Raw genomic sequence first — 96,855 nt, 5'->3', positions numbered from 1 at the left:
CACGGTCGTGTCGCTCAGCGACAATCAGCCCGCGACATAAGGCTTGCCAGCGACAATCAAACACGACAAACAATACCGCGTCGCGGTCATCGCTTCTCAACTTGATCGTCGCTGCTTCTCATCCAGAATGTCGCGCTACAGCGCACCCCGCACGGCGACCCGCAAGATCGTGCGCTCGGTCCACGAAGGCGCACGCGACCTGGCACGCGATATCTCCAAAAGTGACGCCTATCTCGTCTCACGTCGCCAGCGAAAGAAGGTCGAGATGCTCTTTGCGCACCTCAAGCGGATCCTGAAGCTGGACCGCTTGCGTCTGCGCGGTCCCAACGGAGCAAAAGACGAGTTCCACCTCGCCGCCGCAGCCCAGAACCTCCGGAAACTGGCCAAGATGCGGCCCATGCCGGGCCTCGCCACCGCCTGAGAGAGGCAGCGGCCTCACTCGCCCTCGATCCGGGGAGCTAAACCAACGCAGCCAACGGCGATTTTTTCAACGGAATACACCCCAAAGCAGACCATACGTCACCCCGGGAAGCGAAGCTGTGCAAAGCACACTTGATCCGGGGTGGTGCTTCTTTTCGTCGGCAAGATTGAAGTGAAGCCCCAGCCCCGGGTCAAGCTTGGTGTGACGGGGATGGGAGGTGGGTGGCTTCACGACCGACAAAGCCGATCTGGCCAGCCCGCAGAGCGCGGGTCGCCGTCCGTCAGCTGTGCCGTCTGACGCCTCTGTCCTACACGCGCGCCCCGCGGTAATGCGGGGCCTGTTCCAGGATTTCGAGGCTTGGCAATATGGGCCGAAGTTGCGTGCGGCCAGTGTGCCGCGCTGCCGCGAACCTTGGCACGCGCAAAGAACAGGACATGACCGGACCCATTTTTAAAAGTCACAGTGCCTGCGCCAAAAACGTCCGTAACATCCTGAAATACCAAAAGACCTGCGAAAGGTCACGGGTCTGGAAACTGCGTTACCCGTGCCATGCAGTGGCTGGAATCGCCGCCCTGAAACATCCGTCGCCGGTGTCAACCGCTGCCTATTCCGCAGCCAGAAGTTCCTCGGCTCCGCCCAGGTCCACGCTTACCAACCGGCTGATGCCCTTCTCGATCATCGTGACACCGAACAATCTGTGCATCCGGCTCATGGTGACCGCGTTGTGCGTCACGATGAGATAGCGCGTGTCGGTTTCCTTCACCATCGCTTCCAGCAGGTCGCAAAAGCGATCGATATTGGCATCGTCCAGCGGCGCGTCGACCTCGTCGAGTACGCAGATCGGGGCGGGGTTGGTGAGGAACAGCGCAAAGATCAGCGCCGTTGCGGTCAGCGCCTGTTCGCCCCCGGAAAGCAGTGTTAGCGACTGGAGCCGTTTTCCGGGCGGCTGGGCAAAAATCTCGAGCCCCGCTTCCAGGGGATCGTCGCTGTCGATCAGCGCGAGATGCGCATCTCCGCCTTCGAAGAGGCGGGCGAACAGATGCTTGAAATGGTCGTTCACCTTCCCGAACGCTTCGCGCAAACGTTCGCGTCCTTCGCGATTGAGATTGCCGATCGAACCGCGCAGCCGGTTGACCGCTTCGCGCAATTCCTCCTGCTCGGCGGCATTGGTGCCGTGCTCGCTCTCGATTTTCTCGAGTTCGTCCGCGGCGACGAGATTGACCGGGCCGATCCGTTCGCGGCTGGCGGTGAGGCGATCCATTTCCTCGCCTTCGGCATCGGCAGATTGGACCGATCCTTCCTCAAACTCGAACTTTTTCGGCAAAAGCGGGGGAGGGGACTGGAACCGCTCTCCCGATATCCGCGCCATTTCGATGCGCCGGGCATCCTGGTTTTCGGCCCGGGCCGACAGTCCAGCCCGGTTCTCGCGCGCTTCGGAAAGCGTCTCGTTTGCGGCCGCAAAGGCGCGGTCGGCTGCCTGCGCCACCTCGTTCGCAGCCGCCACCGCCTTCTCGGCTTCGGCGAGCTCGGCTCCCAGCCGCTCGCGGACGGTATCGCCCTGTTCGATTTCCCGTATCAGGCTTTCGGGCTTGGCGGCAAAAATGGCACGCTGTTCCTCGATTTCCTCGAACCGGCGGGCCGTGTCGGACAGGCGGCGTGCAGCCTCGCTCGAGCGTGTCTGCCAGTTCGCCATATCGCTGCGCTGCGATGCGGCGCGTTCGCGGGCGACCGCGAGCGACTGGTCATGTGACGCAAGTTCGGCTGCACGCGCCTGCAATGCGGAACGGGCGGCCTCGTTCTTCGCACGCGCAGCTTCGAGTGAAGCGCGGCCAGCTTCCGGATCGGGTAGCGCCTCGAGCTTTACCTTGGCCGATTCCAGATCGGACTTGGCCGCTGTGACGAGTTCCGCATGGTCCTTTTCCGCATGCTCCAATTCGGCAAGCCGTGCTGCGATGCGTTCGCGCGTCGCTTCGGCCTGGTCGAGTGCGCGGAGTGCGTGGCGCTCAGCCTCGCTTGCGGAGGAGAAAGCACGCTCCGCCGCGACAAGATCACGCTGGAGTGTCGAAAGGGCATCGCTGGTTTTGGCCTGTGCGGCCTCGGCACGATCGGCGGCATCCTGCAGTTCGGGAACCAGTTTTTCGAGTTCGGCAAAGCGGTTTTCCGCTTCGAGCCGTGCCGCCTCGGCAGCACCTTCGCCTCGCACTACGAGGCCGTCCCAGCGTCGCAGCTTCCCGTCCAGCGTGACGAGGCTTTCGCCCGGCGCGAGCTTGCGGCCGTCGTCGCGCTCGGTAACATGAACGAGGCTGAGCGGTGCGCGTAGCTCTTCGGGACATTCCACGAGATGGTCTGCGAGGCTGTCCGAAACCTTTTTCGGCACTTCCGCCCCCGTCCAGTACCGGCCCTCGCTCCCCTCATCGGGCAGGCCCAGCAGCGCCTTGCCGTCTCGGCCCAGGGCTGCGGCGACTGCGCGTTCATAGCCTTTCCCGGCGCGCAGTCCGTCGATTGCCTGCTGGCGACCCGACCGCTTTGCCGCCGCCCTTTCGCGGGCCTCCCGGTCGCGTTTCAAAGCATCATATTCGCGCTGCACGCCCGCCAGTTCGGCTTTTGCGGCGGAATAGGCGCTTGCGGCCTCATCGCGATCCGCCTGCAACGCGGCCTTGCGCCCCTGCAATTCCTCTATCGCATTGCGCCTGGCCTCGACCTCGGCGGCAGCGCTTTCGGCGTCCTTCCGGGCACTTTCAACGGCACCATCCAAGTCCTCGCCGAGCAAAGCTTCGCGGTGCTCCGCAATTCGGCGTCCCTCGGCTTCGACCCGCTCCAATCGAGTCTTCGCCTGCTGCACCTCGGCTTCGACCACGCGCCACTCCGCCTCGACGCCCGCATTATCCGCCGTAGCCTTGGCGAGTGCGAGTTCAGCCGCCCGGCTGGCGCGCTCGGCATCCTCTTGCTGTGCGAGGAGTTTGGGTCGCCGTTCCTCATCTGCGGCGAGCTTCTTTTCGCTTTCCGCAAGCTCTTTTTCGAGTCGAGCCAGAGCTTGGGCAGCATCCCTGGTAAGCCGGTCGGCATCACCGCGATCCTCCTCGAGCCGGTTCTTCTGGCGTTCGAGATCGGCGAGCCGCTGTTCGGCTGCCTCCAATTGAGTGGTCAATGCTGCCATGCGGTGACCATGCGCACTTGCATCGTCGCGCCGGTCGGCATGCTCTTCTCTGGCTTCGGCCAAAGCCTCGGCGGCAGCGCGCTGCGCCTTCTGGGCCTCGTCTGCCGCCACCTGCGCCGCGGATACCCGGCTATTGGCCTCGTCTGCCGCTTTCTTCGCCTCCTCGGCCGCCGTGGCCGCGTCGCGCCACCTGGCATAGACCAAGCGTGCCTCGGCGGTTTTGATGTCGTCAGAGAGTTTGCGATAGCGTTCGGCTTGCTTGGCTTGCCGCCTGAGCGAAGCGATCTGGCTGTCGAGTCCCGCCATCAGGTCTTCGAGCCGCGCAAGGTTGGTCTCGGTCTGTCGCAACTTGCTCTCGGCATCGCGGCGGCGGACATGGAGACCCGCAATCCCTGCAGCCTCTTCCAGCATCATCCGCCGCTCGGTTGGCTTGGCTGCGATTACTTGAGCTATCTTGCCTTGGCTTACGAGCGCGGGACTATGCGCTCCGGTCGCGGCATCTGCGAAAGCGAGGGCAACGTCCTTCGCGCGGACATCCTTGCCGTTAACGCGATAGGCACTGCCCGCACCGCGTTCGATCCGGCGGACGACTTCCAGTTCCTCGCCCTGGTCATCTTCGGCAGACAGCACCACTTCGGCAAAATCGCGGGGAGGGCGGCTGGCCGTGCCCGCGAAGATGACATCTTCCATCCCACCCGAACGCATGGACTTGGGCGAATTTTCGCCCATCACCCATCTGATCGCTTCGAGCAGGTTGGATTTGCCGCAACCATTGGGGCCGACCACACCGGTCAGCCCTGGTTCGATGCGCAAGGTGGAGGGTTCGACGAAGCTCTTGAAACCGCTCAGCCTGAGCTGTTTGATGAGCATCGCTGTCAGCCCCCCGAGCCGGGCTTACCTCGCGCCGGCGCGCTGAAGGATCGGCTCGAGTGCCTGCCATTGGTTCGCGTCGAGTCGCTGGCCGTTGAGGAAAAAGGTCGGCGTACCGGTGACGCTGTTGGCTGCGGCGACCTCGCTCGACTTTTCCGCCATCGCATTGATCGCGTCGCCATCTGCGAGGCAGGTGCGTGCCTGATCGGCAGAGATGCCGCGCGCAGCGAAGAAATCGATCAGGCCGGCCGCCTGTGCGAGCTGCACGAAACGCTGTTCGGGCGGAGCGGACATGGCTGCTTCATATGCCGCGCCATTCGATTGCAACGTATCGCTGAATTCGGATAGCGACGCCCAAGCCTGGTCTGCGAGGGCGTGAAAGCTTTCGGGTGAACCGCAACGGGCCAGGGTGGAGATCGTCACGTCGAGCGGATCGCGCAACAACGGGCGGATTTCGTAACTCACCACCCCGGACTGGACGTAATTTTCCTGAAGCGGTGCGGATCCATTCTCTGCGAAATAGGCACAGGCGCCGCAAGTATGGCTGGCGTACTCGACCAGCTTCAAGGGAGCTTCCGGATTACCGATTACAAAGCCACCTTCTTCCGTTTCACTTGCGGTTTCGAGCCAGCTCTGGCCCTCAGGAGCCGCAATATCGGCGATGGCTTCGCCCTCGAGGGCTGTTTCATCGGCCTCTTGCGCGCTGTCACCACAAGATGCGAGGGTGAGCGCAAGGGGGGCGGCAAATACGAAACTCAAGCGGCGGTTCATCGTAAATCCTCTTTCATCGGTCGATAAGGCTAAGTCATGGGGTCGGTAAGGTGAAGCTGGGCCTCGGGCGTGTCCACAGGGCTGTCACCGGCAAAATGAATTGGTGAGCCAATTCGTACTAGCGGAAAAACTTGTCCAGATGCGGCTGTACACCGGTCCAGTCGTGAGCATCGATCTTCTTGCCGCCCATGATGAATGTGGGAGTTCCGCTGAGAGAGTGAGCTTCGATATCCGCCTGGCTTTGTTCGGCAATCGATTTTGCCTTGGCTTCATCCGTCAGGCACCGATCGAGCGAGGCGCGTGAATAGCCGCGCTTTTCCATTATCTGGTAGAAATCCAGATCGCTTGCAATTGCCTGGGCACGGCTGCCGAAACTTCCGAAGCTCCAGCGAGCCTTTTGAGCCTGTGTCACCGTTCGGGCCTTGGCCATCCATTCGTCGTGCTTCAGGATCAAGGCCTCGTGGTTTCCGGGGAATTTGATTGGATCGCCGCACTGGGCCGCAAGGGCGGCCGTCAGATCCACGGGATCGCGGATCAGGTGACGGATTTCATAGGAAACTTTGCCGGTTGGCACGTAGAGCAGTTTGATCGCACCTTCGCCGGTCCGCGCAAATTCGGCGCAGTGGGAACAAGTATAGCTCATGTATTCCACGAGCTTTCCCTTGGCATCAGGATTGCCGATCAGGTGGCCACCTTCGGTTTCCGTCACCATGGCGCCCCAGGGAACCTTTTTCTGGGGTTCGAGCAGAGGAGCGCTTTGCGCAGCCGCAGTCGCAGCCATCGCGGCCGCTGAAGTGAACAAAAATGGCTTCTTCAGATATGCGAATTTCTTCAAGTCAGTTGTTCCCATTCTCACCCTGTGATCCGAGACCGCGCGCCACGGATTCGAGGACAGCGCGCAATTCCGGGTCGCCGATATCGCGCAGGCTATCTCCCAGTTCTATCGGTATCGGCTTCAGGGATGGCGGAGCCTTGGTCTTACTTCTGTCCTCCGGAGGCTTAACGGCGCCTTGCCGCAACTTGATCCGGGCAACGGCCTTGTAACCGAAAAAGCGGTTCACTCGCTCCGTAATTTCCGGGAGGACCTGCTGGATCAGAGGGGCGTGGGCAGGAAGCACCACCAGTTCCAGTATGCCTTCGGATTTCTCGCCGCGAGGGAAGCGGATCATTTCGGGCGTGCACACCCGCGAATGAATCTCGCCGACGATCTCGGGCCAGCGGCTCACGACCGAGCTTTGCACGAAGCCGAACCGCCGGAATGCCGGGCGGCCGATTTGCGGCATGAGGTCCGAGATTGCCTTTGCCTGACCCCCGCGTGGACGTTCGTAAGGCCGGGGCGACTTCTTCGGCGTCCTGGTCCCGCTTTTCGGTTTGTCGCTTTCCATTGCTCCAGTGCTCATGCCATAGGCGGCGCGTGGCCGCCATAGTCTCCGAAAAATTGCTCGACTGGTACGATGCCAACGCTCGCGACCTTCCATGGCGGGCGAGGCCAGGCGAAGCGGCGCCCGATCCCTACCGGGTCTGGCTGTCGGAAATCATGTTGCAACAGACGACCGTTGCGGCGGTGAAACCCTATTTCGAGGCCTTCACGCGCCGCTGGCCAAGCGTCGAGGCGCTAGCCGCTGCGCCGGAAGAGGACATCATGGCAGCGTGGGCGGGGCTTGGCTATTATTCGCGCGCGCGCAACCTCGTGAAGGCAGCACGAGCATTAGCCGTGCGAGGCGGTTTTCCGGATACGGAAGAAGAGTTGCGGCAACTGCCGGGCCTTGGTCCCTACACAGCAGCTGCCGTCGCAGCGATCGCATTCGGACGCCGCGCAGTCGTGGTCGATGCCAATGTCGAACGGGTGGTCGCGCGGCTGTTCGCGCTGACCGAATCATTACCCGGGGTAAGGAAGGCCATTCGTGCTTGTGCCGAGAGTATAACTCCCTCGCAGCGGTCGGGCGATTTCGCACAGGCGATGATGGACCTGGGGTCGAACATCTGCACCGTTCGCGATCCGAAGTGCCTCTTGTGTCCGCTGGAGAAAGACTGTCGCGGTAGGGCCGAAGGCGATCCCGCGACTTTACCTGCGAAGGCGCCCAAGAAGGCCAAGCCGATTCGGATCGGGGAAGCCTACTGGATCGAACTCGATGGCGCTGTCTGGCTGGTAAAGCGTGAAGGGAAGGGAATGCTTGGCGGTATGCGAAGCCTGCCCGACGATGGTTGGTCGGTCCGCGGCGATGGAGCTGGGACGCCTCCCATCCAGGGAAATTGGGAGCATTCGGGCCTTGTGCGGCACACATTCACGCATTTTACGCTGGAATTGTCGGTAAAGCGTTATCGTGGCTCGGCCATACCGGAAGGCGAGGGCGTTTGGTGGCCGATCGACAGGCTGGAAGACGCGGGGCTTCCCACGCTTTTCGCAAAGGCGGCGCGGCTGGCGCTGGCCTAGAAAATCCCGCCGCCCAACGTCAAACGGACGGCCGCGACAAGCAGCACGATCAGGTTGAAATTGCGTCCGGAATTGCTCGACGAAATCTGCCCGAGGACAATGCCGATCACGATCAATGGCAAGGCGAACCAGTTGGCCCAGCCGAGAAAGGGAATGGTTGCCGGGATAACGATGACGAGCGAGACAATCCCGAAGAGTATGGAAAGCAGGTTGAGCATGTGTCCTATATGGGTAAATCACCTTGCCTATGCAAGAGTTTCGTTTCGCAATTGACCGTTCAGGCTCTAATCCGCATCAAAGCGCCGCACATTTGAGGATGAGGATTGTAGATGGCTTATCGTGACTTCGCCGTATCGGAATTTTCGCGACGTTCGCTTCTACGCGGTGGAGCCTGGCTGACAGCCGGCGCGGCGCTGGCCGGCTCGCCGATGGGCAGGGTGGCGCTGGCTCAGGGTAATTCGGGTATCGCTTGGCGCAATGTCGCTTCGATGGTCGATAAATACGTCGGCGAACGTAAAGTGGCCAACATGGTCGCCGCGCTGGGGTGGGGCCGACAGGACCCGACCTACATCGCACGCGGCAATTTAGCCTTGGGCGGAAGCACGCGCGCCGATGCGGACAGCCTCTATCGCATCTACTCGATGACCAAGCCGATTACCGGCATGGCCGCGATGATGCTTATCGATGACGCCAAGCTGGGCCTCGACCAGCCGATCGCCGAAGTCCTGCCGGCGTTCTCGAACATGATGGTCCAGAAAACCTATGACGGTTCGGTCACCGATTTGGTCCCGGCAGAGCGGCCGATCACGGTACGCCACCTGCTCACCCACACGGCGGGCTTTGGCTACAGCATCGTGCAAAAAGGTCCGATCCGAGAGCAATATGTCAGATTTGGGATTGTGCCGGGTCAGGTTAGCCGCTTACCAATCCCGGGATTGGGCCGTGAAGAGGCCATCCGGGGCCTCGACAAGTTCGCCAACAATCTGGCCCGACTGCCGCTCGTGCTGCAACCGGGTACGAAATGGAGCTATTCGGTCAGTCTGGATCTTCTGGGCCGTGTGATCGAGGTCGCCAGCGGAATGAAGTTCGACGAATTCCTGCGCACCGCCATTTTCGAGCCGACCGGTATGACCAGTACCTGGTTCCGTGTCCCTGAAAGCGAAGTAGATCGGTTCACCACCAACTACGGTATTATGGGCGGCGTGCCTTTGCCGATGGATCCGGCAGACTCGTCGGTCTATCTCGACGAACCGGCATTTCCGTTCGGCGGGGCAGGCCTTGTCTCCAGCCCGCGCGACTATGACCGTTTCCTCCAGATGCTGCTTGGATATGGCAAAATCGATGGACGCCGCGTGATGGGCGAACTGGCCGTGCGCGTTGGGACCTCCAATCTGCTACCCGAAACCGCGACCACGAAAGGCACATGGATCGAAGGACAGGGCTTCGGTGCGGGTGGCCGGGTCAACAACGACGCCTATGGGTGGGGCGGAGCTGCCGGAACGGTGGGCTTCGTCAGTCACAAGGCCAACCTGCGCGCCACCATGATGACGCAGTATATGCCGTCCGAAGCCTATCCTATCCATGAAGGCTTCCCCAAGGCTGTGCTGTCCGACCTCGCCGCAATGCAGGGAGCCTGAGCCATTATTCTTTCCTTCACGGGATCGAGACTGGACCGTGCTGACCATGTCCGCGCCGATCCGGAGCGCCTGGCCGGGTATATGAACTGGAAGGCCCGGCTGCTCGCGCTCGACGGGCTGATGCCTGCACTGGGAGACGATGGGCGGTTGGCCTACGGGACATTGGCGGATGTACCCGAAGATGCCGAACTCGTGTTCCTGGGGCTGGATGAGGGCAAGGCCTGTTTTGCTGCCGTTCCGTCACGCGGGGACGCTTCGCCGCGAATTGCCAATCCGCAACTCTGGTCGCTCATGGCGACGCTCACCGCTGACGATCTGGCGCTTTACGGCGGTGCGCGCAGCATCGTCGACTGGCACGCGAGACATCGCTTCTGCGCGCAATGCGGCGGTGATACGAAACTGGCAAAAGGGGGATGGCAGCGCGATTGCGCGTCGTGCGGCGCAAGCCATTTCCCGCGGACCGATCCGGTTACGATCATGCTGGTCGAGAACGAAGGGCGCCTGATGCTGGGCAGGGGCCTCGGCTGGCCGGAAGGACGCTTTTCGGCGCTGGCAGGCTTCGTTGAACCCGGCGAAAGCATCGAAGAAGCGGTCGCACGCGAGGTCCTCGAGGAGAGCGGTGTTCGCGTGCGCGATGTGACTTACGTCGCGAGCCAACCCTGGCCCTTTCCCAGCCAGTTGATGATCGGCTGTCATTCCTACGCCGATGACGATTCATTGACGATCGACGAGACCGAGATGGCGGAGATAGGTTGGTATTCGCGGGAGGATGTGATTGCAGCGCTGCAGGGGGACGGACCCTTCGTAGCTCCGCCGCCACATGCTATTGCGCACCACCTGATGGAATGGTGGATTTCAAGATGAGCGAACCACGCAGGCTCTCGATCGACATCTGGTCCGACGTGATGTGCCCCTGGTGCCTCGTGGGCTGGGGAAACCTCTCGCAAGCGCTCGACCAGCTCGAAGGTGAAATCGAGGCGGATATCCGCTGGCATGCGTTCGAGCTCAATCCCGATATGCCCGAAGATGGCGAAGAGCGTACGGCGCATATCGCCCGAAAATATGGGCGTACTGTCGAGCAGTCCCGGGAGGTGCAGGAGCAGATGCGCGAGGCAGCGGAGGCGGCTGGGGTTTCACTCGATTACAAAGGCGAAGAACCCGCTCCGGATGCAATGATGTGGAACACGTTCGAAGCGCACAAGCTGCTGACCTGGGCGCTGGAGAAACATGGACCGGATGCTCAAACGAAGCTGAAGCTCGCGTTGTTTGCGGCGCATTTCAATCATCGACGACGCATTGGTGAGCGGAAGGTCTTGCTAGAAATTATCGAGGAGATCGGTCTCGACCGTGAGGCTGCGAGTTTTGCGTTGGACGAGGAAGAATTGGCCCGAAAAACCCGCGTCGAAGAACGGGCCGCGATGGAAATGAACATCACGGGGGTCCCCGCGATGATCATAGAGGGGCGCTTCATGATCCCCGGCGCGCAGCCACCTGAAGCCTACGTCAACGCGCTGCGGCGCGTGGCGGAAAGAACCGCTGCCGCCTGATATGCAAACGCCCCACCAGTTGGGCGCGGCGCTTGAACTGATCCGGGGTCAGCTTGATCGGTTGTCCTGAATGGCTTGACGGGTTTTCTCACCCTTCTTGGCATCCTGCGCAGGATTGTCCGAACCGATTTCAGGCTCGCGATTTTCGGGATCGAGTGCGCGGTTGAGCTCGCCGCGCGATCCGACCTGCCGGTTGACTTCACCGCGGGAAGAGCTCTGCTGCGAGGGCGTGTCGAATTCCTTCATCCTGTCGATCAGATCGTTGTCGGAATGTCTGGATTGTCGCTCGGGCATATCGATTTCTCCTTTACCCGGTCAACGATCAGGCGGTCGTCGATGTTCCGCAATTGCCTCAGATCAGACCCAGCCGTTCGAGCTTTCCAGCCAGCTTTCCCGGTAGCACGTCGCCGATGTCTTCGCCTTCGTTCAGATCGCGCGGGGCCTTGTCGTCCGGGAGGTAGCGCCATCCCTGGTGCGCGCGTTTGGGACGGGGATAGACCGGTATTAGCACCGGCTCCAACTCGATCCACCAACGCCCGTCAGGACGTTGTTCGAAACCCTTGATAGGGCTGCGGCCCACCAGAGAGTGGTTGTGTATCCAGTAAAGGGAGCCGCCCTGCATCTCCTCATGCCGTTTGGGGAGATAGCGAGTCGTCAGGCGCATTTCGCTACGGTTCTCGAACCAAGATCTGAGATCGGCGTGGCTCTTCGCTCCGAAAGCGATCTTGGTCATATGGAGCGGCATGGATATGAAGATGGGGATGTACGCTTCAAGGCTCAAGCAACTTTTACATTGGGCAGGCGCCAAGACCGACGAGAAACCTTCGGGTAAGCCATCGAATAGGGAACGGGGATGACAGGATATTTGCGGAACACGTGCATGATCGGAGCCATGGTCATATCCACTCCGGCAGCTGCGCAGCAGGCCGAAGGCTATTGGCAAGGCGCGCTCACTATCGGCAGCACCGAACTCTCCATCGGAGTTGCAATCGAGCGGCGGGCGGACGGAACGCTGGCGGGTACCCTCGACAGCCCGGATCAGAAGGCGTTCGACATTCCGCTCTCCGAAGTTGAAGCTGTCGATAGCACTCTGACCTTCGCAGTTCCCGCGATCGGCGCCAGCTATACAGGCGAATGGGACGCGGCTGCTGGCCACTGGACCGGGGTGTTCAGTCAGGCCGGGATGCAATTGCCGTTGAATCTCGCTGCTGGCCAACCTCCCGAACGTCCAGCCGCCACCGAACGTCCTACTCTGCCGGAAAACTGGACGATCCCTTCGGACACGCTGATCTCGAGCATGATCGCAGATCGACTTTCCGAACGGCCCGGAGCCGAAATGATCCTGGGGATACTTCAGGGGGCGGCTACCCGAACGGTCGCGGGTGACGAAGCAGAGGTCGACGCCGACACCCTGTTCGAGATCGGTTCCATGACGAAGGTTTTCACTTCGCTGCTGTTGGCCGACATGGTGCTCGATGGAACGGTTTCCCTCGACGACCCCGTCGCAAGATATCTACCGGAAGATGCCCCTGTGCCTCAGCGTAACGGGCAGGAGATAACCCTGCGCAATCTTTCGCAGCAGGATTCGGGCTTGCCCCGATTACCCGACAACCTGAGCCCCGCAGACGTGGCCAACCCCTACGCCGACTACACCGAGCAGGATCTGCTCGCCTTCCTCGCCCGATACGAGCTGCCGAGAGATATTGGCAGCCAGTACGAGTACTCCAATCTCGGGGTTGGCCTGCTTGGCTATGCGCTATCCCGCGCCGCGGGCACGGATTTCGAAACGCTGCTCCGGACTCGCATTTTAGAACCGCTCGGGATGGATGACACTGCGATCGCGCTTTCACCCGACCAGAAAGCGCGCTTTGCGACCGGCCATGACGAGTACATGCGGCCAACCAGCGCGTGGGACCTTTCGGTCTTTGTCGGTGCTGGAGGCATGCGCTCGACGACAGCGGACATGTTGATTTTCCTCAAGGCGGCACTTGATCCTGCATCCCCGATCGCACCTGCAATGACGCTGTCGTTGGCCGAACGAAGGGAGGGACCGGGATTTGACGCGGGCCTGGGGTGGATGATCGTTCCTGCACCTGAGGGTGAAGTCGTGGGGCATGGTGGAGGGACCGGGGGCTTTCGATCCTACATGGCCATGCAGCCCGCCACCGATCGCGCCGTGGTTGCGCTGACCAATTCCGCTGTCGAACCTGCCGCCCAGGATATTGCGCTGCACGCCCTCATCGGAGCGCCGGTCGCGAAGGCTGGGCCCGTCCCGGAGGCTCCTGCGAGCGTGGATCGTAGCGAAGTTCAATTGACGCCGGACGCGCTTGAGCGGGTCACCGGTGTTTACCGCTTTGCGCCCAATGTTGCTCTAATGATCACAAGGGAGGGTGGCCAACTTTTCGCCACGATCACAGGGCAGGGCGCGTTGCCAATTTTTCCCCGCGCGCCGCTCGAATTCTTTTGGCGCGCCGTGAATGCGGAGATCGTCTTTAACGAAGAAGATGGTGCGATAACCGGTGCGAAATTCACGCAAGACGGCGCGAGTTCGGCGCTGGTGAAGGAAAAGTAGCGCACTTCAGGCGCTCACGATACCGCTGGCGACCGCGAGGCCGAGGAAGGCAAAAAACCCCATCGAATCCGTGATCATGGTCACGAATACGCTGCTGGCCACGGCAGGGTCCTGATCGAGGCGTTCGAATGCGACCGGCACGAGGACACCCGCGAGACCTGCGGTCGCCACATTGATAATCATGGCGAGCGCAATCACTGCGCCTAGCGTGGGCGTGAAGACCGCCGCCGTGGCCAGTCCGACCAAAATTGCGATGGTCGCGCCGTTGAGCATCGCCACGCGAAATTCGCGCATCAGGATGCGGCCCGTATTGCTGCGTGTCAGCTGGTTCGTAGCGATGGCGCGTACCGTCACCGCCATGGTCTGCGTGCCCGCATTGCCACCAATGCTGGCGACGATCGGCATCAGCACGGCAAGGGCGACCAATTGCTCGATCGCGGCGCCGAACATCGCGATAATCAGCGATGCGACCAGCGCTGTGCCAAGATTGGCGACGAGCCAGCGCACGCGGCTGGAATAAGCTTCGCGGATCGGCTCGTTGATGTCGCCTTCGCCCGCACCGGACATCAGCAGGGCGTCCTCGCCCGCCTCTTCGGAGATGATGTGGACGATATCGTCGACCGTCATCTGGCCGACCAGCCGCCCGTCGCCATCGACCACGGCGGCACTGATCAGGCCGTATTTCTGGAACATCAGCGCGACTTCTTCCTGGTCGAGCTCGGCCGGGATCAACGTCTGGTCGCGCTTCATCACGTCGCCAAGAGCTACGTCGCGCGGGGTGCGCAATATCCAGGAAAGCTGGCAGGTGCCGACCGGATGCATCCGCTGGTCGACAACGAAAATCTCGAAGAAGTCTTCGGGCAGATCGCGGCCGTCGCGCAGGAAATCGATGATGTCGCCGATAGTGACGTGTTCCGGCACCGCCACGAAATCGCGGCTCATCAGGCGCCCGGCGGTTTCTTCCGGATAGGATAGTGCGGCCTGGATCGCGATCCGGTTTTCCGGATCGAGTTCGGCGAGAATGGCCTTTTGGTCGTCCTCGTCGAGATCCTCGATCAGCTGGACCGCATCGTCGGTCTCGAGTTGTTCGGCGATCTGCGCCACCCGGTCTGCGGGCAGCGCCTCCATCATCTCTTCGCGGACGTAGTCGTTGAGTTCGGCAACGACTTCGGAGGTCATCAGGTCGGTGATCGCCGCGGCCAGCTGGTGGCGCTCTTCCTTTTCGAACAGTTCGAGAAGGTCGGCGACGTCGGCAGGGTGGAGCGGTTCGACGAGGTCGTAAACCGCGCCGGTTTCGCCTGCATCGAGTGCATCTTCGACTGCGCGGACGAAAGCCGGTTTGAGCGTGTTTTCCTCGTCCATCCGCTCGTCGTCGATGCGGTCGTCCGGACGCGCGCCATCCTCTGGCGGATCGGCCAGCATCACGTCGTCATCGTCGAGGCGCGTCTCGTTGGACATTCCGCCGCTCTAAGCAGGGACGTGCGAAAAGCAAGCGGTGGAACATAGGGGTTGTGTTGGTGATATAATACAGTATGTATGTGCCCATCATACGCTCGGAAGGAAGACATCAGCCAATGCGCCAACCCCTGCTTTGCCTTGCGCTCCTGCTTACTGGAGCATGCACGACGATACCCGATGCCCAGCCAGCTGCCCCCGAGCCGGTCGATCTGCTGGTTCGCAACGTCACCGTGATCGATCCGGAGCAAGCGACCCGCACCCCTGGCCGCGACGTTCTGATCGACAATGGGCGCATTACCGCAGTGATCCCCAGCGAAAGCGCAGCGCATGGCGCAGAAAGCGTGGTGGACGGCACGGGAAAATATCTGATCCCCGGCCTGATGGATATGCACACGCATTCCAGCATCCGTCCGGTACACATCTCCACGCTCAAGTTGATGGCTGCCAACGGCGTTACCGGTATTCGCGAGATGGGCAGCGATTGTATCGAGCGGGGCAAGATCGGCATGTGCATCGACGAGATGCGCGAAAGCCGGGCGAAAATCGAATCGGGCGAACTGGTCGGTCCGCGCATTCTCGAACTGTCGAGCCTGAAAATCGACAGCAACAGGCCAGAAGACGCGGATGACGTCTGGAAGCTCTATCGGCCGACCGATGCCGATCAGGCGCGGCAGACGGTGGCGCTGCTGGCCGCTGAGCGACGGCCCGACATCCTGAAGATCGGCGATGAGTTCCAGCCCGAAGCATTCAAGGCGCTCCTTGTTGTAGCGCGCGAACAGGGGACAAAGACCGGCGGGCATTTGCCACCGATGTTCAGCATGGCCGAAGCCGCCGCGATGGGCATGACCTCGATCGAGCACGCGCGCGACCTGCCGCTCGACTGCTCCAGCCACGGCGCGGTCTTTCGCGGTCAGATGATGGCCAAGATAATGGGCGAGGACGTGCCGTGGCCCGATCGGAAGGCAATTCCCGGCAAAGCGCGCGACGGCTTCGACGAAGAACTGTGTGCCGCGCAGATCGCTGCGCTGGTCGAGCACGGGACTTACTATGTGCCGACGCATCTAACTCGCGAGATGGATTATCGCGCGGGCGAAAGCTCCTATCGCGAAGATGCGCGGCTGGCCTACATACCCGCAATGCAGCAGGGGCAGTGGAATCCCGATCTCGACCGTACAGCCGAGGCGCCGCCCGAAATGGTGCGCGATCTCGCCGATTTCTTCCGGCTCGGCCTGAAGACGACCGGAATGGCGCACGATGCGGGGGTGAAGATCATGGCCGGGACCGATGCCAACGACACGATGGTATTCCCGGGCTTCAGTCTGCACGACGAATTACGACACCTGGTTGCAGCTGGTCTTACTCCGATGGAAACGCTCCAGGCAGCGACCAGCGTTCCGGCGGAATATCTCGGTCGCACGGCGGATTTCGGCGGCGTGTCCGAAGGCAAAATCGCCGACCTGCTGCTACTGAGCGCGGACCCCACCGCAGATATCGCCAACACCACGCGGATCGAGGCGGTGATCTTCGGAGGACAATTGCGCGATCGCGCTGCGCTCGACGCCCTGCTAGCCGATGTACGCAAGTGGGTGTCGCTGGCCGACGAGCAGATGAAGGGAGCAAACTGAGCCTGCGATCAGGATCGGCGGTCTAGCCAGAGACGGACCGGCTATCTATGGGGAGGGCAACGCAACCCGCAGGAGATTCCCAATGGCCGACAAGCTGACATTCACTCTCGATACCGGCGACGGCGAGAACAAGGACGTGGTGATCAAACTGCGCCCAGACCTCGCGCCGAATCATGTCGAGCGTATCACCACGCTGGCGAATGAAGGCTTTTACGACGGCGTGGTCTTCCACCGCGTGATCCCCGGCTTCATGGCGCAGGGCGGCGATCCGACCGGCACCGGCATGAGCGGCAGCGACAAGCCCGACCTCAAGGCCGAATTCAACAGCGAACCGCACACCCGCGGCACCTGCTCGATGGCCCGCACCCAGGTGCCCGACAGCGCCAACAGCCAGTTCTTCATCTGCTTCGACGATGCCGAATTCCTCGACGGCCAGTACACCGTCTGGGGCCAGGTCGAGAGCGGCATGGAACATGTCGACGCGCTGCCCAAAGGCGAGCCTCCTCGCGAGCCGGGCAAGATCGTTAAGGCGACTGTTTCCTAAATTTCAATCGGCTTGGGGCGATCTGACCAACGTCAGAGTGGTTGGATCGCCCAAGCCACTGCTTTCCATGTAAACTTCACGTCGGTGCAAGGATCCTTCGGGGTTCTGGGTAAACGACAGAGAGTGCGTATGGCTTTCTCCCTTGTCCAGACCGGTCACGTCGCGGAATTCGAAAGCGATTGTCTTAAGATCGCCAGAGCCTGACACGAGGCTCGGCTGGTTGCCTTGCGGGCAGTAATGAGTAGCCACGATCGCGTCGCCGTCGACATGGTAGACAGTCATGGAATGCAGGCCCGAGGCAGTTTCCCAGCGTTCCACCATTGTGTGACCGCGGGCGGTTTGTTCGAAGACGATTTGTAGAGCGTCCACTTCTTCGACGTTCCAGCGGCCCTCCCATCCCTTGATTTGCTCGTACCGTTCTTCAGCAGAGCTTGCCGCAGGTTCGTGGGCAGATAGGCTCGAACCGATAAGGGCGACCGGGACGATTGCTGCGAGTGCTTTTCTCATGCAGCGACAATGCCACAATAGACTTTAACCGCAAGCCGCAAGCCGATTGAAACTATGTCCCGAGGGCGCTAGAGCGCCCACTCCCATGAAACCTACCAATTCCCCCAAGACCTACAGGGTCAAGAGCTTCGGCTGCCAGATGAACGTCTATGACGGCGAGCGCATGGCCGAGTTGCTGGGCGAGCAGGGCATCGTGCCTGCGCCCGAAGGCGAGGAAGCCGATCTCGTCGTACTCAACACCTGTCACATTCGCGAAAAGGCGGCGGAGAAGGTTTATTCGGATATCGGGCGCCTCACCAAGGCCGGGCGCAAGGTCGGTAAGGAGCCGCTGATCGCGGTGGCGGGCTGCGTGGCGCAGGCCGAGGGCGAGGAGATCATGGCGCGCAGTCCCGCGGTCAGCATGGTCGTTGGCCCGCAGGCCTATCACCGCCTGCCCGAAATGCTCGAAAAAGCGGTGAAGGGCGAGCGGGCGACCGATACCGACATGCCGGCCATCGCAAAGTTCGCGGCGCTTCCCGCACGCAAGAAGCGCTTTCCTACCGCCTTCCTCACGGTGCAGGAGGGGTGCGACAAGTTCTGCACCTATTGCGTGGTGCCCTATACGAGAGGTGCCGAGATTTCCCGCCCCTTCGCCGATCTGGTCGACGAAGCCCTTCGCCTGGTGGATCAGGGAGTGCGTGAAATCACACTGCTGGGGCAGAATGTGAATGCATGGTCCGGGAGCAATGCGGAAGGTGACGAAATCGGTTTGGACGGCTTGATAAGAGAGCTTGCCAAGATACCGGAATTACAGCGAATTCGCTATACGACCAGCCATCCCAACGATTTTTATAATGGGCTGGTTCGGTGTCACGCGGAAGTTTACAAGCTGATGCCCTATCTCCACCTGCCGGTGCAGAGCGGATCGGACCGCGTGCTCAAGGCGATGAACCGCAGCCACACGGCGGAAAGCTATCTTCGCCTGCTGGAAGAGGTGCGCGCCGCGCGGCCCGATATTGCGCTGTCGGGCGATTTCATCGTCGGCTTCCCGGGCGAGACCGAGGCGGAATTCGAAGAGACGCTCGCGCTGGTGGAAGAGGTGAAATACGCGCAGGCCTTCAGCTTCAAATACTCGCCGCGTCCCGGCACGCCCGCCGCGACTATGGACGGACAGATCCCGCGCGAGGTGATGGACGAACGTCTCCAGCGCCTGCAGGCCGCGCTCAACCGCCACCAGCTTGCTTTCAACGAAGCAAGCGTCGGCAAGACCTGCGAAGTGCTGGTCGAGCGCAAGGGCAAGTTGCCCGGCCAGTGGCTCGGTAAGTCGCCCTGGCTGCAAAGCGTGTGGTTCGAGGGCGAATGTGAAATCGGCGATATGGTTGAAGTCGAACTGGTCGAAGCGGGGCCCAATTCGCTCGCCGGGAAATTGCGCGAAACCGTCGCCGCCTGATTACAAACAGGTGACTTTCCACCGGCCTGTCGCAAGCCGACTTGCCAAGTACCGGAGAGCGCCTAGATTCCGACTCGCAACCCATGCGAAAGGAGCAGATGGCTCGCAAACCAGCTCGGCAGGCCGAACCGGCCCTGACCAAACCGCCCGCACCCCAGCGCGAGGTTCGCCGCGCACAAGTGGATGTGAACTTCGAGAACCAGAGCCTGCTCGGTGCCCTGTTCGGACAATTCGACGCCAATCTGGTGCAGGTCGAAAACCGGCTGGGCGTATTCATTTCCGCCCGCGGCAATGCGATCCATATCGAAGGACCGGAAGACAGTGTGGCCCGCGCGCGAGACGTGCTCAATGAAATGTACGACCGGCTAGCAATGGGTCAGGATCTTGACGCTGGCGCGATCGAATCGCTGATCGCCATGTCCAACGAACCGACACTGGACGGCATCTTGGACGGCAAGCCCGAAGGCCCGCCGATCATGATCCGCACGCGGCGCAAGACCATCGTGCCGCGTAGCGCCATGCAGGCGACCTTTATGCGCAGCCTGGTACGCGACGATATCATCTTTGCGCTTGGTCCTGCAGGAACGGGGAAGACCTATCTCGCAGTGGCACAGGCGGTGGCTCAGCTGATCAACGGCAGCGTCCAACGCCTGATCCTTTCGCGTCCCGCCGTGGAAGCGGGCGAGAAGCTTGGCTTCCTGCCCGGGGACATGAAGGAAAAAGTCGATCCCTATCTGCGCCCGCTATACGATGCGCTTTACGATTGCATGCCGCCCGAACAGGTCGAGCGGCGGCTGGCGTCGGGAGAAATCGAGATTGCGCCAATCGCCTTTATGCGCGGGCGCACGCTGGCCGATGCCTTCGTTATCCTCGATGAGGCGCAGAACACCACGCGCGAGCAAATGAAGATGTTTCTTACACGTTTCGGCCAAAATAGCCGGATGGTCGTCTGCGGCGATCCTCGTCAGGTAGATATTCCCGGCGGTGACGGCATGAGCGGCCTGGCAGACGCGGTGGGTAAGCTGGAGGGTGTCGAGGGCTTTGGCACCATACGGTTTACGGCTGCAGACGTGGTCCGCCACCCCATCGTGGGCCGCATCGTCGAGGCCTACGAGGGACCGAACGCTTAAGTGCATTTCGATATCGAGATCGACGGCTGGCCGGAAGACAAGGACTGGACCACACTGACCGAGCGCGCGCACGAAGCCGTAGCCGGGGTCGAGCCAGCGCTCGGGAATCCGAGACTGATCGCCAGCGTGCTCTTTACAGTCGACGGGCAGGTCCACGAATTGAACAGGGAATGGCGCGGGAAGGACAAACCGACCAACGTGCTGTCTTTCCCCATGCTCGGGCGCGACGATCTCGTGGCGCTGAGCGAGGGCGGCCCGCCGGAAATGCTGGGCGACATCGCCCTCGCGTTCGAAACTTGCCAGTGCGAGGCGGCTGAAAGGGGCCTTGGGCTGGAGGCTCACACCGCGCATCTGCTGATCCACGGAATGCTCCATCTAGCAGGGCATGATCATGTCGATTCCGACGAGCAGGCAGCAGCAATGGAAAAACTAGAGATCGAAGCGCTTGCAAAACTGGGTATTGCTGACCCATATGGGGATCGCGACTAGCTTCGAGGCGAAGCGAACAAGGAGTACGCACCCGGCCCATGGCCAATTCTTCCCCCCCCGCCGGAGACGCGGAGAGTAGCAGCGGGCTGTGGCCCGCGATCCGCAAATTGTTTGACGCCGAAGCCGGCGAGCGGTCGCTTCGCGCCCAGCTCGAAGAGGCCATCGACGAGCACGAGGGCGAGAACGGTTCCGAGGACACCGATGATATCGGCAAGGGCGATCTTTCAGGCGTCGAGCGTCAGATGCTGCGCAACCTGCTGCATTTCAGCGAACATGACGCCGACGATGTCGCCGTACCGCGTGGAGAGATCATTGCGGTAAGCGCAGAGGCCAGTTGGGACGAGGTTGTGGCAGCTTTTTCCGAGCACGGGCACTCGCGCATGCCGGTTTATCGCGGACAACTCGACGATGTGATCGGGATGATCCACATCAAGGATATCTTTCCCTACCTGGCCGAGCGGAAGGCGCCTCCGACCGATTGGACCGTCCTGATGCGCCAACCACTATACGTGCCGCAGACACGCAATGCGCTGGACGTGCTCGCCGATATGCGCGCTCAGCGTATGCACCTGGCCATCGTACTGGACGAATTCTCCGGCACCGACGGGATCATCACGATCGAAGATCTGGTGGAGGAAATCGTCGGTGATATCGAAGATGAACATGACGACGCTCCGGAAGAGTGGATTGCTTCGATCGGTGATGGAATGTGGGATTGCGACGCGCGTGCCGAACTCGACGATGTGGCGGAGAAAGTTGATCCGAGACTGGCCGAGGTGGAAGAATCTGTCGACACTCTGGGTGGCCTGGCATTCGTTTTGGCGGAGCAGGTCCCGCCAGTAGGGAAAGTTCTGGAGCATCCGAGCGGATGGAAGATCGAAGTTACGGATGGCGACGAGACTCACGTCACCCGGCTGCGGCTGCATGCGCCCGAGGCCATCGAACCAGCAGACTAGCATCACACAAGTTGCAAGAAAGCGAACATTCGTCCTCGACAGCTTCACATTTCCTGAATAGTTCGCCAGCATGGCTACACGCCGTCTTCCACCCCTCCGCGCCCTCGAGGCTTTCGTGCGTACCGTGCGGCTCGGCTCGGCTCGTGCCGCGGCGGATGAACTGGGTCTCAGTCCTTCGGCACTGTCGCGGCGGATCGGCAATCTGGAAGAATTTGTCGGCAAGAAGCTTTTTACCCGCGCCCGGCAGGCAATGCAGCTGACCGACGATGGGCACGCCTTTTACGAAGCGGTGAACCCACAGCTGGAAGCACTGGCAAGGGCCGTCGAAAGCCAGTCGGAAAACCTGTCGGTCCTCCGTCTCCATCTCGGTGTATTACCTCTGTTCGGCAGCCAGCGGCTCTTCCCACGCCTTGGCGAGCTGCGTGCCCGGCATCCGTTGCTGCATATCGATATCGATACCGGCCCTCATCTGGAGGACCGGGTGGGCGACACGCTGGATGCGGCGATAATTCTTTCTCGCGGCCCGGCGAGCGGTCTTCATGCGGTACGGCTCGACTTCAACATGGTGCATGCCATTGCCAGCAAGGAAGTGGCGGAAAAGATCGGGAGTGAACCGGATCAGGCATTGTTGGAAAAGCAGACTTTCCTGATCCACAACGAGTTACCCGAAAGCTTTAGGGCGTGGAAGGACGCATTGTCGCTGCACGATCTGGAACCGACAGCGATCGACCACTTCGATTCCGGCCAGTTGATGCTGGAGGCTGCCGCACAGGGACTTGGTATTGCGATTATGCATGACGATCACCTCCGGCGCGCTCGGGATAATCGCCTGACCGATCTGTACGGGGTCGAGGTGGAAAGCCCCTATAGCTACTGGTTCGTCTGCAAACCGACCGCACTCGAGGAAAGGCCGGTTCGGCTGTTCCACGATTGGCTGGTCAAGGCAGGGCTTTAATTCGCATTGCGAGCTTGCGGCGGTCGATAGCGTACTGCCTCTACCACATGGTGATAATCGCGCAGCGGCTTGCCGAGATTGGCAACCAACTGCTCCACGATTTCGGCGCGCGCTTTGGCGGCTATCGCTTTTCGACCGCGATGATGCTCTGGGCTGAAGGGTTCCAGATAGGTAATTCGCAGATCGAAAGAGCCGCGCCTGGCCATTACGCGCATTGCATTGTGCAGGCCGTTTTCCTCACCGATCCACGCAATTTCCTCGGAATTTATTCCATAATCGAGCACGACCGGTTGTACCATCACCCCCGATGGCGGTGGCTCCAGGACAGAGAGCATAGATGACTTGAAAGGCAGGAGCGAATGGCCGTCTGTAACCGTACCTTCGGGAAATACGGTCACCGACCAATTGTCTTGCAGTGCCTCCCTTAATGCATTGATCTGTTCGGCTACGCCCATTCGGTGCTCGCGCTTCACGAAGACCGTGCGATTGAGGCTGCAAAGCCATCCGATCACCGGGACCTGACTCAATTCCCATTTGGCCACGAAGGCGGTGCCGCTGGCACCAGCCATGGCAAGTATGTCGAGCCATGAGATGTGATTGGCAATGAAGAATACGTCGCGGCGAAGCGGCGTTCCGGCAACCGTCACCTTAGCGCCTACCACTCGCGCCGTGTAGCGCAGGAAAAACATCGGGAAGGGCGAGCCATAGGCGAAAATACGATAGGCATAGTGTAGCGGAACAAATATCAGCAGCAGACCCAATATTCCGATCGTACGCAGGATGAACCGCATCCATCCAGTGATCGTTAGGGGGACTTTCTCTCCCCGCGCTGCAGCCAGCCGTTTGTCGGTATAACGCGCTAGCTTGCGTTCAGCTCTCGCGGTCGAGCCGGACGCCATAGAGTTCCATCCGGTGGTCGACGAGACGATAGCCGAGTTTCTCCGCTATCTGCTTTTGCAAAGCCTCGAGTTCGGGATCGACGAATTCCACCACCTTGCCGGTTTCGACATCGATGAGGTGATCGTGATGCGCTTCGGGAGCGGCTTCGTAGCGCGCCCGACCGTCTCCGAAATCATGGCGATCGAGAATCCCGGCCTCTTCGAACAGCCTTACAGTTCGGTAGACGGTGGCAATCGAAATGCCCGGATCGATCTTGTTCGCACGATCATGGACCATTTCTACATCCGGATGATCGTCGGCCTCTGAAAGGACCCGAGCGATTACGCGCCTTTGCTCGGTAATCCGTAAGCCTTTATCGGCACAAAGCTGTTCGAGATCGATACGCTGGTGCAAATCGGTTTCCTGCAATGAATAACACCCCGTACCCATATCGGGCCGGGGCGTCCATCTCAAGCTGAACCGATAGTCTTTTACGAAGTCTTCTTGCGACCACGCTTCTGGCCGGGTTTGCGACCGAGACCGATCTTTTTGGCGAGATCACGCCGGGTGTCTGCATATTCCGGAGCGACCATGGGATAGTCAGACGAGAGATCCCACCGCTGGCGATACTCTTCCGGCGTCATATCGTGTTCGGTCGAAAGGTGACGTTTGAGCATCTTCATCTTCTTGCCGCAGTCGAGGCAGATGATGTGATCTTTCTTGACCGAAGCGCGTACCGAAACGGCCGGATCGGGGCGAGCCTCTTCGGTAGCACCGGAACCACCAAGACTGCTAAGAGCGGAATAAACGTTAGAAATCAACGTTGGGACGTCGTCTACAGCGACACTGTTATTGGAAACATGGGCAGCAACAATGTCCGAGGTCAACGTAATCAACGTCTCGGTCATATCGGTTTCAAACTGTTCCATTGAGGAGACTCCATTTTTTGTCTGCCTATTCTTTGCTTTTTATACTGTCTATGGAAAATTGTAAATTTGCGTCAAATTTGTTGCGCACCTGCAATTTCCCGCTGTGAAATCGAAGTTTTTAGACTGCCCTGGCAAAGGTAAGCGCGTCGATCCGTTCGCCGGTAATCGTGCGATAGTAATCGCGTCGTCGTCCGATCTGTTCGAAACCTTCCGATCTATAGAGGGCTCCGGCCGGGTTGTTCGCCCGCATTTCGAGAAAGACTCTCGTCGCAGAGCGCGCTCTGGCACTATCGAAGAAAAGGTGCAGGAGCTTGCGCCCCAAACCCAGGCCTCGCCTTGCGGGAACCACAGCAATCAGGAGTAGCTCAACCTCGTCGGCAGCTTGCCGGGCAAGGACGAAGCCTGCCGCGGCATCTCCTTCGCGAAGGACCGCCCCTGCCGTGTCAACGAGAATCATGTAGGTTGAAGAAAGAGAAAGTGAATCTTCTACCTGACGCCGCGTCCATGCTTCGCGGTAGTGCGGGTCGAAGCTCGCTTCCATCACTTCCAGCAGGTGATCGAGATCGGTCATCGGCCTGGTACCTTCGCGTCCGGTGCGCGGCCATAGATGGGAGAGAGTTTATCGGTCAGCAAATCTCGGGGGATCGATGGTACGTGGCGTGCGTCGGCAAGCAAATCGATGGCCTGGACGGCCTCGGTAGATAGTTCGGCGAACTGATTGGCCCGATTACCTGCCACCACCTGCCCGGCCAACGATACCAGGGCCTCGCGAGGAGAAACCGACGAAAGATCGTCGACAGGACGGCCATCTCCATCAAAGCTTTGTACGAACCATTCGCCATGTCCCCCGTTTACGCAAACTCCGACATTCTTCGCACCTCGATCGCGCGCGATTGCCGAGACCAGTGCAAGAGTGGGATACCCCAGAACAACCGCTCCCCATACCAGACCGAGCGCGCGTCCGGCGGCGAGGCCGATGCGTACACCCGTGAAGCTGCCCGGGCCAAGCGAGACCAATATTTCCTGAGCCCGACCTTTTTCCGGCAATCTCTCGATCATCGGAACTAGCCGCTCGGCATGTCCGCGTCCGATCGTCTCGTGCTCGTGGGCGATCAATACATCGCCGCGGAAAAGTGCGACGGAACATGCCTCTCCGGCAGTTTCGATGGCAAGTGTGCGCATTTTTGCGCCCTGCATCAGGCGGCGGCGCGCTTCAAGTCAGTCGATACGATTGAACTTGTCGAAATCGGGGCGTGGGCTGCGGCCGAAGATGGTTTCCTTATCGCCATAGCCGATCGCGCAGACCCAATCGGCCCGGTGACGCGGTTGGTCGGCGAAGAAATGATGGGTAACCTTGTCAAGGTCGACCCCCGACATCGGGCCGCAATCGAGACCCAGCGCGCGGGCGGCAATCATCAGATAAGCGCCTTGAAGAGCGGAATTGCGCGCGGCTCCTACCTTGCGGCCTTCCTCGTCTCCTTCAAACCAGCTCTTGGCATCGGTATGCGGAAACAGCCATGGCAGTTCTTCGTGAAAGTCGATGTCATAGCCGATTATCACGACGACGGGCGCCGTTTTGATCTTCTTCTGATTCCCTTCCGAAGCGAATTCCGCAAGCTTGTCACGCGATTCCTGAGACTTGCACCAGACGAGGCGGGCCGGCTGCATATTGGCAGACGTTGGGCCCATCTTCATCAGCTCGTAAATCTGGTGGATCTGTTCTTCGGTGACGTCCTTGTCATGCCAGCCATTATAGCTGCGCGCTTCTCGGAAAATCTGGTCGAGGGCGTTGGCCGACAGGTGATTGTCGTGGAATTGCTGGGTCATGGAGTTCCTTGATATCGGTTCGCGAAAAAGTCAGGCTGCGCGGACTTCAACGACCTCCGGCACGTAATGTTTCAGCAAGCCTTCGATACCGTGCTTCAGCGTGGCGGTGGAAGAGGGACAACCGGAACACGCGCCTTGCATCTGCAGATAAACCACGCCGTCCTTGAAACCGCGATACTGGATGTCGCCACCGTCGCCCGCCACTGCCGGGCGAACCCGCGTCTCCAGAAGCTCGTTGATCTGGGCGACGATATCGGCATCGGCCTCGTTCTCTTCGACGAACAGGGCGTCGTCCTCGGCGGGTACCGAGATCCCTCCCGCAGTTCCAGGTACGAAGAGCGGGGCTTCGGATATGAAATGGTCGAGAAGGATAGATAGGACCTGCGGTTTCAGATCGGACCAGTTGGCGCCTGGCGCCGCCGTTACCGAAATGAAATCGCCCCCGAAGAAGACGTTGACGACTTCGCCCGTGTCGAAAATGGCTTGTGCCAGGGGACTGGCCTCAGCTGCTTCGGGTGTGGCGAATTCGCGCGTTCCCTGGCCCATGACCGGGCGGCCGGGCAGGAACTTCAAGCTGGCTGGATTGGGCGTGGTTTCGGTTTCGATGAACATGGGTGTGATGTAGGAGTGCGGGGAGGACGGAACAAGCCATTCTTCTTCCGCCAACCAAAGCATTTCCTTCATTCACTGGCGCTTCAGAACCCCCGTCACTATATGTCGCGCTATGTTTGATCCCATGCGCGCCGTGCGGCGTCTCGCGTTCGTTTTTCCTGTTCTTCTGCTGGTTCCGCAGACACTTCCCGCTCAGGACTCACCGCGCCCCGAATCCCTTCAGGCCGAAAACGAGGTCCCCTGGATTTACGAGAACAGCGATGTTCCGCAGGATGAGGAGTGGCTCTTCGGCGAACTGGACAATGGCGTTCGCTACGGTGTGCGCGAGAACGGTGTCCCTCCCGGCCAGGTCTCGATCCGAGTACGGATCGATGCCGGCTCGCTTTATGAAGAGGACGACGAGCTGGGTTATGCCCATTTGCTGGAGCACTTGTTATTCCGCGAAAGCAAGTATCTCGGGCGTGCCGAAGCGATTCCGACCTGGCAGCGTCTCGGCGCGACTTTCGGCAGCGATACCAATGCCGAAACCAGCCCGACGCATACGGTTTACAAGCTCGATCTGCCGGATGTGGATGCGCAGAAGCTCGATGAGAGCATGAAGCTCATTTCAGGCATGATACGCGAGCCTGTTCTTTCCGATGCCAACGTTCGAGCCGAGGTGCCGATCGTACTTGCCGAGAAACGCGAACGCGGGGGTGTCGGCGAGCGGGTCAATGAACGGACCTTGCAAACGCTTTTTGCCGGCCAGCGGCTGGCGGAACGCATCACCATCGGCACCGAAGACAGCCTGAACGCAGCCAATGGAAAATCTGTCAGCGAGTTCTACAACCGGTGGTATCGGCCGGAGAAGACCGTGATTTCGGTCGTCGGCGATCTCGATCCATTGCTGTTCGCATCGATGATCGAAAAACATTTCTCCGATTGGAAGGTGACAGGCCCTTCGGGGCAGGCACCGGATTTCGGCGATCCGGCGGTTCCCGCAGACGCGGATCCGGCCAATCCCGTCGGTGAAGTTGCAGTAATTGTCGAGCCGACAATGCCGCGTGCCTTCACTTTCGGCTATTTCCGGCCGTGGCGGCAGGTCGACGATACGATTGTCTACAACGAAGGACGCCTGAGAGAGCAATTGGCGCTTGCGCTTATCAACCGGCGTCTGGAAGCGCGCGCGCGCGCTGGCGGCAGCTATCTCTATGCTCAGGCGAGCGAGTCCAAGATCAGTCGCTCGACCCATGCGACGCTCGTCCAGTTTGCCCCCTTGACCGAGGACTGGGAGGCCGGACTGGCCGATGTCCGCGCGGTTATTGCCGATGCGCTGGCCAATCCTCCCACCCAGGAGGAGATGGAACGTGAACTTGCCGAGATGGAAGTCGGCTATGCAAACATGGTCGAACAGCGCTCGGTGCTTGCCGGATCGAATTATGCCAACGATCTAGTAAACGCGGTCGATATCCGCGAAGCCATCGCCGCGCCGGAAACTTTCCTGATGGTCTTCAATTCGATGAAGGCCAAAACGACCCCGCAGAACGTGCTTGAACAAACCCGCAAGCTTTTCGACGGCAGTGTCATCCGGGCAGTCTATGTAACGCCCGAAGCTCTCGATACGGGCGAAACAGCGGTCAAGTCTGCGCTTCTCGAACCTGTGGTTGCAGCAGACAATGCGCGCCTTGCTGCGCAGAGCATAAGCTTCGACGATCTTCCGCCGATCGGAACTCCGGGCGAGGTCGTGGCGCGCGTGCCACATGGTATCGGTGATGTCGAACGGATCGAGTTCGCCAATGGCGTAAAGGCTCTGTTGATGGCGAACAGTCATGAGCCTGGTCGTGTGGCGGTGAAAGTGCGGTTCGGTGCGGGGCTGCGTGCCTTCGATCCCGAAGATGCACCCTATATCGATCTTGGTCAGGTGGCGTTGATCCAGTCGGGGCTGGGCGAGCTCGGACAGGAAGAACTCGACCGCATCTCGACCGGGCGAAAGATGGGCTTTGATTTCGGTATCGAAGAAGGCACGTTCACCTTTGGCGCCCAGACGCGGCGCCAGGATCTTGCCGACCAGCTTTATCTCTTCGCTGCGAAGCTAGGTATGCCGCGCTGGGACCCCAACCCGGTTATCCGGGCAAAGGCTGCCGGGCGGCTGGCCTACGAGAGCTATGCTTCCAGTCCCGGCGGCGTCCTGAATCGTGACCTCGAATATTATATCTATGACGAGAATCCGATCTTCCGCACGGCTTCGCCCGAGGAACTCGAAGCCACCACGGTCGAAGGCTTCCGTCAAGTGTGGGAGCCGATCCTGTCTCAAGGTCCGGTGGAAGTGCTGATTTTCGGCGACTTCGACCGCGAGGAGGCGATCGAAACGCTTTCGCGCACCTTTGGCGCTTTGCCAGATCGCAAGCCTATCCCTCCTGCCATGCTCGACCGTGCGATCGAGATTGCCCCGGCGGGGGAAACGGTGGTGCGCTATCACAAGGGCGAAGCGAACCAGGCAGCGGCAGTTATCTCTTGGCCGACGGGTGGCGGCATGGGCGAAATTCGCAAATCGCGCCAACTTTCTATCCTGACCGAAGTGTTCAGCAATCGGCTTCTCGATGCCATGCGAGAAAAGGCGGGGGCGAGCTATTCACCTTCGGTTCGACTGGATTGGCCAACCGATGTCGATAGCGGCGGGTCGATCACCGGTTTCGCCCAGCTACAGCCCAAGGACGTGCCGGTTTTCTTTGCCGAAGCCGACCGGATCGCACGTGAACTGACCGAAACGCCGCCGTCTGCCGACGAATTGGCGCGCGCCACCGAGCCGCTGCGCAACTATTACGAGCGGATATCGAGCGGGAATTATTTCTATTTGCTCGAACTCGAAGGCTCGACGCAGGACCCGCGGCGGATGCAGGCGCTAAGAGGTCTGATTAACGATTACTCGCAGACCACGCCAGAAGCCATGCTGGCGCTGGCGCGCGAATATTTCGGCGGAACTGCCGGCTGGCGTATGGCTGTGATACCCGAGGGTCAGCAACTCGCCACCCCGTCTGCCAGAGCCGGTTCGGCGCAAAGCGGTCGCTGAGGCGATCAGCGCAATCGCTCTTTTGCGCTGGCCAAGTTTATGCTGCTTGCGCGAAAAGGGCGTGTCGGCTTGGGTTTTGGCCTTAATTGATTGCAACTGGAATAATGATGGCACGCGAATGGGCACCCGATAGCTGGCAGACTTTCGAAGCGAAGCACCTGCCACGCTATGAAAGCGCCGAAGCTCTGGACGAGGCGACACAGGCGCTCTCCAGCCATCCACCGCTTGTCTTTGCGGGTGAAGCGCGTGCGCTCAAGGCGGACCTTGCTGAAGTAGCGCAAGGCAACGGATTTCTGTTGCAGGGCGGCGATTGTGCGGAAAGCTTCGCCGAATTCCATCCGAACAACATCCGGGACACTTTTCGTGTGCTGTTGCAGATGGCGGTCGTAATGACCTTCGCCAGCAAGAAGCCGGTGGTTAAGGTCGGCCGTATGGCGGGCCAATTCGCCAAGCCGCGCAGCTCTGATACTGAAACGCAGGGCGATGTGACCCTACCCAGCTACTTCGGCGACAATGTCAACGGCATCGAATTCGACGCTGAGACCCGTACCAACGATCCCCAGCGCATGGTCCGCGCCTATTTCCAGGCTTCGGCCACGCTCAACCTCCTGCGCGCGTTCGCTGGCGGTGGCTACGCAAACCTGCGGCAGGTCCACCAGTGGACGCTGGACTTCATGGGGCGTAGCCCCTGGGCAGACAAGTTCTCCGACGTCGCCGACCGGATCGGGGAATCCCTCGACTTCATGGAAGCTTGCGGGATCGACCCTGCAACCGTGCCCCAGTTGCAGGGCACCAGCTTCTACACCAGCCACGAGGCACTGCTCCTGCCCTACGAACAGGCGCTGACCCGCCGCGACAGCCTCACCGGCGACTGGTACGATACCAGCGCACATATGGTCTGGATTGGGGACCGTACGCGTTTCGAGGGCAGTGCACATGTCGAGTTTGCGCGCGGAATAGGCAATCCGCTGGGTATGAAGTGCGGACCGAGCCTGGAGACCGACACCATGCTGCGGTTGCTGGATACGCTCAACCCAGCACGCGAACCAGGTCGCATCACGCTGATCAGTCGCTTCGGACATGACAAGGTCGCAGATGGCCTGCCGCGCCTTGTCCGTGCGGTGAAGGCGGAAGGTCATCCGGTCGTGTGGAGCTGCGATCCGATGCATGGCAATGTCGTCAAATCGGAGAGTGGTTACAAGACCCGCCCATTCGACCGCATCCTGACCGAAGTGAAGGACTTTTTCGCCGTGCATCGTGCCGAAGGCACGCACCCGGGCGGCATCCATGTCGAGATGACCGGGCAGGATGTGACGGAATGCGTAGGCGGAGCTGTTGCCATTACGGACGAAGCGCTCAAAGATCGTTATCACACGCATTGCGATCCGCGTCTTAATGCTGCGCAATCGCTGGAATTGGCATTCCTGATCGCGGAAACGCTCAATGCCGAACACGCGCTGAAGCAGGCGGACGCAGCCTAGCGCAGCGCGCAACCGCCGGAACCTCTTGGCCTTTCGACCGTCTGGTTCGAAAGCTCGCTCGATCTCGGAATTGGCTTGACCAAGCACCGGACCCATGGTGGGCAACGTTGAATAGCGGCCTTTAAACCGATACTTAAATACGCCATGGTGCTCGCCGGTTGTCGCTGCCGGCAACTGCAAGAGGAGAGCAGGGCTATGCCCGGCGTTCAGGCCAGACAATCCGCGGCCACAGGGGATCTTGCAGAACGATACGCCAGGGTGCGCTCCCTGAGCGAGGCTCTGGTCGGACCCCTTTCCGAAACCGATGCCACTTTGCAGTCGATGGAGGATGCGTCCCCCGCCAAATGGCATTTGGCGCATGTGACCTGGTTCTGGGAAACCTTCCTCTTGCGCGACCACGAGGACGGCTATTCGCTTTATGACGAAGATTGGCCTTTCGTCTTCAATTCCTATTACGAAGCGGAAGGTAAGCGGATCGCGCGCTTTTCCCGGGGGATGCTCTCGCGACCCACATTGGAAAACATCCTTGCCTGGCGCGCCCATGTCGATGACGCCATGCAGCCCTTGCTTGAGCGCGAAGAATTGCGCCCACTTGTCGAACTCGGTTTTGCGCATGAGCAGCAGCATCAGGAACTACTGCTAACCGATATCAAGCACGCCCTCTTCCAGAACCCGCTTGGCCCCGCCATGTGGGACACACAGGTTCCTTCGGCGCGAAAACAGGCGGATGATTGGTATGAGCATCCCGGCGGCATTGCCCGGATCGGACACCAGTCGGATGGTTTCGCTTTCGACAACGAAGGCCTCGCACACCGTGTCCTGCTCGAACCTTTCGCCCTGTCATCGCGCCTCGTCACGAACGGGGAATGGTCCGAATTCATCGCGGATGGTGGCTATGATGAGGCGACTCTATGGCTGTCCGATGGCTGGGCCTGGGTCCAGGAAAACGGGGTTCGCGCGCCTTTGTATTGGCGTGAGCAACAGCATTTCACGCATAGCGGCTGGCAGGAGCGCGATCCTGACGCGCCGGTCACTCACATTTCCTATTACGAAGCAGATGCGTTCGCGACCTGGGCGGGCAAGCGTCTGCCGACGGAATTCGAGTGGGAAGCGATCGCCCGTGGTCAGGAGGGCGAACTGGCGGCACATGATCCGGCAAGCGGCAACCAGTTGGACGATGCGTCCCCGCCTCTCCCGATCGGCTCCGATAGCCTGTTTGGCGATTGCTGGCAGTTCACGCGTTCCGGCTATCTACCCTATCCCCGCTTCCAGCCAGCAGAAGGCGCGGTGGGTGAGTACAACGGTAAGTTCATGAGTGGGCAGTTCGTTCTGAAGGGCGCCAGCTGCGCCACCGCGCGGGGGCACTCGCGCGCCAGCTATCGCAACTTTTTCTATCCCCACCAGCGCTGGCAATACACGGGGCTGAGATTGGCAAAGGATTTATGAGTACCGAACAGGGAATAGCGCTCGTCGATCGCGATGAGGATGGTGTGGATCGTGCCTTTCGCGAAGATGTGCTTGCAGGCTTGCACCAGCGCCAGAAGGCCATTCCCGCGCGTTGGCTCTATGACGATGCCGGTTCGCAGCTTTTCGAAGATATTACCGAACTCGAGGAATATTACCCAACCCGCGCGGAAACCGAGATTCTCGAAGCTCGCGGTCAGCAATTCGCCGAGCTGATCGGCAAGGGCAGGGCAGTGGTCGAGTTCGGTTCGGGTAGTTCGGTGAAGACCCCGCTCCTGTTGCGCGCCATAGAGCCCGCCGCCTATGTCCCGCTCGATATTTCGGGCGATTTCCTGCGGATGTCGGCAGCCGCATTGGCGGAGAAGTTTCCCGCACTGAATGTCTATCCGGTCGAAGCGGATTTCATGCGCCAGGTGGAATTGCCGAGCGAGGTTTTCGGCGCGAAAAAACTGGGGTTTTTTCCCGGATCGACCATCGGAAACATGGTGGCCCGAACGGCGGTGGACATGCTGCGCTCGATGCGCGCGACACTCGGGGCCGGACGGGACGAAATGCCACTGCTGCTCATCGGGATGGATCTCGTGAAGGACCGGCAGGTACTCGAAGCCGCCTACGATGATGCGCGGGGGGTAACTGGCGAGTTCAATCTCAATCTTGCTCGCCGGATCAACCGCGAACTCGGCGGAAACATTCCTGTCGATGCGCTACGACATCTGGCCCGATGGAACGACGATTTTGCGCGTATCGAGATGCATCTGCAGGCAGTGCGCGATATCGCTTTCACGGTCGCAGGCGAGAGCTTTGCAATGAGCGAGGGCGAGACGATCCATACGGAAAACAGCCACAAATTCACGCGTCGAAGCGCGAACACGCTGTTGCTGGCGGGTGGCTGGGCTCCCAAAAAGCGTTGGACCGACGAGCAGGGCCGCTTTTCGCTAATTCTCGCCGAAGCAACGGAAAAGCGGGACGCCCCCTGATTTTTCGGGCCCATTCATCGACGCGATCAGTTCCGTTCCCTATATCCGCGTGATGGACCCGCAAAGCGCCTTCGACGCCATCGCAGAAGTCATCCGTGCAATTCCGCGATCCGGCCTGCTGGCCGGGACGATAGCCGCCCTTTTTCTCGGCTGGATTGGCGCTCTGATGCTGCGCAACAAGATTGCCGGGGGGCGGCTGGTTCGCTCCGTCAGTACTATTGCACTGGTGGGTATCCTCGCCACCGTATTCCTTCAACTTGCTCGCTTTGATCCGCGGCTTGACGCCGTGACCGAGATCGGCATGCCGGAACAGCGCATAGTCGGCGAAGAGACCCTCGTGCCCATGGCGGCAGACGGGCATTATTGGGTTGTGGCCGAAGTGAACGGCGTACCTACGCGGTTCCTGATCGATACCGGGGCCACGCTGACGGCCTTGTCCGGAGAAGCGGCGGCGCGTGCCGGTCTCGAACCTCGCACGGGCGGCTTGCCGGTCATGCTTAGCACCGCCAACGGAACGGTCACCGCCGAACTCACCACTCTCGGCCACCTGAGCTTCGGGAACATTGCTGCGGAAGGACTGGACGCAGTGATCGCACCCAATCTGGGCAATACCAATGTGCTGGGTATGAATTTCCTTTCACGTCTGGAGGGTTGGCGCGTCGAGAACGGCGACCTGATCCTCGATCCGGGAGCTATTGCCGATAGCTGATCGTTTGACCTCGGCGGCAAGGTCGCTAAGGCCCCTTTTGATGGCTAGCAGCACTCCGCTCCCATCCCCGCCGCCCTTTGCCGAGCTGCTTGCAGCCGGGTCCGTGGCGCTGTTTCTCGATTTTGACGGCACGCTGGTGGACATCGCGCACGAACCTGGCGCCATCGACGTGCCCGATACGCTTGCTGATTCTCTTCACTCGCTGCGAGACCGGCTCGAGGGACGCCTGGCTTTGATAACCGGTAGGGCGCTCGACGATCTGGCCTCGCATTTGGGCGATATAACTCTATGCCGGGCAGGGTCGCATGGTGCTTCGAGGCTATTGCCCGACGGTTCGAGGCTCGGTGATGAGCCAGCGGCCCTCTCCGAGGAATGCGTGAGGGAGCTTCGTGCCTATGCAGAACTGCATGAACTCTTCTACGAGACGAAGTTGCATGGAGGAGCGCTACATTATCGTGGGAGCCCCACCAAAGCCGAAGCGACCTTATCGTTTGCGCGTGAAGTTGCCGAGCGTCACGAACTCTGCGTTACCAGCGGTAAGGGTGTTGCTGAACTCGTCCGACCGGGCGCTGACAAGGGCGGTGCCGTGCGCGCTTTCATGGCGGAGCGTCCTTTTGCCGGATCGGTCCCGATCTTCATTGGCGACGACACGACCGATGAAGACGGAATGACTGCTGCAATCGAATTCTCGGGTTTCGGTATTGCCGTCGGGGAACGGGATAGCGAGGCTGCTCGCTATCACCTCGAAGATGTCGCTGCAGTGCACAAATGGCTGGATCTATGACCGAACCTAACCTCGAACTTTCTCCTATCGGCAATTGCCAGGTCAGCGCCCTGGTCGACGAATCGGCAGGTTTTGTGTGGGGCTGCGTCCCCCGCGTGGACGGTGACCCGGTGTTCTGTTCGTTACTGAACGGCGACCGGCAGGACGAGGGCGTATGGCGGTTCGAACTGGAAGGACAGGTTTCCGCCACGCAGCACTATGTCCGCAACACACCGATCCTCGTCACCCGTCTCGAAGCGGAAGATGGCAGCGCGCTCGATATTTACGACTTCGCCCCGCGTTTCGAACGATCGGGGCGCATGTATCGGCCCGTGGCATTCATCAGGATCGCACGACCGGTGTCGGGCGCTCCCCGCCTACGTGTTCGCCTCAAGCCGATGCGCAACTATGGGGAAGAACTGAGCAAGACTACGAGCGGAACCAACCATATCCGTTACCTGCTCGGCGATCAGACGATGCGCCTTACCACCGATGCGCCTGTCGGCTATATTCTTGAAGATTGCAGCTACCGTGTCGAAAGCGACCAGCACTTCTTCCTCGGTCCGGACGAGCCTTTCGTGGGCAACATCCGCAACGAAGTTCGCACGATGGAAGCGAATACGAGGAAGTATTGGCAGCACTGGGTGCGCGGTCTTCACATTCCGTTGGAATGGCAGGAGGAAGTCATTCGCGCCGCCATTGCACTGAAACTGTGCCAGCACGAAGAAACCGGCGCGATCGTGGCTGCGCTGACCACCTCCATACCGGAAGCGCCCGGCAGCCAGAGGAATTGGGATTATCGATTCTGCTGGATTCGCGACAGCTACTACACGGTGCAGGCCCTGAACCGGCTGGGCGCGCTGGATGTGCTGGAAAAATACCTCGCTTACCTTCGCAATATTATCGATCAGGCGCGTGGGGGACAAATTCAGCCGCTATATTCGGTGATCGGCCTTGCCGAATTGCACGAATTCGAGGCCGAAAATCTTGCGGGCTATCGCGGCAACGGCCCGGTACGTATCGGCAATGCAGCTTATACGCAGGTTCAGTACGATTGCTACGGCCAGATCGTGATGCCGACGGCGCAAGCATTCTTCGACACGCGGCTCCTGCGGATGGCGGACGAACGGGATTTCACTCATCTGGAGGAAGTAGGCGAGGCGGCGTGGGCCAAGCACGACAAGCCCGATGCCGGCCTCTGGGAATTTCGCACGCGGCAAGAGGTCCATACCTATTCGGCAGTCATGTGCTGGGCCGCCTGCGACCGTCTGTCCAATGTGGCGGCACGGCTGGGCAAGGCCGATCGAGCCACCTTCTGGAATGAACGCGCGGAGACAATCCGTGCCACCATCGATGCCCGGGCTTGGAGCGAAGAGGACGGACACTACGTTGCAAGCTTCGAGAGCAATTATCTCGACGCCAGCCTGCTCCAGATGGTCGAACTGCGTTATCTGAAACCCGATGATGAGCGGTTTCTCGCCACATTCGAGGCTGTGGAACGCGAATTGCGGCGCGGGGATCACATGCTGCGATATGCTGCCGAAGATGATTTCGGGGCACCCGAAACAGCATTCAACGTCTGCACCTTTTGGCTGATCGAAGCATTGCACCTGACCGGCAGGAGCGAAGAAGCGCGTAATATGTTCGAAGCCATGCTGGGACATACGACGCGTTCTGGAATGCTAAGCGAAGACCTGGATTACACGACGGGCGAGCTTTGGGGGAACTTCCCGCAGACCTATTCGCTGGTAGGTATTATCAACTCAGCCGGTCATCTTTCGAAAAGCTGGAGCGAAGTGCGATGAGCGCCGACGCCCGCCTTGTAGTAATTTCCAATCGTGTTGCCGTACCGAAGGCGCGTGGAGCAGCGGGGGCGCAAGGTGGGCTTGCCGGCGCACTGCATTCCGCGCTTAAGAACCGCCAGGGTTTGTGGTTCGGCTGGTCGGGCAAACAAAGCGAAAGCGGTCGAACAGGGAATATCTCAACGCAGACCAGCGACGATGTCACCACGGCCACCATCGATCTGTCCGAAAGGGATATCGAGGAATATTACAACGGCTATGCCAACTCGACGCTATGGCCACTGTTCCACTACCGGCTCGATCTCGCCAAATTCGAACGCGAGACGGGGAAGGGCTACGAGCGCGTCAATGAACGTTTTGCAGAACTTGTCACCCCGTTGATCGAACCCGACGATGTCGTGTGGGTGCACGATTATCACCTTGTTCCCCTTGGAGAGCGCCTGCGTTCCCGTGGATGCAAGAACCGCATCGGTTTTTTCCTGCACATCCCTTGGCCCGCGACCCGGCTATTCGTCTCGCTGCCCTATCACGAGCGGTTGGTACGCACGATGCTGCATTACGACCTCGTCGGTTTTCAAACACAGGAATGGCTCGATAGCTTCCTGCATTACTGCCGTGAGGAACTTGGTGCCGATGTGGACGAAGAGAGCGGGTCCGTCACGCTGGATGGGCGAACCACGATTGCGCGGGCCTATCCTATCGGGATCGACTGGGAACATTTCAGCAAACTCGGCGAGAAGGGGGAGGCCCGGCAAGCCCAGCAGCGCCTGATGAGCTCGACCCGGAGGCGCACCGCCATGATCGGTGTCGACCGCCTGGATTATTCAAAGGGACTGCCCGAGCGCCTCGACGGGATTTCGCGGTTCTTCGACAAGCATCCCGAACGGGTGCGCGACCTTGTTTTCGTGCAGATCGCCCCTCCGAGCAGGGAAGATGTCGAAAGCTATCAGAAGATCCGCGCCACGCTCGAGCAGAAGACTGGCCAGATCAATGGCGCGCGCAGCGAAGTTGATGTCGTACCCGTGCGCTACGTCAATCGCGGCTATAGCCACGAGGAATTGTTCGGGTTCTTCCGGGCAGCGAAAATCGGGCTCGTCACGCCTCTCCGTGACGGGATGAACCTCGTCGCCAAGGAGTACATTGCCGCACAGGACCCCGAAGATCCGGGAGTGTTGATCCTGTCGCAATTCGCTGGAGCGGCAGCGCAATTGCAGGACGCGGTGATGGTCAATCCGCACAGCCCCGACGATCTTGCCCATGCAATCGGGGTTGCTCTCGATATGCCGCTGGAAGAGCGCAAGGAGCGTTACCAGAAGCTGATAGGGACGGTGCGGGACGACAATGTCCAGAACTGGACCGAGACATTCCTCCGCGACCTCGACGACGTTCCCCACTGATCTCGTTCTCCGTAATGATTTTGTAGCTGGCCGCTCGCGCGCGTGGCTGCCACGGTCCTGCCTATGATTCGCAAACCTTTCCTCGACACCGAAGGCATTCACAATTTCCGCGATTACGGCGGCTGGACGACTCCGGGTGGGAGAAAAGTGAAGACCGGACTGTTGTGGCGTTCGGGGCAGCATATCGGCGCCAGCGACGCCGACTTGCTTGCCGTGAAGGCACTGGACATCAGAACCGTCATCGACCTGCGCGGTATTTCGGAGCGTGAACGCAATCCTTGCCGGCGACCGGATGGCTTCGATGGCGAAGTTTTCTTCTATGATGGTGAAACCAGTTCCAGTCCGCCGCATATGGACGTCGACGAGAGCACCACGACCGAGGAATTCGCCCGCCAACGAATGATCGGTGTCTATACCCGTATGCCGCGCAATAAAGCGATGGTCTCGATGTTCGCCCGCTACTTCCACCTGTTGGCGGAGCGGGACGGGGCCAGCCTTGTTCACTGCTTCGCGGGCAAGGACCGCACTGGCGTCGCCGCTATGCTGATGCTCCACGTTCTCGGGGTTGGCAGAGACGACCAGATGGCGGAGTTCTTACGTACCAATGACGCGCCGACGCTCGAAGTGCTCGCTTCCCAGTCGGTACCGGGGATCGAGCAAAGACTTGGTCGCAAGCTGGACGAGGGCGCGATCCGGGCGCTGCTGGAGGTGAATGAGGACTATCTTCACACCTTCTGGCGGGAGGTCGAGGACGAGCATGGTTCGCTCGATGGCTTTGTCCAAGGCGCCTTAGGTGTGGACGAGTTGTTGAAGGACCGGCTTCGCGAACGCTTCGTGGCGTGACTCCGGCAAAGGCAATCCCCATATAGCCGCCTCACACAATTCCCATACGATCACGAGACAAGAGATATGGCTACCCATCGCACCAAGATGCTGATCATCGGCTCCGGCCCGGCGGGTTATTCCGCTGCCATCTATGCCGCGCGCGCGATGATGGAGCCGATCGTAGTGCAGGGCCTCCAGCCCGGCGGCCAATTGACCATCACCACCGATGTCGAGAACTATCCGGGCTTCGCCGACGTCATCCAGGGCCCCTGGCTGATGGAGCAGATGCAGAAACAGGCCGAACATGTCGGCACGCGGATGATGTGGGACACCATAGTCGATGTCGATATCGCCGGCGGCTCGCCTTTCAGGGCGATAGGTGACAGCGGGGACGAGTACATTGCCGATGTGCTGGTGATCGCCACCGGCGCGCAGGCCAAGTGGCTGGGCGTGCCGGGTGAAATGGAGCTGGGCGGGAAGGGCGTTTCGGCCTGCGCAACCTGCGACGGTTTCTTCTATCGCGGCAAGAAGGTCGCGGTGATCGGCGGCGGCAACACTGCGGTTGAAGAGGCGCTCTACCTTACCAACCATTCGGACGATGTGACGCTGATCCACCGCCGCGACGAATTGCGCGCGGAGAAGATCCTTCAGGAACGCCTGCTCAACCATCCGAAGATTTCGGTCATCTGGAACAAGACGGTGGAGAGCTTCGAGGCCGGCCCGAACGGCGCGCTGCATCATCTCAACCTGCGGGATACAGTGACCGGCGAAGACAGCACTTTCGAAGCCGACGGGGCCTTCGTGGCTATCGGTCACGCGCCCGCGACCGAACTGTTCAAGGGCAAGTTGCCGATGGACGATGGCGGCTATCTCCTCACCGAGGCGGGTTCGCCCAAGACAGACGTTCCGGGCGTGTTCGCTGCTGGAGATGTGACCGACCATGTGTACCGTCAGGCGGTCACCGCCGCTGGCATGGGCTGTATGGCCGCGCTCGATGCCGAGCGTTTCCTCGCCAATCTCGAAGTCGATGCGGACGGGCATGCCCATGCCGCCGAGGCTGCCGAGTAAACTCCTGCTGAAGGGCTCGCCCGCTGGCGAGCCCTTGCCAGCTCACATGTGAATGTCGAACGCCCAGATTGCGGCGTGGAAGATCAGCGCGATCAGCACGAGGCTCGACACCGCGAACAGCACGAAGCGCACCATCACCTTGTTGGCGGTGACCTGCACGACCGAGTGTATGACGCGCAGGCCGACGTAGATCCACGCCAGCAGCGCGTTCATCCCTTCGCCCCATCCTACCATCGCCAGCAGCAGGCAGACTGCGTAGAACAGGGTCGGCTGCTCGTGCAAATGATTGTAATTATGCGCTTTCCACTGAACCTGATCGGGCAGCGCATCGTCCAGCCCCTTGGTCCTTCGAGCATCGTCGGGCTTGATGTTCGCCTTGCTCATCGCGGGGATACGCGTGGCGTACATCCAGAGCCACATGACCATGGTCCATGCCATGAGGACCACAACAGGTTGCAAGATGGCGGATTCGGTAATCACATTCATTCGTCAGGCTCCCATCATATCGGGGCGAGGGCAGGGTCGAAAAACAGCGTGGCCATCACCGCGCGAATGGCGAGAATAGTGAGTGCCAGGCTCGATAGCGCGAAGAACAGGAACCGTACCTTCACGACGTTGACGGTGGCCTGGTAGACCGAGTGAATGATGCGCAGGACCACGTAGATCCAAGCCAGCAGCACGTCCCACGATCCGGCTCCCATGATCGCAAGGATGACAACCGTCGGATAGAAGATCGTCGGCTGTTCCATCAGATGGGCGTAATTATGCGCCTTCCAGTTGATCCTGTCATCGATCACACCTTCGAGATCCTGGCCCCGGCCGCCCGGCTTGGCTTCGCGCAGACCGCCGCCGCTGCCGAGCTTCTTCATCGCGGGCAGGCGTGTGAAAGCCATCCAGAAAAGCATGACGATAGACCACAGCACCAGTACTGCGGCAGGTGCGAGCATTTGAGCCTGCATCGTGAATTCCCTCCCTGTTACTTGACTGAACTGCTTCGAGATCGACGCAAAGTCAAACGGCTGCCAGCGTTGCGGCAAAGCTTTCCGCATCAGTGTTTCCGCCAGTCAGCATGATGACGGTATCTTCGTCCAGCGTAACCTTGCCAAACAATGCTGCGGCGAGGGCTGCTGCGCCACCCGGCTCCGCGACGAGGTTGAGCCGCGAAAAGGCGAAACGCTGGGCTTCGCGCACTTCCTCATCGGTGACGGTCACACCGGGTTCGGCGCGGCCATGCAAGACCTGCAGATTGATCGGCTTGGTCGCATCGGGCTGAAGCGCGTCGCAGATGGTAGCTGGCGGCTTATCGCCCACCCGCACGATTTCTCCTGCGGCAAGGGCCTGGCCGACCATATCCCACCCCTCGGGTTCGACAATATGGATCGCGCTTTCCGGGCAGGCGATGGCGAGCCCTGCCGCAAGGCCGCCACCGCCGCAGCACACGACGATGCGAGAGGGCGTACGGCCCAGCTGCGTTTCGATTTCGACACCCGCGCTGCCCTGTCCCTCGATCACCCAAGGATCGCCGAAAGCATGAACCAGTGTAGCCCCGCGCGCCTCGACTTCGCGTGCGGCCACTTCGTCACGGTCCTCGCCGGGGCGGTCATAAAGCACGACTTCCGCCCCAAGTGCGCGGGTTGCCTCCAGTTTCACCTTCGGCGCATTGCGCGGCATCACTATGACAACGTGGATTCCCAGTCGTCGCGCTGCCCACGCAACGCCCTGCGCATGATTGCCCGAAGATACGGCGACCACGCCGCGCGACCTCTCTTCCTCATTCAAGTTCGAAAGCCGCCACCAGCCTCCGCGGATTTTGAACGCGCCTACTGGCTGGAGGCTTTCCGCCTTTACGTGACAGCGCACTCCGGCAATCTCGACCGGAAGCAGGGGGCTGGGCGGGAGGATCTCGGCGATCGATCTCGCCGCGGCGAGCACACCGTCGCGATTCGGTACACGGAGACCGCTCATCGGTTCGTCGCTCCCAGGCAACACATGGACCGCCTGTTACACAGTCTAAGGCGAAAAAAGTTCACGGGTTCAGAGCCCTGTTTCGAATGCAGGGGAGAGGTGGGAAGGGCGATGGTCATGGCGTGCGCTATGCCTGATCCGGGCCCGTTAGGAAATGCGGCGAGCGGATCGTTTGGCGTGGCCTGCGCATTTCGCTAGGGGGCGCTAGATTCGCATTTTCAGGAAAGAGGTTTCATCCATGTCGACAGTTCTGGTCATCGGTGCGGGCGGCGTCAGCTCGGTCTGCGTTCACAAGATGGCGATGAACAAGGATATCTTCACCGATATCCATCTCGCCAGCCGCACCAAGTCCAAGTGCGATACGATCGCCGCAAGCGTGAAGGACCGCACCGGCGTCGACGTGGAGACTTACGAGATCGACGCGGAAGAAGTCCCGGCAATGGTGAACCTGATCAAAAAGGTGCAGCCCAGCCTCGTAGTGAACCTGGCGCTTCCCTATCAGGACCTGCCCATCATGGATGCCTGCCTCGAAGCGGGCGTGGATTACCTCGACACGGCGAATTACGAACCGAAGGACGAGGCCAAGTTCGAATACCACTGGCAGTGGGCTTATCACGACCGGTTCAAGGAAGCCGGACTGATGGCGCTGCTGGGTTCAGGCTTCGATCCGGGCGTGACCAGTGTCTTCACCATGTGGCTGAAGAAGCACAAGCTGAAGAGCATCCGCCTGCTCGACATTCTCGACTGCAACGGCGGCGATCACGGGCAGGCCTTCGCCACCAACTTCAATCCGGAAATCAACATCCGCGAAGTGACTGCGCCCGCGCGTCACTGGGAAAACGGCGAGTTCGTCGAAACCCCGGCAATGGGCAAGAAGGTCGAGTTCGACTTCGAAGCCGTCGGGCCCAAGAACATGTACATGATGTATCACGAAGAGCTGGAAAGCCTCGCCAAGTTCAACCCGGAGATGGAGCGTGCGCGCTTCTGGATGACCTTCGGCGATGAATACATCAAGCACCTGACCGTGCTGCAGAACGTCGGCATGACGCGGATCGATCCGGTAAGGTATCAGGGCAAGGACATCATCCCGCTGCAGTTCCTCGCCGCCGTACTGCCCAAGCCCGAAACGCTGGGCGAAACGACCAAGGGCAACACCAATATCGGCGTAATCGCCACAGGTGAGGCGCTCGACGGATCGGGCGAGAAGACCTTCTACATCAATAATATCTGCAGCCATGAGGCGGCCTACGAGGAAACCGGCAATCAGGCAGTCTCCTACACCACCGGTGTGCCTGCGATGATCGGTTCGGCGATGATGGTCACTGGCAAGTGGGAAGGTGACGGCGTGTTCAACATGGAGGAATTTGATCCCGATCCCTTCATGGACATGCTGAACCAGCATGGCCTGTCTTGGCAGGTGAAGGAACTGGATGGTCCGGTCGCATTTTAATGGGGTCCGGTTCACGCGAAGACGCGAAGATGTTGCGCCCTGACGAGATCGAGCGCACTGCCCGGATCGCCGTCGATTGCGGCTTTCATATTCATGACGATCTCGGACCGGGGCTGCTTGAAAGCGCCTATGAGGCACTAATGGCTGAAGCGCTGCAGCAAGCAGGGCTTGAGGTTCGGCGGCAGGTGTCGGTCCCCTTGCGTTATAAGGGCGTTGTCGTAGACAACGCGTTCAAGATCGATCTTCTGGTGGAAAACCGACTCATTCTCGAACTCAAGTCGGTCGAAAAATTAATGCCCGTTCACGGCAAGCAGGTCCTTACCTATTTGCGACTGACGCATTTGCCACTCGGCTTATTGATGAATTTCGGACAGCCGATGTTCAAGGACGGCCTCAAACGCATCGTCAACAAACATCGCGGTAGCCGTTTCGGAGACTGACCTCTTCGCGTCTTCGCGTGAAATTTATAGGAGCAAGGTCGAACTGTGGAAACTAGAGCCGGCGATCCGGGCGCCTTTGCCCATTTCGATCTCACTCGCGTCGATAGCCCCGCCTTCGTGGTGGATGCGGCGAAACTGCGCGCCAATTGCCAGGTGCTGGCCGAAATCCGGGACGAGGCGGACATCAAGGTGCTGTCCGCACTCAAGGCCTTTTCCATGTGGAGCGCGGCGCCGATCATCGGTGAATACCTTGACGGCGTATGCACATCGGGCCTGTGGGAAGCGCGGCTGGCGAGCGAGTACTACGATGGCGAGATTGCCACCTATTCCGCCGCCTACAAGCCCGAGGAACTGGAAGAGGTCTGCCGCCTGTCGGACCATGTCATCTTCAATTCGCCCGGCCAGATGCAGCGTGCCGCGCTGATCCTCGAGAATGCGCGAGCGAGTGGGCAGGATTTCGATACGGGCCTGCGCATCAATCCGCAGGTGCCGACCGGCGAGGTGCCGCGTTACGATCCGTCCAGTCCCGGCAGCCGTCTCGGCTTTCCGATCGACCAGCTGACGCCCGAGATCATGGAGCATGTCGAGGGCATTCATTTCCACAATCTGTGCGAGCAGGACCTCGAGCCGCTGCTGAGGACATGGGACCGCGTATTCGACGCGATCGAACCGTGGTTCGGCCAACTCAAATGGATCAACATGGGCGGCGGCCATCACATCACCCGAGCCGATTACCAGCGCGAGGAGCTGATCGAATTCCTGCGCGATGCGAAGGAAGATACGGGCGCGGAGATCTATCTGGAACCGGGCGAGGCGGTTGCGCTGGATGCAGGCATCCTGGTCGGTACGATTCTCGATACCGGCTTCAATGGAGTGCCCGTCGCAGTCGCGGATATATCCGCCACTTGCCACATGCCCGACGTGATCGAGGCGCCCTATCGCCCGGCAATGCTGGGAGAAGCCAGCGAGCGCGAAATCCCGGAAGTGCGCATCGGCGGCCCTTCCTGCCTCGCCGGCGATGTGATCGGCGATTACCGAATTCCCGGCGGCGCAGAGATTGGCAAACGCTTCGCTTTCCTCGACCAGGCGCATTATTCGATGGTGAAGACCAACACCTTCAACGGTGTGCAATTGCCGAGCATATGGATGTGGGACAGCGAAACCGACCAGCTCGAGCTGGTGAAGGAATTCGGCTACGAGACCTTCCGCGACCGGTTGAGTTAGGTGCGTCCCGCCGCAACTCAGGCTCTGTGCGACCCGCGCAAACTTGCGGATATCGAGTCACATATTCACTTGCGTTTCATGACCGACAATTTATATGCGCCGCTCCCGCTGCCCCAAGGGGACTTCCTAACCGCAAGGCAGCTTGTCGTTTCATGGTCCGCCAGGACCGTTTAGGGGGTCCCTTGAGTTGCAGCATTTTCCTGACGCCCGGTCCGTAGTTCGCGCGCTCGCGCCCGACGAACCTATTATCCTCAACCGTCCGCATGCCGCGGCGCGCGCAGCCCGTTTCTTCGTGGAGAAGTTTCCGGGCAAGTCGCTCTATGCGGTGAAGGCCAATCCCTCGCCGGAGCTCGTGCAGATCCTCTGGGATAACGGCGTGACGCATTACGACGTCGCTTCGATCGCCGAAGTGCGCATGGTGCGTTCGGTGCTGCCCGAGGCGACGCTGTGTTTCATGCATCCGGTCAAATCGCCCGGCGCGATCCGCGAGGCCTATTTCCAGCATGGCGTGAAGACCTTCAGCCTCGATTCGAGCGAGGAGCTGGCGAAGATAGTCGACGCCACCCGCGCAGAGGACGGCAGCGAGGCAACCGACCTGCGCCTCTGCGTGCGCCTGCGCGTATCGTCGGAACACGCGGCGTTGAGCCTTGCCAGCAAGTTCGGCTGCGACCTTACCGAGGGGCCGTCGCTGCTGCAGGAAACCCGCCAGTATGCGGACTGGCTCGGCGTGTGTTTCCACGTCGGCAGCCAGGCGATGAGCCCGTTCGCTTATGTGCAGGCTCTGGACCGTACCCGTGCGGCCATTGCCGAGGCATCGGTGGTCATCGACATGATCGACGTGGGCGGGGGCTTCCCCAGCGTCTATCCGGGCATGGAGCCGCCGCCGCTGGAAGATTACTTCAAGATTATCCACCAGCACTTCTACGCGCTGCCGATCGCCTATAACGCCGAGCTGTGGTGTGAACCGGGCCGTGCGCTGTGCGCCGAGTACAGTAGCCTCGTGGTAAAGGTGGAGAAGCGCCGCGGCGAGGAGCTCTATATCAATGACGGCGCCTATGGCGCGCTGTTCGATGCGGCGCATGTGGACTGGAAATTCCCCGTTCGCGCGCTGGAAGACGATCTGATCAAGCCGGAAATGGACTTCGCCTTCTACGGCCCAACCTGCGACGATGCCGATTACATGCCCGGCCCCTTCGCGCTGCCTGAAGATATCCAAGCGGGTGATTATGTCGAAATCGGCATGCTCGGCGCTTACGGTGCGGCGATGAAAACCGATTTCAACGGCTTTGGCGCTGCGGAACGGATCATCGTGACGGACGAGCCGATGGCGAGCCTTTACGATGGCAGCCGCATGCGCCCGGCAGCGGACAATGTGGTGAGCCTGCGCTGAGCCCCGGCTCACCAGCACTTCCTATCCGATATTGAAACGAAAGCGGCCCGCACATTTCTGCGCGGGCCGCTAGCCGGTGAGAGGTCCGGCCGGGACGCCTGTTGGGGAGGGGGAGAGAGGCGTCCCTATTGGTTGCCGGTAGCTCAGTTGGTTTCCGGCTTATCGTCACCTTCTTCGCTATCTTCCTTCTTGTGCGCCGAATGATCCATCCTGGTATGGTCGACCGTGGTGGTGGTCTTGCCATCCGCGTCCGTGGTCCGGTCGATTGTCGTGCTATTGCCGGATGGCGTTTCGACCGACTGCATGGAATCGATCTCGGTCTCGACCTCTCCCATATCCGTTGTGGCGGTGGTGGTGGTCGTTTCGCGTGTGACTACCGCGCCTTCGCCATTGGCCGCGGGCGTGGCCGTGGTGGTTTCCGTCTCGATGCTGGTTTCCGCCGGGGGTGTTTCCTGCGCCGCCGCAGATACGCCGTGTAGTGCCATGAAAGAGCCGCTGGCGACCAAGAGAATGTTCTTCTTCATTTCTACTCTCCGCTTGCTGCCGGGAGGGGGATTTCCGGGCAATGGGGAGGGTCGCCTCGCGTTCCGCGCATGAATTTTGAATTAATGCAAAATGCGCTCGTCGCATGGAGAAAACCGCTGGCGGTCGGGCCGTTACCGGGCGGCTGCGAGCGGAAAAATTATTTCGGTCGTGTGCAGTCCAGGCTCACGCCAAAGCTGCTGCCTATTGGCGAGGCCAAGCGACTCGTAAGGCCCGTATGCGAACCCTGCTGATCGACCTCAGCTGTGCCGGGTGCGATGCTTTTCGAGCACCGGAGCTACCCGTCCCAGCGCTTCGCCGATCAGATCGGGGAGTTTCTTCCGATCAAGCGGAAGTACCGCATTGTGTGCGGCAGCGATGCGGCGGGCTTCGGCCCATTCGATCCCCAGGTTGATCGCCCACTCGCGAAATTCGTCCGCCGCTCCGCTTCGCGGATGCAATGCCTTGGCAAGCGTGGGGTGGAACCCGAAGCGCCTGGTGAAGGGAAGCAGCGAAAGCGGAAAGCCCTTGCGCAGATAGACGAAGGTATCGTCGACATGGATCGTCCCGCTCGCCCGGTGAAAGGCAAGGATGGAGGAGAAATGCACGCTGTCGTCTTCGCAAACCAGCGGCACTCCGGCGGGCACGGAAAAATCGAAATCTGCCGAATATTTCTGCGCAAGTTCGTCCTGCTCGCAGCGGGTGTCGGACCACGGCAGGTCGGGAAGAACTTCATGGTGCCGGGCAGTACCGTAGAGAACCGCGTTCGGGAAAGCCTCATGCATCCATTCGCAGTGGACCGTGTGAAAGGGGTGCAGGTTGAGGATCGCCTCGACCTTGGCCCCGCCATCGGTCAGCGCGTCGACCTGCGCACGGATTTCGTCATCGAGAGGATAGCTGTCGAGAAAGACGAAATTCCCGGATGCGAGCCGGACGAGCGCACATTGCGTACCGATATCGAACAGCCCGCCGATGCGGAAACTTCCGCGTACGGACCAGAAGCCATCGCCGAAATCGATCAGTCTATCGCTCATTCAAACCCCACGAATCGCACTGCCTCGTCGACATTCTTGCGCTTGCTGACAACGGCATTGGCAGGAAAGCTCTCGTCCGGCCAGCCCATGGCGACGGCTTTCATGATTACCTGGTCGTCGGAGATCCCGGCATGTTCGCGGACGACGGGGCTTTGCATGATGCCCTGGCTGTTGATCACACAGCCAAGCCCGCGGGACCAGGCGGCGTTGACGAGCGAGGTCGTGACCGCTCCGCAATCGAATGCAGTATCATCGCTCCCGGAAAGTTCGCGGTCATATGTGACGATCACGCAGACCGGTGCATCGAACTGCCGGAAGCCGCGCAGCACCCAGTCCTGACGGGCCTCCTTGTCGTCACGCGCAATTCCCATCGCTTCGAAGAGCTGTTTGGCGACACCGATCTGCCGTTCGCGGTGCACGCCGGCAAAGGGCTCGCCCCGGCGAAATTCGCGGCTGTCCGGCTCGCCTGCAAGTATCCGTTCGGTATTGCCTTTGCGGATACGGTCTAGCGGCTCGCCGGTGATGACGTGGAAATGCCAGGGCTGCGTATTCATGGAAGTGGGCGAGCGCATGGCGAGCGCAAGAACTTCCTCGATCAATTCGCGCGGGACGGGTTTGTCCAGATAGCCGCGAATGCTGCGGCGGCTTCGCACGATTTCGTCATAGGGTTGGTCAGGGCTGCCGCTCATAGTCTCTCCTCGATTTGAGGGAGGGATTAGCGCAGCCGGTTACCCCGGTAAAATCCGTTACGGCCTCGCGTTCGGCAGGCAGGTGCCGCTGCCGGGCGCAGTGAACATACGGCAATCGAAGAACACTGCTTCGCTTCCACCGGCGCCCCCTGCCATGAAGCTGAATCGCAGCGTGCGCCGGGCCTCCTCTGCCAGCGGGAGCCTGGATGGAATGTTGGCGGCATCGGTCCATCCCTGCACCCGGCAATACCCTTCGCCCGAACAAAGCTGGCGCGCGCGAGCGACAAGTTCGGACGGGGCATCGGTGGGCGAGATCAGCACGAAATGGACGCCCGCTCCCGGCGAAGGCGAAGCTTCTGCATCAGCGTCAGCCGCAGGCGTTTCCGCTACCTGTTCCTGCATGATGCTGCGCACTGCGGTGCCGCTTTCGAGCAGGGTGGGGAGAGGATTGGCTGCGGCCACCGCCTCGGCGGTCGCGCGCAGTGCCATCGGGTCTGGCTCGCCGCCGCTATACCGGGCGGAAAGCGCGCGCGCCGTCCCCCAGAACCCGCGCCAGCGGAAGAAGATGTGCGAGCCGACCTGGGCCACCTTGTCGAGCTCGTCGCTCCACCAGGGATACACATAGTCTGCGTGGAAATGGGTGCTGTTGCCGACCGGCGGATAGGTCGCACCGCCAAGCATTTCTTCCGCCCGGCGGCGCGATGCCTCCCACAGCTTGTCGCTATATCTGCGTGCAAGGGAGCCATCGCACGTGAAGCTGAACTGGCAACCGGTCGGGCGCTGCGATCCTTCGAAGACTACGCCGCATACCGAATTGGAAAAGGCCGGGTGGCGCACACGGTTGAGGATGACCTGCATGACCGCGCGCTGGTTGCCGTCGCCGCCACCGGCCTCCGCCATGCCGGCCAGCGCAAGGCAGTCGCGCGCGCGGAGCCTGTCTGCGGAGGAGCCATGAAAGGCGAAGGGGCGCGGATTGCCGGGTCCGACGGCAGCGAATTCTATCACCGCGTTGCGGGCCCGGGCCTCGTCCGGGGAAAGCCGGGAGAGAATGACGGTATCGTCCGCGGCGGCCGGAAGATCGTCGGTGGCCGGCAAAGTCTCATCCGTTGAGGCTTCGGCGAGACGCGAGTCAGTTATTTGAGATGCCGCCGTGTCCTTCGGTCCCCCGATTGCAGCCAGAGATATGAACACGGCGAGAAGGATGGCACTCACACCATAGAGAGGTCCGTTATTGCTGGAGAGGAAGGACGGCTGCAGTCGCATCGGACGTATTTAGGAAGCCGACAGGCACAAAACAGATGCCCTGCCTCAGGCATCTACCCACTTGCGGGCGGATTCGCGCCTGTGCGGACATCCCGGCCAGCAACAGGGGCGCTTTTTACCGTCGAGGACTTCTTCGTGGAGCCGAACGCGTCGTTTCTCGCGGGTGGCCTCCTGCTTGGCCGAGATTGCCCAGCAAATCCATTCGTTGCGGGCCAGCGGCGTCAGGGCCTGCCACTTTTCGGAAAGCGCCTGGTCCGATTCGAGCAGGGCCTTGATTTCATGCGGTGTGTCATGGCGAAAATCAGGATCGGCTGCCTTTGCCATCTCTTCCGCGCCTATGCCGCCCGGGCGAGTTCCAGTTCCATCCGATCCCAGATTTCGACCAGCGCGGCGACCAGTTCGTCCATCATGGTTTCGGTATGGGAAGGCCCGGGGGTGAAACGCAGGCGTTCGGTGCCGCGCGGCACGGTGGGGAAATTGATCGGCTGCACGTAGACGCCGTATTCGGCGAGCAGAATATCGCTGATCTTCTTGGCGCGGACCGGATCGCCCACCATCAGCGGGACGATGTGCGTGACCGAATTCATGACCGGCAAGCCGGCATCACGCATCTTGCCTTTCAGCAATGCGGCCGCCGCCTGCTGCGCGTCCCGTTCTTCGGAAGAACTCTTGAGGTGCTTCACCGCGGCGAGCACGCCCGCGACCAGCACGGGGCTGAGCGAAGTGGTGAAAATGAAGCCGGGCGCATAGCTGCGGATGCAGTCGATCACGCGCGTATCGGCTGCGATGTAACCGCCCATCACGCCGAACGCCTTGCCCAGCGTGCCTTCGATGATGTCGATCCGGTGCGCCGCTTCGTCACGTTCCGAAATGCCGCCCCCGCGCTTGCCGTACATGCCGACGGCATGGACTTCGTCGACATAGGTCAGCGCATTGTATTTTTCCGCGAGGTCGCAGATCGCGTGGATCGGGGCGACGTCGCCATCCATCGAATAGACGCTCTCGAACGCGATCAGCTTGGGCGTGTCGGCATCCTCGGCCTCGAGCAGCTGTTCGAGATGCTCGAGATCGTTGTGACGGAAGACGCGCTTCTCGCAGCCCGAATTGCGGATACCGGCGATCATGCTGGCGTGGTTCAATTCGTCCGAAAAGATCACGCAGCCGGGCAGCAGCTTCGCTAGAGTCGAGAGCGTTGCATCGTTCGAGACATAGCCGCTGGTGAACAGCAGCGCGCCGTCCTTCCCGTGAAGGTCGGCCAGTTCGCGTTCCAGCTCGACATGGAAGTGGGTGTTGCCGCCGATATTACGCGTGCCGCCTGAACCCGCGCCCACATCGTGCAGGGCGGCTTCCATCGCCTCGATAACCTTGGGATGCTGGCCCATGGCGAGATAGTCGTTGGAACACCAGACGGTGATCGGCTTCGGGCCATTATGGCCGTGGAAGCAGCGCGCATTGGGATAGGCACCCTTGTTGCGCATGATGTCGATGAACACGCGGTAGCGGCCCTCCGCATGGAGCCGTCCGATCGCTTCGTCGAAAATCTGGTCGTAGTTCACGCGGGATTACCCGTCACAGCGCCGCCCGTCTGCGGCAAAATATGGCGCTGCACATAGGCAAACGCGCCGGGCTTTGCCACCGCGATCTTTGCGAACGACTCGCAAATCCTCAGAACTTTTCGAGGATATCGATTCCATAGTTCGCAAAGGCCCGGTCGAGCTTCTCGAAGTCTGCCAGTTCACCGGTGGTCACGGCGAAATCGGGCTTTGCGCGGGCGAACTCCTGACCCTTCGTCAAGAAGGCGATCCGCTGCGCAATTCCCTGCGCGCCATGGACGAAGGTGATGTCCTTGCCCATCGCCTCGCGCAGTTCGGGTTCGAGCAAGGGGAAATGGGTGCAGGCAAGCACGACGGTGTCCAGTTCGCGCCCGCCGGGCTGGAGAACCAGAGCCTTCACCTCGTCCGCAACGGCACCGATGCTGACCTCTTCGCCGCGCAGTTTGGCCTCCGCGATCGCGACGAGGCCGTTGGCACCATGCCGCAACAGACGCTTGCCCGAGGCAAACTCCTGCTCGAGCTTGTCGACATAGGCCTGACGCATGGTCGCTTCCGTGCCGAGCAGGCCGAATGTGCCGGTGCGCGTGATGCTTGCCGCCGGCTTGATCGCAGGCACGGTGCCGACGATCGGCGTTTCCAGCACCTCGCGCACCATTCCGAGCGCAATGGTCGAGGCGGTGTTGCAGGCGATGCAGATCAGGCGCGGATGGTAACGCTCGGCCATACGCCCGAGCAGGCCGGCGACGCGTGCGGCGACCTCGGCCTCGCTCTTCGCACCATAGGGAAGCCCGGCGATGTCGGCCGCATAGATTACCGGTGCTGCGGGCAGGAGCTTGCGCAGTTCGCCAAGGACCGTGAGTCCGCCGACGCCGGAATCGAACAGCAGGATAGGGGAATTTTTGTCCAAAGCTTCGAATCCGTTCGGGCTGAGCTCTTCGAAGCCCTGCTTTTTCTTCCAAAACGGTCTTAAAAGGAAGTACGGCCCTTCGACAAGCTCAGGGCGAACGGTTAGGGAAAAGAAATGGATATCGGGACCGATTTTAGCATCAACGTGCTCTGGGCCGCTCTGCTAGGCTATGCTTTTGGCTCGATACCCTTCGGCCTGATCCTCGCGAAACTCGCGGGCAAGGGCGACATCCGCCAGCAGGGCAGCGGCAATATCGGTGCGACCAATGTGCTGCGAACGGGGAGTAAGGGGCTGGCTGCGGCGACCTTGTTGCTCGACCTCGCGAAAGGCCTGGTTCCGGTTCTGCTCGCCTATCGATATTTTCCGCAGGAAGTGGGCTTTGCGGCGCTCTTCGCGGTGATCGGGCACTGCTTCCCGGTGTGGCTCGGCTTCAAGGGCGGGAAGGGCGTGGCGACCAATGCCGGGGTATGTTTCGGGCTCGCCTGGCAGCTGGGTGCGATTTATGCGGTAGTCTGGATCGCCGTCCTGGCGATCACGCGGATAAGCTCGCTGGCGGGGATGGCCGCGGTCGTCGCCGCTACAGTCGCTGCGGTGATATTCGGCTGGACCGCCTTGTCGGGATTTCTCGCGATTATCGCCGTGCTGGTAATCTGGCTGCACCGCGAGAATATCAAACGTCTGGCTGCTGGCACCGAACCCAAGGTCGGCTCGAAAGGGTGAACGAGGTCTGCCATCCTTCTCCTGCAATGTTGACGCAGGAAGAGGCTTTTGCCCGCATTCGCCTGCTGCGTTCGCCCAATATCGGGCCGGTCAGCTATTCCATGCTGCTGGCGCGATTTGGCACGGCGGCAGAAGCGCTGGCCGCGTTGCCCGATCTGGGTGGGCGGGGCGGAAAGCAATATCGTGCAGCGCCAGCCGACCGGATCGAGCGCGAAGTCGAGGCCGTCCGGAGGGCAGGCGCGAAATATCTCTTCCACGACCAGCCCGATTATCCGCGCCTGCTGGGCGAAATGGACGGCTCGCCGCCGATACTGACATGGCGGGGAGACATCTCGCTTGCGTCGAAGCCCTGCGTGGCCATGGTCGGCGCGCGCAACGCCAGCGCTGCCGCCGTCAAACTGGCGCGCGATTTCGCCAAGGGTCTTTCGCAATCGGGGTTCACCGTTGTATCCGGCCTTGCACGCGGGATCGACGGCGCGGCCCACGAAGGTGCTTTTCCGCAGACCACCGGGGTGATCGCCAGCGGAATCGACATCGCCTATCCACCGCAGCACTCCGAGCTTCAGGAGCGGATCGCGCAGGAAGGTCTGCTGCTGGCGGAACAGCCGCCGGGGACCGAGCCGCGCGGCAGCCACTTCCCCAGCCGCAACCGCATCATCGCGGGACTGGCGGCAGGTACGCTGGTGGTCGAGGCCGCAGTCAAGTCGGGCAGCCTGATCACCGCGCGGCTGGCAGGCGAGGCGGGCAGGGAGGTGATGGCGATCCCCGGCAGCCCGCTGGAGGCGCGCAGCCATGGCTGTAATCACCTCATTCGTGAGGGCGCGGTCCTGGTTCAATCGCCCGAAGACGTCACCGAACTGCTATCGGGTTTCGAAGGTGCGCCGCGCTCGACGTTCCGTGAGCCCGTTTCCCCATTCGAGTATACGCCCGAGGATCTGGCCGACGTAGAACCTGCGGACATTGCCAGCCTCCTGACCACGGCACCAGTCTATGTTGACGAACTCGTGCGCCAGTCGGGGCAAGGGGCCGCTGCGGTGCAGCTAGCACTGCTGGAACTCGAAATCGCAGGGCGTTTGGAGCGTCATGCTGCCGGGAAGGTCAGCCTGTCATCCTGACATTTGCCGCTCGTCAGCAACGGTTCATCTTCCCTACGCATTGTTATGTGACAGAATATCATGAGGTCTGCCGGGGAGAGTCGAGATGAAGAAGCTAATAGCCGGAGCCTGTTGCCTGTCCCTGCTGGCGCCGGGACCCGCAATATTGCAGGCGCAGAATAGCACGACGCCTATCACCGCATCATCGGTCCGTACCTATTGTCACACCCCTGCACCGCTACCCGAACTGGGCCGGGAAGCCGTCGTCAATCAGCAGCAGCCGCGCCGCACTCCGCCCCCACCGGCCATGGCTGTCGCTCCTACAGCCGATGTTGCAACGGAAGGTGCCGTACCGAGCGCGCCTCCGCCTCCGCCACCACCCCCACCGCCGCCTCCTGCCTCCGCTGGCGAGCGTGATGGAACCAGCGTCGTGGTCACCGGCAGCCGCATCGAGCGCGAGGAAGGGGCTGCCGCATCGGACGTCAGCCGTTCCATGCCCGGCTACCCGCCGCCCCCCTATCCCCCGCGTCCGCCGCAGCCGCGTCCGCAAAGCGGGTTGCTGACGGCGGGCGAACACGACGACCTCCTCAACCCCGAACTTTACGCCGATTACGTCCGCAAATCCGATCTCGGCCAGCGGGTGCAGGCACTGCCGGTGCTCGACACATCGCGCATCCTGCGGGTCGAAGCGCGCGATAGCCGCGGCCGGGCCGTTCCCTTCATGCCGATCGAGCTGCGCTGCGAGGATGGCAATTCGATCATCCTCAATTCGGTCGCCGATGGCAGCGCGGTGTTCTTCCCCGGCCTCGACCGGTTGAGCAATACAGTCTGGGTGCGGGCAGGCGGCAGCGAGTGGCGCATGCTGCGCCTTGCCGATGCCCCGGGCGCGCAGAGCGTCACGATCCGCAGCGACGATGCCGCCACACCAGTGCGCCAGCTCGACCTTGCGCTGGTGGTCGACGTGACGGGCTCGATGAGCGACGAGCTTCGCTTCCTGCAAGCGGAACTGCGCTCGATCATCGACTCGCTCGAAGCGCGGCACAGGGACATCGATATCCGCGTCGCCTTCAGCTTCTACCGCGACGAGGGGGACGATTTCGTCACCCAGACTTTCGACTTCGACAGCGATATCGCACGGGCGCAGACCCGGCTTGCCGCCCAGCATGCCAATGGCGGCGGAGATTACGAAGAAGCGATGCAGGATGCACTCGTCCGCGCCGCGCAGCTCGAATGGCGCGGAGATGCAGTGAAGTCGCTGCTGCTGGTCGGCGATGCACCGCCGCACGACGAGGATATCCCGCTGACTTGGCTCGCTGCCGAGCATCTGCGCTCGGAGCGCGTGCACGTGGTCCCGGTCGGTGCTTCCGGCGTGGCCGATGTGGCCGAATACGTCATGCGGGCGATGGCCGCGGCCACCCAGTCGCGTTACACCTTCCTTACAGACGACAGCGGGATCGGCAATCCTCATGCCGAGCCGGCAATCGATTGCTACCTCGTCACCCGGCTCGACCAGCTGCTGCGCCGCGTGATCGACAGCCAGATCTCCGGCCGCCGCATCGAACCGGAAAAGAACGAGGTTATCCGCGCGGTGGGACAATATGATGCAGGCAAGTGCATCCTGCCGCCCGATTTCGCACGCCGGTCGAAAGCGAACGAAGATGCTTGACGCTGTGTGAGGCCGATCCCCATTTTCGCGCGTATACGCACGTACACACGTAAGGGATTGCCTCACACCTCATGCAACTGGTCATCGTAGAATCGCCGGCAAAGGCGAAGACAATCGAGAAATACCTCGGCAAGGACTTCAAGGTCCTCGCCTCATACGGTCACGTCCGCGACCTGCCGCCCAAGGACGGCAGCGTTCGCCCGGACGAGGACTTCGCGATGGACTGGGAGCTCTATCGGGACAAGCAGAGCCGCTTCAAGGAAATCGCCGACAACGCCAAGAAGGCGGACCGGCTGGTTCTCGCGACCGACCCTGATCGCGAGGGCGAAGCGATCAGCTGGCACGTTCGCGAGCTGTTGCAGAAGCGCAAGGCCCTGCCTGCGAAGGTCGACCGCGTGACTTTCAACGCGATTACGAAGCAAGCGGTTACCGATGCGATGAAGGCCCCGCGCGAGCTCGACCAGGACCTGATCGATGCCTACCTCGCCCGCCGCGCGCTGGACTACCTTTATGGCTTCACCCTCTCGCCGGTACTCTGGCGCCGCCTTCCGGGTGCGAAGAGTGCGGGCCGCGTGCAGTCGGTCGCGCTGCGCCTGATCGTCGACCGCGAGATCGAGATCGAGCATTTCCGGGCCGACGAATACTGGTCGGTCCTTGCAAAGCTGGAGCAGGACGGGACCGAGTTTGATGCCCGGCTGGTCAAGTTCGACGGCAAGAAGCTGCAGAAGCTGACGCTGGGCGACGAAGGCAGCGCCAAGGCGGCGAAGAAGGCGGTCGAGGATTCGCGCTTCATCGTCGAGGAGATCGAAACCAAGCCGCTGAAACGCAGCCCCGCGCCGCCGTTCACCACCTCGACCCTGCAGCAGGAAGCATCGCGCAAGCTCGGCTATTCGGCCAGCCACACGATGCGTCTGGCGCAGTCGCTCTACGAGGCCGGACACATAACCTACATGCGTACCGACGGCGTGCAGATGGACGGCAGCGCGATCGATGCCTGCCGCAAGGCAATCGCAGATCGCTACGATGCCTATTACCTTCCCGACAAGCCGCGGTTCTACGCCACCAAGGCGAAAAACGCGCAGGAGGCCCACGAGGCAATCCGTCCGACTGATTTCAAACGCGACCGCGCGGGATCGGGGGATGAGGGCAAGCTCTACGACCTTATCTTCAAACGTGCGATGGCCAGCCAGATGGCTTCCGCCAATCTCGAACGCACCACGATCACCCTTCGCGACGGCACGGGCAAGCACGAGCTGCGCGCGACTGGTCAGGTGGTGAAATTCCCGGGCTATTTCGCGGTCTATCAGGAAGGCCGGGACGAACCCTCGGAAGATGACGAGGACGGTCTGCTGCCGAATGTGAGCAAGGGCGACAGCCCGCTCAAGAAATCGGTCGAGGCGAACCAGCATTTCACCCAGCCGCCGCCGCGTTTCAGCGAGGCCAGCCTTGTGAAACGGCTGGAGGAACTCGGCATCGGTCGTCCATCGACCTATGCCTCCACCCTCCAGACCCTGCGCGATCGAAACTATGTCCGGATGGAGAAAAACCGTTTCTTTGCAGAAGAATCGGGGCGTCTTCTCACGGCGTTTCTCGAACGGTTCTTCGAAAGATACGTGTCCTTCGATTTTACCGCCGGGATGGAGGGCGAACTCGATACCGTCTCCGATGGGCGCGAGGAATGGAAGAAGCTGCTCGCCGATTTCTGGCGCGACTTCAAACCCAAGACCGAAGAGGTGATGGAGAAAAAGCCTTCGGAAGTAACCGAGGTGCTGGACGAGTTTCTATCCGACTATCTTTTCCCCGAACGCGCCGACGGCAAGGATCCGCGCCATTGTCCGCTGTGCGAAACGGAGGGTCGCGAAGGCGGACGGCTGGCGCTGCGCGGAGGCCGCTACGGTGCGTTCGTCGCCTGTGCCAACTATCCCGAATGCAAGTTCACCCGCCAGTTCGCCAAGCCCGGCAGCGATGGGGACGATGGCGCGAACGATGGCGCGATGGGCGAGGATCCGGAAACAGGCCTGCCGGTCGAGCGCAAGACGGGCCGTTTCGGCCCATATATCCAACTGGGCGAGGGTAAGGATGCCAAGCGCGCCAGCATTCCAAAGGATATCGACGACTTCGATCTCGAATGGGCGCTCAAGCTGCTCAGCCTGCCGCGCATCGTCGGCATGCATCCGGAAACGGGTAAGGAGATCGAGGCGAATATCGGCCGATACGGCCCCTATCTTCGCCATGATGGCAAATATGCCAAGCTGACCAGCACCCGCGATGTGTTCGACACCGGCATGAACGCCGCCGTTTCGCTGCTGGCCGAAGCGGCCAACCGCAAGGGCGGCGGACGCGGCAAGGCCGAACCGATCAAGACGCTGGGCGAACATCCGACCAGCGGCGGCGAGATCAAGGTGATGCCGGGGCGCTATGGCCCCTATGTTACCGACGGCACCACCAATGCCACGATCCCCAAGGACGTGAAGCCTGAAGACGTGACCGAGGCACAGGCCATCGAACTCATCGATGCCCGCGCAGCCAAGGGTCCGGCGAAGAAAAAGGCCAAGAAGAAGGCGGCGCCGAAGAAGAAGACCGCTGCGAAGAAGAAAGCTCCGGCCAAGAAGAAGGCCCCGGCGAAAAAGGACGCGGACTGATGGCGAAGGAGCGTTTCGAGCGCCACAAGCAACCTTGGAAATCCGAAGAGGCCGGCCAACTCCGCACGCTGGCCGGCAAGGGCAAGGGCCTGAAGGAAATCGCCAAGGCCATCGGCCGCAGCGAGGAATCGACCAAGGACTTCGCCAAGAAAAACAAGATCGAGATTATGAAGAAGCGGTAAGTGGCGGGGTTAGAGCCGGGCGTAGCCAATCACGACGCTCGCTGCCAAAGCCACCATGCTGGCTCCGAGCGCCAAGGCGGCCGGGCGGGCCTCGCGCTTCCCATAGGCGAGCGTCACGCCCAGTTTGACAGCCATATTAGCGAGGATCGTGCCCGCGATGGCCAGTGCTGCGAGGCCGGGTGCGATTGTGCCCGGTTCCAGCCCGCCTGCGGTAACGATTGCCGCATCGACGTCCATGCTGCCCATCAGCAGCAGGAGCACGGCGATGCCCTGCTCCCCGAATTCGCCCTGCGCCCAGCGCGCCGCGACGGCGGCGGTCGCCACGAAAATTACGAAGGTGAGCGCCGGCACCAATGCGATGGGATTGCCCGGCGGTGCGGGGCCGGTCGTTGAAGGAGCCTTGCGATAGAGCCACCAGGCCGCGGCAAAGCCGACGATCAGCGCTGGTGCGACGACGATCACGAAATGGGGGAGAAGGCTCGTCGCGAGGACCGCGACAAGCACGACGACCCGTAGATACATCACTGCGCTTGCCAAGGCGATTCCTGCGTTCTCTGCTCCGCCCCCGTTACCCACACCGATTTTCTGGGCGAAGGAATGGGTGACGGCTGTCGAACTGTAGGCCCCACCGATCACGGCGGTCGCGATCGTTCCGTGGCGAGCACCGAACAGGCGGTTGGCGACATAGCCGGCGAAGGAGAAGCCCGTGACGATGACTACCACGAGCCACAGATTGCGCGGCTCCCAGGCGTCGTATGGACCGAAGCGGCCCTCGGGCAGAAATGGAAACACCGCGAGCGCAATGACCGCATAGCGCGCAAAAGCCTTGATATCGTCTTCGTCCAACGCCCCGACCCAGCGATGCACCTCGTTGCGCAGCGCGAGGAGTAGCGTGACCACTGCTCCTCCTGCCACGGCCAGCATCGCCTCGCCCGACCCGGCAATGAAGCCGAAGCCCATAGTCACCATCGCGGCAATTGCCGATGTGGCATCCGGCCGGCCGTTGGCGCTAACCGCACGGGAATAGCCGATCGCCACTATCGCCGCGGCTCCGGCGACGAGCACACCCGCGACGATTTCATAACCCGAGAGTGCAAGCCGACCGGAGAGGCCGGCGGTGACTGCAAGCAGGGTAAAGGTCCGGATACCCGCAACGCGCTGGCCATCCTGGGCTCCGCGCAGCTTCCAGCCACGTTCCAGACCGATCATCAGACCGACGGCAAGTGCCGCGCCAAGGTGGCTCAGGGTGTCTGACCAACCCATCGCCGCGAGAGCCTCAACGGGTCCAGTCGAGGCCCATTTCCTCGAACATTTCCTTGTCTTCGCTCCAGCGCTCGTCGGTCTTGACGTGGAGGAAGAGGTGGACCTTCTGGCCCAATAGTTCGCTCAGCTCCTCGCGCGCGGCCTGGCCGATGGCCTTGATGCGGCTACCGCCCTTGCCGAGCACGATGGCGCGCTGGTTGTCGCGCATCACGACGATCTGCTGGTGGATCTCGACGCTGCCGTCCTTGCGCTGGATGTATTTCTCCGGCCTCACGGCGCTGTCGTAGGGCAGTTCCTCGTGCAATTGCTGGTAGAGCTGCTCGCGGGTGATCTCTGCGGCCAGCAGCCGTTCGCTGGCGTCGGAGACCTGGTCTTCGGGATACATCCACGGACCTTCGGGCATCAGCTCGGCAAGCGCCTGCTTCATCTCGGGCACGCCGTCGCCGGTGAGCGCGGAGACGAAATAAACTTCGGAAAATTCGACCTTCTCGCCCAGCTCCTGCGCCAGTGCGAGCAAAGGCTCCTTCTTCGCCACGTCGACCTTGTTGAGCACGAGGATCTTGCGTTCGGGCCGGTCCTTCAGGGCCTCCACCAGAGGCTCCAGTTCGTGCCGCCGCTGCTTGATCGGATCGACCAGCAGCAGCACCGCATCGGCACTTTCCGCGCCTTCCCATGCGGCGCTGACCATCGCGCGGTCGAGCCGGCGCTTGGGCGCGAAGATGCCGGGCGTGTCGACGAGGATCATCTGCGTATCGCCGTGCAGGGCAATGCCCAGCATGCGGGCACGGGTGGTCTGCGCCTTGGCCGATGTGATCGCGACCTTCTGGCCGACCAGCTGGTTCACCAGCGTGGACTTGCCCGCATTGGGCGCGCCGATCACGGCCACGAGGCCGCAGCGCGATTCCCGCTCACCCTGAGCCTGTCGAAGGGTCATCCGAACTTCTCCATGAATTCCTTGGCTGCGGCCTTTTCGGCTTCGCCCTTGCTGTTGGCGGTGGCGGTGGCCTCGCCTACCTTGTGGACCTTTACCCGGACGGTGAACTGCGCCGCGTGATCGGGGCCGGAACGGTCGACCACTTCGTATTCGGGGGGCTTGCGGCGGTTACCCGCGGCCCATTCCTGCAATGCGCTCTTGGGGTGCTTGCTTTCGCCCGCGCCGCTTTCCAGCGCCGGGCGCCAGAGCTGGTGAACGAGATCGCGCGCCGCTGCGAAGCCGTTGTCGAGAAACTGCGCGCCGAGCAGCGATTCCATCACGTCGCCCAGGATATTGTCGCTATCCGTTCCGCCATCGGCGCGGGCCTGCTTCGAAATGCGCATATGTTCGGACAGGCCGATCCCGCGGGCCACGGTGGCGCACATCTGGCGGCTGACGATGGCGTTGAGGCGCTGGGCGAGCTTGCCCTCGGGCGCCTCGCTCCGTTCGTAGAGCCAGTGCGCTATGGACAGGCCCAGCACGCGGTCGCCGAGGAATTCGAGCCGCTCGTAATCGTCCTTCTCCCCCATGCTGCCGTGGGTGAGGGCAGCCAGCCAGAGGCTATCGTCGCGGACCGTGAAGCCGGTCGCCTCCAGCCAGCCGCGCGTTTCGGGCTTGAGGCCTTTCATATATCGCTGCCGATCCGGTCCCAGCGGGCCGCGGTGAACCACGTCCAGGGCAGCAGCCATTCGGCGCTGCCATCGGTCGACCACAGTACCATGCTGGCGCGCGCCACCAGCAGGTCCGCATCGACAAGCCCCACGCCCCCACCGGGTGTGGCCGGGAAGCGGCTGTCGAGCGAATTGTCGCGGTTATCGCCCATCACGAAGATCTTGCCCTGCGGCACCACGATCGGCTCGAAATCGTCCTGCATGGAGCGCCCGAAATCGATCGTGGCATAGCTTTTACCGGAGGGCAGAGTCTCGATGACCTGGCGATAGCGACAGGTGCTTTCGCCCACGATAATTCCGCCATCCGTGCGGCACTGGGTGTTGGCGCTCATCGGGATGTCGACGAATCCGCCGCGTTCCTGCGGCAGGGGGTCGCCGTTGAGATAGACCGTTCCGCGCCGCACGGCGACCGTATCACCCGGCAGGCCGATCGCGCGTTTCACATAGTCGGTGCCGTCGACCGGATGCTTGAAGATCACCACGTCGCCGCGCTCGGGCAGGTCGGCGAAGATGCGTCCTGGGATCAGCGGAGCCTCGAACGGCAAAGAGAGGCTGGAATAGCCATAGGGCCATTTCGCCGCGACGAGATAATCGCCGTTGCGCAGGCCGGGCAGCATGCTTTCGCTGGGAATGGTGAAGGGCGAGAAGATGAAGCTGCGGAAGATCAGCACCACGGCCACCAGCTTCAGGACGAACTTGAGGAAATCTCCCCAGCTTTCCTGCTCTTCCTGCGGCGTGTCGGTTGCGGCGGTTTCTGCCGGATCGATATCGGCATCCGGCTGTATATGGCGGGGGTTCTCATTCATCGCCGAAAGCCCTAGTCGCACAGGCGCGACCATCAAAGGATTTTTGCCCGCCATGACCAAATCTGCCGCCGCTATCTGGACCGATCTCGCCAGCCTGCCGCAGCCTACCCTGCTCGAATTGTTCAGCGCCGAACGCGATGGCGGCGAGGGTGTGGACGAGCCGGGCGGGGCGGAGCGTGTGGCGATGCTTTCGGGCAGGATCGAACTGGCCGGCGATACCGCAGAGGACCTGATGGCACCGGGCGGCATACTGTTCGACTGGTCGAAGACCCATCTCGACCGCGCGGTTCTGGCGAAATTCGCCGAACTGGCCGAGGCGATGGACTTTGCGGGCCAGCGCCGCAAGCTGTTCGCGGGCGAGGTGGTCAATCCGACCGAAGGCCGCGCCGCCGACCACGCCACCCTGCGCGGGGTGGGCGACGAGGCGAAGGCGGAAGAAGCCGCCGCGCTGATCGACCGCATGGGCATGCTGGTCGAGGCGATCCACCAAGGGGCCCTCGGCGAGATCGAGCATCTCATCCATATCGGCATCGGCGGCAGCGCGCTGGGGCCCGCGCTGGGCGTGGACGCGCTGAGCCGTGACTTTGCCCGCTGCGATGTCCATGTCGTCTCGAATATCGATGGCGTGGCGCTGGAAGCGGCCTTTGCGAAATGCGATCCGGCCAAGACGCTGATCGCGGTGGCGAGCAAGACCTTCACCACCATCGAGACGATGACCAATGCCCAGAGCGCGCTCAAATGGCTGGCCGACAACGGCGTATCCGATCCGGGTGGCCGGGTGGTGGCGCTGACCGCCAATCCCGAAGGCGCGGTGGAATGGGGCGTCGACGAGACGCGCATCCTGCCGTTCCAGGAAAGCGTCGGCGGGCGCTATTCGATCTGGTCCAGCATCGGCTTTCCCATCGCCATGGCCGTGGGGATGGACGATTTCCGCGAAATGCTGGCCGGGGCAGCAGCGGTCGATGCCCATTTCCGCGACGCGGGCGTGGCCGAAAACCTCGTCCTGCGCGCGGCCTTCGCCGATCTCTACTACACCCGGGTGCGCGGTTGCCAGACGCGCGCCGTTTTCGCCTATGATGAGCGGTTGGGTCTGTTTCCGGACTATCTCCAGCAGCTGGAGATGGAGAGCAACGGCAAACGCGTGACTGCGGACATGCAGCCGGTCGACGGCCCGACCGCGCCCGTCACATGGGGCGGGGTGGGAACCGATGCGCAGCATGCCGTGTTCCAGCTCTTGCATCAGGGCACGCACCTGATCCCGGTCGATTTCATCGCCAGCATCGCCCCGGGCGACGCTCTGGACCCGGCGCATCATCGCATCCTGCTGATGAACTGCTTCGCGCAAGGAGCGGCGCTGATGGCGGGCAAGAAGGGCTCTGACCCGGCGCGCAATTATCCCGGCGACCGTCCCTCGGCGACGATCCTGTGCGACGATCTCGATGCCGCCACGCTGGGCGCGCTGATCGCCTTCCACGAACACCGCACCTTCGCCAATGCCGTGCTGATGGGGATCAATCCCTTCGACCAGTTCGGCGTCGAACTGGGCAAGCAGATGGCAAAAGCGATCGAACAGGGTGGCGAGGAGTTCGATGCGAGTACGGAGGGGCTGTTGAAGGTGGCGGGGTTAGGTTGACGAGGTGTCCGATTACGACGCCTGACCCTTTATCGTCATCCCAGCGAAAGCTGGGATCGCTATCGGTCAGGCGAGCCGTTCGTAGAGATCGCTCCATTCGGGATTGATCTGCTCGATCAACTCGATCTTCCACGCCCGTTTCCACGCTTTAAGCGCCTTTTCGCGCGCTATGGCAGCCGCGATGTCATCGTGCTTTTCGGCGTAGACGAGCCGTTTCAACCCATAGCGACGGCAGAATGACGAACCTTTGCCCGTTCGATGTTGCTCGATGCGGGGCGGAAGATCGGAGGTGACGCCGATGTAGAGTACACCGGCGCGCTTGTTCGTCATGATATAGACCCAGCCGCCCATTTTTCGGCCTATACACCAGGCGGAGAGCGATCCCAGCTTTCGCTGGGATGACGGGAGAGGGACGCTGTCGGCACTTTGACTAACACCGTCACTTCGCAATTCGATTGACTTTTTGCACTGCAGCATCCACATGACGGCCATCGAAGCGCGCTAGCCAGCGTGAAGTGGCGATTGGCAGACATCCATCGCCCCGGCCGCGCCTCGGTCAATTTTCCAAAGACTTCCCTTTTCACGCGGGTCGTTTGACACCCGCGCCGCGCGAGCTGTGACTCTGCGCGCCGCATATTATGCGAGCTAAACACTCAAACATGACACAGTTTACCGATCTCGGACTTTCGCAGCCCGTGCTCCAGGCCCTCGACATGAAGGGCTATACCACGCCGACGCCGATCCAGGCGCAGGCCATTCCTCCCGTGCTCGAAGGGCGCGACCTGATGGGCATCGCCCAGACGGGTACCGGCAAGACCGCCGCCTTCATGCTCCCCAGCATCGACCGGCTGCGCGATGCCGAAAACCAGACACCGTTCAAATCCTGCCGCATGCTGGTGCTTGCACCGACGCGCGAACTGGCCGGACAGATTGCCGAAGCCGCAAAGGACTATGGCGCACTTGCCGGTCTGAAGGTGCACAGCATCGTCGGCGGCACCTCGGTCAACAAGGACCGCAACAAGCTGCACCGCGGCACCGACATCCTCGTCGCCACGCCGGGCCGTCTGCTCGACCTGATCGACCAGAAGGCGTTCACGCTCGACAAGGTCGAAATCCTCGTCCTCGACGAAGCGGACCAGATGCTCGACCTCGGCTTCATCCACGCCCTGCGCCGGATCAGCGAGCTCGTACCCGACAACCGCCAGACGCTGTTCTTCAGCGCCACCATGCCCAAGCAGATCCAGGAACTGGTCGGCAAATATTGCCGCAACCCGGTCAAGGTCAGCGTGACACCCGAAAGCACCACGGCCGAGCGGATCGACCAGTATCTCTTCATGGTCCAGCAGGACGAAAAGCAGACGCTGCTCGAGATGATCCTGTCCGAGCGCCATGCAGTCCCCGGCAAGTTCGAGCGCGTGCTCATCTTCGCGCGGACCAAGCATGGCTGCGACAGGATCGTGAAGAAGCTCAGCCAGAGCGGCATCCCCGCCAACGCCATCCACGGCAACAAGAGCCAGCCGCAGCGCGAGCGCGCGCTGGACGAGTTCAAGCGCGCCAAGACACCGATCCTCGTCGCGACCGACGTGGCCGCGCGCGGGATCGACATCCCGGGCGTCAGCCACGTGATCAATTACGAGCTGCCGAACGTGCCGGAACAATATGTTCACCGTATCGGACGTACCGCGCGTGCGGGCCGTGACGGGGTGGCCATTGCCTTCTGCGCCGAGGACGAACGCGATTATCTCAAGGATATTCGCAAGAAGACCGACGCGGAATTCGAGCGTCTGCCGCTTCCCGACAATTTCCGCGCAGTTGTGGAAGGCGTCGGGCCGACCAAGCGCGAACAGAAGCCCAAGCTGGCGCGGCCCAGGGTCCGTCCCACGGGCGATGCAGCGGCCAGGAAGCCCAAGCAGAAGCACCCGGCGCGCAAGGGCCGGCCTGCAGGTGCGGGCGAAGGAAAGCCGCAGGGCGGTCGTCCGGGCGGCAACCGCAACCGCAATCGCAACCGGCGCCGCAGCCAGGGTTGATCGCGCAAGCGGTTGCCCTTGTAACTCCCACTCGCCATATCGCGCGCTCACGCTGACAGGAGCGCCGTATGGCTGACGAATACGATTACGACCTTTTCACCATCGGTGCCGGGTCCGGCGGCGTGCGCGCAAGCCGCGTGTCGGCGGCGCATGGTGCGAAGGTCGCGATTGCCGAGGAACACCGGGTCGGCGGCACCTGCGTCATCCGCGGCTGCGTGCCGAAGAAGATGCTCGTCTACGGCGCACATTTTGCCGAGGACCTCGAGGATTGCCGCCGTTTCGGCTGGGAGATCGGCGAAAAGAAATTCGACTGGAAGACCCTGCGCGACAATGTCCTTGCCGATGTCGACCGGTTGGAAGGGGCCTATACCGACACGCTCGAGAACCACGATGTCACGATCTTCAACGAACGTGCGGAGATAACCGGCGCTCACGAAATCACGCTCGCCAGCGGACGCAAGGTCACGGCGAAGAACATTCTGATCGCCACGGGTGCGCGCCCACGGATGCCGGAATGCCAGGGCGCGGAACACGCCATCAGCTCCAACGAGGTGTTCCATCTCGACGAACTTCCGAAGAAGATCATCATTGCCGGCGGCGGCTACATCGCGAATGAATTTGCGGGTATTTTCAACGAGTTCGGCTGTGAAGTTCACGTGGTAAATCGCGGCGACCGTCTCTTGCGCAGCTATGACGAAGCGGTCCGCGACCGGCTGCTCCAGATCTCGACGACCAAGGGAATCCAGTTCCGCTTCAATACGACCTTCGAATACATCAAGCCGTGCAAGGATGGCGGCTACTTCGTGAAGCTGTCGGATTGCGACGAGGAGAAAGCCGACCTCGTGTTGTTTGCCGTCGGGCGCATTCCCAACACCGAAAATCTCGGCCTCGACAAGGCCGGGGTCGTTATGGGTGAGAATGGCGAAATCAAGGTCGACCGCTTCTCCAGGACCAGCGTCGATCACATCTATGCCGTCGGCGACGTGACCGACCGCGTGCAGCTCACCCCCGTCGCCATCCGCGAGGGGCAGGCCTTCGCAGACACGGTATTCGGCAAGGGCGAACCGGTGGCGGTCGACCATAGCTGCATCCCCAGCGCAGTCTTCAGCCATCCGCCGATCGCGGCGGTCGGCATGACCGAGGGCGAAGCCAAGAACAAGCTCGGCAGCGTGAAGGTCTACCTCTCCGACTTCCGCCCGATGAAGAACGTCCTGGCGGGCCGCAACGAACGCAGCCTGATGAAGATGGTGTGCGATGGCGACAGCGGAAAGATCGTCGGCATCCACATGATCGCGCCGGAAGCGCCGGAGATGATGCAGGCCGCGGCAATCGCGGTGAAGGCCGGACTGACCAAGGCCGATTTCGATGCGACTACGGCGATCCACCCGACCATGGCCGAAGAACTTGTCCTGATGCGCTAGATGGCTAGGCTGCCGCCAAACACAGGTGGGAGCGCAGCATGACAGGCACGATACTGGTAACAGGCGGCACCGGCTACATAGGCGGGGAGGTCATCGACCAACTCCTCGCCAGGGGATACACCGTCCATACCACGGTGCGAGATGCAGCGAAGAGCGAAGCGAAACTGCGCAGGCGCTGGCCCGATGCAGGTGAGAAGCTGAAGGTCTTTTCTGCCGATCTCCTGTCGGACGAAGGATGGGCACAGGCCAACGCCGGGTGCGATGCGGTGATGCATGTGGCATCGCCGTTCCCGCTCGACGTTCCGAAGAATGCGGACGATCTCATCATTCCGGCTAGGGATGGAACACTTCGAGCGCTAGAGCATGCGCTCAGTGCCGGTATCAAGCGCTTCATTCACACCAGTTCTGCAGCGGCTATCGCCTATGGGCAACCACACAAGAACCATTTCGATTACACCGACTGGACCGACCTGACGAAGAAGCCACCGCCCTATATCCAGTCCAAGACCGTCGCCGAACGCGCCGCGCGCGACTGGGTAGCCATGAACGCGCCGGACATGGTATATTGCTCGATCAATCCGGTCGCCGTCTTCGGTCCGGTCTATGACGACGACATGTCCACCAGCGTCGAAATGGTGAAGAAGATCGTTGACGGCTCGATTCCGCTGATCCCGAACATGGGCATATGCATCACCGATGTGCGCGACGTAGCCGAGGCGCATATCCGCGCGCTCGAAGCTCCCGCCGACACGGTCCGCGGCGAACGCTTCCCGACTTCCCAGAAGTTCATGTGGATCAGCGAGATGGCCGATACGATCCGCGCACGGGTGCCAGAGCATGCCGGCAAGGTGCCTACCCGTCGGATGCCCGATTGGCTGGCAAAATTTCTCGCGCTTTTCATGCCCGAGATGCGCCAGATCAAGGGTGAGCTGGGAAATGTTCGCGACGTGTCGGGCAAGCATACCGAGGAGAAGCTGGGCTACCGCTTCATTCCCGCCGAACAGACGCTGGAAGACACGGTCCGCAGCCTCGTCGCGAAGGGTATAGTGAGGATCTGAGGTGTAGCGGGGTGCGTGCCGGATCGAGCGTGATTGCGCTCATTGCTGCGCCGCGTCACAAGGAAGCATGACGATTCGGGGCGCTTGAGGGACTTTATGCCATGAACATGCTGGCTTCACGCGGACAGCTTCGCGCCAGTTTCATTCGCTGGGCGCTCTTCACAGTGCCGCTATGCGTGTTGCTCGGTTTCCTTTCCGGGCAGCTAGGGGCTGGTGCGGATAGCGCGTGGTTCCAGGCTCTCGAAAAGCCGTCTATTTTCCCCGAGCCAAAGTGGTTCGGCATCGTCTGGACGATCCTCTACGTGATGATCGGGCTCTCGGTTGCCCTTGTTGCTTCGGCATGGGGAGCGCGCGGACGCACGGCGGCGCTGTGGATGTTCGCCGTTCATTTCGTGCTCAACCTCGCATGGACGCCCGTGTTCTTCTCCATGCAGCAGATCACTGCTGCCTTGGTCGTCATCGCACTGATCGTGCTGACCCTGCTGGCGGTGATCGGCCTGTTCTGGAAGGTGAGGAAACTCGCCGCGCTCCTGCTTCTGCCCTATCTCGCATGGGTCTGCTTCGCCACGCTGCTCAACTACGAATTCATGCGCCTCAATCCCGATGCGGAAAGCGCGGGACGCGGCGATGCGATCGAGCGGGTGCGCATCGGCAATTGAACTGCAATCGTTGCCAGCCTAGATAGCTGTTATGCAAAGCCAGAATCCGATGATCGCCGATTTCGTCAAACTCGCCAATTCGGCGGCCGGAACGCTTGCCGGCATGACTCGTGAAGCACGTGAGACGGCACGTGAACGCGCCAAAGAAGCTTTTGGCGGGATGGATTTCGTTACTCGCGAGGAATTCGACGCGGTCAAGACGATGGCGGCCAAGGCACGCGAGCAGGCCGAAGACCTTGCCGCCCGTGTCACCGCGCTGGAAGCCAGGCACAAGTGAAGTATGCCTCTGCCGCAGGGTAGGGGTTCTCAATGCAACTTCGTGCACCCGCTATCCTGATCGCTGCCCGCTCTCATGGCGAGACGGCGGTAATAGCGCGGTTATTCACCGAGAAAAGCGGAGTGGCGGCGGCCTATGTCGCAGGCGGACGTGGAAGACAGCTACGCCCGGTCGTGATTCCGGGCAATCTGGTCGAAGCCGAGATCCGTGCTAAGTCCGACAGCCAGCTACCTTTCGCGCGGCTGGAGCTGGCACGAAGTCGCGGCCCCTGGTTGACCGAACCGCTACCTGCCGCTGCCATTGCGTGGACCTGCGCGCTCACCGCGAGCGTCCTGCCGGAACGCAGCCCGTATCCCAGCCTTTACCGGGCGCTCTCCGCCCTGCTCGACGCGATCTGCAACGCGCCGTCGGCGCGGGGTTGGGCACCGGCGCTCGCATCCTATGAAGTACTGTTGCTGCGCGAGATGGGATATGGCGGCGCCAAGCCGGAGATAGCGGGGCTTGAGCAAGCTCTGGAAATTCTGCGTGCCAGTGAGGCCCCGATTGCCCGCTATCTGCTTGCCGATACCCGCGCCGACGTTCTAGCCGCTAGGTCTCTCCTGATGCAGCGGCTCGAACGGATGGCCTGAATGAAGATTGCGATTTTTCCCGGTGACGGGATCGGCCCCGAAGTAACTGCCGAGGCGAAGCGCGTGCTAGAGGCGCTCTCGCTACCACAACTCTCGCTGTTCGAGGGTGATGTCGGAGGAATAGCCTACCGGCGGCATGGTACGCCCCTACCGGAGGAAACGTTGAAGATGGCTCGCGCTGCCGATGCAGTGCTTTTCGGTGCAGTCGGCGATCCTACCTGCGATGAGTTGCCGCGCGAGCACAGGCCCGAACAAGCCATCCTCGGCTTGCGTAGCGAGCTCGGCCTCTTCGCCAATCTGCGACCTGCGGCGGGCTATCCCGGGCTCGAGGATATGTCGTCGCTGAAACCCGAAGTGGCACGCGGGATCGACCTGCTCGTGGTGCGCGAACTGAACGGCGATGTCTATTTCGGCGAGAAGGGAGAGCGTGCCAGCGAGGACGGACGCGAGGGGTGGGACGCCATGTCTTACAACGAAACCGAGGTGCGGCGCATCGCCCATATCGGATTCCAGGCCGCGCAGAAGCGGCGAAAGCGCCTCACCAGCGTGGACAAGGCGAACGTGCTGGAAACCAGCCGCATCTGGCGCGAGACGGTGATCGAGGTCGCGCGCGAATACCCCGACATCCAGCTCGATCACATGTATGTCGACAATGCCGCCATGCAGATGGTGCGCAGTCCTGGCCAGTTCGACGTGATCCTGACCGGAAACCTTTTCGGCGACATCCTTTCCGACCAGGCGAGCGCATGTGTCGGCTCCATCGGCCTGCTCGCCAGTGCCAGTCTCGGCGAACGACGGACCGAATTCGGCACGTTCGGCCTTTATGAGCCAATTCACGGCAGTGCGCCCGATATTGCCGGGGAAGGAAAGGCCAACCCCGTCGCTGCGATTCTCAGCCTGGCTATGCTGCTGCGCCACTCGCTCGGACGGGAGAGCGATGCGGGCCGGATCGAACGCGCCGTGGCGCAGGTCGTGGCCAGCGACGTGCGCGGCGCGGACCTCGGGGGAACCGCTTCTACCGGTGAGATCGGTGATGCCGTCCTGAGGGCGCTTGCCGCAGTGTCTTGAATTCCCGATTGATCCGCGCCAGTCCGCAACCATGGCGCTCGTCCTCGCGATCATCCTCCCTACGCTGAATGAGCGCGACAACCTTGCTCCGTTAGTAGAACGGATCGAACAGGCCCTCGGCGCCCACGGCTGGGAAGTGCTCATCGTCGATGACAATTCGGCAGATGGGACCGCCGATGAGGCACGCCGTCTTGCGCGCAGCGACAATCGAATTCGCGTGATCCAGCGGATCGGCAGGCGCGGCCTTTCAAGCGCCGCCATCGAAGGTTTCTGCGCCACCGCCGCGCCCTTCGTTGCCGTCATGGATGCGGACCACCAGCATGATCCCGCGCTGCTCGCGCCGATGCTGGAGGCGGTGAAGTCCGGCGAAGTCGATGTCTCGGTAGCAAGCCGTTTCGCAGAAGGCGCGAGTACGGAGGACTGGGCAAGCCCCGAGCGGGAAAGGATATCCGGCCTTGCCAATCGGTTGGCGAGGAAGCTGACCGGCGCGGAGCTATCGGATCCGATGAGCGGCTATTTTCTCCTGAAGACGGATACCGCGCTGGCACTCGTGCCGAAGCTTTCGGGCATCGGGTTCAAGATACTTCTCGATCTGCTGGCGACGTCGGACTGGCCGCTCGAGGTGCGCGACTTTCCGATGAATTTTGCGCAGCGCCGCGCGGGCGAAAGCAAGCTCGATCGCGCCATAGCGCTCGATTTCCTCGCCGGACTCTACGACAAGACATTCGGGCGCGTCATACCTACACGATTTGCCCTGTTCGGGACGGTCGGGGCGTTGGGGGTGCTGGTACACCTCGCCACCCTCTACCTTTGTTTACTCGTCGCAGGGGCGCAGTTCGCCTGGAGCCAGGCCGTTGCGACTCTGGTTGCGATGACTTTCAATTTCTGGCTCAACAACTTCCTGACCTATCGCGACCGGCGTCTGAAGACCGTAGGCGAGATCCTGCGCGGCTGGGCCAGCTTCGTCGCAGCATGTTCCATCGGCGCCCTTGCCAATGTAGCTGTGGCAAGCCTGCTTTATGCCCGCGGCATCCACTCGCTTCTTGCCGCACTGGTCGGGATCGTGATCGGATCAGTATGGAACTACGCGCTATCGAGCCGCTTCGTCTGGGGCCGATACTGATAACCTAGATCCAGCTGGTGAGCCAGGTCCAGGTGCGGAAGCTGTTCGCGTGGGCGAGAGGTTCTGCCGCCAGCACCTCGTAGAAGAACGCGAACAGGAGTACGCTGGCGACCAGCACGCCGCTGGCAAGGCGTTTCCAGCCAGCCTCGCGCAAATCGCTCAGGGTAAGTGCCAAGCCGATCAGCATGACGGTGCTCGGCAGGAAATAGTGGTAGTAGAACTGAACCGGTTTAGCGGCGAGGATCCAGAAACCGAGGCTGATAGTATAAAGCAGCGCCACAGCGCCATGCAGCGGTTTTCTGGCTGCAATCCCCTGCCACGCACACCACAAAAGGGCGGGCAGCCCAATTAACATGGTCAGCGGGTTGCCGATCAGGATCACCCCGCGCTGCGCCCCGTCTATCGGTTCGTAAAGGTACCAGATCGCGCGCCAGTTGATCACCCATTCGGGCCAGGTCGACTGATAAGGATGGGCTTTGAGCACCTGCGTCTGCAAATCGAGCATCAAAAGGTGATGCGCCACGATTCCGTCGGTTATCGCATTCGTCGTATAGAAATAGCCGGGGAGAAAGGTTGCTGCATAAATCGCAAGCGGCAGCAAGCCGAGCCAGACGAATGCCTCGACCAATGTTATCCCCGGCACCGGCATGCCGCGCCGGCTTATGAGCAGGCGGCGGCGACCGGCAAACCAGCGCAGAACGAAGAAGGCGAGGCCGGGCAAGGCTGCGATGACCAGTGCATTCCATTTCGAAGCCATGGCCAGGCCGAGCGCAATCCCGGAGGCGATCAGGCGCCTGCGCCCCATCTCGGGTTCGCGCATGGCAGCGGCCATCTGCCAGAAGGCCACTGCCAAGCCGGCAATCATGAAGATATCGAGCATTGCGATGCGAGAATGGACGAAGAGGTGAAAACCGGTCGCCACAAGTATACCGGCGGCGATCGTCGCATAGCGATCAAGCGTCCCGAACCAGACGCATCGCATGATTGCGAATAGTGCCACGGCACCGGCCACCGATGGGATGAGGCGCCAGCCCCAGGGATTGTCGCCGAAGATCGCGATACCCATTGCGATCATTTCCTTGCCGAAAAGGGGATGCTCCCGGTTCGAAAAGGTCGACAGGTCGAGCAGGTCTCGCGCAGCAGGAAGGTAATGGATCTCGTCGAAATAAGGCGCACTGGGAATCGCGAGATTCCATAATACCAGCACCCAGAAAGCGAAGGCCAAGGCGGCGCACCATCGGATTGGGTCAATCGGTTGCTCGGGCGCGCGGCTCATCGGTTATCGCGATTAAGCGAGCGTATTGATGCTGACAACAGCCTTTGCTTGCCGCGCTCCGGCTCCGTGCTATCCCGCGTGCCATGAAAAAGACTACTGGCACCGACCGCAAGATCACCAGCAACTGGCGTCCCGCCACCCAAGCCGTACGGGGTGGAACCTGGCGGAGCGAGCATGGGGAAACGAGCGAGGCGTTATTCCTTACTTCCGGCTACACTTATGACGACGCGCAGACGGTGGCGGATCGCTTCGCGGGCGAGGTCGAAGGGATGACCTACTCGCGGCTGCAGAACCCGACTGTCGCGATGCTGGAAGAACGAATAGCGCTGATGGAAGGCGCGGAGGCCTGTCGCGCGCAGGCGAGCGGTATGGCCGCCATGACCGCGGCCCTGCTATGCCAGCTCTCTGCTGGCGACCATGTGGTCGGTGCACGCGCGGCTTTCGGTTCATGCCGGTGGCTGCTCGACCATTTGCTGCCGCGCTTCGCGATCGAGACGACTATAGTCGACAGCGCGGATAACGAGGCCTGGGAAGCGGCGATCCGTCCGAACACTAAGGTGTTCTTCTTCGAGACGCCAGCCAATCCCACGCTGGATGTGGTCGACCTCGCCCATGTCTGCGGCCTCGCGAAGTCGCGCGGAATCACAAGCGTTGTCGACAACGCCTTTGCCACCAGCGCTCTGCAACGGCCAATGGATTTCGGGGCCGATGTAGTCGCCTATTCGGCGACCAAGCTGATGGATGGTCAAGGCAGGGTGCTCGCCGGCGCGGTATGCGGTTCACGCGAATGGATCGAAGAAGTGCTGTTGCCATTCCAGCGAAATACCGGACCGAATTGTGCCCCCTTCAATGCCTGGGTGGTGCTGAAAGGTCTCGAAACACTCGGCTTGCGTGCGCAACGGCAAAGCGAGAGCGCGGTCGGGCTTGGCCGTTTCCTCGAAAGCCGGGTCCCCCGTATCCTGCATCCCGGCCTCGAAAGTCATCCACGCCACGCGCTCGCAATGAAGCAGATGAGTGCAACCGGACCGATTTTTGCGCTGGATGTCGAGAGCCGCGAGAAGGCTTTTTCCCTCCTCGATGCGCTCGAACTGATCGACATCTCGAACAACATCGGTGACGCGCGCAGTCTCATGTGCCATCCTGCGAGCACCACGCATGCCGGAATGAGCGACGAGGATCGCGCCGACATGGGTGTGACAGAGGGACTTCTGCGCATCAATGTCGGGCTGGAGGATATCGAAGACCTGAAGGAAGATCTCGATCAAGCCCTCAAGAAAGCCGGGTTTTAGACCAAGACTTTCATGTCTGTGATTTTCGGGTCAGATTTTTTCCCGGAACGATCTCGACAAGGTCGAAAGCTATCCTTTCGGAGCAAGTCCTGAGCCGGCCGGGGCTCTGCTATCAGAGAGCGATTGCGGCGAGCACGACCTGCGCGGCGAGCATCAGTTCGATGCGTCCTTCACCGTCTTGGTCTGCAATCAACCGGTTTATGAAAGCGAAAAACATTTCGCGTCCCCTTTCCCGAAATGCAATATGACCCTTGCTGCTTATGATTTCTTGATACAATCTGGTTAACCGATCTTAAGACGTTCGGATAAGCATGCGTCATACCCTTGCACGTTGGTGCGCAACCATTAGGTTGAGCGAGTGATCAAGGAACTCTTCCAGCATAGCGCCATGACCGATGGCATTACTGTCCGGGTTGCGGTGAACTTCCTGCCCGAGCAATCGCAGCCGGAAGCCCAAAAGTGGTTCTGGGTCTATCACATCCGTATAGAAAACGCATCTCACGAGCGGGTCCAGTTGATGACCCGTCACTGGCGGATTACTGACGGTATCGGGATGGTCGCCCATGTTGATGGCGACGGCGTGGTTGGGGAGCAGCCGGTCCTCAATCCGGGCGATAGCCATGATTATGTTTCGGGTTGTCCGCTCGATACCCCTCACGGCACGATGGAGGGCTTTTACACCTTCCACCGTGAGGATGGAGAGCCGTTTGAAGTCCGTATTCCGTTCTTCCCGCTTGCGGCCCCCGCAACCGCCAACTGACCGCTAATCGTCGCTTTCGAGTTCGTCCTCGAAATCATATGTGCCGATCTTGATCTTCGGTTTGCGGTCCATCCATTCAGCAAGAATCTCGAGCTCGTTGGTCAACGGCCAGGTGGCCAGCGCGGCGCGACTTTCGTCGAGGTAGAGCACAAGCGACTTTTTCTTCAGTCTCAATCTGCTGTTGCCGAGCGAGTTGCGTGAGCCGGCTCCGAGACGGCGAGCGAGGCGGAAACTGAGGCCCCACGTCAACCCTTCGCGCAAATCCTCGTCATCGGCGAGTTCTCGGAGCTTCGCTGGCAGTTCTGTCCGTCCAAGACTTCCGAACAGGGCGGCGCAGATCATCGCACGGTCCCGTGCCGAACATTCGATCCAGCGCTTGTCGAGAGCCCATTCGGTGGCATGATTGACTCGCAGATTGGGCTCGACCCGCTGGAGCGCTGCGGCGAGCTGGGCTGCAGCCAGACGCAGACGTTCGTTACGCTTGCCCTTGCCGTTGGCAAGTTCGACCGTCCAGCCCGCGACCCGCGCTGCGTCGGTCACCGGCGCATCACGCTGTTCGGCGAAAGCATGGACACCCGATAAAAGCGGATCGTGCGAGCGCTGTAGCTCATTTAGTCGCGAATAGAGCAGGCCCTCACGAATGCCCCAGCTCGAAAAGACAAGTTCATCCGGCTGCAATTCGTCCAGCAGCGGCAGCAACAAGGCGGCAGCGTCGGGGAGATACGCAGCACGCATGTCGCTGATCCCGGGAATGGTTTCGAGCTCTGCCGGATCGGAGTTGCACAAGGCCTTGGCGTGGCGCTTCGTATCTTCGACCGAGAGACAGAAGCCATGAGGGTCGGTAAGCGGGTAATCGACCGCCTGCATCGCGTAATGGGCCAGGGCGCGCCATGTTCCCCCGATCATGTACAGCGGGCCGGAATGGGTCTTGGCCCAACCGACACTTTCCAGCTTTTCGTGTACGGTATTCGTCAGATTCCGATCCGTTGCTCGGAAGGAGGGTAGGCGGAGCGTGCCGAAAGGCAGGCTGACTGCATCGCGGCAATCACCAGCTCCGATCGAGACCAATTCAAGACTGCCGCCCCCCAGATCGGCGACGATACCCTCCGCCCCCGGGAAAGCCCCGATCGCACCATAGGCCGACGTGCAGGCTTCTTCTTCGCCGGTCAGCAAGCGTGGTTCCAGACCCAGGTCGGCCACCTTGTCGAGAAACTCCCTGCCGTTCTCGGCGTCGCGTGTTGCGGCTGTCGCTACTGTCTGGACATCTTCGATCCCGCGATCCCGGATCAGAAGCGCGTAGCGGCCAAGCGCGGCGAGGGCTTCCTCGCTCGCTTCGTCGGGAATGCGGCCGGTTTCGGAAAGATCGCGCCCCAGCCGTGCCGCGACCTTTTCGTTCCAGACGGTTTCAGGGGCACGCCCGGTCCCTTCATAGATCACGAGGCGAACGGTGTTCGACCCGATGTCGATAACTGCACGGGGCGGGTGGATCAGGCGGCGCTGCCACTTGGGGCTGCGGGTTTTGGATTTGTTCACGCTTCACGCCTCGGCAGGGTTAGGTGCGGCACGTCATGGCTGTCCAGTGCAGATCCGCGCCCCGATAGAGAGGGGTTGGACATGAAGTATTCGTGGCAGTTGAAGCCGCTCTCGCCCTTGCGCATCCGCCGGTACTGACCGTCCGTATCGAGCTGCCAGCTTTGTTCGGTATCGAGGATGTTGGCGAGCATGACCTGTTTGAGCAACTGATCGTGCACTGTCTTGTTCGTTACCGGGACCAGCACTTCCACCCGGCGTTCGAGATTGCGGCTCATTGCATCTGCACTGGTCAGGAAAACCTTCGCCTGGCGGCTCGGCAGTTCTTTGCCATCGGCGAAGACCCACATCCGGGCGTGTTCCAGAAACCGGCCGATGATCGACTTCACACTGATGTTTTCGCTCAGGCCTGGAATACCTGCACGCAGCGAGCAGATACCCCGGACTACCATGCGGATCTCCACGCCGGCCTGGCTGGCTTCGTAGAGCTTGTCGATCATGGCACGATTGGTGATGGAGTTCAGCTTAACCCAGATACCGGAAGGCTTGCCCGCCTTGGCGTTGGCGATCTCCACATCGATCATGTGGTAAAGTTTCTCGCTCAGTCCGATAGGCGAAATGGCAAGATGCTCCAGATCGTCTGGTTCGATATAGCCGGTGATGAAGTTGAACATCTTGGCGGCATCGCGCCCCAGCGCCGGATCGGCGGTGAAATAGCTGAGGTCGGTGTAGATCTTGGCGTTTACCGGATGGTAGTTGCCGGTGCCGAAGTGGCAATAGGTGCGGTAGCCATCCTCTTCGCGCCGCACAACGAGGCTGACCTTGGCGTGGGTCTTCCACTCGGTGAAGCCGTATATGACTTGTACGCCTGCCCGTTCCAGTTCGTTGGCCCAGCGGATGTTGCGTTCCTCGTCGAAGCGCGCCTTCAGTTCCACCACAGCCGTCACAGCCTTGCCATTCTGTGCTGCCTCCACCAGCGCGGCGATCACGGGAGACTGGTCGCCCGCGCGATAGAGAGTCTGCTTGATCGATACGACATTGGGATCGATCGCGGCCTGATGGAGGAAATCGACCACCACCTCGAAACTTTCGTAAGGGTGGTGAATGACCATGTCCTTCTCGCGGATCGCGGTGAAGACATCGCCATCATGCGCCAGCACGCGCTCGGGATAGCGCGGCGAAAAGGGGGTGAACTTCAGATCGGGCCGCGGCTCGCCGCAGATCGCGTCGAGATCGCGCAGGCCCAGCATGCCGCCTGTCTTGACGATCATGGCTGCATCGACGTCGAACTGATCGCGCAGGAGCGCTTCGGCCGCTGCATCGCACTCGTCATCCAGTTCGAGCAGGACAGCGCGGCCGCGTCGCCGACGCTGGATAGCGGTGCGGTAGAAGCGGACCAGATCCTCTGCCTCGTCCTCGACCTCGATATCGCTGTCGCGCAGCACGCGAAAAATGCCGTCGCCGAGAATCTTGAAACCGGGGAACATCCGGTCGGCGAATTTCGTGACGAGCTGTTCGATGGCAACATAGATCGCCTGTTCGCCCGGCACACGCACATAGCGCGGCACACCGCTCGGGATCAGGACCATCTCGACCAGCTCGCCCTTGCGCTTGCCGCGCTTCAGGCGGAAGAGGACGCCCATCCCTCCGCTGGCGACAAAGGGGAAGGGGTGGGAAGGATCGATCGCCTGCGGTGTGATCAGCGGGAGGATATCGGTCTCGAAATATTCCTCCAGCCATTGCTGCTGCCCTTTGGGAAGCTCTTCGACCAGGGCAATGACGATACCTTCCTCCGCTAGCAATCCGCGTAGGATCTCGAGGCTTTCCTGCTGGCGATGCTCAAGTTCGAGAACCTGTTCGCGAATGGCGTCGAGCTGCTGCCGGGGGCTGCGACCATCGATTCCGGTTGTCTCGATACCGCGCTGCAGTTGTCCTTCCAGACCCGCGATACGTACCGTGGTGAATTCGTCGAGGTTGCTTCCCGAGATTGAAAGAAAGCGAAGTCGTTCGAGTAGCGGGTAATTGGCATTCTCGCTCTCGGCTAGCACGCGGCGGTTGAAGCTTAGCCAGCTCAATTCCCTGTTCACATAGCGATCTTCCGCCGCATCCGGTGCGGCGGGAAGATCGCGCACCGGTGTTTCGTCACCGGTAGTGCCGGTGGCGGGATTCATCGCATCGCCAAGGGTCACAGGAGGACCTTTCGTCTCATTTCAGCGCAGGTTAGGACGCTGGCTGGCTATTGAAAAGACTTTCGCCCCGCCACCGGTTCTGCCGCCCTGTCAGAAGAGGGTCACATTTCAGCGTAGCGCGCAGCCAGCTCGTCCCAGAGTGCGGGTGTGGCGGCACCGAGCAGGCCCTTGCGGTCCCATTCGTCCACCCGATAGGACGAGCCATCGGGCCGCGCGACCCTGCCGCCCGCTTCCTCCAGCCACAACGCTCCCGCAGCATGGTCCCAGGCCAGCGTGCGCTCGAAGATCGAAACATCGTTTTCGCCCAGCGCGAGACGCGGATATTGTTCGGCGGCGCAGTAGGGGATGTCGACCAACTGGTAATTGGGCGAAATATGCCGGCGGGTGGCCTGCCGACGCGCTTCTTCCATGAAGATCAGCGAAATGGCGGCAACGGGCGGGTTCTTGCCTGAACCGCGCGAAAATATCCGCTCGCCGTCGATGAGCGCGCCTGCTCCTCTGTGTGCGACGCAGAAGCGGCCCGACAGGCAATCGTAGATCCAGCCCGACTGCGCCAGACCGCCATCGGCACGCGCGATAATGATCCCGAAAGGCGGCTTGCCGCAGGCAAAATTTCGAGTTCCGTCGATCGGGTCGACGATCCAGCAGGGAGAATCGAGCCGCGCGAGGATCGTGGGATCGGCATGGGCCGCTTCCTCGCCCACGAAATCGATTGTGTCATCCAGCCGGGACAACCCCTCGCGGAGCAATACTTCGGATTCCTTGTCGGCGATCGTGACGGGATCGTTACCGCCCTTGTCCTCGACCTCCCCCTCGGCGAGCTTGCGGAAACGTGGCAGAATCGCCTGCTCGGTCACACGCTTCATCAGCGTGAGAATTTCGTCGTCGAGTTTGCTCACGAACGATAGTCCGCGTTGATCGAGATATAACCGTGCGTCAGGTCACAAGTCCATACGGTCGCGTGGCCATCGCCCATTCCGAGGTCCACGTCGATGCGAATGTCCTGCCCCGCGAGATGCGCTGCCACGGGCGTCTCGTCGTAATCGGCCAGCGGCTGACCGTCCTTCGCCGCCCAGGTGCCGCCGAACCCGATCGATAGCCGATCGCGGTCGGCCGGCTCGCCCGCCTTTCCTATGGCCATGACCACGCGGCCCCAATTGGCGTCGCCGCCAGCGATTGCGGTCTTCACAAGCGGTGAGTTGGCGATAGCAAGCCCGACGCGCCGTGCACTTGCGGCACTCGCTGCGCCGGTCACGGCAATCTCTATGAATTTCTGCGCACCTTCCCCATCGCGGACCACGAGCTGGGCCAGTTCCAGACATACACCGAGCAAGGCGGCATAGAAGGCATCAGCTCCGGTATCTTCCCACGAGGAAAGCGCTGTATTTCCTGCCTTTCCGGTTGCGAATGCCAGCACGGTGTCACTTGTCGAGGTGTCCCCATCGACGGTAATGCAGGAAAAGGTTTCGTCATTCGCCTTGGACAGCATTTCTTGAAGGAATGCCGGTTCCACCGCAGCGTCAGTGAAAATATACCCGAGCATGGTCGCCATATCTGGCGCGATCATTCCGCTGCCCTTGATTATTCCGGCAAGTTCGACCCGCCTGTCGCCCAGCATCGCCATGGCGGCCGATCCTTTGAGAAACGTGTCGGTGGTGCCGATGGCCTCGGCAGCTTGTTCCCAACTGCATGGTTCGGCTGCCAGAACCGCGGCCACTCCGTTTCGCGCCTTGTCCTTGGGGAGTGGGACGCCGATTACGCCGGTGGAAGAGACGAACACTTCGCTCGGCTCGCAATCCAGCGCTTCGGCGACTTGCGCCATGATCTGCTCCACCGCCTCGCGCCCGCGGACTCCGGTAAAGGCGTTGGAATTACCGGCATTGACGATCAGCGCGCGCGCCTTGCCGAGCTTGGCCTGCTCGCGGCCCATTTCGACCTCGCTCGATGCACACGCCGACTTGGTGAAAACCCCGGCCACGCTGGTGCCCTGGGTCAATTCTGCAAAGGTGAGATCGGCGCGGTCCCAATTCTTGTAACGAGCCTGCGCCACGCGCAGCGTCACACCGTCAATGGCGGGCAGGTCGGGAAAGGGGCGCGAGAGGGGCGAAGAGGGTAGATCCATCCTCAGTGCGCTATACCGCGCTGCATCGACCTGCAAGCACCGCTCGCCGCGGAAAAATCACGCTCTGCTCTTTAATCCTTGGCCTTTGTGCGCTATCTCGACGGGCAATCATGCTGCGCCAGCTTCTTGCCCTTCTTGCTCTTTTGACCGGCCTTGCCGCCATTGGCGCGCCTGTCCAGGCTGCGGTGAACAGTGCTGTGGGTGTTGGTGTTGAGCAGCCGTCGGACTCCCGAGATACCGAGACCCGCGATGCGCAGAATGTCTGTGCTGACAAGCAGCGCAAGCAAAAGCTGCGCGGCGAGAAGGTAACGCCCTGCAAGAAGCAGGAACCCGTTACGGTTTATATTCCCTCGGTGATGTTCGGCGTCGACCGCGCTTACGAATAGCCCTTCCGGCACATTCAGATACGCTTGCCCGGCACCGACTATGTGCGCGGGTATTCCGCATACGATCCCCCAGATATTCAAGGTCTTCGCCCACCCATGTTCAATACGCTCATGAAGTCCGTTTTCGGCTCGTCCAACGACCGTTACGTCAATTCCATCCGCAAGATCGTCGATCAGATTAACGCGCTCGAACCCCAGATACAGGAACTCAGCGACGACGAACTCCGCGCGCAGACGGACAAGTTTCGTCAGCAACTGGCAGACGGCAAGACGCTGGATGATATCCTGCCCGAAGCCTTCGCAACCGTGCGGGAAGCTTCGGTTCGCGTCCTCGGGATGCGTCACTTCGATGTGCAGATGATCGGCGGTGTGGTGCTTCATCGAGGTGAAATCGCCGAGATGCGCACGGGTGAGGGCAAGACGCTGGTGGCTACGCTCGCCACCTATTTGAACGCGATCGAAGGCAAGGGCGTGCACGTCGTCACGGTAAACGACTATCTCGCCCGCCGCGATGCGGAATGGATGGGCCAGTTGCACAACTTCCTCGGCCTGACCGTAGGTGTGATCGTCCCCAATCTCGGGGAAATGCAGCGCCGTGATGCCTATGGCGCCGACATTACGTACGGAACGAATAACGAATTCGGTTTCGATTACCTGCGCGACAACATGAAGCACGATCGCGGCCAGATGGTGCAGCGGCCCTTCAACTTCGCCATTGTCGACGAGGTAGACTCCATCCTCATTGACGAAGCCCGGACCCCGCTGATCATCTCTGGTCCTACAGAGGACAAATCGGACCTCTACGTGTCGATCGACGAGATCGTGAAGAAGATCGAGCCCGAGTGGTACGATGCGGACGAGAAGACCAAGAACATCACCTGGACGGAAGAAGGCACGGACGCGATCGAGGCAATGCTGACGGAAGCCGGCCTTCTCGAAACCGACAATCTCTACGACGTCGAGAATACCCAGGTGGTCCACCATCTCGACCAGGCGCTGAAAGCGAACATCATGTTCAAGCGCGATACGGACTACATCGTCAAATATGAGAAGAAGATGCAGCCCGACGGGACCATGGCTGAAGAGGGCAAGGTCGTTATCATCGACGAATTCACCGGCCGCATGATGGAAGGCCGCCGGTGGTCTAATGGCCTGCATCAGGCGGTTGAAGCCAAGGAAGGTGTGAAGATCGAACCGGAGAACCAGACTCTCGCTTCGATCACGTTCCAGAACTACTTCCGCATGTATCCTAAGCTGTCCGGCATGACCGGTACTGCAGCCACTGAAGCAGCGGAATTCTGGGACATCTACAAGATGAACGTGGTCGAAATTCCGACCAATGTCCCCGTCCAGCGCATCGACGAAGAGGACGAGTTCTACAAGAACACGCAGGACAAGTTCCAGGCAATTGCCAAGGCGATCAAGGAAAAGAACGAAATAGGGCAGCCGGTACTCGTCGGTACGGTCTCGATCGAGAAGTCCGAATTGCTCTCCAGCTTCCTCGACAAGGAAGGCGTGAAGCACGAAATCCTCAACGCGCGCCAGCACGAACGAGAAGCACATATCGTGGCGCAGGCTGGCCGCATCGGGGCGGTAACAATCGCGACCAACATGGCGGGACGCGGCACCGACATTCAGCTGGGCGGCAATGCCGAATTCCGGATCGACGATGAACTTTCCGAACTTGCGGAGGATGATCCGAAGCGTCAGCAGGCAGTGGATCGGATCAAGGCTGAGGTCGCGGCGGAGCGCGAGCGTGTGCTCGAGGCAGGAGGCCTGTTCGTCCTGGCGACAGAGCGCCACGAAAGTCGCCGCATCGACAACCAGTTGCGCGGACGTTCGGGTCGTCAGGGGGACCCGGGTCTCAGCCGTTTCTATCTCTGTCTGGAAGACGACCTGCTGCGTATCTTCGGTCCGGACACGCTGTTTGCTCGCATGATGAACTCGAATCTCGAAGACGGTGAGGCAATCGGCTCGAAATGGCTCTCCAAGGCCATTGAAACTGCACAGAAAAAGGTCGAGGCGCGCAATTACGAGATCCGTAAGCAGGTCGTCCAGTACGATGACGTGATGAACGATCAGCGCAAGGTTATTTACGAACAGCGCGCCGAAATCATGGACAGCGAGGCAGTGGACGATGTCGTGGTCGATATGCGCCACGATGCTATCAACGCGATCGTTGGCGAACACTGCCCACCGGGTTCCTATCCCGAGCAATGGGATATGGATGGTCTCAAGGCCAAGGTAGAGGACGTCTTCGGCATGTCCTTCCCGATGGAAGAGTGGCTTGAAGAAGATCATATAGAGCCCGAACTGATCGAAGAGCGCATTCGTGAGGAAGCCGACAGGCGCATGGAGGAGAAGATCGCCAAGGCTGATCCTTCGATCTGGCGCCGGATCGAAAAGAGCCTGCTCCTCCAGGAACTCGATCACCAGTGGAAGGAGCACCTCGCCACTCTCGACGCGCTGCGGCAGGTCGTGGGTTTGCGGGCCCATGCGCAGAAACAGCCACTGAACGAATACAAGCAGGAAGCTTTCGCGCTGTTCGAAAGCATGCTCGACAAGTTGCGTGAAGATGTGACAGCGAAGCTGCTAACAATCCAGTTGGCAGAGCCGGCCCCACTCCCTCAGGTGAACCTACCGGATCTGCCCGACTTCCTTACCGGCCATATCGACCCACTCACTGGCCTGGACGATTCAAACGATGGCGACGGTTCGGACCAACGCGCTGCTCTGTTTGGCGCACTGGCGGGCAGCGCGCGCGCTGCCGTGGGCCCCGGTGGCTCGGTTACCGAAAACCCGTATGCCGACAAGCAAATTAGCCGTAATGACCCGTGTCCGTGCGGTTCAGGCAACAAATACAAACATTGTCACGGAGCGATACGCGCGAAGGTATGATGAGCACCTTTCGCGCGATGCGTGAATCGAACAAGGCAGCGTGGGTTTGATCTGGCTCATCGCCGCCTTTTTCATTACGGCTTTGCTCTATGCGAGTGTCGGTTTCGGAGGCGGATCGACCTACAACGCTTTGTTGGCGCTATATGGTGTGGATTATCGTATCCTTCCGTTGATCGCGCTGTCCTGTAACATTGTGGTTGTGGCGGGCAGCACTGTTCGGTTCGCTCGCGCAGGCGTTACACCCTGGAGAGAAGCGCTGAAATTAACCGCATTCGCGGCTCCGGCAGCAATTCTCGGCGGCCTGACTCCGATCGGTGAGGGGACTTTCCTGACTATTCTGGGCGTCAGCCTTGTTGTGACCGCGATGACCATGGCGTTTCCGATTGCTAGTTCCGAGGGTGAACCCCGTCGCTGGGCTTGCTCGGTCCTATTCATGGCGGCTCCGCTGGGGTATCTCGCCGGGCTTGTCGGTATTGGCGGCGGAATTTTCCTGGCACCGCTTCTCCACCTGACGCGTTGGCAAAACGCCAAAGCCATAGCAGCGACTGCGAGCCTGTTCATCCTGGTCAACTCGTCCTTCGGTCTCGCAGGCCAGATATTGAAAGGCGGAGAGGGGCGTTTTCTGGCCGCTGTTGATTATGGACTGCCTTTAATCGTTGCAGTCGCAATCGCTGGACAAATTGGAAGTCTACTGGCGCTAAAATTCCTGCCGCAGCAATGGATACGGTGGGGAACCGCCTTGCTGACCGCATGGGTGGGCTTGAGGCTGCTCTTAGCGATCCGAGTTGGATTATAACCCAATCCCACTAATACATTGCTACATTACAAGTATATGCGAGAATTGCGCGTAAGAAAATGAGGCGTTCCCCACGTGTTCCCCCCACCGAGTTTCCGATAAGCCGCGTATACTAACGGACGCGTGCGGCTGGCGACGAAAGTGATTTGAAGTCCAACTTGTCGCTGGCTTTTAACTGACGCACGTCTCTAAGCCATTTAGTGCTTCGCTATAACCGTGTCGCAATGACCATAATGGGTCAGACCCTTGTGGCATTCGACGCCCGTGCAGCGCAGTGAGGGCAGAAGAAATCCAAAGGTGGGCTGCCAAGCGTATAATTTTGCGGTTACTGGCGATTGGAATGGAACGTGCCTCCAAAGATACGCCCAACTATTCACTCCAGACGCAATTTCGGGAGCTTGGAAACGCTCGCCATTTGCTCACAGCCCCAATAGACGCGAATGATTCAACCCATCCGTCACTTAAGCTCCCAGACTTGATATTCTGCGGCCTGGCCAACTTGGCGATAATCTTGCCAAAGGTCTGCAAAGCCGGGGTCTTCAAGGAGAAACGCAATATAGTCGAACTGCACGTCACCGAAATAGGATTTGCGATCTCGGTCATCGATAAACACGAGGTCGGGCCGACCGCGAATAAAGTCTTGGACCATTGCCGACCGAGTTTCTGATAGGATTTCTCTATATCTCAGGCAGAGTCCGCGCTCCTCGCGGCAATTTGATTGGGCGAGCAATCTTATCGCTCCAGGAAGTATCCACTGGGCAGAATATCGACTGGTCCATTCTCCATTAACTTCATTAACGAAGGGAAAGGACGCAGAAACATTGGTGGAAAGAACCAGAATTCGCTCACCGGGAGTTCGAACAAAAGGCTCGAACTTTGCCGTCGTGTAAGCATCGTATGGACCCTTTGCGAACTGAGAGCCCAAGCTGAAAATGATTGCACTCATTGCAAGCGCGCCAAGCAAGACATTTTCGCGCACGCGTTCGCGGGAACGTAAAATCACCCAAACTGCCGCAAAGAATATGAAAAAGGAGACCGGGACGACTTGATAGTTCCAGCCTTTGAATTGAAGTAGATAGGTGGCAACGGCTCCGGCAAGCGCACCAAGAATGGCATAAGCAGCTAGGTCCAGTTTTGTGCGACAAGCGAACGCAAGCGCCATAAGGGCGGTCAGTGCGAAAGTCTCAGGCTTAACGAAAACTCCAAGCCAAGACGTTTCAAATGCAGAATAAACTATTGATGCAACTGGAACAATTTCTTGGATATAGAGGGGGTGAACCAGCCAGATAAAGGCGAGGTAGGCGAATAGTATTAGCCCAAGTGTCACGTTCGAAAGATTCCAAAACTCTCTGACGTCACGGGTCGCTGCAAAACGAGCCAGGATAAGACCTGCCGGTATAAGGAGAAAATAGGGCTTCAGAGCCAAACCAAGGAAGGCCGTGATGCCGAGCGCAGTTGCCTCCGGCGGATTCAATGATCTAAGATTTTCACGGAATATCAGAAACGACAGATAGGGCATTGCAAATACCAGCAGCAGATGCTCGCGCTGACCGAACTCATGGATAACTACAAGGAAATTGCCGGCGATCGTTGCAACGAAGAGGGTTGTCCTCGCAACCAAGCCAAAGCCTGCCCGGCGGACGAGAGTATATGTCCATAACGTCGTTATACCGCCAAGGACGGAGACGTATATGTTTAGCGCGGTCGCCGGTTCCAGCTGCAGCAACTCTGCGATTTTGAGTGTTGGTGCGGTCAGGTAAAATGCGAGAGGAGGATTGATCTCGACGACATCCTGATAGAGCGTGGCTCCATCTAGAAACATTCGGGTGGACACCAGGTACCAGCTTGCATCGTGGTTGAGCGAGAAATGAGAGTAGAAGAGCGAGCTTGCCACCACGCAAAGAACCAATACGCCCGTAACCCACCAGGTTTCACGAACTTTCGACAAAGCGCCACTCCTGAAATTGGGCATTCTCTTACAGGCCATTAACCAAAGTTCGACTAAGAGATTGCCGGCCAATAGCTGACGAGGTCATCATGACAACCTTGAGTTTGATCATACCGGTTTTCAACGAGGATGACGCCATTCGTCCGTTCCTTGATCGGATGGCACAGTTGCGGTCACAGTTTGAGGTTGAATTGGGCTCTCCGGCGAAACTGGAGTTCATTTTCGTTAATGATGGCAGTCTGGACAACACGAGAAGCACTCTCGAGCATCTCTGCCGTAACCAGGCTGAAATAAAGGTTATCAATCTGTCGCGCAATTTCGGCAAAGAGGCCGCTTTGTCGGCTGGTATGCATCACGCATCGGGAGATGCAGTCATACCGATAGATGTCGATCTACAAGATCCACCACAGATCATCGTCGAGATGATCCGTCGATGGAAGCAGGGGGCTCAGGTTGTAAACGCGAAGCGGGTTGACCGTTCCAGTGACGGCTTATTCAAACGTGGAACAGCAAACCTGTTTTATTCGATTTTGGAAAAGATCGCCGACCAGCCAGTGCATGCGCATGTCGGGGATTTCCGCCTGCTGGATCGGCAGGCCGTCGAAGCGCTGAACCAGCTCAATGAGAACACCCGTTTCAACAAGGGCCTATTTTCCTGGATCGGCTTCAAGGTGGCGGAAGTTGAAGTGGTCCGCCCGCCGCGTGAAAATGGAACAACGAAGTGGAAACCGACGAAGCTCTGGTCTCTGGCTCTGGACGGCGTAACCTCGTCATCGACATTGCCGCTGCGCATCTGGACATATCTCGGCGCAAGCATTGCATTTCTTGCTTTCCTGTATGCCGGCGCGCTTATTGTTTACACGCTCATTACTGGCGGTGACATGCCGGGATACGCGTCGATCATGGTCGCGGTGCTGTTTCTGGGAGGGCTGAATTTGCTCAGCCTTGGCTTGATCGGCGAATATCTTGGTCGCATCGCGCTCGAAGTGAGGCGACGGCCCCTTTACATTATTGAGTCGAAAGAGGGCTTCTGACGTGGAACGTCGAGCTTACGAAGCCATGGCTGAAATCGAGGGCAGCCACTGGTGGTTTGTCGGGCGTCGTGCGATCCTTGAGGCACTGATCAAGCACCGCATTCGCCCCGACAGATCTTCCAGAATTCTTGAAGCGGGCTGCGGCACGGGAGGTAATCTCGCATTGCTGCGACAGTTTGGAACTGTCGAGGCATTCGAGTTTGATGCGCAGGCACGCGAGATCGCCAGCCGGAAATCTTGCATAGACGTTCAGGCGGGAAGCCTTCCCGATGGCATTGAGCATTTGTCTGGTCCTTACCAATTGATCGCGCTGTTCGATGTTCTGGAGCATCTGGATCGCGATGAAGATAGCCTCCGATCATTGCGTCGGCTGCTTGCGAAGGATGGGAAGCTGATACTTACAGTGCCAGCTCTGCAGTTTCTGTGGTCGCAGCACGATGTCCTCCATCACCATCGCCGGCGGTATTCCGGAAGACGTCTGCAGGACGTGCTGGAGAGGGCCGAATTGCAGGTGAACTACATGTCCTATTTCAATTCTTTGCTCCTGCCCGCAGCGGTCGTTCAGCGCCTTGCCAGCCGCTTCGGAAAGAGCGAGGTTTCTCTGGATGGTGTGCCGCCCAAGATTGCCAACACGATACTGGGGCGGATATTTGCAGTTGAGCGCCGCATCCTACGTCACGCACGATTGCCGATCGGACTCTCACTCTGTGCAATCTGCAGCGCCCGATGAAGGGTCTTCTTGCCGAATGGTTCCGGTTCGGAATGGTCGGAGCGGCCGCGACCTTGACCTATCTGCTCGCCAGTCTTGCCGCCAACTCAGTGGGCGTTGGAGCCTATTGGGCAAATCTTGTGGGATATGTATCGAGCGTGGCGATTTCCTATTTCGGCCATGCTCATATTACCTTTCGCTCGACACAGGCACACCGGGTGCAGGGGCCAAGGTTTATCCTGGTTTCTCTTTCAACTTATGCGCTTACGAATCTCATCGTATTTTTCGTCGTGGACGTATTCAATTATAGCTTTGTCGCTGCCTCAGTGGCAGTTGCCTGCTCTATTCCCGTGGTGACTTGGCTACTGTCCCGCTTCTGGGTCTTTCGCCCCGCTTGATTAGTATGCAAGTTAGACCAAAACCTAAAAGAGTAAAAATCAGGCCGATCCATTCGGCAGGCAAACGCCTCAAATTCGGCTCACCCGCTAAGAACAGTCCATCATCTGTTTGGCCGATAGATGGGAAATAGAAAGTCTTGTGCGGATACCTTTTTGCCGTTTCCTGAGCCCACTCGCTGTAGTTTGATACTCCTCGCGGAACAGCGGGGGGTAGGTATTCGGCTACATCAACATGTTTTTCAATATATCGGTCAAGCCCACCCGCTTGCGACATCGGATGCGGCGGGATCAAAACTGCAATCAAGAGCGGCGAAAATGCTGCAGTGGCTGCTCTAGAAAGTGACGCGCTAGCCAACGCTGTGACGAGAGCAAATTCAGCAAGTGGCAAAGCTCGCCAAGGAAACTGGACCATCGCAAGCAGCGGGATTTCCCAAATTGGCAGGGCGCCAGATATGACAATACAGACGGCGAGAGATAAACTCGGCCAGAAGTCACGCCTCCAGAGCGTTAAGGTACCAAGGGCGATCGCGCTTGTGATTAGAATGAGTCTGGTCATTGTGGCGGGCTTTGGCCAGTTTGCAGGGTCGAAAAAACTCCAGGCGACGGCTTGGAACTCTTGAAAGCGATATAGCTCGTCAGTTTTGCGAAAATCGTGCAGTGCGAGAGCGGGATACAAATATACCCCGGACATAAGTAAGCCAGCTGTTAACCCCAGCGTTATGGGCTTTAAGTTATTAAAATCTTTATATATAATCCATATTCCATAAGGTGCGATAAAGAATAGACTGGCTAGCAATGCCAATGGCAAGTGGGTTATGATGATCCCGGCATATGCGATGGCTAGAATGATCGGTTGCCTTTTCATTCCAATAGCCAGAAGTGGTATAAATGCGATTGCCATGTGTTCTGCGAGTGCGCCACGAAACCAAAAATCGAATAAGTGATATGGCATCAGCATAAAGATTATTGAGCTTAGAAGCCGATGCTTTTTGTCTTTGAGCCACCAATACATGGTCGCTCCTGAAGCGAACGAACCAAATGTAAACCCAACAAGGGTCGCACTGTAAGGAGAGAGTCCCAGCAAATCGGGAATAGCCGAAATGTAAAAGGCAAGCGGCGGATAATAGTAGAAAACGGGAGAACCCAGTCCGTTATGTGAGTCCGGTAACCACCGTGGGTAGAAATTCCCGGCAGCCAGTTGCTCGCTAAATTGCTCGAGCCAAACTGCATTAATCCAAAACGATTGGAACGCTCGCGGTGGTTGAAACGCCACTGGAAGAGTTATCGCTAATGCGATAACGGCAAAAATTAGGAAGGGGAGAAGTCTTCGCGCTTGTGTCATGCTCGGACTTTACGACTCTTCCAAATCATGACCTGCGCTCCTGTTGTGAATAGAGTCAGGCAGCTTTGTTACTCATGAGTACGGTTGAAGCAATGGCTTGCTTCGCTAAGCCGCCCGGTCGCGTTATCAGCCCACTGTATCAAGCGCTGCCAATAGGCGAGCCTTTTCGCTTTGATTGGGGGCATTCACCGTATGCCTTGCCCGTACCAACTCCTCCTGCTTGTGAGCCGGGACCGTGCCGTAGTTGGTGAAGGTTTGAGGTGGTCCCGCCTTCTTGGACAGGTTGGCGGCGAAGTTAAGCTAATCCCGGATGTGATTATGCCGCCAGTCTGGTCATCAGATCATGGGGGGCATGCCCCCCATGATCTGAAGCATCGATCCGTCCATAGGCCTCTGCCGGGGTTTGCCCCGCTAGACCCGAGTGCGGTCGCTGCGTGTTGTAGTAGGTGATCCAACGAGCAAGGCCAGTGCGCAGCTCCGAACCGGTCTCGAAGGCGTGGAGATAAACGCATTCATATTTGAGAGATCGCCACAGCCGCTCGATGAACACGTTGTCCATCCAGCGGCCTCGGCCGTCCATGCTGATCCGCACCTCGGCATCCCGCAGCACGCTGGTGAAGGCTAGCGAAGTGAACTGACTACCCTGATCCGTATTGAAGATCTCGGGACGACCGAAGCGCGCCAGCGCTTCCTCCAAAGCCGCCACGCAGAAGCCCGCATCCATCGTGTTCGACAGGCGCCAGGCCAAGACCTTGCGGGTCGCCCAGTCCATCACCGCGACCAGGTACAGGAACCCTCGGCGCATCGGGATGTAGGTCACATCCGCACACCACACATGGTTCGGCCGCACTATCTCCAGCTTGCGCAGCAGATACGGATAAATCCGATGCTGCGGATGCGGATCACTCGTGCGCGGTCGCTGGTAGATCGGCGACAGGCCCATCTTGCCCATCAGCCGCCGCACACGTCGTCGGCCAACATCATAGCCGCCTCGGCGCAGGTGCCGGACCATCTGCCGGCTGCCATACCACGGCATGTCGAGGAACGCCGCGTCGATCACCCGCATCAGCGCCAGCGTCTCCTCACTCTCCGGCACCGGTGCATAGTAGTAGGACGACCGGCTGATCGAGAGCAGCCGGCATTGCGCCGCGATAGACAGGCGTTGGTGAGCAGGTTCGATCATCGCCCGCCTCCGTGCCACGCTCATCGACCGGAGGCTCTGGCTAAAAAATCGCGCTCCACGACCAACTGACCGATCTTCGCGTGAAGCTTCTCGACTTCGGCCTCGCTGGCCGCCCGGGCCGCATCACTTGCCCCCGAGAACGTGCCTGCCATCCCTTCGACCGCCTGCCGCTTCCACGCCGCGATCATCGTATGGTGGATGCCATGCTTCGCTGCCAGCTCCGCCAGCGTCAGGTCACCCCGGATCGCTTCCAGCGCCACCTTTGCCTTGAACTCCGCGCTGTAGCGCTTCCTCGTCTTCTTCATTTCCCGTCCATTCCTCAGGTCGGGATTAGCTTAGCACCCTGTCCAAATTTCCGGGACCACCTCAAAGCGCTTCCTACTGCGACGCAAGCAAAGTCGATCCTGCGGCGCCGGCGGACCACCTGATTTGATGGCAGGCATGTTCCTTTCCTTGTGCGTTTGCGCTGAATTTGGCTTCATGCTGACGAAGTATGCAGTAAGAAGGGGCGGCAATTTTGGAACCACATGATATTCAGCTGCGCCGAAAATTGCTTGAATGGCGAGACGAGCATTCCATCGCCGCCGCCCTTGAACTCAATCGGCTCTGGCTTGACCTAAAGCCGCTCGTCGCAGAAAAGCTCGCAGCAGTTTCCTGGCGGTCAGCACTGGTTGAGCCAAGTCGCTATATCACCCGCGAAATTGATCCGTTCTTAGGCCCTGTTGACAAACTGATTGGTCCAGAGGCGGGCGGCGGCGATATGTATGAAGCCGAGATAGCTTGCTGAGGTTTTGTCGTATCGGGTTGCGAGGCGGCGCGAGCATTTGAGCTTGGCGAAGCACCGCTCAATGCGGTTCCGCAAGGCGTAGGTGACGGTGTCGTGCGGGATCGGCTCTTTGCGATTGGCCTTGGCCGGGATCACTGGTGTTCCGCCACGCTCGGTGATCGTTGCCCGGATATGATCGCTGTCATAACCCCGGTCAGCCAGGAACACGCGAGCCGTCGGCAGGTCATCGTCGACCAGAGCATCGAAGCCTTTGAAGTCGGATACTTCACCTCCCGTTACTTCCGCCCGGACAGGGAGGCCGTGAGCGTTGGTAATGAGGTGGATCTTGGACGTGAAGCCACCTTTTGAACGGCCAAAACCCTGTCTTTGAGTCCCCCTTTTGCGCCCGCTGCCAAGTGGTGCGCGCGGATCACGGTGCTGTCGATCATCTGGACGCTGTCTGGCGCTGCGCCGCTATCGTTGAGGGCATCGAGCACCAGTTCCCAAAGTCCGGCCAGGGTCCAGCGCCGGAACTGGCGATACACGCTCGACCACTTGCCGAACTCTTCAGGCAGATCACGCCAGGCAGCACCGGTTCGAGCAATCCAGAAAATGCCATCGAGAACAAGGCGGTGGTTGGAGGCCGGGCGACCGCCTTGCCCCCGGATCGCTATCAAAAAGGGTTCAAAGAATGCCCACTCGGCATCCTCCATCAGCAACCGCGCCAAGATAACCTCCGCAAAAGCTATCTTGAATCACATCTCGCAGCAATTGTGAATCCAGTTTGTCAACAGGGCCTAATCTTCGCGCCCATTTGGGGCAGACCTGGCAGATGATTTCGCGCAATCCCAGTCGGACTTTGCCGTGCAGTACCCCGAGAGATACTTGGGTGCCTAGACGAGGTGGTGGCGATCGTGAAAAGTTGTGTGGCCGCCGACCGAAGTCGGAAGGGTAGCTCCCCGGGCGCGACACTAAATTTATGATAGGTGAAAATAGTTCCGTCCCTATTATCGCCTCTCGGGTGAGGGCGGAGGAGCCGCATCTCGACTCAGCTATTGCAGCAAGGAATGATGGACGTCTCATTAATCTCGATAGCGCCTCCAAGCTGAAATATACGGTCAAGGCAGGCTATGTCTTACGAGGGCTTGCCATTTCGCTGGCGTTTGAAACAACGATCTGAAGCTTCGCAGTAGTCCGCGCGAAATGAGGGGTGCCATCGTAAGGCAATGCAAACGTTGGACGAAACGCCTGCATTGAGTGAAGCTGTGAGGCTGTGGCCGAGTGTGATGTGGCCCCCTGATTTTCCTCCGATCTGGACGAGAGACCGGCCCTGTTGGAAGGACGGACGAGACGAAGTGACTGAGGTTCACCGAAAAGCAGATCATTGGCTTGCTTAAGGAGGCCGAAGCTGGAGCGAAGACCGCCTATTTGGCCCGTCGATATGGTATAGCGGAAGCGACGATCTACAACTGGAAGTCGAAGTATGGCGGGCTCGAGGTTTCGGAGGCTCGGCGGCTGAAGGAACTCGAAAGCGACAACGCGAGGTTGAAGCGTCTGCTGGCCGATGCAATGCTGGACAAAGCGGCGCTGAAGGATCTCCTGGCAAAAAATTCTGCCGCCGGGCGCGAAGCGCGAAGCTGTGGCTCATCTCCGGGACTGCCATGGGATGAGCGAGCGGCGGGCGTGCCGGGTCATCGATACCGATCGCAAGGGTGTGCGGTACCGTTCCACGCGGGACGTTGACGCTGAGCTTCGCGAAAAGCTGCGCGAACTGGCCAACCAGCGTCGCTGGTTCGGCTGCCGCCGCCTGCATTTCCTGCTGCGTCGGGAGGGGATCATGATCAACCGGAAGAAGACCCAGCGCCTATATCAGTAAGAGAGACTAGCAGTCAGGTGGCGACGCGGCCGCAAGCGGGCTATGCGAACCAGAGCGCCAGCACCGGTCCTGGCTCTGCCGAATCCGCGGTGGATGAGTAGCCCCTAGATTTCTGGACGCCTTCTATCCTAATTTTGAGGACAGGAGGCGACGATGGGGAAGCCCAACTTCAGTGATGAGTTCAAGCGCGATGCGGTGGCCCAGATCACCGAGCGTGGATATCCGGTAGCCGAGGTTTCGCAGCGGCTCGGTGTCAGCCAGCACTCGCTGTATGCGTGGAAGCGACAGCTGGGCAGGCAAGTGTCTAGCGATGCGAGCAAGGATGCCGAGATCCGCCAGTTGAAGCGCGAGTTGGCCCGGGTGACGGAGGAGCGCGACATCCTAAAAAAGCCACCGCGTACTTCGCCCGAGATGCAAAGTGAGGTACGCGTTCATTGCCGAGCATCGCGATCGTTTCGGCGTGCGGGCAATGTGCCGGTGCCTCGCTGTGCAGCCGAGTGGCTACTATGCTTGGCAGAAGAGCCCGCTGAGCCAGCGGGCCCGGGAAGATGCCCGGCAGACGGAGCTGCTGCGGCAAGCGTGGAACGACAGCGGCAAGGTCTATGGCTACCGCAAGCTGCACGATGACCTGCTTGATCACGGCGAGACCTGCTGCGCGAACCGCGTTGCCCGGTTGACCAGGCTGGCGGGCATCAAGGCACAGATCGGCTACAAGCGCAGGCCGGGCAGCCATGGTGGCAAGCCGTCCCTGGTGGTCGACAACACTCTGGATCGCCAGTTCGACGTGGCTGCGCCGGACCGGGTCTGGGTAACAGACATCACCTACATCCGCACCCTGGCAGGCTTTGCCTATCTGGCAGTGGTGATCGACCTGTACTCCCGCCGTGTGGTGGGTTGGTCGATCCAAAGCCGCCAGACCACCGATGTGGTGCTGCAGGCACTGCACATGGCGGTATGGCGGCGTAAACCGAAGCAACGGGTGCTGATCCACTCGGACCAAGGCTCGCAGTTCACCAGCATAGACTGGGCCGCCTTCATCCGGGCTCACAATCTTGAGCACTCGATGAGCCGACGGGGCAACTGCCACGATAATGCCGTGGCCGAGAGCTTCTTCTCCTCGCTCAAGCGTGAGCGCATCCGGCGCCGTACCTACAAAACTCGCGAGGAAGCCCGGCAGGACGTGTTCGATTACATCGAGATGTTCTACAACCCGGTGCGCAAACATGTCAGGAACGGGATGCTGTCACCCGTCGAGTTCGAACGGCAGCAGATTTTGAAAGCCGAAGGCGTCTAGAAAACTAGGGGCTACTCAAACGGCCGCATGCGCGACGAGCTGCTCAACGAAACGCTGTTCCTCAGCCTCGCGCATGCCACGTCGAGATCTCGGGTTGGGGTTGAAGATTACATTCGGGAGCGACCACACTCAGCCCTCGGCTACGCAAGCTCGGCGGCGTTCGCCGCCCGACTGAATAACCAATGGCCTGCCTCGCTACGCCCTACGGGCACCGCTACCCAGCCCATTGCTTCAGCCGCGCTCATGCGCAACAATGCCGCTACTAGGCCCTAATCCCAGCTGGGCGAAAGCTGGGGGTCATGTGTGGACGGCTCTCGCTGCGCAAGAGTTTTCTGCAGTGATGAGATCGGTCGGGTGCATCCATGTGTTCGGCCTGTTCGCGCAGCACCGTATGGCTGCTGGCCCTGATGAAGTCCGCAGGTCGGC

The 96,855-nt window shown here is 60.4% G+C and carries 89 protein-coding genes and 4 pseudogenes; 53 read left to right on the top strand and 40 right to left on the bottom strand.

What is annotated here, in order from left to right; genetic code table 11:
• Positions 1-112 precede the first annotated feature (112 nt).
• Positions 113-421, top strand: a pseudogene (locus AC13CE_RS03360) (transposase); the annotation flags it as partial.
• Between the two features lie 604 nt (positions 422-1,025).
• On the opposite strand, the gene AC13CE_RS03355 reads toward AC13CE_RS03360, so the two are convergent.
• The 4 genes from AC13CE_RS03355 to AC13CE_RS03340 form a co-directional block, all read right to left on the bottom strand.
• Positions 1,026-4,448, bottom strand: coding sequence for an AAA family ATPase (locus AC13CE_RS03355; RefSeq protein ID WP_482971471.1), 3,423 nt, complete (start codon positions 4,446-4,448; stop codon positions 1,026-1,028).
• A gap of 24 nt (positions 4,449-4,472) precedes the next feature.
• Positions 4,473-5,219 carry a thioredoxin domain-containing protein gene (locus tag AC13CE_RS03350; RefSeq protein WP_482971470.1) on the bottom strand — a complete coding sequence of 249 codons (747 nt, stop codon included), beginning with the start codon at positions 5,217-5,219 and terminating at the stop codon, positions 4,473-4,475.
• Between the two features lie 118 nt (positions 5,220-5,337).
• Complete coding sequence (locus AC13CE_RS03345; protein WP_482971469.1) at positions 5,338-6,054, bottom strand: thioredoxin domain-containing protein; 717 nt, start codon at positions 6,052-6,054, stop codon at positions 5,338-5,340.
• 1 nt (position 6,055) lies between these two features.
• A complete protein-coding gene (locus AC13CE_RS03340) occupies positions 6,056-6,619 on the bottom strand; it encodes a DUF721 domain-containing protein (protein WP_221541326.1) in 564 nt (187 codons plus the stop codon).
• Positions 6,620-6,633: 14 nt separating this feature from the next.
• Here AC13CE_RS03340 and AC13CE_RS03335 point away from each other — a divergent pair, with 14 nt between their 5' ends.
• Entirely contained in the window at positions 6,634-7,653 is a 1,020-nt protein-coding gene (locus tag AC13CE_RS03335) for an A/G-specific adenine glycosylase (protein WP_482971468.1), read from the top strand.
• Here the strand turns inward: AC13CE_RS03335 and AC13CE_RS03330 are convergent.
• A complete protein-coding gene (locus tag AC13CE_RS03330; RefSeq protein ID WP_221541328.1) occupies positions 7,650-7,871 on the bottom strand; it encodes a hypothetical protein in 222 nt (73 codons plus the stop codon). The two genes, AC13CE_RS03335 and AC13CE_RS03330, sit on opposite strands and share 4 nt — an antisense overlap.
• A gap of 111 nt (positions 7,872-7,982) precedes the next feature.
• Between AC13CE_RS03330 and AC13CE_RS03325 the strand changes: the two genes are divergently transcribed.
• From AC13CE_RS03325 to AC13CE_RS03315, 3 genes are all read left to right on the top strand, one after another.
• Positions 7,983-9,290, top strand: a complete 1,308-nt coding sequence (locus tag AC13CE_RS03325; protein WP_482971467.1) for a serine hydrolase domain-containing protein — start codon at positions 7,983-7,985, stop codon at positions 9,288-9,290.
• Between the two features lie 81 nt (positions 9,291-9,371).
• The gene (gene nudC / locus AC13CE_RS03320) at positions 9,372-10,154 is read left to right on the top strand and encodes an NAD(+) diphosphatase (RefSeq protein WP_482971466.1); all 783 of its coding nucleotides are present in this window, start codon (positions 9,372-9,374) and stop codon (positions 10,152-10,154) included.
• Positions 10,151-10,837 (top strand): DsbA family oxidoreductase, encoded by a 687-nt coding sequence (locus tag AC13CE_RS03315; protein ID WP_482971465.1) that lies wholly within the window; start codon positions 10,151-10,153, stop codon positions 10,835-10,837. The genes nudC and AC13CE_RS03315 overlap by 4 nt, the downstream gene beginning before the upstream one ends.
• A 48-nt stretch (positions 10,838-10,885) precedes the next feature.
• Here AC13CE_RS03315 and AC13CE_RS03310 read toward each other — a convergent pair whose 3' ends face one another.
• A complete protein-coding gene (locus AC13CE_RS03310; protein WP_482971464.1) occupies positions 10,886-11,131 on the bottom strand; it encodes a hypothetical protein in 246 nt (81 codons plus the stop codon).
• Positions 11,132-11,189: 58 nt separating this feature from the next.
• Positions 11,190-11,582, bottom strand: coding sequence for a DUF1489 family protein (locus AC13CE_RS03305; RefSeq protein ID WP_482971463.1), 393 nt, complete (start codon positions 11,580-11,582; stop codon positions 11,190-11,192).
• Positions 11,583-11,717: 135 nt separating this feature from the next.
• Between AC13CE_RS03305 and AC13CE_RS03300 the strand changes: the two genes are divergently transcribed.
• The gene (locus AC13CE_RS03300) at positions 11,718-13,409 is read left to right on the top strand and encodes a serine hydrolase (RefSeq protein ID WP_482971462.1); all 1,692 of its coding nucleotides are present in this window, start codon (positions 11,718-11,720) and stop codon (positions 13,407-13,409) included.
• A 6-nt stretch (positions 13,410-13,415) separates the two neighbouring features.
• Here the strand turns inward: AC13CE_RS03300 and mgtE are convergent, their stop codons facing one another.
• Positions 13,416-14,867: a magnesium transporter gene (mgtE, locus tag AC13CE_RS03295; protein ID WP_482971461.1), complete on the bottom strand. Its 1,452-nt coding sequence runs from the start codon at positions 14,865-14,867 to the stop codon at positions 13,416-13,418.
• 116 nt (positions 14,868-14,983) lie between these two features.
• On the opposite strand from mgtE, the gene AC13CE_RS03290 reads away from it, so the two are divergent.
• Both AC13CE_RS03290 and AC13CE_RS03285 read left to right on the top strand, forming a co-directional pair.
• Positions 14,984-16,492, top strand: a complete 1,509-nt coding sequence (locus tag AC13CE_RS03290) for an amidohydrolase family protein (protein ID WP_482971460.1) — start codon at positions 14,984-14,986, stop codon at positions 16,490-16,492.
• Between the two features lie 82 nt (positions 16,493-16,574).
• Entirely contained in the window at positions 16,575-17,036 is a 462-nt protein-coding gene (locus AC13CE_RS03285; protein WP_221540988.1) for a peptidylprolyl isomerase, read from the top strand.
• A 3-nt stretch (positions 17,037-17,039) separates the two neighbouring features.
• Here AC13CE_RS03285 and AC13CE_RS03280 read toward each other — a convergent pair whose 3' ends face one another.
• On the bottom strand, positions 17,040-17,543 hold the full coding sequence (locus tag AC13CE_RS03280) for a hypothetical protein (RefSeq protein ID WP_221540986.1): 504 nt from the start codon (positions 17,541-17,543) through the stop codon (positions 17,040-17,042).
• 85 nt (positions 17,544-17,628) lie between these two features.
• On the opposite strand from AC13CE_RS03280, the gene miaB reads away from it, so the two are divergent.
• The 5 genes from miaB to AC13CE_RS03255 all read left to right on the top strand — a co-directional run bounded on the left by miaB (position 17,629) and on the right by AC13CE_RS03255 (position 22,502).
• Positions 17,629-18,972, top strand: coding sequence for a tRNA (N6-isopentenyl adenosine(37)-C2)-methylthiotransferase MiaB (miaB, locus tag AC13CE_RS03275; RefSeq protein WP_482971459.1), 1,344 nt, complete (start codon positions 17,629-17,631; stop codon positions 18,970-18,972).
• 98 nt (positions 18,973-19,070) lie between these two features.
• On the top strand, positions 19,071-20,102 hold the full coding sequence (locus AC13CE_RS03270) for a PhoH family protein (RefSeq protein ID WP_482971458.1): 1,032 nt from the start codon (positions 19,071-19,073) through the stop codon (positions 20,100-20,102).
• Positions 20,103-20,591 carry an rRNA maturation RNase YbeY gene (gene ybeY / locus AC13CE_RS03265; protein ID WP_482971457.1) on the top strand — a complete coding sequence of 163 codons (489 nt, stop codon included), beginning with the start codon at positions 20,103-20,105 and terminating at the stop codon, positions 20,589-20,591.
• Between the two features lie 38 nt (positions 20,592-20,629).
• Positions 20,630-21,547, top strand: a complete 918-nt coding sequence (locus tag AC13CE_RS03260) for a hemolysin family protein (RefSeq protein ID WP_482971456.1) — start codon at positions 20,630-20,632, stop codon at positions 21,545-21,547.
• A gap of 70 nt (positions 21,548-21,617) precedes the next feature.
• Entirely contained in the window at positions 21,618-22,502 is an 885-nt protein-coding gene (locus AC13CE_RS03255) for a LysR substrate-binding domain-containing protein (RefSeq protein ID WP_221540974.1), read from the top strand.
• Here AC13CE_RS03255 and AC13CE_RS03250 read toward each other — a convergent pair.
• The 7 genes from AC13CE_RS03250 to AC13CE_RS03220 all read right to left on the bottom strand — a co-directional run bounded on the left by AC13CE_RS03250 (position 22,499) and on the right by AC13CE_RS03220 (position 26,749).
• A complete protein-coding gene (locus AC13CE_RS03250) occupies positions 22,499-23,401 on the bottom strand; it encodes a lysophospholipid acyltransferase family protein (RefSeq protein WP_482971455.1) in 903 nt (300 codons plus the stop codon). The two genes, AC13CE_RS03255 and AC13CE_RS03250, sit on opposite strands and share 4 nt — an antisense overlap.
• Entirely contained in the window at positions 23,373-23,795 is a 423-nt protein-coding gene (locus tag AC13CE_RS03245; RefSeq protein ID WP_160726555.1) for a Fur family transcriptional regulator, read from the bottom strand. Before AC13CE_RS03245 ends, AC13CE_RS03250 begins: the two co-directional genes overlap by 29 nt.
• Before the next feature lie 77 nt (positions 23,796-23,872).
• Positions 23,873-24,310: a Ros/MucR family transcriptional regulator gene (locus tag AC13CE_RS03240; protein ID WP_482971454.1), complete on the bottom strand. Its 438-nt coding sequence runs from the start codon at positions 24,308-24,310 to the stop codon at positions 23,873-23,875.
• Between the two features lie 118 nt (positions 24,311-24,428).
• Complete coding sequence (locus AC13CE_RS03235) at positions 24,429-24,881, bottom strand: GNAT family N-acetyltransferase (RefSeq protein ID WP_221540967.1); 453 nt, start codon at positions 24,879-24,881, stop codon at positions 24,429-24,431.
• The gene (gene tsaB, locus AC13CE_RS03230) at positions 24,878-25,492 is read right to left on the bottom strand and encodes a tRNA (adenosine(37)-N6)-threonylcarbamoyltransferase complex dimerization subunit type 1 TsaB (protein ID WP_482971453.1); all 615 of its coding nucleotides are present in this window, start codon (positions 25,490-25,492) and stop codon (positions 24,878-24,880) included. The genes AC13CE_RS03235 and tsaB overlap by 4 nt, the downstream gene beginning before the upstream one ends.
• Positions 25,493-25,528: 36 nt before the next feature.
• Complete coding sequence (locus AC13CE_RS03225; RefSeq protein WP_482971452.1) at positions 25,529-26,137, bottom strand: malonic semialdehyde reductase; 609 nt, start codon at positions 26,135-26,137, stop codon at positions 25,529-25,531.
• 30 nt (positions 26,138-26,167) lie between these two features.
• Positions 26,168-26,749, bottom strand: coding sequence for a NifU family protein (locus AC13CE_RS03220; protein WP_482971473.1), 582 nt, complete (start codon positions 26,747-26,749; stop codon positions 26,168-26,170).
• A gap of 112 nt (positions 26,750-26,861) precedes the next feature.
• Here AC13CE_RS03220 and AC13CE_RS03215 point away from each other — a divergent pair, with 112 nt between their 5' ends.
• The 10 genes from AC13CE_RS03215 (at position 26,862) to trxB (ending at position 40,284) form a co-directional block, all read left to right on the top strand.
• Complete coding sequence (locus tag AC13CE_RS03215) at positions 26,862-29,798, top strand: M16 family metallopeptidase (RefSeq protein ID WP_482971451.1); 2,937 nt, start codon at positions 26,862-26,864, stop codon at positions 29,796-29,798.
• A 107-nt stretch (positions 29,799-29,905) separates the two neighbouring features.
• Positions 29,906-31,279: a class II 3-deoxy-7-phosphoheptulonate synthase gene (locus tag AC13CE_RS03210; RefSeq protein ID WP_482971472.1), complete on the top strand. Its 1,374-nt coding sequence runs from the start codon at positions 29,906-29,908 to the stop codon at positions 31,277-31,279.
• Between the two features lie 195 nt (positions 31,280-31,474).
• Entirely contained in the window at positions 31,475-32,725 is a 1,251-nt protein-coding gene (egtB, locus tag AC13CE_RS03205; RefSeq protein ID WP_221540959.1) for an ergothioneine biosynthesis protein EgtB, read from the top strand.
• Positions 32,722-33,720, top strand: a complete 999-nt coding sequence (gene egtD, locus AC13CE_RS03200) for an L-histidine N(alpha)-methyltransferase (protein ID WP_482971450.1) — start codon at positions 32,722-32,724, stop codon at positions 33,718-33,720. Before egtB ends, egtD begins: the two co-directional genes overlap by 4 nt.
• Positions 33,721-33,772: 52 nt before the next feature.
• Entirely contained in the window at positions 33,773-34,429 is a 657-nt protein-coding gene (locus AC13CE_RS03195) for a retropepsin-like aspartic protease family protein (RefSeq protein ID WP_482971449.1), read from the top strand.
• A gap of 40 nt (positions 34,430-34,469) precedes the next feature.
• Complete coding sequence (gene otsB / locus AC13CE_RS03190) at positions 34,470-35,213, top strand: trehalose-phosphatase (protein WP_482971448.1); 744 nt, start codon at positions 34,470-34,472, stop codon at positions 35,211-35,213.
• A complete protein-coding gene (locus tag AC13CE_RS03185; RefSeq protein WP_482971447.1) occupies positions 35,210-36,997 on the top strand; it encodes a glycoside hydrolase family 15 protein in 1,788 nt (595 codons plus the stop codon). The genes otsB and AC13CE_RS03185 overlap by 4 nt, the downstream gene beginning before the upstream one ends.
• On the top strand, positions 36,994-38,391 hold the full coding sequence (gene otsA, locus AC13CE_RS03180; RefSeq protein WP_482971446.1) for an alpha,alpha-trehalose-phosphate synthase (UDP-forming): 1,398 nt from the start codon (positions 36,994-36,996) through the stop codon (positions 38,389-38,391). The genes AC13CE_RS03185 and otsA overlap by 4 nt, the downstream gene beginning before the upstream one ends.
• A 63-nt stretch (positions 38,392-38,454) precedes the next feature.
• Complete coding sequence (locus tag AC13CE_RS03175; RefSeq protein WP_482971445.1) at positions 38,455-39,234, top strand: tyrosine-protein phosphatase; 780 nt, start codon at positions 38,455-38,457, stop codon at positions 39,232-39,234.
• Positions 39,235-39,300: 66 nt separating this feature from the next.
• On the top strand, positions 39,301-40,284 hold the full coding sequence (gene trxB / locus AC13CE_RS03170; protein ID WP_482971444.1) for a thioredoxin-disulfide reductase: 984 nt from the start codon (positions 39,301-39,303) through the stop codon (positions 40,282-40,284).
• Positions 40,285-40,326: 42 nt separating this feature from the next.
• On the opposite strand, the gene AC13CE_RS03165 is transcribed toward trxB, so the two are convergent.
• The 3 genes from AC13CE_RS03165 to AC13CE_RS03155 are packed head-to-tail and all read right to left on the bottom strand — an operon-like array spanning position 40,327 to position 42,249.
• Positions 40,327-40,770, bottom strand: coding sequence for an MAPEG family protein (locus AC13CE_RS03165; RefSeq protein ID WP_482971443.1), 444 nt, complete (start codon positions 40,768-40,770; stop codon positions 40,327-40,329).
• 14 nt (positions 40,771-40,784) lie between these two features.
• The gene (locus AC13CE_RS03160) at positions 40,785-41,243 is read right to left on the bottom strand and encodes an MAPEG family protein (protein WP_482971442.1); all 459 of its coding nucleotides are present in this window, start codon (positions 41,241-41,243) and stop codon (positions 40,785-40,787) included.
• 52 nt (positions 41,244-41,295) lie between these two features.
• Positions 41,296-42,249 (bottom strand): threonine ammonia-lyase, encoded by a 954-nt coding sequence (locus tag AC13CE_RS03155; protein WP_482971441.1) that lies wholly within the window; start codon positions 42,247-42,249, stop codon positions 41,296-41,298.
• Between the two features lie 238 nt (positions 42,250-42,487).
• On the opposite strand from AC13CE_RS03155, the gene AC13CE_RS03150 reads away from it, so the two are divergent.
• The 4 genes from AC13CE_RS03150 to AC13CE_RS03135 all read left to right on the top strand — a co-directional run bounded on the left by AC13CE_RS03150 (position 42,488) and on the right by AC13CE_RS03135 (position 46,753).
• Positions 42,488-43,699, top strand: a complete 1,212-nt coding sequence (locus AC13CE_RS03150; protein ID WP_482971440.1) for a saccharopine dehydrogenase family protein — start codon at positions 42,488-42,490, stop codon at positions 43,697-43,699.
• A gap of 29 nt (positions 43,700-43,728) precedes the next feature.
• A complete protein-coding gene (locus AC13CE_RS03145) occupies positions 43,729-44,139 on the top strand; it encodes a GxxExxY protein (RefSeq protein ID WP_221540941.1) in 411 nt (136 codons plus the stop codon).
• 45 nt (positions 44,140-44,184) lie between these two features.
• On the top strand, positions 44,185-45,363 hold the full coding sequence (locus AC13CE_RS03140; RefSeq protein ID WP_482971439.1) for a carboxynorspermidine decarboxylase: 1,179 nt from the start codon (positions 44,185-44,187) through the stop codon (positions 45,361-45,363).
• 187 nt (positions 45,364-45,550) lie between these two features.
• Positions 45,551-46,753, top strand: coding sequence for a type III PLP-dependent enzyme (locus AC13CE_RS03135; RefSeq protein ID WP_482971438.1), 1,203 nt, complete (start codon positions 45,551-45,553; stop codon positions 46,751-46,753).
• A 143-nt stretch (positions 46,754-46,896) separates the two neighbouring features.
• On the opposite strand, the gene AC13CE_RS03130 is transcribed toward AC13CE_RS03135, so the two are convergent.
• From AC13CE_RS03130 to murI, 7 genes are all read right to left on the bottom strand, one after another.
• Positions 46,897-47,277 (bottom strand): hypothetical protein, encoded by a 381-nt coding sequence (locus tag AC13CE_RS03130; RefSeq protein WP_221540938.1) that lies wholly within the window; start codon positions 47,275-47,277, stop codon positions 46,897-46,899.
• Between the two features lie 258 nt (positions 47,278-47,535).
• Positions 47,536-48,309: a hypothetical protein gene (locus tag AC13CE_RS03125; RefSeq protein ID WP_221540937.1), complete on the bottom strand. Its 774-nt coding sequence runs from the start codon at positions 48,307-48,309 to the stop codon at positions 47,536-47,538.
• Entirely contained in the window at positions 48,306-48,998 is a 693-nt protein-coding gene (locus AC13CE_RS03120; RefSeq protein WP_221540936.1) for a nitroreductase, read from the bottom strand. Before AC13CE_RS03120 ends, AC13CE_RS03125 begins: the two co-directional genes overlap by 4 nt.
• A gap of 57 nt (positions 48,999-49,055) precedes the next feature.
• Complete coding sequence (locus tag AC13CE_RS03115) at positions 49,056-50,210, bottom strand: cell wall hydrolase (protein ID WP_345719471.1); 1,155 nt, start codon at positions 50,208-50,210, stop codon at positions 49,056-49,058.
• A 96-nt stretch (positions 50,211-50,306) separates the two neighbouring features.
• Entirely contained in the window at positions 50,307-50,585 is a 279-nt protein-coding gene (locus AC13CE_RS03110) for a YdeI/OmpD-associated family protein (RefSeq protein ID WP_221540934.1), read from the bottom strand.
• Positions 50,586-50,596: 11 nt separating this feature from the next.
• Positions 50,597-51,817, bottom strand: a complete 1,221-nt coding sequence (hemA, locus tag AC13CE_RS03105) for a 5-aminolevulinate synthase (RefSeq protein WP_221540933.1) — start codon at positions 51,815-51,817, stop codon at positions 50,597-50,599.
• A gap of 109 nt (positions 51,818-51,926) precedes the next feature.
• A complete protein-coding gene (gene murI / locus AC13CE_RS03100; protein WP_221540932.1) occupies positions 51,927-52,721 on the bottom strand; it encodes a glutamate racemase in 795 nt (264 codons plus the stop codon).
• 114 nt (positions 52,722-52,835) lie between these two features.
• Here murI and plsY point away from each other — a divergent pair, with 114 nt between their 5' ends.
• The 5 genes from plsY (at position 52,836) to AC13CE_RS03075 (ending at position 59,025) form a co-directional block, all read left to right on the top strand.
• Positions 52,836-53,441 carry a glycerol-3-phosphate 1-O-acyltransferase PlsY gene (gene plsY / locus AC13CE_RS03095; RefSeq protein WP_482971437.1) on the top strand — a complete coding sequence of 202 codons (606 nt, stop codon included), beginning with the start codon at positions 52,836-52,838 and terminating at the stop codon, positions 53,439-53,441.
• 26 nt (positions 53,442-53,467) lie between these two features.
• Entirely contained in the window at positions 53,468-54,556 is a 1,089-nt protein-coding gene (gene dprA, locus AC13CE_RS03090; protein ID WP_221540930.1) for a DNA-processing protein DprA, read from the top strand.
• A gap of 85 nt (positions 54,557-54,641) precedes the next feature.
• Positions 54,642-56,201, top strand: a complete 1,560-nt coding sequence (locus tag AC13CE_RS03085) for a vWA domain-containing protein (RefSeq protein ID WP_482971436.1) — start codon at positions 54,642-54,644, stop codon at positions 56,199-56,201.
• 71 nt (positions 56,202-56,272) lie between these two features.
• Positions 56,273-58,843 (top strand): type I DNA topoisomerase, encoded by a 2,571-nt coding sequence (topA, locus tag AC13CE_RS03080; protein WP_221540928.1) that lies wholly within the window; start codon positions 56,273-56,275, stop codon positions 58,841-58,843.
• Positions 58,843-59,025 carry a hypothetical protein gene (locus tag AC13CE_RS03075; protein WP_221540927.1) on the top strand — a complete coding sequence of 61 codons (183 nt, stop codon included), beginning with the start codon at positions 58,843-58,845 and terminating at the stop codon, positions 59,023-59,025. Before topA ends, AC13CE_RS03075 begins: the two co-directional genes overlap by 1 nt.
• Positions 59,026-59,034: 9 nt before the next feature.
• Here AC13CE_RS03075 and AC13CE_RS03070 read toward each other — a convergent pair whose 3' ends face one another.
• From AC13CE_RS03070 to lepB, 4 genes are read right to left on the bottom strand one after another with little or no spacing between them, the layout of a single operon-like run.
• On the bottom strand, positions 59,035-60,288 hold the full coding sequence (locus AC13CE_RS03070; RefSeq protein WP_221540926.1) for an MgtC/SapB family protein: 1,254 nt from the start codon (positions 60,286-60,288) through the stop codon (positions 59,035-59,037).
• 13 nt (positions 60,289-60,301) lie between these two features.
• On the bottom strand, positions 60,302-61,222 hold the full coding sequence (gene era, locus AC13CE_RS03065; protein WP_221540924.1) for a GTPase Era: 921 nt from the start codon (positions 61,220-61,222) through the stop codon (positions 60,302-60,304).
• Positions 61,219-61,890, bottom strand: coding sequence for a ribonuclease III (gene rnc / locus AC13CE_RS03060; RefSeq protein ID WP_221540921.1), 672 nt, complete (start codon positions 61,888-61,890; stop codon positions 61,219-61,221). Before rnc ends, era begins: the two co-directional genes overlap by 4 nt.
• The gene (gene lepB / locus AC13CE_RS03055; RefSeq protein ID WP_221540919.1) at positions 61,887-62,738 is read right to left on the bottom strand and encodes a signal peptidase I; all 852 of its coding nucleotides are present in this window, start codon (positions 62,736-62,738) and stop codon (positions 61,887-61,889) included. The genes rnc and lepB overlap by 4 nt, the downstream gene beginning before the upstream one ends.
• A 52-nt stretch (positions 62,739-62,790) precedes the next feature.
• On the opposite strand from lepB, the gene pgi reads away from it, so the two are divergent.
• The gene (gene pgi, locus AC13CE_RS03050; RefSeq protein WP_482971435.1) at positions 62,791-64,371 is read left to right on the top strand and encodes a glucose-6-phosphate isomerase; all 1,581 of its coding nucleotides are present in this window, start codon (positions 62,791-62,793) and stop codon (positions 64,369-64,371) included.
• A gap of 66 nt (positions 64,372-64,437) precedes the next feature.
• Here pgi and AC13CE_RS03045 read toward each other — a convergent pair whose 3' ends face one another.
• Positions 64,438-64,722, bottom strand: a complete 285-nt coding sequence (locus AC13CE_RS03045) for a GIY-YIG nuclease family protein (protein WP_221540916.1) — start codon at positions 64,720-64,722, stop codon at positions 64,438-64,440.
• A 308-nt stretch (positions 64,723-65,030) separates the two neighbouring features.
• Here AC13CE_RS03045 and AC13CE_RS03040 point away from each other — a divergent pair, with 308 nt between their 5' ends.
• From AC13CE_RS03040 to AC13CE_RS03005, 8 genes are all read left to right on the top strand, one after another.
• Positions 65,031-66,398, top strand: a complete 1,368-nt coding sequence (locus AC13CE_RS03040; protein WP_482971434.1) for a DEAD/DEAH box helicase — start codon at positions 65,031-65,033, stop codon at positions 66,396-66,398.
• Between the two features lie 68 nt (positions 66,399-66,466).
• Entirely contained in the window at positions 66,467-67,819 is a 1,353-nt protein-coding gene (gene gorA, locus AC13CE_RS03035) for a glutathione-disulfide reductase (protein WP_221540913.1), read from the top strand.
• Positions 67,820-67,857: 38 nt separating this feature from the next.
• Positions 67,858-68,877, top strand: a complete 1,020-nt coding sequence (locus AC13CE_RS03030; protein ID WP_221540911.1) for an NAD-dependent epimerase/dehydratase family protein — start codon at positions 67,858-67,860, stop codon at positions 68,875-68,877.
• Positions 68,878-68,978: 101 nt separating this feature from the next.
• Positions 68,979-69,536, top strand: coding sequence for a TspO/MBR family protein (locus AC13CE_RS03025; RefSeq protein WP_482971433.1), 558 nt, complete (start codon positions 68,979-68,981; stop codon positions 69,534-69,536).
• A 31-nt stretch (positions 69,537-69,567) separates the two neighbouring features.
• Positions 69,568-69,813, top strand: a complete 246-nt coding sequence (locus tag AC13CE_RS03020) for an accessory factor UbiK family protein (protein ID WP_221540908.1) — start codon at positions 69,568-69,570, stop codon at positions 69,811-69,813.
• 32 nt (positions 69,814-69,845) lie between these two features.
• Positions 69,846-70,442, top strand: a complete 597-nt coding sequence (recO, locus tag AC13CE_RS03015; RefSeq protein WP_221540906.1) for a DNA repair protein RecO — start codon at positions 69,846-69,848, stop codon at positions 70,440-70,442.
• Positions 70,443-71,510: a 3-isopropylmalate dehydrogenase gene (gene leuB, locus AC13CE_RS03010; RefSeq protein ID WP_221540904.1), complete on the top strand. Its 1,068-nt coding sequence runs from the start codon at positions 70,443-70,445 to the stop codon at positions 71,508-71,510.
• A 31-nt stretch (positions 71,511-71,541) separates the two neighbouring features.
• Positions 71,542-72,633, top strand: a complete 1,092-nt coding sequence (locus tag AC13CE_RS03005) for a glycosyltransferase family 2 protein (RefSeq protein ID WP_482971432.1) — start codon at positions 71,542-71,544, stop codon at positions 72,631-72,633.
• A 4-nt stretch (positions 72,634-72,637) separates the two neighbouring features.
• Here AC13CE_RS03005 and AC13CE_RS03000 read toward each other — a convergent pair whose 3' ends face one another.
• Complete coding sequence (locus AC13CE_RS03000) at positions 72,638-73,858, bottom strand: phospholipid carrier-dependent glycosyltransferase (protein WP_482971431.1); 1,221 nt, start codon at positions 73,856-73,858, stop codon at positions 72,638-72,640.
• Between the two features lie 134 nt (positions 73,859-73,992).
• Between AC13CE_RS03000 and AC13CE_RS02995 the strand changes: the two genes are divergently transcribed.
• Both AC13CE_RS02995 and apaG read left to right on the top strand, forming a co-directional pair.
• Positions 73,993-75,198 (top strand): trans-sulfuration enzyme family protein, encoded by a 1,206-nt coding sequence (locus AC13CE_RS02995; protein WP_221540898.1) that lies wholly within the window; start codon positions 73,993-73,995, stop codon positions 75,196-75,198.
• A 361-nt stretch (positions 75,199-75,559) separates the two neighbouring features.
• The gene (apaG, locus tag AC13CE_RS02990) at positions 75,560-75,958 is read left to right on the top strand and encodes a Co2+/Mg2+ efflux protein ApaG (RefSeq protein WP_221541003.1); all 399 of its coding nucleotides are present in this window, start codon (positions 75,560-75,562) and stop codon (positions 75,956-75,958) included.
• A gap of 3 nt (positions 75,959-75,961) precedes the next feature.
• Here the strand turns inward: apaG and AC13CE_RS02985 are convergent, their stop codons facing one another.
• The 4 genes from AC13CE_RS02985 to argJ all read right to left on the bottom strand — a co-directional run bounded on the left by AC13CE_RS02985 (position 75,962) and on the right by argJ (position 81,799).
• Positions 75,962-77,491, bottom strand: coding sequence for a Ppx/GppA phosphatase family protein (locus AC13CE_RS02985; protein WP_221540895.1), 1,530 nt, complete (start codon positions 77,489-77,491; stop codon positions 75,962-75,964).
• Positions 77,488-79,659 (bottom strand): RNA degradosome polyphosphate kinase, encoded by a 2,172-nt coding sequence (locus tag AC13CE_RS02980; RefSeq protein WP_221541001.1) that lies wholly within the window; start codon positions 79,657-79,659, stop codon positions 77,488-77,490. Before AC13CE_RS02980 ends, AC13CE_RS02985 begins: the two co-directional genes overlap by 4 nt.
• Positions 79,660-79,778: 119 nt before the next feature.
• Positions 79,779-80,543: an inositol monophosphatase family protein gene (locus AC13CE_RS02975; protein ID WP_221540998.1), complete on the bottom strand. Its 765-nt coding sequence runs from the start codon at positions 80,541-80,543 to the stop codon at positions 79,779-79,781.
• Between the two features lie 29 nt (positions 80,544-80,572).
• Positions 80,573-81,799: a bifunctional glutamate N-acetyltransferase/amino-acid acetyltransferase ArgJ gene (argJ, locus tag AC13CE_RS02970; protein ID WP_221540892.1), complete on the bottom strand. Its 1,227-nt coding sequence runs from the start codon at positions 81,797-81,799 to the stop codon at positions 80,573-80,575.
• 110 nt (positions 81,800-81,909) lie between these two features.
• Here argJ and AC13CE_RS02965 point away from each other — a divergent pair, with 110 nt between their 5' ends.
• From AC13CE_RS02965 to AC13CE_RS02955, 3 genes are all read left to right on the top strand, one after another.
• Positions 81,910-82,185: a hypothetical protein gene (locus AC13CE_RS02965; RefSeq protein ID WP_221540891.1), complete on the top strand. Its 276-nt coding sequence runs from the start codon at positions 81,910-81,912 to the stop codon at positions 82,183-82,185.
• Between the two features lie 96 nt (positions 82,186-82,281).
• On the top strand, positions 82,282-85,083 hold the full coding sequence (gene secA, locus AC13CE_RS02960) for a preprotein translocase subunit SecA (RefSeq protein ID WP_221540889.1): 2,802 nt from the start codon (positions 82,282-82,284) through the stop codon (positions 85,081-85,083).
• 46 nt (positions 85,084-85,129) lie between these two features.
• Positions 85,130-85,879 (top strand): sulfite exporter TauE/SafE family protein, encoded by a 750-nt coding sequence (locus AC13CE_RS02955; protein WP_221540887.1) that lies wholly within the window; start codon positions 85,130-85,132, stop codon positions 85,877-85,879.
• Positions 85,880-86,336: 457 nt separating this feature from the next.
• On the opposite strand, the gene AC13CE_RS02950 is transcribed toward AC13CE_RS02955, so the two are convergent.
• Positions 86,337-87,827 carry a hypothetical protein gene (locus AC13CE_RS02950; protein WP_221540872.1) on the bottom strand — a complete coding sequence of 497 codons (1,491 nt, stop codon included), beginning with the start codon at positions 87,825-87,827 and terminating at the stop codon, positions 86,337-86,339.
• A gap of 89 nt (positions 87,828-87,916) precedes the next feature.
• Here AC13CE_RS02950 and AC13CE_RS02945 point away from each other — a divergent pair, with 89 nt between their 5' ends.
• Genes AC13CE_RS02945 through AC13CE_RS02935 form a run of 3 tightly spaced genes read left to right on the top strand, consistent with a single transcriptional unit; the run spans position 87,917 to position 89,968 of the window.
• Positions 87,917-88,861: a glycosyltransferase family 2 protein gene (locus tag AC13CE_RS02945; RefSeq protein ID WP_221540871.1), complete on the top strand. Its 945-nt coding sequence runs from the start codon at positions 87,917-87,919 to the stop codon at positions 88,859-88,861.
• A gap of 1 nt (position 88,862) precedes the next feature.
• Positions 88,863-89,591 carry a methyltransferase domain-containing protein gene (locus AC13CE_RS02940; protein ID WP_221540869.1) on the top strand — a complete coding sequence of 243 codons (729 nt, stop codon included), beginning with the start codon at positions 88,863-88,865 and terminating at the stop codon, positions 89,589-89,591.
• Positions 89,588-89,968, top strand: a complete 381-nt coding sequence (locus AC13CE_RS02935; RefSeq protein WP_221540867.1) for a GtrA family protein — start codon at positions 89,588-89,590, stop codon at positions 89,966-89,968. The genes AC13CE_RS02940 and AC13CE_RS02935 overlap by 4 nt, the downstream gene beginning before the upstream one ends.
• Here AC13CE_RS02935 and AC13CE_RS02930 read toward each other — a convergent pair.
• Both AC13CE_RS02930 and AC13CE_RS02925 read right to left on the bottom strand, forming a co-directional pair.
• On the bottom strand, positions 89,913-91,241 hold the full coding sequence (locus tag AC13CE_RS02930) for a glycosyltransferase family protein (protein WP_221540865.1): 1,329 nt from the start codon (positions 91,239-91,241) through the stop codon (positions 89,913-89,915). The two genes, AC13CE_RS02935 and AC13CE_RS02930, sit on opposite strands and share 56 nt — an antisense overlap.
• A gap of 385 nt (positions 91,242-91,626) precedes the next feature.
• Positions 91,627-92,798, bottom strand: a protein-coding gene (locus tag AC13CE_RS02925) for an IS3 family transposase (RefSeq protein WP_482971430.1) whose coding sequence is annotated in 2 segments (ribosomal slippage) — positions 91,627-92,534 and positions 92,534-92,798 — 1,173 coding nt in all. Because the reading frame shifts where the segments join, the coding sequence is not laid out codon by codon here.
• A 212-nt stretch (positions 92,799-93,010) separates the two neighbouring features.
• Between AC13CE_RS02925 and AC13CE_RS02920 the strand changes: the two genes are divergently transcribed.
• A complete protein-coding gene (locus AC13CE_RS02920; RefSeq protein ID WP_482971474.1) occupies positions 93,011-93,280 on the top strand; it encodes a hypothetical protein in 270 nt (89 codons plus the stop codon).
• A 12-nt stretch (positions 93,281-93,292) separates the two neighbouring features.
• On the opposite strand, the pseudogene AC13CE_RS02915 reads toward AC13CE_RS02920, so the two are convergent.
• Positions 93,293-93,972, bottom strand: a pseudogene (locus AC13CE_RS02915) (IS5 family transposase); the annotation flags it as partial.
• 646 nt (positions 93,973-94,618) lie between these two features.
• Between AC13CE_RS02915 and AC13CE_RS02910 the strand changes: the two are divergent.
• The 3 genes and pseudogenes from AC13CE_RS02910 to AC13CE_RS02900 form a co-directional block, all read left to right on the top strand.
• Positions 94,619-95,228, top strand: a pseudogene (locus tag AC13CE_RS02910) (transposase); the annotation flags it as partial.
• A 60-nt stretch (positions 95,229-95,288) separates the two neighbouring features.
• Positions 95,289-96,429, top strand: a protein-coding gene (locus tag AC13CE_RS02905; RefSeq protein WP_089213974.1) for an IS3 family transposase whose coding sequence is annotated in 2 segments (ribosomal slippage) — positions 95,289-95,530 and positions 95,529-96,429 — 1,143 coding nt in all. Because the reading frame shifts where the segments join, the coding sequence is not laid out codon by codon here.
• An 18-nt stretch (positions 96,430-96,447) separates the two neighbouring features.
• Positions 96,448-96,702, top strand: a pseudogene (locus AC13CE_RS02900) (integrase core domain-containing protein); the annotation flags it as partial.
• Between the last annotated feature and the right edge of the window lie 153 nt (positions 96,703-96,855).

This window comes from Qipengyuania sp. B-5 (assembly GCF_056857815.1).
The sequence above is the reverse complement of the archived record's forward strand: the minus strand, read 5'-3'. Positions and strand labels throughout refer to the sequence as shown.

What these genes read in the sequence shown, in the direction of transcription:
- AC13CE_RS03355 (WP_482971471.1), bottom strand. Translation starts at nt 4,448, where the DNA reads ATGCTCATCAAACAGCTCAGGCTGAGCGGTTTCAAGAGCTTCGTCGAA.
- AC13CE_RS03350 (WP_482971470.1), bottom strand. Translation starts at nt 5,219, where the DNA reads ATGAACCGCCGCTTGAGTTTCGTATTTGCCGCCCCCCTTGCGCTCACC.
- AC13CE_RS03340 (WP_221541326.1), bottom strand. Translation starts at nt 6,619, where the DNA reads ATGAGCACTGGAGCAATGGAAAGCGACAAACCGAAAAGCGGGACCAGG.
- AC13CE_RS03330 (WP_221541328.1), bottom strand. Translation starts at nt 7,871, where the DNA reads ATGCTCAACCTGCTTTCCATACTCTTCGGGATTGTCTCGCTCGTCATC.
- AC13CE_RS03325 (WP_482971467.1), top strand. Translation starts at nt 7,983, where the DNA reads ATGGCTTATCGTGACTTCGCCGTATCGGAATTTTCGCGACGTTCGCTT.
- nudC (WP_482971466.1), top strand. Translation starts at nt 9,372, where the DNA reads ATGAACTGGAAGGCCCGGCTGCTCGCGCTCGACGGGCTGATGCCTGCA.
- AC13CE_RS03315 (WP_482971465.1), top strand. Translation starts at nt 10,151, where the DNA reads ATGAGCGAACCACGCAGGCTCTCGATCGACATCTGGTCCGACGTGATG.
- AC13CE_RS03310 (WP_482971464.1), bottom strand. Translation starts at nt 11,131, where the DNA reads ATGCCCGAGCGACAATCCAGACATTCCGACAACGATCTGATCGACAGG.
- AC13CE_RS03305 (WP_482971463.1), bottom strand. Translation starts at nt 11,582, where the DNA reads ATGCCGCTCCATATGACCAAGATCGCTTTCGGAGCGAAGAGCCACGCC.
- AC13CE_RS03300 (WP_482971462.1), top strand. Translation starts at nt 11,718, where the DNA reads ATGATCGGAGCCATGGTCATATCCACTCCGGCAGCTGCGCAGCAGGCC.
- mgtE (WP_482971461.1), bottom strand. Translation starts at nt 14,867, where the DNA reads ATGTCCAACGAGACGCGCCTCGACGATGACGACGTGATGCTGGCCGAT.
- AC13CE_RS03290 (WP_482971460.1), top strand. Translation starts at nt 14,984, where the DNA reads ATGCGCCAACCCCTGCTTTGCCTTGCGCTCCTGCTTACTGGAGCATGC.
- AC13CE_RS03285 (WP_221540988.1), top strand. Translation starts at nt 16,575, where the DNA reads ATGGCCGACAAGCTGACATTCACTCTCGATACCGGCGACGGCGAGAAC.
- AC13CE_RS03280 (WP_221540986.1), bottom strand. Translation starts at nt 17,543, where the DNA reads ATGAGAAAAGCACTCGCAGCAATCGTCCCGGTCGCCCTTATCGGTTCG.
- miaB (WP_482971459.1), top strand. Translation starts at nt 17,629, where the DNA reads ATGAAACCTACCAATTCCCCCAAGACCTACAGGGTCAAGAGCTTCGGC.
- AC13CE_RS03270 (WP_482971458.1), top strand. Translation starts at nt 19,071, where the DNA reads ATGGCTCGCAAACCAGCTCGGCAGGCCGAACCGGCCCTGACCAAACCG.
- AC13CE_RS03260 (WP_482971456.1), top strand. Translation starts at nt 20,630, where the DNA reads ATGGCCAATTCTTCCCCCCCCGCCGGAGACGCGGAGAGTAGCAGCGGG.
- AC13CE_RS03255 (WP_221540974.1), top strand. Translation starts at nt 21,618, where the DNA reads ATGGCTACACGCCGTCTTCCACCCCTCCGCGCCCTCGAGGCTTTCGTG.
- AC13CE_RS03250 (WP_482971455.1), bottom strand. Translation starts at nt 23,401, where the DNA reads ATGGCGTCCGGCTCGACCGCGAGAGCTGAACGCAAGCTAGCGCGTTAT.
- AC13CE_RS03240 (WP_482971454.1), bottom strand. Translation starts at nt 24,310, where the DNA reads ATGGAACAGTTTGAAACCGATATGACCGAGACGTTGATTACGTTGACC.
- AC13CE_RS03235 (WP_221540967.1), bottom strand. Translation starts at nt 24,881, where the DNA reads ATGACCGATCTCGATCACCTGCTGGAAGTGATGGAAGCGAGCTTCGAC.
- tsaB (WP_482971453.1), bottom strand. Translation starts at nt 25,492, where the DNA reads ATGCGCACACTTGCCATCGAAACTGCCGGAGAGGCATGTTCCGTCGCA.
- AC13CE_RS03225 (WP_482971452.1), bottom strand. Translation starts at nt 26,137, where the DNA reads ATGACCCAGCAATTCCACGACAATCACCTGTCGGCCAACGCCCTCGAC.
- AC13CE_RS03220 (WP_482971473.1), bottom strand. Translation starts at nt 26,749, where the DNA reads ATGTTCATCGAAACCGAAACCACGCCCAATCCAGCCAGCTTGAAGTTC.
- AC13CE_RS03215 (WP_482971451.1), top strand. Translation starts at nt 26,862, where the DNA reads ATGTTTGATCCCATGCGCGCCGTGCGGCGTCTCGCGTTCGTTTTTCCT.
- AC13CE_RS03210 (WP_482971472.1), top strand. Translation starts at nt 29,906, where the DNA reads ATGGCACGCGAATGGGCACCCGATAGCTGGCAGACTTTCGAAGCGAAG.
- egtB (WP_221540959.1), top strand. Translation starts at nt 31,475, where the DNA reads ATGCCCGGCGTTCAGGCCAGACAATCCGCGGCCACAGGGGATCTTGCA.
- egtD (WP_482971450.1), top strand. Translation starts at nt 32,722, where the DNA reads ATGAGTACCGAACAGGGAATAGCGCTCGTCGATCGCGATGAGGATGGT.
- AC13CE_RS03195 (WP_482971449.1), top strand. Translation starts at nt 33,773, where the DNA reads ATGGACCCGCAAAGCGCCTTCGACGCCATCGCAGAAGTCATCCGTGCA.
- otsB (WP_482971448.1), top strand. Translation starts at nt 34,470, where the DNA reads ATGGCTAGCAGCACTCCGCTCCCATCCCCGCCGCCCTTTGCCGAGCTG.
- AC13CE_RS03185 (WP_482971447.1), top strand. Translation starts at nt 35,210, where the DNA reads ATGACCGAACCTAACCTCGAACTTTCTCCTATCGGCAATTGCCAGGTC.
- otsA (WP_482971446.1), top strand. Translation starts at nt 36,994, where the DNA reads ATGAGCGCCGACGCCCGCCTTGTAGTAATTTCCAATCGTGTTGCCGTA.
- AC13CE_RS03175 (WP_482971445.1), top strand. Translation starts at nt 38,455, where the DNA reads ATGATTCGCAAACCTTTCCTCGACACCGAAGGCATTCACAATTTCCGC.
- trxB (WP_482971444.1), top strand. Translation starts at nt 39,301, where the DNA reads ATGGCTACCCATCGCACCAAGATGCTGATCATCGGCTCCGGCCCGGCG.
- AC13CE_RS03165 (WP_482971443.1), bottom strand. Translation starts at nt 40,770, where the DNA reads ATGAATGTGATTACCGAATCCGCCATCTTGCAACCTGTTGTGGTCCTC.
- AC13CE_RS03160 (WP_482971442.1), bottom strand. Translation starts at nt 41,243, where the DNA reads ATGCAGGCTCAAATGCTCGCACCTGCCGCAGTACTGGTGCTGTGGTCT.
- AC13CE_RS03155 (WP_482971441.1), bottom strand. Translation starts at nt 42,249, where the DNA reads ATGAGCGGTCTCCGTGTACCGAATCGCGACGGTGTGCTCGCCGCGGCG.
- AC13CE_RS03150 (WP_482971440.1), top strand. Translation starts at nt 42,488, where the DNA reads ATGTCGACAGTTCTGGTCATCGGTGCGGGCGGCGTCAGCTCGGTCTGC.
- AC13CE_RS03145 (WP_221540941.1), top strand. Translation starts at nt 43,729, where the DNA reads ATGTTGCGCCCTGACGAGATCGAGCGCACTGCCCGGATCGCCGTCGAT.
- AC13CE_RS03130 (WP_221540938.1), bottom strand. Translation starts at nt 47,277, where the DNA reads ATGAAGAAGAACATTCTCTTGGTCGCCAGCGGCTCTTTCATGGCACTA.
- AC13CE_RS03125 (WP_221540937.1), bottom strand. Translation starts at nt 48,309, where the DNA reads ATGAGCGATAGACTGATCGATTTCGGCGATGGCTTCTGGTCCGTACGC.
- AC13CE_RS03120 (WP_221540936.1), bottom strand. Translation starts at nt 48,998, where the DNA reads ATGAGCGGCAGCCCTGACCAACCCTATGACGAAATCGTGCGAAGCCGC.
- AC13CE_RS03110 (WP_221540934.1), bottom strand. Translation starts at nt 50,585, where the DNA reads ATGGCAAAGGCAGCCGATCCTGATTTTCGCCATGACACACCGCATGAA.
- plsY (WP_482971437.1), top strand. Translation starts at nt 52,836, where the DNA reads ATGGATATCGGGACCGATTTTAGCATCAACGTGCTCTGGGCCGCTCTG.
- dprA (WP_221540930.1), top strand. Translation starts at nt 53,468, where the DNA reads ATGTTGACGCAGGAAGAGGCTTTTGCCCGCATTCGCCTGCTGCGTTCG.
- AC13CE_RS03085 (WP_482971436.1), top strand. Translation starts at nt 54,642, where the DNA reads ATGAAGAAGCTAATAGCCGGAGCCTGTTGCCTGTCCCTGCTGGCGCCG.
- topA (WP_221540928.1), top strand. Translation starts at nt 56,273, where the DNA reads ATGCAACTGGTCATCGTAGAATCGCCGGCAAAGGCGAAGACAATCGAG.
- AC13CE_RS03075 (WP_221540927.1), top strand. Translation starts at nt 58,843, where the DNA reads ATGGCGAAGGAGCGTTTCGAGCGCCACAAGCAACCTTGGAAATCCGAA.
- AC13CE_RS03070 (WP_221540926.1), bottom strand. Translation starts at nt 60,288, where the DNA reads ATGGGTTGGTCAGACACCCTGAGCCACCTTGGCGCGGCACTTGCCGTC.
- era (WP_221540924.1), bottom strand. Translation starts at nt 61,222, where the DNA reads ATGACCCTTCGACAGGCTCAGGGTGAGCGGGAATCGCGCTGCGGCCTC.
- rnc (WP_221540921.1), bottom strand. Translation starts at nt 61,890, where the DNA reads ATGAAAGGCCTCAAGCCCGAAACGCGCGGCTGGCTGGAGGCGACCGGC.
- lepB (WP_221540919.1), bottom strand. Translation starts at nt 62,738, where the DNA reads ATGAATGAGAACCCCCGCCATATACAGCCGGATGCCGATATCGATCCG.
- pgi (WP_482971435.1), top strand. Translation starts at nt 62,791, where the DNA reads ATGACCAAATCTGCCGCCGCTATCTGGACCGATCTCGCCAGCCTGCCG.
- AC13CE_RS03045 (WP_221540916.1), bottom strand. Translation starts at nt 64,722, where the DNA reads ATGGGCGGCTGGGTCTATATCATGACGAACAAGCGCGCCGGTGTACTC.
- AC13CE_RS03040 (WP_482971434.1), top strand. Translation starts at nt 65,031, where the DNA reads ATGACACAGTTTACCGATCTCGGACTTTCGCAGCCCGTGCTCCAGGCC.
- gorA (WP_221540913.1), top strand. Translation starts at nt 66,467, where the DNA reads ATGGCTGACGAATACGATTACGACCTTTTCACCATCGGTGCCGGGTCC.
- AC13CE_RS03030 (WP_221540911.1), top strand. Translation starts at nt 67,858, where the DNA reads ATGACAGGCACGATACTGGTAACAGGCGGCACCGGCTACATAGGCGGG.
- AC13CE_RS03025 (WP_482971433.1), top strand. Translation starts at nt 68,979, where the DNA reads ATGAACATGCTGGCTTCACGCGGACAGCTTCGCGCCAGTTTCATTCGC.
- AC13CE_RS03020 (WP_221540908.1), top strand. Translation starts at nt 69,568, where the DNA reads ATGCAAAGCCAGAATCCGATGATCGCCGATTTCGTCAAACTCGCCAAT.
- recO (WP_221540906.1), top strand. Translation starts at nt 69,846, where the DNA reads ATGCAACTTCGTGCACCCGCTATCCTGATCGCTGCCCGCTCTCATGGC.
- leuB (WP_221540904.1), top strand. Translation starts at nt 70,443, where the DNA reads ATGAAGATTGCGATTTTTCCCGGTGACGGGATCGGCCCCGAAGTAACT.
- AC13CE_RS03005 (WP_482971432.1), top strand. Translation starts at nt 71,542, where the DNA reads ATGGCGCTCGTCCTCGCGATCATCCTCCCTACGCTGAATGAGCGCGAC.
- AC13CE_RS02995 (WP_221540898.1), top strand. Translation starts at nt 73,993, where the DNA reads ATGAAAAAGACTACTGGCACCGACCGCAAGATCACCAGCAACTGGCGT.
- AC13CE_RS02980 (WP_221541001.1), bottom strand. Translation starts at nt 79,659, where the DNA reads ATGAATCCCGCCACCGGCACTACCGGTGACGAAACACCGGTGCGCGAT.
- AC13CE_RS02975 (WP_221540998.1), bottom strand. Translation starts at nt 80,543, where the DNA reads ATGAAGCGTGTGACCGAGCAGGCGATTCTGCCACGTTTCCGCAAGCTC.
- argJ (WP_221540892.1), bottom strand. Translation starts at nt 81,799, where the DNA reads ATGGATCTACCCTCTTCGCCCCTCTCGCGCCCCTTTCCCGACCTGCCC.
- AC13CE_RS02965 (WP_221540891.1), top strand. Translation starts at nt 81,910, where the DNA reads ATGCTGCGCCAGCTTCTTGCCCTTCTTGCTCTTTTGACCGGCCTTGCC.
- secA (WP_221540889.1), top strand. Translation starts at nt 82,282, where the DNA reads ATGTTCAATACGCTCATGAAGTCCGTTTTCGGCTCGTCCAACGACCGT.
- AC13CE_RS02945 (WP_221540871.1), top strand. Translation starts at nt 87,917, where the DNA reads ATGACAACCTTGAGTTTGATCATACCGGTTTTCAACGAGGATGACGCC.
- AC13CE_RS02935 (WP_221540867.1), top strand. Translation starts at nt 89,588, where the DNA reads ATGAAGGGTCTTCTTGCCGAATGGTTCCGGTTCGGAATGGTCGGAGCG.